Source organism: Streptomyces sp. NPDC127190 (assembly GCF_042672505.1).
In the GTDB taxonomy this organism is placed as follows: domain Bacteria; phylum Actinomycetota; class Actinomycetes; order Streptomycetales; family Streptomycetaceae; genus Streptomyces.
The window spans coordinates 1-101024 of record NZ_JBHXVE010000007.1 but is presented as its reverse complement, the minus strand read 5'-3'; the positions used below and the strand labels follow the sequence as shown (position 1 = coordinate 101024).

Below are 101024 nucleotides of genomic sequence, written 5' to 3'. Positions count from 1 at the left end.
GTGTCTCAGCGCCGCCGCGCGGGGGGGGGGGGGGGGTCGGGCGGGGGGGGGGGGTGTGGGGGGGGGGGGGGGGGGGGGGGGCCGCCCCCGCCCCCCCCCCCCCCCCGCCGTTCAGGGCCCACCAGCCTTCAGACCCCGGCCGTCCGGCCCCAGCCGTTCACGCCTCGGCGGCCCGGGCGAACAGTTCGTGCAGGGGGACCGGGGGCAGCAGGCGAAGGAAGGGGCCCCACAGCCGCTTGCCCACCGCCACCGCCAGATGGCTGGTCAGCTTCCCCCTCTCCACCGGGAGATGGGGGGCGTCCAGGACGTCCCAGGTGTCGTGGGTGAACGCCGTGCGGCCGGCCCGGGGCCGTCGGCCGGTCTGCACCGCCCCCACGGCGACCAGCTCGGCCTGTGCCGCCTTGTGCCGGGCGGCCGTCCAGCCGTTCCAGAGGCGGACGTTGCGGTCCGTGGGGCGGGCGAGCGCGTGCAGCTGGAGGTGGAGCGCGGCCGCGTCCGGGCTCACCCCGAGTCTGCCGCCCGTGCTCGCGACGAGGTCGGGGACGCTGAGCGCCGGGTTGGCCTCGTACCCGCCGACCGGGACGGGGGTCGCCATGGCGCGGGCCGCCATCCGGGCTGTCCCGTCGAGCACGGCACGGGTCTGCTCCAGGGAGTGCCGCAGCGAACCCAGGCCGGCCCGGTCGCACAGGTCCAGGGCCCGTGCCACGCGCTCCTGGTCGGTGAGGGCGGCCGGGCGGAGGAAGACGTCGCCGGTCGGTACGGCGACGACGAACAGCCCGTCGTCCACCGCCGTCGACACCTCGGTGACCCCGTCGTGCAACGGCCTCGGGCAGGGCAGCACCGTGCCCTCGTAGGGCCGGAACGCCGGGTCGTCGGCGGCCGCCCGGGCCGCTGCGCGGTCCCCGGTCAGCCCGATCAGCGTGCCCGGGTCGGCGAGCCGCGCCCGCAGTGCCTCGTGCAGCCGCAGCGCGCCCTGGGCGACGGGGTCGCCGACCGGTCGCTCGGTCAGCGCCCAGGCGATCACGGAGAGGGCCTGGACGTGGGTGGCGGACGTGCCCCAGGACCACTCCCCCACCGTCCCGTCCGCGAGCACCGGGTGCAGGGCGAGGGCGCCGGTGCGGGTGCCGACCAGCGCACAGCCCCGCTCGGCCACGGGCGGCCGTCCTTCCGGCAGGCTGCGCGCCCAGTCGGCGGACAGCCCGAGGTCGGTCTCCAGCGCGGCGGCCAGCGCCTCGTCCGCGTACGGCCGGGTGCCGACCAGCTCGGCCCAGACCGAGGCCATGCGCTCGGCGGCCCGGTTCATGCCCTGCGGTGTCCACAGCTCGGCCGGGTCGTCCGGTATGCCGGCGGCCAGCACCGCGCGCCGGCCGTCGACGCCCAGCTTGTACCGGAAGTCGCCGTACTCGGCGGCGATGGCCTTGTTCGCCTTGTAGGGGGCGGAGCGCAGCATCTTCAGGTGGTCGTCGTGCCGGTCGCGCTGCGGGAAGCCGCCGAGGGCGAGGGCGGCGATGGAGCGGCGTACCCCGGTGCGCCAGCAGAAGACCGCCAGGGCCTCCTCCGTCAGCGGGAGCGGTCCGTGGTGCTCGGCCAGTTCCACGAAGCGGGCGAGGCGCGCGGCGTCGTCCCGGCCGATCGTGACGGTGCGCTCCTCCTCGGTCCGTGCGGGGGCGGGTTCGTCGGCCGGCTGCACGAAGCGGGAGAGTCCGCCCCGGGCGGGACCGGCCGCCGCGCGCGGCACCGCGGCCACCTCCTCCTGGGGTGCCCGGCCGGTGCGCCAGACGCTTCCCGGCGCGGCGAACGGCTGCCCGCTCCAGGTGCGCAGCAGCGCGGTCAGGGCTGCCCGCTGCTCGTCGGGGGTGGTCTCGACGGCGGCCCGCCAGGCGACCGCGTCGATGCCGCCGAGCAGCGTCTGCCACTCCGCCGGCCGGGAGGGCGGGGCCAGGCTGCGGGTCTCGTCGTCGATGTCGCCGCGCAGGAAGCGGCCGTCGGCGGCGACGGCGGTGAGGGTGCCGGGGTGCCGCTCGGGCCGGTAGGCCTCGTAGGCGCGCAGCTCGGGCAGGAGCCCCGACAGGGCCGGGACGAGGACGGTGTCGGGGATGTCGGCGGGCAGGTGCACCACGGGGCCGGCCCGCATGATGCCGACGCGCCGGGACAGGTCCTGACGGCGCCGCAGGACGTCCGCCGCGAGCCGGGCGGCGCGCGCCACGCCGTCGCGGATCCGGGGGTCGCCGACCCCGGGCAGCAGCCGGGTGACGCGGGTGCGCAGCCGGTCCTCGTCCGGGGAGTCGAGGGCGGCGTCCAGCAGGGCGCGCACGGTGGTCTCGTCGACCGTACGCAGGGCCTTGGAGGAGGCCTCGTCCCGTGGGGTGAGGAAGTGCCAGTAGGCGGGCGGGGGCATCGGCCCGGCGTGCTCGCCGAGGGTGGGCGGGTGGTCGCGGTCCCGCTCGGCCGGCGGCGCGAAGCCCTGGACCTGCCAGAGCGGTGAGTTGTCCGAGGCCGCGTGGCAGCGGACGGTCGTGTCGCCGACGGTCACGGTCTGCTCGCCGCCCGCCGGGAGGGCGAGGATTCCCCAGGGGCGCCGGCCGAGGCGGCGGCTGCGGTAGCGGGCGGTGCGGCCGTCGACGGACTCCAGCAGGAAGTCGGTGGGGGACGGGCCTCGGTAGGGGGTGCGGTTGAGGATCCGGCAGCCGACCAGCCGTCCGGACTGACCCAGCGGGGAGTCGGGGGCGTCCTCGGGGAGCGCCGCGAGGTACTGGCCGTCCTCGAACTCCTCCATCCCGGGCGGGACTTCGCGGTCACGGTGGAACGCGGGCAGGTCGGGGCCGCCCAGCGGGGCGCCGGTCACGGGGTCGTACGGCGTCCAGCGGCCGCGGGAGTGGAAGACCTCGGCGCTGTAGAAGCGGTGGCCGTCGCTCATCTGGAGTTCGTGGTCGCCGATGCCCTCGCGTCCGCCGGGACGCAGCACCCGCTCCCCGTCGAACCGGCCGGTCCCGTCCAGGGTTTCGAACTGGTAGCCGAACGCGCCGTCGGTCAGTCCGCCGTACGGCTGGAGGCCGAGGACGTGCTGCGGGGTGAAGACCTCGTCCGGGCGGTCGGCCCAGAACGCCCTCTGGGAGCTGACCGAGTACCGGCCTCCGGTCCGCCAGCTGACGAGGAACGCCCCGCCGACGTAGTGGACGGCGTGGGAGGTCGCCTCGTCCGGCACCTGGTAGGTGCAGCTCGCGCGCGTGCCCGCGGGCCCGACCGCCACCGCGCGCCCGCCGTCGAAGACGGTGAGGACGGGCCAGGTGCAGGTGACGCGCAGGGTGTCGGCCCGGTCGAAGCCGGCGACGGCCGCCTCCAGGGCGGGCCAGACGAGTTCCTCGGGCAGTCCGGCGCGCAGGGCGCGGGCCAGCGGGCCGGTGAGGTCCAGAGCGGCCAGCGCCTCCTCGATGCCCTCCAGCGCGGTGGCCGTGGGCCGGTCGAGGAGCCCGGCCAGTTCCGTCACCGCCTCGTCGGCGGCGGCCAGGCCGCCGCCGCGGAGCGCGCCGAGCAGGCTTTCGACACGGGTGTGCACCTCGGCCGCGATGCCGGCGTTCCGCGGGAGGCGGGTGATCGCCGTACCGGTGCCGCGCAGCCCCTCGTGGACGGTGCCTTCCAGGCGGCGGCCGAAGACCGGGTGGGCGGCCAGTGCCCTGAGGTCGCGGCGGGAGCGGTCGCCCCAGAAGGTCAGCCGTACGGCGTCGCCCGGGTCGTGGACAACGATGCCTTCGGCGAGGCAGGCGTCCAGCAGGTCGGCGTCCAGGCCCGGGTAGCGGTACCGGTCCTCGTGGATCCGCACCGGGGTGCCGGCGGCTCGCAGCCGGGGCGCGAAGCGGGTGACGATCTCGAAGAGTTCGGCCGGCATGGGCTGGCGGGCCACGCCGCCGTAGGGCACCTTCCGGTGGGCGTAGCTGCGCGTGTACCGGGCGAGCCAGCCCGCGAGGCCGTCCTCGGGCACCAGGTGGCCGGCCGCGGCGGCGTCCACGACGCCCCCGCGCAGCAGCAGCCGTAGCCAGGCGGCCGCGTCGGTGCGGGAGTCCGGGAACAGGTCGAGCAACGCTGCCTGTACGTCCGGGCCTTGGGGGTGGTCGGCCAGCGGCGCGGTCGCGGCCTCCAGCAGCGCGTCCGGGACGGCCTTGCCCCGGGCGCCGGCGAGAACGCTCCCGAGGACGCGGGCGTCCTCGTCCATGCCGAGCCCGGCGGCCCGGGCGGACGCCCTGATGCGGCGGGCGAGGTCGGCGGGCAGCTCTCCCGAGGAGTCCGCCCAGGCGGTGAGCACGCGCACATACTCCGCGTGTGCCTCGGCGGGCGGCAGCTGCCCGGCCAGCCAGCGCTGATGCTCGCTCAGTTCCTTCACCGGCAGGCCGCCTCGGGAGGCGCACAGCAGTGCGTTGGCCCGCCGCCAGTCCGGGTCGACGGGCAGCGCGTGTTCCTGCTCCGCCTTGCGGGCCAGGCTGTAGGCCTTGGCGGCGGCGCGGCCGGGGTAGCCCAGCAGACGGTGTGCCACCGTGTCCCAGAACCAGGGCAGATGGGCGGCCGGCAGCCGGCCCGCCCGCCGCCGCAGCGTCTCCAGGCAGCGGCCCATCTTCGGATACGCCGAGGCCACGGCCGCGGTCACCTCGTCGAGCAGCGCTCCGGCGGCGGGCGCGGCGCCGGGGTCGTGGGAGGTGACCCACAGGACGTAGGTCGCCGACCGGTGGGACTCCGTGGGCAGCAGGGCGTGAGTGAGCATGCGACCGATCTTGGCACGTGGGTACGACAACCGGTCACGGGCCTGTGGACAACCGGGGAAGCCCCGGACGTGGGCCCCCGGCACACCCCGGGAAAGGTCGGGGTCGTCCCCACCGGGGCCCGCGCCATGCCCCGGCCGCCCAGCCGTCACATCCGGTCAGCGGCGGGCGAGTTCGCGGCTTCCCACCACGGCCAGGACCGCCGTCAGCAGCGTGAGCGCGGCCGTCTGCCCGAGGCCGCCGCCGACGTACACGGCGGGCAGGTCGAGCCCGAGCCACGGATACAGGGCGGTGACGCGCACGGCCAGGAGCAGCAGGCCGAGCGCCGCGAGCGCGAGGGCCACGCCCGGCCCGCCCGGTTCGGTCCGGCGGGCGCGCCACAGCAGCCAGCCGAGCGCCCCGACCACGAAGCAGTTGGCGGGCGCCCAGGCCAGGTCGGCCGCGGCGGCCGGCAGCACCACCTGGGAGGCGCCCATCATCACGCACGTCGCCATGAGCACGAGCCCGGGCGAGCCCACCGGCAGCCGGGCCGGGGGCGCGTCCCGGTGGTGGGCGGCGCACAGCGCCAGGACCGGCAGCCAGGTGAAGAGCAGATAGGTGAAGGTGAACGCCGGCATCGAGAGGAAGGCGACACCCAGCACCGAGCCGAGCAGCGGCCACAGCGTCGGCAGCGCGGCCACGGCGGCGCAGATCCGGGCGAGGCGGCGGCGGTCGTACAGCAGGGCGAAGTAGGCGGCCGCCCAGCCCAGCGGCAGGATCCACTGCGCGGCGGCGACGGCCGCGGCGAGCGGGCCGTGGTCCGTGAACTCCACCAGGAACATCTGCCGCTCCGCGCTGCCGCGGGTGAACGACCAGGTCAGCTGGAGGACCGGCGTGACGACCGCGGAGGCCGCCTGGAGCAGCACGGCCCACAGCACGAAGACGCGGACGGACGAGCCGAGGAGGGCGTAGCCGCGCGGCGCGCCGGGGGCGCCCAGCCGGCACCGTACGGCGAGGGCCGCGATGCTCGCCATCTCGCCGAGCGTGGGCCGGCTCTGGTCCTGGGTGTCCCGGTCGAGGTCGCCCAGGTAGGTCTCGACCATCTCCTCCTCGCGCTCCCTGCGGTAGTAGGCGGGGAGCAGGCGCAGGACGGTGCGGTAGCGGGATTCCAGCAGGGTGGTCATGCGTAGCCTCCCGCGAGTCCGGGTGCCGTGGGGGGTTCGTGGCCCGCCGGGGTGCCGGGAGCGGGGCGGGCCGCGGTGCCGGTGCGGCGGCCCTCGGCGATGCGCCGCTTGGCGGCCCCGGCACCGGCGGCCATCCGTTCGGCCTCGGCGTCGAGTGCGGTGACGCCGTCGTCGGTGAGCCGGTAGTAGCGGCGCAGCCGGCCCTGCTGGACCTCTTCCCGGTCCAGCACGATCAGGCCGTCGGCGGTGAGCCGGTCCAGCACGCCGTACAGGGTGCCGACCCGCAACTGCACTTCGCCGTCGGACAGTTCCTCGACCTCGCGCAGGATGCCGTAGCCGTGCCGCGGCTGGTCGGCGAGCGCCGTGAGGACGAAGAACGCCGCCCGGGTCATGCTCTTCGCTGTCATACGGCCAGGATATATCGGCCGCCGATATATATCGAGCGATTCACTCGTGCGGGTCGCCGAAGGGGGACACGCCCGTGAGCGGACGGGGCGCGGAACGGGATCCGCCCGTGAGCGGACGGGCCGCGGAACGGGATCCGCCCCTGAGCGGATGGACGGGCGGACCCCGTTCGCCGGACCATTGTGGGCGGCGTGCCGGGGCCGGACCACGGGTGTGCGGCGGTCGACCGGGGCGTTCACCGCGCACTCCGGACGCGCGCCGCACACCCCGTGCGCGGGTCCGCCCGCGCGTGTCGCGCGGCGCGCCGCCCCCCGCCTTCGGTCCGGGCGGCCGAGCGGTGATACTGGGAGGTACACCCGCCCCCATCAGCAGATTGGCTCATGTCGAACTCCGCCACCGACCACGCCACCCTTCCGCAGACCCTCTGGGCGGCCCGGGGCCGCCACACCGGTCCCGACCCGGACGACGTCGTACGCCGCACCCTGCGCCGGCACAAGGAGAGCGGGGACATCGACGACTTCGCCGAGCCGCCGGCGCCCGAGGGGGCGACCGGCCGGATCTTCGAGGCCCGATGGCGGGCCGGCGGCACGGTGACGGTCCGGGCCCGGCTCACCCTGGAACCCCGCCGGGCCAGGCCGCAGGGGCACGAGTGGCGGCTCGTCGCGGAGGCGGAGCGCCCCTGGGACGACGCATGGCCATCCCCCGCGACGCTGTTCTGGCCCGAGGGCGGCCCCGCCGAGGGGGCCGACGGCTCCTGGGACCACCACGCCACGGCCGTCGGCGTGCGCTTCCGCCAGGTCAACCCGCTGCCCGCGGACGACAAGGAGATGAAGCGGCGGCTGCGGGACGCGGCCCGCGAGGCCTGGTGCGTCAACCTCGTCGTGCACGAGGCGATGACCCCGGACGAGCAGGGCAGGCTGCCGCTGGCCCGGCTGCTGCCGCCCGGCCTGCGCCACCGGGTGATCGAGCACCGCGCGGCCCCGCACCAGTTCCGGGCCGTCAACTGGGCGCTGAAGGACCTCGGCGTCGAGGTGCCGCGCGGCGGGGCCGTACTGCTGCCACCGGACCCGGCACCGGACGGCTACGACGGCGGGGACCACCGCGTGCGCACCGTCTTCCTGGACGGCTCCGTGCCGGAGGAACTCCTCGCGGCGCTGCGGCACTTCGTGGCCGTGCCCCGCCCCCTGCCCCAGGACGCCGCGGCCGCGCTGACGGATCTGCGTGACCACTGGACCCTGATGACCCTCCAGGAGGAGCTGGAGCGCGAACGGCGGCGGGTCGCGATGTACGCCGAGGCGCTGGAGGCGATGACGAAGTCCCGGGACCTGTACAAGGAGGCCGCCGAGCAGGCCCTGGAGGCGCTGGCCGCCTACCGGGACGTCCCGCCCGCCGCGCTGCCGCAGCAGCGGCCCGCCGTCAAGGCACCCGCCGCGCTCCAGCAGCTGACGCGCACGTTCGAGCGGCTGCGGTTCGGCGGCCGGGGCAAGGCCGACGCCGAGGACACCGGCACCACCGGCGGAACCGGCACCGGTCACGACCTGCCGTCGTAGGACGTCCGCCCGCCGGGAAAACGCCTGCCGGACCGACGGTGCGGGCGGCACCATGGTGCGATGGAAACCGTGTTCACCGGCATCACCGGTGCTCCGAAGGCCCCGGCCGTGGCCGTCGTCGTCGATGTGATGCGCGCGTTCACCGTGGCGGCCTGGGCGTTCCGGCGCGGCGCCGAGCGGATCGTGTTCGCGGGCAGCCGACAGGAGGCGCTGGAGTTGAAGGCCCGTCACCCGGGGTGGCTCGCCTTCCAGGACGGGGAGCCGGTGCCGGGGTTCGACCTCGCCAACTCACCCGCCCGGCTGCGCTCGCTGGATGTGCGAGGCCGCACGGTGGTGCAGAAGACCACCGCCGGGACCGCCGGAGCGCTCGCGGTGGCGGACGCCGGGCTGCTGCTGTGCGCGAGTTTCGTGGTGGCCGGGGCGACCGCCGAACTGCTGCGGCGCGCCCGGCCGGAGTCGGTGACCTTCGTCGTCACCGGGGACGGCGGGCAGGCGGCGGAGGATCTGGCCTGCGCCCAGTACATCGCCGAGCGCGTCCGCACGGCCGGCGCCACCGACCCGGCCCCCTATCTCGACCGGGCCCGGCGCTCCGACGCCGCCGCCCGGCTGGCCGACTGGGTGCGGCGCGGCTCGGCAGGTGTCCATCCCGAGGACGTGGGGCTGTGTCTGGAGGCGGACACCTTTCCGTTCGCCATGGCGGCCTCCCGGACGGACGGCCACCTCGTGCTGCGGCCCGTGGCCGTCGGCGGGCCGGATCACCCTCGGGAGTGAGTCATTCGCCGTCGGCGGGCCGGGTCACCCTGGGGGTGAGTCAATCGCCGTCGGCGGGCCGGGCCACCCTCGGGAGTGAGTCAACCGCCGTCGGCGGGCCGGGCCACCCTCGGGAGTGAGTCAACCGCCGTCGGCGCGACGGGCGTTGCCTCTGGCCAGCGCGGCCAGCAGGACCGCCAGCGCGGCGAGCGCGGCCGTCGCCGCCGCGGTGATGGCGAGCCAGGGCGGGGCCAGGGCCGTGGCCCACAGCCGGCTCGGGTCGGGCAGTCCGAACCGCCCCGCGAGCGCCTGGCCCGCGGCGAGCGCCGCCGTGACCCCGAACGCGCCGGTCGCGGCGACGAGCCGGGTCTGCGCCCCGCGGGCGGCCAGGGCGAGGGCCAGCAGCACGCAGAGCGCCGAGCCGAGGACCCCGGCGCCGAGAACGCCGTACGACGGTCCGCCCCACTGGCGCGGGACGTGCGCCACCCCGCACAGCAGGACCAGCAGCGCGGCGCCGCGGGCCCACAGGACGGTCCGGGCCGGTCGCCGGTTGCGCGCCGTCCGGCGCGTGGCGGACCGCTCCTTCCTCGGCCGGGGCTTCCCCGGGTGTTCCGGCTCCGGTCGCTCCGCGCGGTCGGCGGCGGCCACCTCCGGGGTATCGGTCTCCGCCGCCGCGAGCACGGCTTCGGGAGCCGCCGGCTCGGGTCTGGGGTGGACGCGCCCCGGCCGCTCCGCGGCCAGCCGGCCGATCAGCTCGGCGAGTTCCTCGACGGGCCGGTGGGCGGCCGCCGCCTGCACGGCCGCCTGTCCGCAGTGCGGCTCCACGGGGGCGCGGTGCAGCAGCTGCATCAGCCGGGTGACGTCCTCCAGCGGACGGCGTTCGGCGGCGGCGCGGATCGCCTCGTCCGCGCTGTCGGTCCCCCGGGGCGGCTTGGTCAGCAGGGTCACCAGCCGGGTGACGTCCTCCACCGGACGGTCGACCCCGGCCGCGCGCAGCGCGTCGGCGGTGGCCCTGGTGTACTCGGGCGAGCTTTCCAGCAGCGTGATGAGCCGGACGACGTCCTCCAGCGGGCGGTCGGCGACGGCCGCGCGGACGAGAGCGTCCACGGGATCGCCGTAGGGGAGATCGTCCTCGTGGCTGGTCCCAGGAAGTATCTCCGGCAAGGGCACGGGTCGGGTCAGCAGGTGGGCGGAGGGGATGGGGACGCCTGGGGCGGACGGTGCGGGAGCTATCAGGGAGTCGTCGGGACGGGGGGACGATGAGCGGGTGGTCATCTCGGCTCCAGGAGAAGGGTGCGGCCGCCGCACCTGCGCCCTCGCGTGCGGTCGCGGCATGTCGCAGTCCATTACTAGGAGGGGTCCGAGGCCCCCGCCACTCGGGCGCGGCACTGGTGTGAGCCGTCCGGCGCCGGGCCGCGCGGCCCGGTCGTGGGTCCGTATCTTCGCCCAGGTGCGTTGCACGGGGGTTCGGGCGCATTCTTGCTGTGTCGTCCACCCGGCGGCGCATGGAGCGAGGTAGAGCCGATGGCCGTGGAGCAGACGGTCCGTACGCGGGCCCGGCTGGCCGCGTTGCTGGCCGACGCCTCCACCGGTGCGCTCCGCGCCGCCGGTGGCCGGGTGGCGGGTGTGTACCTGCGCTCGCGCACGCCCGGCCTGCTGCGGCTCGCGGTGCTCGTCGGACTGCCCGGCCCGCTGTTCAAGCCGTGGTGGCGGCTCCAGGTGGACCGGCCCTTCCCGGTCGCCGACGCCTACCGGCTCGGCGTGCAGGTGGTGCTGCCGAACGCCGCGGAGACGGTCCGCCGGTATCCGCAGTTCGCGGCGGGGCTGCCGTTCCCGGTCGGCTCGGTGCACATACCGGTGCCGGGCGGGCGCGAGCCGCTCGGTGTGCTCACGCTGCTGCACCCGGCGGTGGCCGAGTCCGTGGACGAGCTGCTGGACCGGGAACTGCTCGGACGGCTGGCCGAGGGGCTCGGCGCCGAACTGCTGGCGCTCGCCGACGGAGCGCCGGAGGCGGTCGTCTGGGACGGCGAGCCGCTGTGCGTACGGCCCCCGGCGAGCCACCCCCCGCAGGCCGCCGTGGCCCGGTTCACCTGGGACCCGGCGACCTCGGCGGTGCACGCGGACGACCGGCTGTGCGCCCTGCTCGGGCTGCCCCCCGGCACGCTCCCCGAGACGGCCACGGCACTCGCGGCGGCCGTGGCCCCGGACGACGCCCACCGCATCCTGGCGGCCCTGCGCGAGACCGCCGCCGGGCGGCCGCCGGGCACGCCGCTCAGCCTGCGCGCGCGGGACGGAGCGCCGCGGCTGCTGGACCTGTGGCGGACGGGGACGGACGGCGCCGGGCCGCAGGTCGGCGGGATCGTCCTCGACCCCGGCCGGGCCGCCGCCGCGGACGGCGCCGCCGATCCACTGCCGCAGGGCGTGTTCAGCCTGGACCGGCTGGGACTGATCGTGTACGCCAACGCGGCCGCCGCCCGGCTCACCGGCCGGCCGCGGGAGGAACTGCTCGGCCGTCCGCTGTGGGAGGCGCTGCCCTGGCTGACCCGGCCGCCGTACGACGACCATCTGCGCAGCGCCCTGCTGGCACCCGACCCGGTGCACTTCCATGCGCGGCGGCCGGAGGGGGACCGGGCGGAGTCCGGGGACGGCGACTGGCTCGCCGTGTCGGTGCACCCCGGTGAGTCCACGCTGACCTGCACGCTCGTCCCGGCCAGCCGGGTGGACGCGCCCGGCCCGCCGGCCCCCGATGCGGGGTTGCCGGAGGAGGGCCACTCGATGGCGCCGCTGTACCGGCCGGTCGCGCTGGCCATCGCGCTGACGGACGCGGTGACCGCGCGCCAGGTGTCGACGGTGGTCACACAGGAGCTGCTGCCCGCGTTCGGCGGCCGCCGGCTGGCCATCTACCTGCTCCAGGACCGGCATCTGTACCTGGCCTGGGAGACCGGCTTCCCCAAGGGTTTCCTCGTCCCGTTCGACGGGGTCGGCCTGGACGCGCATCTGCCCGGTGTGGAGACCCTGACCACCGGCCGGCCGCTGTTCTTCGAGTCGATGCAGCAGCTCGCGGCGGCCTATCCGGGCATCCCGCTGGACGCCGACGAGGGCGCCCGCGCCTTCCTGCCGCTGATCGCCTCGGGCCGCCCGGTCGGCTCGTGCATCCTCGGCTTCGATGGCTCTCGCCGCTTCAGCACGGAGGAGAAGACGGTCCTCACCGCGCTCGCCGGGCTGATCGCGCACGCCATGGAACGGGCCCGGCGCTACGACAGCGAGGCGGCCCTCGCCCGGGGGCTCCAGCAGGCGCTGCTGCCGCGCCGGCTGTCGGCGCACCCACTGGTGGAGACCGCGGGCCGCTACTTGCCGGGCACCCAGGGCATGGACGTGGGCGGCGACTGGTACGACGTGGTGGAGGCCGGGGACGGGCTCGCGCTGGTCATCGGCGACGTCCAGGGGCACGGGGTGCAGGCCGCGGCCACCATGGGGCAGCTGCGCAGCGCGGTGCGGGCGTTCGCGCTGGGCGACCGGCCGCCGGACGAGGTGCTCAGCGGGACCAACCACCTGCTGATCGACCTGGACCCGGGCCAGTTCGCCAGCTGCTGCTATCTGCGCCTGGACCCGGTCACCGGCCGCGCCCGGGTCGCCCGGGCGGGCCATCCGCCGCCGCTGCTGCGCTCTCCCGCCGGGCCGACCCGGCTGCTGGAGGTCCCGGGCGGGGTGGTCCTCGGCGTGGACCCGCGGGCCCGCTACCCGGTGACCGAGCTGCTGCTGGAGCCGGACGCCATCCTCGCCCTGTACACGGACGGGCTGGTGGAGCGGCCGGGCGCGGACATCGACGACGGCATCACGGCGCTGCGGCTGGCGCTGAGCCGGGCCGGGGCGGCCCCCGGACGGCGGGGCCGGCGGTCCCTGACCGGGGTCGCCGACCGGCTCACCACCACCGCCCGGCACGCCCCCGACCGGCCCGACGACGTGGCGCTGTTGCTGGCCGCCCGCCGTTCGGCACCGGTGTACCGGTGACCGGGCCGGGCCGCCCCGCGGGGCGGCCGTCGCTTCCGGGGACGGTCTCGCCTGACGAGGCCGGGCAGTGTAGACATGGGCACATGGTGCGACTGCCCGGCGGGTCCGCGACCCCGCCGCCCCGACCTTCCGGGCATCCGCGCGCACCGCAGGGTCCCCGCCCCGGCCGGCAGGGCGATGGCGACGGGCAGCTCGGGGTGCTGCGGGCAGCGGTGTCCGGGCGCAGCGTGGCCGGGCAGGTGTTCGTGCTCCAGGTGGTCATCGTGCTGCTGCTGGTCGTCGCGGCCGTGGTGGCGCAGGTGCTCCAGGTGCGGCGGGACACCGACATGGAAGCGGAGCACCGTTCCCTGGCCGTGGCCGAGACGTTCGCCAACGCGCCCGGCACGGTGGCCGCGCTGCGCTCGGCGCACCCGACGGCCCTGCTCCAGCCGCACGCGGAGGCGGCCCGCAAGGCGACCGGTGTGGACTTCATCGTGGTGATGAACACCGACGGCATCCGCTACACGCATCCCAAACCGGACCGCATCGGCAAGAAGTTCGTCGGCACGATCGGCCCGGCGCTGGCCGGCGGCACGGTCACCGAGCACGTCAACGGCACGATAGGGCCGCTGGTGCAGGTGGTGGTGCCGGTGAAGGACCCCGCGGGCAGGGTGGTGGGCCTGGTGTCGGCGGGCATCACCACCGCCCATGTGGGCGGGGCCGCCGCCCAGCAGCTGCCGCTGCTGCTCGCGGCGGCCGCGGCGGCGCTCGCGCTGGCGACCGCGGGCACGGCGCTGGTCAGCCGACGGCTGCTGCGGCAGACCCGCGGCCTCGGGCCGTACGAGATGACCCGGATGTACGAACACCATGACGCGGTGCTGCACGCCGTCCGGGAAGGGGTGCTGATCGTCGGCGGCGACGGCCGGCTGCTGCTCGCCAACGACGAGGCGCACCGGCTGCTGGACCTGCCCGCGGACGCCGAGCGGCGGCATGTGCTGGAGCTGGGCCTGGACGATGTGACGGCCGGGCTGCTGGCCTCGGGCCGGGTCGCCACGGACGAGGTGCACCTGGTGAAGGACCGGCTGCTGGCGATCAACCAGCGGCCCACGGACCTGCGCGGCGGCCCGGCCGGGAGCGTCACCACGCTGCGCGACTCCACCGAACTGCGGGCGCTGTCCGGCCGTGCGGAGGTGGCCCGGGAGCGGCTGAACATGCTGTACGACGCCGGGGTGGGCATCGGCACCAGCCTGGACGTGACGCGTACCGCCGAGGAGCTGGCCGAGCTGGCGGTGCCCCGGTTCGCGGACTTCGCGACGGTGGACCTGTTCGACGCCGTGCTGAACGGCGAGGAGCCCCGGCCCGGGACCGCGCTGCGCCGCGCCGCCTGCACCGGCATCCGCAAGGACGCCCCGCTGTACCCGGCCGGGGAGCGCATCCGGTTCGTCGCCACCTCGCCGCAGGCGCGCAGCCTGACCACCGGACAGTCGGTGGTGGAGCCCCGGCTGCGCGAGGCGCCCGGCTGGCGTGCGCAGGACCTGGAGCGCACCGACCTGGTCCTCGCCTATGGCATCCACTCGCTGCTGACCGTGCCGCTGCGGGCGGGCAGCCTGGTGCTGGGGGTGGCGAACTTCTGGCGCTCGGAGAAGCCGCAGCCGTTCGACGCCGAGGAGCTGGCGCTGGCCGAGGAGCTGGTGGCCCGGGCGGCGGTCTCCATCGACAACGCGCGCCGGTACACCCGCGAGCACAGCATGGCGGTGACCCTCCAGCGCAGTCTGCTGCCGCGGACGCTGCCCGACCAGGGCGCGCTGGAGATCGCCTACCGGTATCTTCCGGCGCAGTCCGGGGTGGGCGGCGACTGGTTCGACGTGTTGCCGCTGTCCGGTGCCCGGGTGGCGCTGGTGGTGGGGGACGTGGTGGGGCACGGGCTGCACGCGGCGGCCACCATGGGCCGGCTGCGCACCGCCGTGCACAACTTCTCCGCACTCGATCTGCCGCCGGACGAACTCCTCGTCCTGCTGGACGAGCTGGTCGGCCGGATCGACCAGGACGAGAACCCCGCGGACGAGGGCGCGCTGGTCACCGGCGCGACCTGCCTGTATGCGGTCTACGACCCGGTCTCCGGGCGGTGCAGCGTGGCCCGGGCCGGCCATCCGCCGCCGGCGCTGGTGCACCCCGACGGCCGGGTGGAGTACCCGGAGGTGCCGGCGGGGCCGCCGCTGGGGCTCGGCGGGCTGCCGTTCGAGACGGCGGACCTGGAGCTGGCGGAGGGCAGCCGGCTGGTGCTGTACACCGACGGGCTGGTGGAGGACCGGGACCGGGACATCGACATCGGTCTCGACCTGTTGCGCGACGCCCTGTTGCGCACACCGGGCGCCTCCGCGGAGGAGACCTGCCGGACGGTGCTGGACCGGCTCCCGGCCCGCCCGAGCGACGACGTCGCGCTGATCGTGGCCCGCACCCGCGTGCTGGGTGCCGACCGGGTCGCGGAGTGGCAGGTGCCGTCCGACCCGGCGGCGGTGTCCGAGGTACGGGGTTCGGTGACCCGGCAGCTGGCCGAGTGGGACCTGGACGAGCTGGCGTTCACCACGGAGCTGGTGCTGAGCGAGCTGGTCACCAACGCGATCCGCTACGGGCGCGGCCCGATCGGCGTACGGCTGCTGCGCGACCGGACGCTGATCTGCGAGGTGTCCGACGGCAGCACGACCTCGCCGCATCTGCGGTACGCGGCGAGCACGGACGAGGGCGGTCGGGGACTGTTCCTGGTCGCCCAGCTCGCCGACCGCTGGGGCACCCGGTACACCCCGCACGGCAAGATCATCTGGGCGGAGCAGCCGCTGCCGTGACGGCGCGCGGCAGGGAGAGGGCCCGGCGGACGTCCGCGCCCCGAGGGGGCGGGCCGCCGGGCCCGTTGCGTGGTGCTCTGCGTCCGAGGCCGGGCGGGGGTCAGCCGCCGTCGAGGCGCGAGCGCAGCAGTTGCTTGCCCATCTCGGCGCCCTTGCGGCTGTCCGCCTGGGCCTTGCGGAACAGCTCCCTCACCTCGTCGTCGTGGTCACGCTCGGCGTCCTGGATGTACGTCTCCAGGCGCAGGGCGTTGTCGAGGCACGCCTCGACGTACCAGATCAGGTCGTAGCTCTTGTCGCGGGTGCCGGTGACCCCGCCCGTCTCGCTGGTGCTGCTGGTCATGCGGGGGCTCCCTCCTTGTCGACTTTGTCAGCATGTGTCCTGTGCGCCCACCGGGTACCCGCCCGACCTGGGGACACACCGTCGAGCCGGGTCAGCCGAGGGCGCGGTCGAGGTTGAAGGCGGCGCTGATCAGGGACAGGTGGGTGAAGGCCTGCGGGAAGTTGCCCTGCTGCTCGCCGGTACGGCCGATCTCCTCGGCGTAGAGGCCCAGGTGGTTGGCGTAGGTGAGCATCTTCTCGAAGGCCAGCCGGGCCTCGTCCAGCCGGCCGGCCCGGACCAGGGCCTCGACGTACCAGAAGGAGCAGATGGAGAAGGTGCCCTCGTCGCCGCGGAGGCCGTCGGGGCTGGCCTGCGGGTCGTAGCGGTAGACCAGGGAGTCGGAGACCAGGTCCTCGGTGAGGGCGTCCAGGGTGGCGAGCCACTTGGGATCGGTGGGGGCGATGAACTTGGCCAGCGGCATCATCAGCAGGGAGGCGTCCAGGACGTCGCTGTCCTCGGCCTGCACGAAGGCACCCCGGCGCGCGGACCAGCCGCGGTCCATGATCCGCCGGTAGACGGTGTCGCGGGCCTGGCCCCAGCGGGGCAGGTCGGCGGGCAGTCCGCGCCGGTTGGCCAGGCGGATGGCCCGCTCGATGGCGACCCAGCACATCAGCCGCGAGTACAGGAAGTTCTTGCGTCCCCCGCGGGTCTCCCACACGCCCTCGTCGGGCTGGTCCCAGTGGTCGCAGACCCAGTCGACCAGGTGGCACACGTCGTCCCACTGGTCGCTGGAGATCGGCTCGGCCCACTTGTCGTAGAGGTACACGGAGTCGATCAGGGCGCCGTAGATGTCGAGCTGGAGCTGGTCGGCGGCCGCGTTGCCGACCCGGACCGGGGCGGAGCCGAGGTGGCCCTCCAGATGCGGCAGTTCGCGTTCGGGCAGGTCGGTACGGCCGTCGATGCCGTACATGATCTGCAACGGGCCGGAGCCCTCGCCGCAGCCGGGGCTGATGTGCGTGGTCACGAACCGCATGAACGCCGCGGCCTCCCCGCTGAAGCCCAGCCGCAGCAGCGCGTAGACGGCGAAGGCGGCGTCGCGTACCCACACATAGCGGTAGTCCCAGTTGCGCTCGCCGCCGAGCTGTTCGGGCAGGCTGGTGGTGGGGGCGGCGACGATGGCGCCGGTGGGGGCGTAGGTGAGCAGTTTCAGGGTGAGCGCGGAGCGGTGCACCATCTCGCGCCAGCGGCCCCGGTAGCGGGACTGGTGCAGCCAGCGCCGCCAGTAGGCGACGGTGGTGTTGAACTCGTGCTCGGCCTCGGCGCAGGCGCAGCCCCGGCTGGCGGTCTCGGCGCCGGCCTGGTCCAGGGTGAACACCGCGGTCTCGCCCTCGCCGAGCTTGAAGTCGGCTCTGGCGTCCCCGGCGTCGTGCTCCAGGGCCACGGTCGAGGTGAGCGCGAGGGACAGCGCGCGGGACTCGAAGAGGACGGTGCCTGCCGTGCCGTCCAGGGGGCGCAGGGTGTGCGGGGCGGCGCCGTACTCGAAGCGGGGTGCGACCAGGGCCCGGAAGGGGACGGTGCCGCGGACGCACACCACGCGCCGGATCAGCCGGTGCCGGCCCGTCCCACCGGGGGCCTCCCCGTTGACGGGCATGAAGTCCTGCACCTCGCCGACGCCGTCCTCGGTGAAGAACCGGGTGATCAGCACATTGGTGTCGGGGAAGTAGAACTGTTTGGTGCGTGCCGGTACGGCGGCGGCCAGCTCGAAGCGACCGCCGCGGTCGGCGTCGAGAATCGCCGCGAAGATGCTGGGGGCGTCGAAGGACGGGCAGCAGTACCAGTCGATCGTGCCGTCGGTGCCGACCAGTGCGACACTGCGCAGATCGCCGATGAGTCCGTGCTCGGCGATCGGCAGATAGCGGGGGCTGCGGGCGGTCTCTCCGGGGAACGGCATCTCGGCCATCGACGGCCTCCCGGTGCGGGTGCGGGGTGATTTCCAGCTTAGGAGCGAGTGCGCCGCCGTGCCGTGGGCAGGCGCTTCGGAGCGCGCCGCGACGCTCTCCGGATGCGGGGGGCGCCGAGGCGGGCAATGGTAGAGGGTGCCCCGTTCGGAGGCACCGGCACGGATGCGGTCATCCGATCCGCTGGAGGAGGCATCATGTCGACATCCACACCCGAAGAGTCCCGTTCCATCGACGACCACTGCACCCCGGACGCCCATCTCCACTCCGCTCCCAAGGGGGGAGTCACCCCGGAGGACCTGGTGATGGCGGCCGGCAGGGACGTCACCCCGCGGAACCTCGACTGGGCGCGCCGCAAGATGGAGGCCGAGGGCCCTGCGGCCATCGAGAGGCTGCTGCCCTGAGGGCGGTCCGCGTCCCGCGGTAGCGCGGGCCGCGACAGTGCAGGTCGGGGGCCGGGTGCGGGGTGGTGGGGGGCTGCTCGCGCAGTTCCCCGCGCCCCTGAGGTGGTCTGCGCCCGGCCCCGCCGGCACGGCCCCCGCGACCCGGCCGCGGAAACGCAGGCCCGGGGGCCGGGTGCGGGGTCGTGGGGGCTGGTCGCGGTCTGGGGCGGGTCAGTCGGGGAGGGAGTTGTCGTCCGGGATGATGTGGACCGCTGCTTCCTCCGCGCCTGCCGCGCCCGCGTCGATGCCGACGTCGTCGGCGATCTCTTCCTTGGTCGTGGCGGTGTGGGCGCCCTCGTCCGGGGCGACCAGGCGGCCGGCGCGGGTGTCGCCGGCTTCGGGGTCGATCGGCTCGCCCTCGCCGCCGGGCAGGTCGCCGATGTCGTCGCCGACCGGTGCGCCGGTGTCCGGGACCTCCTGGGCGAGCCGCTCGTCCAGGGTCTCCCCCGCGCGCTGCTCGGCGGCGGTGGTGCCCTGCTTGGTGACGCCGAGGGGGCGTTCGGGCGGGGAGTAGCCCTCGTCGAGGACGTCGTCGTAGGTGCGCTCGTCGAGCGCGTCCTGGAGGTCCAGGGGCCCGGCGTCCTCCTGTTCCTCGTTGGTTCCGGTGGGCTGGTAGGCGTCGTCCGCCATCGGGGTCCGCTCCTCGTACTGGTCGCTCATGGTCGCCTCCTGCCTGTTGTTCGGCTCGTGGGCGGTCCCGGTCCGCGTACCCGCAGAGGGCGGCTTGATCCCGCCGGTCAGTCGGCGGGCTGCTCGGCCAGCTCCGCCGTCCACCGCTCCTCGATGCGGGCGGCCTTCCACACCAGCAGGGCCACGGCCCAGGTGGCGAAGAACAGTCCGACGATGACGAAGCCGACCGTGTTGAGGTCGAGGCCCGAGACCCAGTCCCAGAAGGGACCGTGCAGATCGAGCCGGTCGGCGAGCAGGCCGAGGAGTTCGACGGTGCCGATGAGCAGGGCGACGGCCACCGACAGGCCGGTGATGGTGAGGTTGTAGTAGACCTTGCGGACCGGCTTGGAGAACGCCCAGCCGTAGGCGAAGTTCATGAACGTGCCGTCGATGGTGTCCAGCAGCGACATGCCCGCCGCGAACAGCACGGGCAGCGTGAGGATGGCGTACCAGGGCAGTCCGGAGGCCGCGCCGGAGCCCGCGAGGACCAGCAGCGCGATCTCCGTCGCGGTGTCGAAGCCGAGGCCGAACAGCAGGCCCAGCGGGTACATCTGCCAGGGCTTGGTGATGGCGCCGGTGACCCGTCCGAGCAGACGGTTCATGAAACCGCGGTTGTTCAGCTGGGTCTCCAGGGCGGCCTCGTCGTACGCGCCGGAGCGCATGCGCCGGAAGACCTTCCAGATGCCGGCGAGGACGACCAGGTTGATGCCGGCGATCAGGTAGAGGAAGGTGCCGGAGACGGTCGTACCGATCAGGCCGGTGACCTCGTGCAGCCGGGAGTTGTCGGCGCGGACCGGGCCGACGAGGGCTTTCATGCCGAGCGAGAGCAGCAGGGACAGGCCGAAGACGACGCTGGAGTGGCCGAGGGAGAACCAGAAGCCGACGGAGAGCGGCCGCTGTCCCCCGCCCATCAGCTTCCGGGTGGTGTTGTCGATCGCCGCGATGTGGTCGGCGTCGAAGGCGTGCCGCATGCCCAGCGTGTACGCGGTCACGCCGATGCCGACACCGAAGGTCTCGGTGCCGGCGCGCAGGTGCTGGGGCGCGACGATGCCGACCAGGGTGCCCCAGCCGATGATGTGCAGCGCCAGTACGAAGGCGGCCATGGAGCCGACCCTGATCCACTCCTGCCGGGTCATGGAGCATCTTTCGTGTCGTGCGGTACGGCCGCACCGCGCGGCCACATGCCATCCTCTCGTAACTGCAAACGATGTGCAGCAAAGGGCGCGACAGGCCTTTCCCATGAGAGGGAAAAGCCCGCGGCCGATCAGGCGGAGAACATGCCGCTGCCCAGCCAGTCCTTGGCGTCGCGCACGCCGGGCAGGGCGAAGAAGTAGCCGCCGCCCGTCGGCGAGATGTAGTCGACCAGCGGTTCGTCGATCAGCCGGGTCTGGGTGGCCTCGAACTGGCGCTTGACGTCCTGCTGGTAGCAGCAGAAGACCAGGCCCATGTCGAGGTTGCCGACGTTGTCCACGCCCCGGTCGTAGTTGTAGCCCCGGCGCAGGATGCGGCTGCTGTCGGTGTCGGCGGTGCGCGGGTTGGCGAGGCGGATGTGGGAGTCCAGCGGGATCGCGGTGCCGTGCGGGTCCTTGGCATAGTTCGGGATGTCGGTCTCGACGGCGCCGTCGAGCGGGGCGCCGGTGTCCTTGCGGCGGCCGAACATCTTCTCCTGCTCGCTGAGCGAGACCCGGTCCCAGAACTCGACCAGCATGCGGATGATCCGGATGACCTGGTAGCTGCCGCCCCTGGTCCAGGCGGGCTCGCCCTGGCCGTCGCCGACCCAGATCAGCCGGTCGGTCTCGCGGGCGGAGTGCACGTCCGGGTTGGCGATGCCGTCCTTGAAGCCCAGCAGGTTCCGGCCGGCGCCGGTGGGGCGCGGGCCGGTCTGGAAGCCGTCGATGCGCCACTTGATCTGCATCGCGCCGCGGGTGTGCCGGGCGATGTCGCGCAGCGCGTGCAGCACGGTGTCCTGGCTCTGCGCGCAGATCTGGAGCGACAGGTCGCCGTGGCACTCGGCCGGGTTCAGGTTGTCGTTGGGGAAGGTCCGCATCGGGGTGAGCCGGGCGGGCCTGGCCTTGGCGAGGCCGTAGCGGTCGTCGAAGAGGGAGGCGCCGGCGCCGAGGGTGACGGTGAGGCCGTCGGAGGGGACCTCCGGGCCGAGGATGCCGTTGTCCGAGGGCGGCGCGCCGACGCCCAGGTCGGTGGGGGTGCCGCCGGAGGTGAGGAACCGGGCCCGCTCGGTGATGGTCTTGAGCAGCTCGGTGAGGCCCTTGCGGTCGTCCGCGATGACGTCCAGGGAGACGAAGGTGGCTGCCGCCGGGGCGGGGGTGACGATGCCGGCCTGGTGGGCGCCGTGGAAGGGCACCCGCACGGAGCCGTCCGGGCCGGTGGTCTGCGCCTGGGCGGTGCCGCCGCTCTCGCCGAGCGCGAAGCCGCCGCCGGCCAGGACCGCTCCGGCGGCGCCGGCGCCCAGCGCGGTCCGCACGAAGGAGCGGCGGGCGGGGCCGGCCGGGCAGGCCGGCGTCTCGGCAGTGGACATCGCGGGGTTCCCTTCGGTGTGCGGGTGGTGCTCAGTGGTCGTCGGGCGGGCGTCGGCCATCAGGCGGACTTCCGGATCTCGAGCAGGGCCGGGACCGGGGCGAGGTCTTCCAGCAGCTGGCCGGTGGCGCCGTCGATCCGCTGCCGGTCGGCGGCGGTGAGCTTGTCGACGGGGGTCCAGGAGGCTCCGTCGTGGGCGGCGTCCAGGAACTTCTGGAGCCGGGCGATGTCCGCGTCGACCGCGGGCAGCAGCTTCGGCGCGCGGGTGGTGATCAGCGGCTTGAGCACGGTGAGCAGCTCACGGGTGCCGGCGAGGTTGGCGTCGGCGGTGGCGAGGTTGGTCCCGCTGCCCTCGTCGGTGTCGCCGGTCAGCTCGAACTGGAGGGTGTTCTCCAGGATCTCGTGGGCCCGCAGCGGCAGGTCGCCCGGGTCGAAGGCCTGGCGGGGGAAGGCCTTGCGCAGCCCGTCGGCGTCGGTGGCGAGCTGCCGGGCCGGACCGCTCAGGTCCTTGGCGGACTGGCCGTGCCACAGGCCGTACTCGATGCGCAGGAACCCGGTGAAGTCCTTGTCGTGCTCGCCGTCCGGGAGGCCGTCGGCGCGCCCGTCGATCTTCTGGTCGAAGTCCTCGAAGGTGCCGTAGGCGGCGCCGAGGGAGGCGTAGGTGCGGTGGGCGGTGAGCCAGTCGGTGCGGGCCTTGCCGAGGTGGTTGTGGTCGATGTCGTCGGCGAGGGTGCGGGTCTGGCCGACGAGGGTGTCCAGGCCCTGCTGGACGTACGCCTTGTACGCCTTCAGGGGAGCGGCGAGGTCCTGCTCGGAGACGGGGACGACGGGCTTGGCCGCGCCGCCGCCGGTGACGCTGACGGACCGGGAGGTGACGGCCTTGCCGCCGGTGGGGACGCAGCGCCAGGCGTAGGTGCCGCCGGAGACGGTGGCGACGAGGGCGCGGGTGGTGCCGGGGGCGAGGCCCTCGATCTCGCCGTAGACGGCGTTGGTCGACGGGTCGACCAGGTACACCTCGGAGGTCTTGCCTCCGGTGTTGTGCATCTGGAAGGTCTGCCGGCCGGGCTTGGGGGCGGTGAAGCCCTTGCCGCACTCGGTCTCGGAGACGGCGACGGTCTGGTCGCCGGCGGGCTTGGGCCGGGAGAGGGTGACGACGAGTCCGGCGATCACGGCGGGTACGGCGACCACGGCGACCGGGACCACCCAGACCGGCCGTCGGCGCTCTCGGGCCTGCGGCGCGGGCCGCTCGGCGGCGGGCTTCGGGGCCGTGGCCCGTACGCCGCGGACGAACAGCGTCATCACGACGGCCAGATAGCCGGCGTAGCCCGCCACCTGGAGCCAGGTCATGGTCGGGGTCAGGTTGAAGACGCCCTGGACGAGGGTGCTGTACCAGGAGCCGGCGTCGACGCTGCCGGCGAGGTCGACCGCGTAGGCGGTCTTGCCGGGCAGCACCCCGCCCTCCTGGAGGTCGCGCAGGCCGTAGCCGAGGACGCCGGCGGCGATGACGATCAGGACGGCGCCGGTGGCGGTGAAGAACCTCGTCAGGTTGATCTTGAGTACGCGCCGGTACAGGCCCCAGCACAGGCCGGCCGCGAGGACCAGGCCGATGGCGGCGCCGGTCAGCGGACCGCCCGACTCGCCGGCCGCCTGGGCGGTGGTCCACAGGAACAGGGCCGTCTCCAGGCCCTCACGCCCGACGGCGAGGAAGGAGGTGAGGATCAGCATCCCGGAGCCCATGGCGAGGGCGCCGGTGACCTTCTCCTTCAGCTCGCCGGAGAGGCTGCGGGCCGAGCGGCGCATCCAGAACACCATCGCGGTGACGAAGGCGACGGCGATGACGCTCAGGGTGCCACCGAAGGCCTCCTGCGCGGTCTGCGGCATGGACGCGGCGGTGAAGGTGAGGACGGCGCCGAAGCTCATCGCGACGGCGATCGCGGCCAGCACTCCGGTCCACACCTGGGGCAGCCGGGACCGCGCCTCGGCCCGCACCAGGGTTGCGACCAGGATGGAGACGATGAGTCCCGCTTCGAGTCCTTCCCTCAGTCCGATCAGGAAACTCGGAAACGCGTCGTCCCACATGCCCTGGAGCCCTCCCGCTTACTTAGTGAAGGCATGCCTTACCTTCGCCGACCATCATGACGATGACCATGTAGTCAACCGGTCATGAAGAAGCAATCGAAAGGCAAAGTCCGGGAACCATCGACCCTCCTCGTTCGTCTGGGGTTCGACAGACCGTCTACAAATGTGTAGTCACATTCGGTTGAAGCAAGTCGAAGGAAAGGGCGTGCGGCGATGGCCCCTCCCCCTCATTCGGTGTCGCAGCTCGCGGTCAACGTGCTCGACGCCCATTCGCTGCTGTCCGCCTTCGGCGTGCTCGGCGTCGGCGTGGTGCTGTTCGCCGAGACGGGACTGCTGATCGGGTTCTTCCTGCCCGGGGACTCGCTGCTGTTCACGGCGGGGCTGCTGTGCACGGGCTCCGCGGACCGCGGGGTGCATCTCTCGCTCGGGCCGCTGCTCGGCGCGGCGGCCGTCGGCGCCCTGGCCGGCTCGCAGTGCGGGTTCGTGCTCGGCCGGAAGGCGGGCGGCACCCTGCTGGCGCGCAGCCGTTCGGCCAAGCTCCAGGAAGGCGCCCGGCGCGCCGAGGAGCTGCTGGGGCGGTACGGCCACGCCAAGGCGATCGTGCTGGCCCGCTTCGTGCCGGTGGTGCGGACGGTGCTGAACCCGATGGCGGGCGCGCTGGGCGTGCCGGTGCGCACGTTCACCCTCTGGCAGATCGCCGGCGGTCTGCTGTGGAGCGTCGGCCTCACCCTCGCCGGGTACGCGCTGGGCTCCTCCGTGCCGAGCATCGACACGTATCTGCTGCCGGTGATCGCCCTGATCGTCGCGGTGTCGCTGATCCCGGTGGCCGCCGAGGTGCTGCGCTCCCGCCGGGCCGCCAAGGAGGCCCGGGGATGAATCTGGCTCTCTCGGGCGGCTCCGTCGACGGAGCCCTCTACCGGGACGTGGTGGATCTCGCCCACCGCTCCCCCGGCTGGCTGGACCACGCCATATCCGTGTGGTCGGCGTACGGTCTCGCGGCGTTCGCGGTGCTCATGGTGGTGGGCTGGTGGCGGGCCCGCCGCGAGGGCGCGGCCGCGAGCCTCACGGCCCTGACCGTGCCGGTGGCGGTCGTGGTGGCGTACGCCGTGAACAGCGGCCTGAAGCTGCTGGTGCGCGAGGACCGGCCCTGCCGCCACCTGGCCTTCCGCACCCTGGAGGCGTGCCCGGCGCGGGGTGACTGGTCCTTCCCGAGCAACCACGCGACGATCGCCGTCGCCGCCGCGGCCGCACTCTTCTTCGTCTCCCGCCGTCTGGGGATCCTGGCCTCGGTGTGCGCGCTCGCCATGGTCGCCTCCCGGGTGTGGGTGGGGGTGCACTACCCGCACGACGTCGCCGTCGGGGCGGTGGTCGGCGCGGTGCTCGGCACGCTGGTCATGCGGGTGCTGCGGCGATGGCCGGCGGACCTGGCAGGACGTCTGGCGGCGGGCCGGCTCCGGCCCCTGCTGGTGTCGTGAACCGCCGGGCTGCCCCGCGCCTCGCGCTCCTGGTGGGCCTGGGAGCCTGGGCGGCGTTCGCGCTGCTCGCGGGGCTGGTGGCCGCCGGGCACGGCGCCCCGTCGGCCCTGGACCGGGCGCTGCTGTCCTGGTCCGTCGGCCACCGCCCGCCGGTGGCGGTGGCCGTGGCCCGCGGTCTGACCGCGACCGGCACGGGCGCCGTCCCCTACGCCCTGGCGGCCCTGGCCGGGCTGATCGCCGCCCGCACCCCGCGGCAGCGGCTGCCGGCGGCCCTGCTCGGCATGGTCTGCCTCGCCGCGGGCCAGGCCGTGCGGTACGGCGTGATGGACCTCGTCGCCCGGGCCCGCCCGCCGCACGCCGGCTGGCGCACCTCTGCCTCGGGGTGGTCCTTCCCGTCGGGCCACACCACCACGGCCGCGCTGGCCGCGGGGCTGCTGGTGCTCGCCCTCTGCCTGCGCGCCCCGCGGGGCCGGACCGTGCTGTGCGGGGCGGCCGTCTGCTGGGCCGCGGCGGTCGGGCTCACCCGCGTCTTCCTCGGCGTGCACTGGTTCACCGACGTCCTCGGCGGCTGGCTGTTCGCCACCGGCTGGCTGGCGCTCCTGCTCGCCGCGGCGACGCGACGGCCCCCCGGCCGTCTCCTCCCCGCACCCGGTGGAACAGCGCCGCCGACCCCATCCGACGCCGACGGCGCCGCCGGTACAGGTGGGCCGGGTCGGGGTCGGTGACCCCGTCGGTCCTCGTGGTGCCGGTCATGGGGCGCCCGATCGGAGCGGACGCGCGCTACGGAACCGGCTCGGGCTCCGGCTGCTGCGCGATGCGGTCGCGCCGGGGCAGCAGCAGCGGGGTGGCCAGGATGAGCAGTCCCGCGACGGTGAGAGCGGTGCGCGGGCCGGTGGCGTCGGCGAGCAGCCCGCCGAGCGCGGTGCAGACGGCGATGGACGCCTGCTGGCCGATCGACCAGGCCGACAGGGTGCGGGCGACGAGCTGCTGGGGTGTGCGTTCGAGCCGGTAGGTGGCGAGCACCGGGGTGTACAGACTCATGTTGATGATGATCGCCAGCTCGACCGCGATCACCGTGACGAGCCCGACGACGCCGGGACGGACGAAGGCCAGGCCGATCAGCCAGACCGCGCGCAGCGTGCCGACGGTCCGGAAGACCCGTTCGCGGCCGTGGCGGGCCACGACACGGCGGGCCAGCCGGGAGCCGACGAGTCCGCCGAGACAGGGGGCGGCGAAGGCGAGGCCGTACTGCCAGGGCGGGAAGTGGAGCCGGCTCAGGAGGAGCACGGCGAGCAGCGGCTCGGTGGCCATGATCAGACCGGAGACGAGCATGTTGTTCAGGTACAGCGCCCGCAGAGCGGGGTCGCCCATGATGTGCCGCCAGCCGTGGAGCAACGCGCCCGCCCGGGCCGGGCTCCCGACCGTCCGTCGCGGCGCTTCCTCCCGGTCGCGGATCGCGGTGAGGGCCAACGCGGACAGCAGGTAGCTGAGCGCGTCGGCCACCACGGTGGTGACCGGCCCGAACCGGGCGATCGCCGCCCCGCCCAGCGGGGGTCCGACCGCGATGGAGCTCCAGTTCGTGGACTCGAACCGCGCATTCGCCACGAGCAGGTCCTCCTGCCGGACGAGGGCCTTGAGGCAGGCGCCGCTCGCCGCGTTGAACGCGATCTTGGCCGCGGCGACCACGGCCGAGATCACGAGCAGCTGGACGAAGCCGAGCCGGCCGAAGGCGTAGGCGACCGGGATGGTCGCCATGGCCGCGAACCGGGTCAGGTCCATCGCGATCATGACCGGGCGCTTGCGCCGGATCTCCACCCAGGGTGCGAGCGGCACCGCGATCAGCGCGCCCACCGCCGGTCCCACCGCGGACAGTGCGGACACCTCGGCGGGGTGGGCGTGCAACACCAGTACGGCGATCAGTGGCAGTGCCCCGAACCCCAGCCCGGACCCGTAGGCACTCACCGCGTACGCCGTCCACAGCCAGCCGAACTGCCGGCCCAGCGGTCGCCTGCCCACCATCCTCGACGCTCCCCTTCACATCCCACCGAACAAACCGGCGTTGACCATGAGAGCTAAGCGAGCGGCGCAACCGCAGGTCAAACAACCGTCCTGCGGAGTGTTCACAACCATCGGTTGTTGCCTAAGGTGGCCGGCGTGGACCTCGAAGCAGTGCGTACGTTCGTCGCCGTCGCGGAATCGGGCCAGTTCCAGCGAGCCGCCACCGATCTGTCGATCACCCAGCAGGCCGTCTCCAAGCGCATCGCCGCGCTGGAACGCAGCCTGGGTGTGCGGCTGTTCACCCGCACCGCGCGCGGCGCCGAGCTCACCATCGACGGGCAGGCCTTCCTCGCTCACGCGCACGAGCTGCTGCGGGTCGCCGAACGCGCGGTCGCGTCCGTGCGCACGGGCCACCGTCCCCTGCGCGTCGACATCATCGCCTCACGCGGTGCGGCCTCGGGCCTGATGCGGGCGTTCCACCGCGCCCACCCCGAGATCGACCTCGACGTGGTGATGCTGCTCGACATCGAGACGGCCGTCGCCGCCATCCGGACCGGCGCGATCGACGCCTCCTTCCGCGCCGTCGCCGCGCCCGGCCGCCCCTTCCCGGAGGACATCGACTCCGTGCGGGTGCTCGACGAGCCGCTCGAACTCCTCACCGGCCCCGCCCACGCACTGGCCGGCGCCCGGTCGGTGCCCCTCGCCCGGCTCGCCGGGCACCGGATCTGGATGCCGGGCATCGTTCCCGGCAGCGAGTGGGCCGCCTACTACGACGACCTCGTCGCCGAGTTCTCGCTCACCATCGAGGCGACCGGGCCCAACTTCGGCTCCGACGCGCTCCTCGACACCGTCGCCGACACTCCGGCCCTGGCCACCTTCATGGGCGGGCACACCCGCCTCGTCTGGCCCGCCGGCCATGGTCTGCGCCGCATCCCGGTGACCGACCCGATGCCCGTCTACCCGCACTCGCTCCTCTGGCACCGCGACAATCCCCACCCGGCACTGGCCACCCTCCGCGCCCACCTCGCCACCGCAGCGGGGAGCCACGACGCCGCCGGAACCTGGCGGCCGGACTGGGTGCTTCCGCACTGACCTGCGCCTCGCCCAGCAGACCCCGGCTGGAAAGCGCCGTCGCTCACAGCGCCCCCCGACGCACCAGCACACCCAGCACCAGCAGGCCGGGCAGCAGGGGCAGCCACACGGTCAGCAGCCGGTAGCCCAGCACCGCGGAGGCGGCGGCCGCGGCGGGGGTTCCCGAGGTGGTCAGGGCGAAGGCGAGGACGGCGTCCAGGGAGCCGAGGCCGCCCGGGGTGGGCAGCAGGGCGGCGGCACTGCTGGCGGCGAGGTACAGCAGGGCCACCGCGAGCGGCGGCAGGGGCAGGGCGACGGCCCGGGTGACGGCGATGAGGACCAGCGCGTGCAGCAAGGCGAAGGCGAGGGAACCGCCCCAGAGGGCCGCCGCACGGGCCGGGTGGAGATGCAGTGCGCGCAGGTCGCCGAGGACGGCGGCGAGCGCCCTCCGGCAGCGCGACCCCACCGGCGTCACCGCCAGCACCGCCAGGACCGGGACGGCACCCAGCGCGCCCGCGAGCACGGCCGGGGGTACGGGCGGCAGGCGCAGCAGGCCGGGGCAGGCCGGGGCGAGCAGTGCGATGAGCGCGAGGCGGACGACGGCGCCGGCGGTGGCCTTCACGGCGAGCGCACCGGCCGAGCGCCCCGCCGGCAGCCCGCAGCGCATCAGGAAGCGGAGGTTGACGGCCCCGGCGCCGAGCCCCGCGGGCAGCAGGTGGTTGGCGGCGGAGGCGGCGAACTGGGCGGCGAGCAGCCTGGGGCCGGGCAGGCGTCGGAGGACCGCTCCCTGCTGGGCGAGCGCCGCGGCCGCCCAGGTGCCCAGGGCCGCGCTCGCCCCCACCAGCAGCCAGCCGGTGTCGGCCCCGGCCAGCCGCCCGGCACCGCTCGCCAGCACGGACCAGTGCCGGCGGGCCAGATACAGGGCGCCGAGCAGCACGGCGAGGCAGACTCCGGCGTGCCAGCGGGCCCGGCGCCGGCCGGTACGGGCGCCGGGGGGCGTGCTGCCGTGCGGAAGCAGAGGCGTCTGCGCCTCTGGGGACGCCTGTGTCGCGCCCGCCGGTGACGTCATGAGCCATCCTCCGGCACGACGTGGGAGAGCCACCGGCCTGCGGACCGTACGGATGCCGGGGCACGGACCACGGCCGTGGTGGTGTCGGCGGCGTGGCCGTACGTCGCGGCGCGGAACGCGGTGGGAACGGCCCCGGCCCGGGTGAGCGTGACCGTCTCGTCCCGGCCGAGGCCCCGGCCGGGGCGTACGACGGCACCGTGCAACCACTCCCGCCCCCGTGAGGCCCCCGCCGGGTGCGCGCGGCGCGGACCGACGCGTGCGGCGTGCCCGCTGCCGGCCATCCTTCACCCCCCGCCCGCGTAGTCGGCGAAACACCGCCAAACTACCCCGGCTCCGGGCCGTTTGCCGGGAAGCGGTCGGCCGACCGGCCGAGGGATCCAGGCCTTTCTTCCGGATCTTGCCGGCGTCGCGGGCCCTGGCGGCCCCGGTCCGGTCGCCGCCCTGCGCGCACGGCCGCGCGCGACGCCGGCGGTGCTCAGCCGCCGTTCGGCGCCCGGTGCGGGGGCTGCTCCGGGGCCGGACGGCGGACCGCGGGGGGTACCGCCCGCACCGCCGGTCCCCCGCAGCTCACCGTCACCGGCTCGTCATGGTGGCGAAGGGTGAGCGGCGGGCCGTCCAGCAGGGTGTACACCGTCTTGTCGGCGCCGATGTCGACCCGCAGCCGGCGGCCCCGGAACTGCACGGTGAAGGCGAGCCGGTGCAGCCGTTCGGGCAGCCGGGGCGCGAACCGGAGCCGCTCGCCGGCCCTGCGCAGCCCGCCGAACCCGGCCACCAGCGCCATCCAGGTACCGGCCAGGGACGCGATGTGCAGCCCGTCCCGGGTGTTGTGCTCCAGGTCCTGGAGGTCCATCAGCGCGGCCTCGGCGGTGTAGTCGTAGGCGAGGTCGAGATGGCCCGTCCGCGCGGCGACGACAGCCTGGCAGCAGGCGGACAGCGAGGAGTCGCGGACGGTCAGCGGCTCGTAGTAGGCGAAGTTCCGGGCGATCTGCTCCTCGTCGTACCGCTCGGCGAACCAGGCGTCGCACGTGTACATGGCCAGCACCAGGTCGGCCTGTTTCACGACCTGCTTGCGGTACAGGTCGAAGTAGGGGAAGTGGAGCAGCAGCGGGTACTGCTCGGGGCGGGTGCCGGCGAAGTCCCAGCGCTGGTAGCGGGTGAACCCTGCGTGCTGCTCGTGGACGCCGAGTTCGGTGTTGTACGGCACGTGCATGGCGCCGGCCGCGTCCCGCCAGGCGGCGCTCTCCTCCTCGTCCACGCCGAGCCGCCGTGCCTCGCGCGGGTGGCGTTCGACGGCGTCGGCGGCGGCGAGCAGGTTCTGCCGGGCCATCAGGTTGGTGTAGGTGTTGTCGTCGGCGACCGCGCTGTACTCGTCGGGGCCGGTGACGCCGTCGATGTGGAAGACGCCGTGCGCGTCGTGGTGGCCCAGCGAGCGCCACAGCCGGGCGGTCTCCACCAGCAGTTCCACGCCCGCCTCCCGCTCGAAGTCGGTGTCGCCGGTGGCCTCGACGTACCGGACGACGGCGTCGGCGATGCCGGCGTTGACGTGGAAGCCGGCGGTGCCGGCCGGCCAATAGGCCGAGCCTTCCGCGCCGGCGATGGTCCGCCAGGGGAACGCGGCGCCGGCGAGCCCGAGTTGGGCCGCGCGCTCGCGGGCCTCGTCGAGGGTGGCGTGCCGCCAGCGCAGCGCCTCGGCGACGGCGGCCGGCGCGGTGTGGGTGAGCACCGGCAGGACGAACATCTCGGTGTCCCAGAAGGCGTGCCCGTCGTAGCCGGAGCCGGTCAGCCCCTTCGCGGGTATCGCGCGTTGTTCGGCGCGGGCCCCGGCCTGGAACACATGGAAGAGCGCGAACCGGACGGCCTGCTGGATCTCCTCGTCGCCTGCCACCTCGACGTCGGCGCGGTCCCAGAAGTCGTCCAGGCAGGCCCGCTGTTCGGCGAGCAGGCCCGGCCAGCCGTCGTGCGCGGCGGCGGCGAGCGCGGCGTCGACCTGGTCGGCCATCGCGGGCAGTGAGCGGGTGCCGGACCAGCCGTGGGCGACCAGCTTCTCCAGCCGGAGCGTCTGTCCGGGCTCCAGCACGGAGGTGACGGTCAGCCGGGCCACGTCGGTGCCGCTCTCGCTGCTGGTGGTGGTGCGCTCCGGGCCGCTGACGACGTGGTCGGCGGCGACGGCGACCCGGAGGCCGCTGCGCCGGGTGCGGTGCACGAGGCGCAGCCGGTGGCCGGCGGCGAAGTGGTCCTCCGGTTCCAGCGGTGACTGGAGGGCCATCGCGGCGCGCGGGTCGTCGGCGGTCTCGGGCAGGCTCTCGTTGGCGACCAGCTCCGACTGGATCACCACCCGGGTGCGGCGGTCGACGGCCCGCACCTCGTAGGCGATGGCGGCGACGGCCCGCTGGGTGAGCGACACCAGCCGGGTGGAGCGCACCTGGACCGTGGAGCCGGCCGGGGAGGTCCACTCGCAGGTGCGTTCCAGCACCCCGCGGCGCAGGTCCAGCACCCGCTCGTGGCCGACGAGCCGGCCGTAGCGCAGGTCGAACGGCTCGTCGTCCACCAGCAGCCGCAGGATCTTTCCGTTGGTGACGTTGATGACCGTCTGGCCGGACTCGGGGTAGCCGTAGCCGGCCTCCGCGTACGGCAGCGGGTGCAGCTCGTGCACGCCGTTGAGGTAGCTGCCGGGCAGGCCGTGCGGCTCGCCCTCGTCGAGGTTGCCGCGCCAGCCGACATGGCCGTTGGACAGCGCGAACACGGACTCGCTCTGGGCGAGGACGTCGAGGTTCAGGGCGGTCTCGCGGACGGCCCAGGGCTCGACGGCGTACGACCGGTCGGTGATCACCGTTCGCCTCCCAGCTCGGCGAGGTCCTTGACGACGACCGACGCGCCGTGCGCGGCCAGCGCGTCGCTCTGGCCGACCCGGTCGACGCCGACGACGTACCCGAAGCCGCCCGCGCGCCCGGCGTCCATCCCGGCCAGCGCGTCCTCGAAGACGGCCGCGTGTTCCGGGGCGACGCCCAGCTCCTGCGCGGCGGCGAGGAAGGTGTCGGGGTGCGGCTTGCCCGGCAGGTTCCGTTCCGCGGCGACCACCCCGTCGATCCGTACGTCGAAGTAGTGCTCGGCGTCGACCGCCCGCAGTACGTCCCGGCAGTTGGCGCTGGAGGAGACGATCGCGGTGCCCAGCCCGGCGGCGCGCACGGCCGTCAGATAGCGGATGGTGCCCGGATAGGCCTGGACGCCGCCGGTGCGGATCTTCTCCAGCAGCAGCTCGTTCTTGCGGTTGCCGAGCCCGTGCACGGTGAGGGCGTCCGGCGGGTCGGCGGGGGTGCCCTCGGGCAGGTGGATGCCGCGGGAGGCGAGGAAGGCGCGCACTCCGTCGGCGCGGGGGCGTCCGTCGACGTACTCGTCGTAGTCGGCGACCGGGTCGAACGGCCGGGCCCGCGGGCCCTCGTGGTCCCGCAGGAACGCGTCGAACGTCTCCTTCCAGGCGGCCGCGTGCACGACCGCCGTTTTGGTGACGACCCCGTCCAGGTCGAAGAGGCAGGCTTGAATGGTGTCGGGCAGACCGAGCTGACTCATACCGGGCACTGTTCCCCGCAGGGCGCCGTCCAGTGAGTGGCGCACGCCACATGTTCCGTGGGCGGCTGCTGGCACACTCTGCTGTGTGCCGCTGACCTTCGACGACCTCCTCGACCGCGCCCGCTCCCTCGCCGGGGGCGGTGGCCGTGCCCTGCTCGGGATCGCGGGCAGTCCGGGCGCGGGCAAGACGACGCTCGCGGAGCACCTGGTGCGCGCCCTGAACGCGGACGGGCGGTGCCCTGCGGCGCATGTCCCGATGGACGGCTTCCATCTGGCGGACGCCGAACTGGACCGGCTCGGCCGCCGGGACCGCAAGGGCGCCCCGGACACCTTCGACGCGGCCGGGTACGCGGCGCTGCTGCGGCGGCTGCGCGAGGAGACCGGCGAGGTGGTGTACGCGCCGGGCTTCGAGCGGGTGCTGGAGCAGCCGCTCGCGGGTGCGATCCCGGTGCCGGCCGCCGCCCGGCTGGTGGTGACCGAGGGGAACTACCTGCTGCTGGCGGAGGGTTCGTGGGCGCGGGTGCGGCCGTGTCTGGACGAGGTGTGGTTCTGCGAGATGCCCGAGGAGGAGCGGATCCGGCGGCTGATCGCCCGGCACGAGGAGTTCGGCAAGGACCGTGCGGCGGCGGTGGCCTGGGTGCTGGGCACCGACCAGCACAACGCCGAGCTGATCGCCACGACCCGGGAGCGGGCGGATCTGGTGGTGCCGACCGGGGACCTCGCGTACTGAGCGGCCCGGCGGTCAGCGGTCGAGGGTCAGTTCCGGTTCCCCCCGCTCGTCGCCGGCCGGGTGTCCGATCAGCGCCGTGAACGCCTCGGTGCGTACGGTCAGTCCCCGGGGTCCGGCCGTGAGGACGGGCGTGTACGGTCCGCGCTCGCCGTACCGGACGGCGAAGACGTGCAGCCCCTGTGGGGCGCCCGGTGCCGGGTCGGCCTCCAGGGCGGTGGAGGAGACCAGATGGCTCCAGCCCTGGTCCGGGTCGCCGTAGCCGCGCGGGTCGGCGGCGAGCGCGAACGCCGCCTGTTCCTGGGTGAGTCCGGCGCGGGCGTCGAAGTGGTCGGGGCCGGGGCGCTCCGGGTGGGTGAGGCGCAGCCCGGCCGCGGCGGCGACCTCGCCCTCGGAGGTACGGCACACACGGTCGCCGTCGTCGGCGGCGTACGGCATGCCGGACAGCAGGTACGGCGTCCCGTCGAGCCGTTCCACGGCGACCGTCAGCCACAGCCGGACGCCGTCGGTGACGTACAGCGAGCGGATGTGGCGCAGCACATGGTCCCGGCCGACGACGGGCTTGGTGACCAGTTTCGCGGCGAGTTCGGCGGTGCGGACGTCCCGGACCCGGACCTCGCCCATCGGGCGGCACAGCAGGAAGCCGTCCGTGACCGGGCCGAAGCCGTGCTGGCGGTGGACGGCGGCGGGCAGGTAGTAGGTGCCGCCCGCTTCGAGCAGCGCGGGGGTCATCCGGCTGTCGAAGGCGACCGAGACCCTGCCCGAGCGCAGCTGGTGGCGGACGGGTGCGGCGGAGGGGGTGCGGTGCCAGCGGGCGGTGTCCTGGATCTGCCAGACCAGCATGAAGGCGAAGTGGCCGTCGACGGCGCCGTCGGGCCCGACCGCGTGCCGGCCCCACCGGCTGTCGCCGCGGTAGCGGCCGAGGTCGGCGCCGATGCGGGCGCCGAAGTAGCGCAGTCCGAGGACGGCTTCGAAGCCGGAGTGCTGTTCGCTGTAGCGGGGGCCGCCGACGTCGTAGCCGCCGGAGGTCAGCCGGGCGTCCAGGTAGCGGGCGAGGGTGTCGCCGTCCTCGGCGAACATCTCCGCGCCGCTGACCCGGTGGGCCTGGGCGAGGAACGACAGGGAGATGGGGCCGTAGTTGTTGTCGTAGGCGCCGCCGTGCTCGGGCGGCAGCAGGGCCCCGCGGTCGCGGACCCGGTGGGCGCGGATCTCGTCGGTGTACAGGCCGAGGGCCCGGGCGCGGACCGGTTCGGCGTCGCCGGGCGGGAGATGGCGGGCCAGCATCAGGCCGCCGACCACACAGCCGATGGCCTGGTTGCCCGCCGCCTGCGGGTTGAAGAAGGTGGCCTCGGTGAGCCAGCGCCAGTACCCGTGCGCCAGCTCCAGCAGCTCGGTGCGCTGTCCGTCGTCGAGCAGGCCGTCCGCGGCGTCCAGGACGTTCACGGCCTGGAGGAGCGCCCACACCGTGCTGGGCCAGTCGCCGATGGGGTGCGCGCCCGCGTCGAGCACATAGCGCGCGTACGGCAGCCCTGTGCCGCGCCGGCGCAGATTGGGGTAGCCGGGGTTGTCCTCGGTGTAGACGCGGGCGCGCAGGTGGAAGGCGAGGCTGCGGCGGACCGCGGCGGGCAGCCGGGGGTCCCTGCCGCGCTGCCAGGCGAGGGCGAGCAGGGAGGTGATGCCGAGGGAGGTGTCGCCGATGTCGTCGGTGGCGTCGGGGTGTTCCAGGCTGCCTTCGGGGGTGATCCGGGCGAGGGCCTGCTCGGTGACGTCGGCGAGGACGGCGTCGTACACCTGCGGGGTGTCCGGCAGGTCGTGCAGCGGGCCGCGCTGGTGGGGCAGGTGCACGCGGGATCAGCCCTTCATTCCGGTGGTGGCCAGGCCTTCCACCAGCCTCTTCTGGAAGACGAGAAAGCAGATGAGCGTGGGGGCGAGGGCGAGTGCCGACATGGCGAACATCGCGCCGTAGGAGGAGCCGCTGGTCTTGTCCAGGAAGAGGGTGAGGCCGAGCGGGACGGTGAAGCGGGCGTTCTGCTGGAGGTAGACGAGCTGGCTGAGGAAGTCGTCGTAGGTCCAGATGAAGGTGAAGATGGTCGTGGTGACGAGCGCCGGCCTCATCAGCGGCAGGATGATCCTGACGTAGATCTGGAGCGGGTTGGCGCCGTCCATCATCGCCGCCTGGTCCAGCTCGCGCGGGATGGAGCGGATGAACTGCACCATCAGGAAGATGAAGAAGGCGTCCGTGGCGAGGAACTTGGGGACGATCAGCGGCAGGAAGGTGTTGATCCAGGTCAGGTTGTAGAAGATCGTGTACTGCGGGATCAGCGTGGCCTGCATGGGCAGCATGAGCGTGCCGAGCATCAGCCCGAACCAGATCCTCTTGCCCCGGAACTCGAAGCGGGCGAAGGCGTAGGCGGCCAGCGAGCAGGAGAGGACGTTGCCGATCACCGCGCCGATCGTGACGATCAGCGAGTTGGTGATGTAGAGGGAGAAGGAGTTGCCGGAGCCGCTCCAGCCCTCGGCGTAGTTCCCGGGGTGCAGGTGGTGCGGGACCAGCCCGGGGTGGGTGAAGATCTCGGTGTCGGGCTTGAGGGAGCTGCTCAGCATCCACAGCAGCGGGTAGAGCATGACCAGGGCCACGCCGATGAGCAGGGTGTGCAGCAGGATGCGGCGGGGGCCGGTGAACGGGCGGAGCTTGTGCGGCGGCGCGCTCGGGGTGAGGGCGGACATGATCGGACGGACTCCTCGCTCAGTCGTCGTAGTGGACCCAGTAACGGCCGGCGACGAAGTTGACCGCCGTGAAGCCCGCGATGACCAGGAACAGCACCCAGGCCAGCGCCGACGCGTAGCCCATCTGGAGGTCGGTGAAGCCCTTCTTGTACAGGTACAGGGAGTAGAGCATGGTCGAGTTGAGCGGTCCGCCGGTGCCGTTGCTCACCACGTAGGCGGGGGTGAAGGTCTTGAACCCGTCGATGATCTGGAGGACCACGTTGAAGAACACGATCGGGGTGAGCAGCGGCAGGGTGATCCGGAAGAAGCGGGTGAACGTTCCGGCGCCGTCGATCGCCGCGGCCTCGTAGACGTCCTTGGGCAGTTGCTTGAGTCCGGCGAGGAAGATGACCATCGGGGTGCCGAACTGCCAGACGGCGAGCAGGACGAGGGTGTAGACCGAGGTGTCGGGGCTGGAGATCCAGTCCTGGCCCTTGATGCCGAACCAGCCGAGGACGTCGTTGAACAGGCCGTCCCCGCCGAACACCTGCCGCCATACGATCGCCATGGCCACCGCGCCGCCGAGCAGCGAGGGCAGGTAGAAGGCGGCCCGGTAGACGCCGATGCCCTTCAGCGGGCGGTTGAGCAGGATCGCCACGCCGAGCGCGAGGGCGAGTTTCAGCGGCACGGAGACCAGGACGTACAGCAGGGTGGCGTGCACCGAGTCCCAGAAGACCGGGTCGTCGGTGAACATGTGGGTGTAGTTCCGGGCGCCGATCCAGCGCGCGGGTGTGAGCAGGTCGAAGTCGGTGAAGGACAGATAGAGGGAGTCCAGCATCGGGTAGACCGTCAGCCCGAACAGGCCGGCGAACCAGGGGGCCAGGAACAGGTACGGCCACCATCCTCCGCCGCGCCGGCCGGCGGCCCGGCGGCGCATCCGTTCGCGCTCGCGCCGGTCGGCGGCGGCCGTCGGCGCCTCCTTCGCGGCCTCGTCGGTGCGGGCGGTGGTCATGCTCATCTTCTCCCTGGCCTCTCCCGGTGCCTGATGTGTGCGGGGCGGGCGGTCAGCCCGCGAGGATCGACTGCGCCTGGTCGAAGAACTCGCTCAGCTGCGCCTTGATCGTCTTCTTGCCGAAGGCGACGGCCAGGTTGGACTGGAACAGCAGGTCCCAGATCTGGTCGGCGCCCTTGGGCGGCGGGACGGGCGCGGGCAGCGCGTCGGTGGCCTTGGCCACCCGCCGGGAGAGGTAGTCGGCCATCGCCATGTTCCGCTCGTCGGTCTCGTCCAGCCCGGCGGAGATCAGCGAACGGGCCTTCTCGGTCGGCGGGATGCCGCGGTACAGCTGCATGTCCTTGATGGCGGTGGGGTCCTGGGCGAAGAAGCTCATGATCTTCACCGAGTCGGCGACCTTCTTGCTCGCCTTGGTGGCGCTCAGCAGCACGCCGCCGTTGACGAAGTTGCCCTCGCGGGCGCCGCTCCAGTCGCCCTGCGGGGTGGGCAGGAAGTCCAGCTGGGCGTCGGTGATGGCGCCGCCGGCGCCGTAGACACCGGAGTCGAAGGTGAACAGGGCCTTGCCGATGACGACCGCGTTCTTGGTGAGGTCGTTGTGCGCGGCGGAGGTGACCGCGGGCGGCGGCGACGCGTGGTCCTTGCGCATCCCGGCCCAGAACTCCCACCACTCCTGGAGGGTGTCGGGGGTGAAGCCGAGCTTCTTGCCGTCGTCGGAGAAGAAGGGCTGGCCCTTCTCCCGGGCGAAGATCTCGAAGCACTGGAGGGTGGAGCCGCCGCCGTCGTCGACGCCGTAGGTCCGGCCGCCGCTCTTCTTGTAGACCTGGACGGCGATGTGCTTGAGGTCGTTCCAGGTCCACTCGGGCTCGGGCAGCTTCAGGCCGAGCTTCTCCAGGCCGCTGCGGTTGACGGTGAGCTGGTTGACGCCGATGCCGGACGGCACGCCGTACAGCTTGCCGTCGACGGTGCCGGCGGCGAGCAGCGTCTTGGAGAAGCCGGTCAGGTCCAGGGTCTTGCCGACGTAGGAGTCGAGCGGGGCGAGGATGCCCTTGCGGGCGTACTGGGCGACCAGCGCGGTGTCCATCTGGAGCAGGTCGGGGGCGCTGCCGCCGGCGACCTGGGTGTTGAACTTGTCGAAGTAGCCGTCGTAGCCCGAGTAGCGGGTCTCGATCGGGATCTTCGGGTGGCTCTTCTCGAAGGCGGCGAGGGCCTTCTTGTAGGCGGCGTGCCGCTCGTCGCTGCCCCACCAGGTCATGGTCAGCCTGCCGCTGTCGCTGCCCGCTCCGGTGCCGCCGGCGCAGGCGGTGAGCGCCGGGCCGAGGGCGCCTGCGGCGGCGAGGCCGCTCGCGGTGCGGAAGAGGGTTCTGCGCGAGATCTGGTGACCCACCGGGTCCTCCCTGATGGTGCGTGACGGATCCCCGGCCGATCGGCGCGGCCCGGGTGCAGGTACGGGGGAAGGAGCGCCTCGCGGGACACGGCCTCGCCCGGCCGCGCCGCCTGTGCGGGTGGCGTCCCCGGCCCTCGGCCGGTACCGCGCGAGCACGCCCTCGCGCGGTGGCCGTACGCTCGCGTGCGGCCGGGACGCGCACCCGGAGCCGGTATCCCGACCGGCCCTGGAAAGCGCTTGTCCGGACATTGGCAGAACGAGCCGGAGGCCGTCAATCCTTCCTTCGCGCCGCCTGGGTCACGGTTTGGACTCCACGGGCGACCGCGAGCCGGGCGGCGCCCACGACGGTGCCCAGTTCCCCGACCGTGCTGCTGACCACCTCGGTGGGCCAGCTCAGCCGCGCCAGTTCGGCCCGCACCCCGGGCAGCAGCAGGGGGTCCGCGCCGGTACTGCCGCCGAGCACGATCAGTCCCGGGTCGAGTACGGCGGCCACGGCGGCGGCGATCCGGCCCACGTCGGCGGCGTGCCGGGCGACGACGGCGCCGGCCGCTGCGCTCCCCCGGCCGGCCAGCGCGAAGAGGTGCTCGGTGGTGGCCGGACACGGGCCGTCCTCGTACGGCCATGCCTCGGCGGCCCGGCGCAGCAGCGCATCCGCCCCGATGTACTCCTCCAGCGCCTCCAGGCGCGGTGCGCGGTCCGTGTCCCAGGGGTAGGGCAGCCGGGCCAGCTCGCCGGCGGCGCCGTTGGCCCCGCGCAGCACCTGGCCGCCGATGACGATGCCGAGGCCGACGCCCACGCCGACCCGCAGATAGCCGAAGGTGTCCCGGTCCCGGGCGGCGCCCTCGTGCAGTTCGGCGAGGGCGGCGCAGTTGACGTTGTTCTCCAGGTGGACCGGCACGCCCGGGGGCAGGGCGACGGCCATGGCGTCGAAGACGGGGCCCGCCTTGGCCGTGGCCGGGCGCATCCCGGTGCCGTCCTTCCCCGGCGTGATGACATCGCCGACGGCGACGACGACGCTGCGCAGCGGGGTGCCCGCGGGCAGCGCGGCGAGACCCTCGCGCACGGCGTCGGCGGCGTCCTCTCGGGTGCCGGTGGCCTCGGCGAGCAGCGTGCCGTCCAAGGCGCAGCCGCGCACCCGGGTGCGGGCGGGACCGAGGTCGACGGCGAGGACGGCGCCGGCGTCCGGTCCGAGGCGGTAGACGGCCGCGGTGCGGCCGGTGCCGCTGGAGGCGGTGCCGGAGCGTCCGGCGAGCCGGGCGCTCTCCAGTTCCGCGACGGCCTGCGACACCGTCGGCTTGGACAGGCCGGCCAGCGCGGCGAGTTGCGGCCGGGTCGCGGTGCCCGCCCGGGCCAGTACGGCGAAGACCGCGCCCGCACTCTCGGTCAGGCGGGGGGCCGCCACCACGTCGTGTTCCAACGGTTCTCCCACAGATCACGGCCCGCCGCCGAGGAGTGGGGCGCCTCGGGGACGCGGCACGGGGATGCCCGGCGTGGCGCCCGCCGGCCCTGGGCGTGCGGACGCGAACGCCTCTTGACGCACTGTACTTCGTTAGTTAACTTCCTAACGAACTTCACGGTACTCGCCTGCCGTGCTCCGCCCGAGGCCCGTCCCGGGGCTTCCCGACCGCTCGTATCCCTGTTCCGCCAGACACGGTTCGCCCGCCGTCACACGCCTTCCCGCACCGACGAAAGAGGTCCCGTGCAGGATGTGACGCCGCTCCGGGTCGGTATCGACGTGGGCGGCACCAAGACACAGCTCCGCGCCGTCGCGGGGGACGCCCTGGTCGCCGACCACGTCCGCCCGAGCAGCGGCTGGCGGCCGCACGACCCCGTGACCGCCGCCGGCTGGCTGGCCCGGCTGGTCGCCGAGGCGCTGCCCCCGGGCACCCGGCCGGCGGCCCTGGCCGTGGGCGGCCACGCCTGTGAGACGGCGGGCCAGTGCGCGCGGATCCGCGACGCGCTGCACCTCCACTTCGACGCCCCCGCACGGGTCGTGGGCGACGCCGAACTCCTCGTCCCCGCCGCCGGGTTGGACAAGGGTGTCGGTCTGGTCGCCGGCACCGGCTCGGTGGCGGTGGGCCGGCGCCCCGACGGCACGACCGTCCAGGTCGGCGGCTGGGGCGCGGTCCTGGGCGACGAGGGCGGCGCGGCCGGGCTCGTCCGGGAGGCCGCCCGCGCCTGCTGGGCGGCCCATGACCGCGGTGAACCGCCCGACGCGCTGGCGGCGGCCCTGACCGACGCCTTCCACGTGCCCGAAGTGCCCGCACTGGGGGCCGCGTTGGAGCGCGCCACCGACCAGTCCGCCGAGTGGGGACGGCACGCCCCCGCCGTCTTCGCCGCCGCGGCGGCCGGCTCGCTCCTCGCCGCCGAGGTGATCGCCGCAGCGGCCCGCGCCCTCGCCGGACTCGTCGTCCGGCTCGCGGAGCGCGGCGCGGCGGCCGACGACGTGGTGGTCGCCGGCGGCACGATCCTGTCCCAGCCGCGACTGTACGACGCGCTCACCGCGGCGCTCGCCCAGGAGTTGCCGGGCACACGGCCGCAGCGGCTGCGGGTGCCGCCGGTCGACGGCGCGGTGGCGCTGGCGCGTTCGCTGCTGTGAACGGGCTGTGTTCGCGGAGGGTTTCGACGCGGTGGCGCCGGAGCGTTCAGCACACCTCCGAGCAGTGGCCGCTGCCATGTGTCGCACCGGCGCGTCCAGCACATCTTTTGCGCGAGGGCACCGGCACATGCGCCGCCGTACGGCGGGCCGCTGCCCGCGGAGGCGCCGCACAGCGAACCACCGCGCTTCCACGCACCGCACCGGCGCGTCCGGCGCATCTCCGCGCGAGGGCACCGGCACGGCCACCGCACGCAGGCGCCGCACACGGGCCAGCCCGCCGCCATGCCTCGCGGTCGAGTCCGACACACCTCCGCGCGAGGGCACCCGCACATACGCCGCCACGGGCGAGCCGCGCCCACGGAGGCGCGCCGCACAGCGAACCACCGCGCTTCCATGCGCCGCACCGGCACATATGCCGCAAGGAGGCGCCGCACACCGGGCAGCCCGCTGCCATGTGTCGCACCGGCACGCCCAGCACACCTCCGCGCGAGGACACCGGCACATACGCCCCCGTACAGCCGACCGCCGCCCTCGTCGGCGTTGCGGTGTGCGGGTCAGCGCGTTCGTGTGTGTTCCGCGCCGCGCGTTCACCTGCCGCACCGCCACCCGTCACCGCAGCCTCCCCGCGGTGACACACCCCGGTCCTACTCATGTATCCGTTCCCGCTCTTCCGCCCCCTTCTCCACGGGATCGCACAACCCGGCACATCCGGCCGGGCGTTGCCGTGGACCGCTTCCGAGAGGCACAGGCATGCCGTCTTCCGCCGGTCACCGATCCTCCGTACCGAACCGGCGCCGGTTCCTCGCGACCTCGCTGGCCGCGTCGGCGGGCGTGCTCGCCGCACCGGCCGTCGCCGCGTGGCTGCCGGCGGCCGACGCGAAGGCCGCGACCGCCCCGGCGGCCTTCGTGGACGACTACCGGACCAACGTCCCCGCGAACCGGACCGCCGAGACCAACGCGGTGGTCCGTGTCCTCGACGGCTTCGCCGAGGTGTGGAAGACCGGCTCCACCTGGGACTCCGGCGCCCCGCTGCGCCCGGAGACACTGCGCGCCAACATGCGCTACTGCGCCCGGATCACCCGCGAACGCACCCGCGAACAGGCCAAGGAGGCGTTCCTCTACGACCGCCAGCACCAGAGCTACGCGCTGATCGCGGGACTCGGCCCGCTCGCCGGCCTGTACCGGGCGGGCGCCCGGGCGGTCACGTCGATCACGAGCGCGCCCGACGGCACCCCGGCGAGCACCGTCAACGACGCCGTCCCCGCGGACGCCCCGGCGGGCTCGGCGCTCGGCGCGGGCGCGCACGACTCGGACCTCGGCAAGGTCGCCGAGCTGGTCGACACGGTCCGCGGCCCGTACGCCTCCGGCAACCCCTCCAAGTACGCCTACGCGTACCCGCGGCCGTGGCGGATGACGGAGGACAGCGAGGTCGTCGACACCGGTGCGACGGACGCGTTCGGCTTCCCGGTGTACGACTCCGAGGTGGTCGTGGCCCCGCAGCTGCTGCGTCAGCGCGGCACCTCCCCCGCCGACGACGGCGGCTTCCCGAGCGGGCACACCAACGCCTTCCACCTGGCCGCGCTGGCGTACGCCTACGCCGTACCGGAGCGGTTCCAGGAACTGGTGACCCGCGCGTCGGAGCTGAGCCACACCCGGATCGTGGCGGGCATGCACAGCCCCGTCGACGTGATCGGCGGCCGGATCATGGCGACCGCTCTCGCCGCGGCCACGCTCGCCGACCCGGCCAACGCGGAGCTGAAGACGGCGGCCCGCGCCCAGGCGCTCGGCTACTTCACCGCGCGGACCGGCACCACCGCCGACACCCTGTACGCCTACGCGCACCCCGCCGACGACCCGTACGCCGACCGGGACGCCAACCGGTGTGCGGTGCGGCCGAGGCTGACGTACGTCCTGGAGCGGGAGGGCCGCGATGTGCCGCTGACCGTGCCGAAGGGCGCGGAGGTGCTGCTGGAGACCCGGCTGCCGTATCTCACCGCGGACCAGCGTCGCGAGGTGCTGCGGACCACGGGGCTGCCGTCCGGGTATGTGCTGCTGGACGGGTTCGAACAGTGGGGCCGGCTGGACCTGTTCGCCGCGGCGGACGGCTACGGCGCCTTCGACACGGACGTCACCGTGACGCTGGACGCGGCGGCCGGCGGCTTCTCGGCGGCCGACAGCTGGCGCAACGACATCGGCGGCCGCGGCGGCCTGACCAAGCAGGGCACCGGCACGCTCACGCTGACCGGCCGCAACCGCTACACGGGCGGCACCGTGCTGGCGGCGGGCACCCTGGTCGCCGGCTCCGCAGACGCCCTCGGCCACGGGGACGTGCGGGTCGCGGACGGCACGCTGGAGGTGGCCGGACGGCTGCGGGTGCGCGGCGCCTACGCGCAGGCGGCGGGCACGCTCGCGGTCACCCTGAGCGCCGGCGGCAAGGCCCCGCTGACGGTCCGGCACCTGGCCGTGCTGGGCGGTGCGGCCGTACTGTCGCTGCGGCTGGACACCGCACGGCCGCCGGCCGAGGGCTGCACGCTGCCGGTGCTCGACGCGCCCCGGCTGCGCGGGCGGTTCGACCGCATCGAGGTGAACTCCGGCAGCCTGCGGGCCGTACCGGTGTACACGGCAGAGGGTCTGTCGGTACGACTCGTGAAGCGGTGACGCCCCGGACGGCGGGAGCGGTGCGACAGTAGGGCGATGGCCCGGTCCCCGCTCGCTCCCGCCGCCGTACGGCCGGTGCCACCGCGGGGCGGACGATGACGCACGCACAGCACACGCTCCTGGCCGACCGGGCTCCGGCGCAGGATCCGGTACGGCCGCTCCCCCGGGCACCCAGACGCTGGGCGGTGCCGGTGCTCGTGGCCCTGCTGCTGGCCCAGATGGCGGCCGTGATGGTGACGGCCGCGGTCCGGCAGACGCCCACCATCGACGAGCCGGTGTACGTCGCGACGGCCACCGACTACCTCCACGAACACCGGCTGCGCTACAACCCCGAGCATCCGCCGCTCGGCAAGCTGCTGATCGCGGCCGGTGTGGCGGTGGCCGACCCGCACTACGACCCGTCGTACCCCGGCACCCAGGGGGACGTGGGCCGGCACCTGCTGTACGAGTCCGGCAACGACCCCTGGCGGCTGATGCTGTGGGCGCGGCTGCCGGTGATCGTGCTGACGCTGCTGTTCGGGCTGGTCGCGTTCGCGTTCGCACGCGACCTGGCGGGCCCGGTGGGCGGGCTGACCGCGCTCGCGCTGTACACCTTCTCACCGGACCTGGTCGCCCACGGCTCCCTGGCCACCCTGGACGTCCCGGCGGCCGGCTTCGTGCTGACCTCCGCCTGGCTGGCCCTGCGGGCCCGGCACCGTCCGGGCCGCTGGCTGCCGCTCAGCGGGGCGGCTCTCGGGGCGGCGGTGGCCACCAAGATGAACGCCCTGCCGGCGGTGCCGGTCCTGATGCTGCTGGCGGCGGTGTCGGCCGTGGCGGCGGACCGGGAGCTGTCTCCGGCGGGCGGCCGGCGGCGCCGGCTGCGGGCCGCGGCCGCCGGTGCGGGGGTCGTACTGGTGGTCGCCCTGGCCGTCGTCTGGGTGTCGTATCTCGCGGTCGATCCCCGCTTGCGGTTCTCCCCCGCCGAACCGGTCCCCGTCCTGCACGGGCTGCACGCGCTGCTGGTGGACCTGATGCCGGTGCCGCCCGCCTACCGGGCCGGGATGCGGGTGCAGTTCGGGCTGGAGAACCAGCCGTGGCAGGGCTATCTGTTCGGGCACCTGTACACCGGCCCGCTCTGGTACTACCTGCCGGCCGCGCTGCTGGTGAAGACCCCGCTCGGGCTGCTGGCGGTGGGCCTGGCCGGCGCGGTGGCGCTCGTCGCGGTACGGCGGCTGCGGCCCTCGGCGCCCTATCTGCTGCTGCCGCCGCTGGTGCTGCTCGCGGCGGCGATGACGAGCACCCGGGACTTCGGGACCCGGTACGCGCTGTTCGTGCCGATGTCCCTCGCGGTGGCGGCGGCCTGTCTGCGGGTGCCGCGCCGGCGCTGGGCCACCGGGGCGACGGCCGTCCTGGTGCTGTGCACGGCGGTGAGTTCGCTGGGGACGTTCCCGTACTACCTGCCGTACTCCAACGAGGCGTTCGGCGGCCCGGCGGGCACCCACCGGGTGCTGCACGACTCCAACGTGGACTGGGGCCAGGACCTGGGCCGGCTCGCCGACCGGCTGCGCACCCGGTACCCGGGTGAGCGGGTGTGGCTGGTCTACAAGGGCAGCGGGGTGCCGGCGTACTACGGCATCCGCGCCGAGGACCCGCGCGGGGTGCCGCCGGAGCGGGTGCACGGGCTGCTGGTGGTGTCGGACTCGGCGGTCGCCAAGGCGCGCGGCACCTTCGCCCGGCTGCTCGCGAGCTGCCGGGCGGTGGGTGACGTGGGTCATTCGATCAGCCTCTACCGCAGGTGAGCCGGGTCGCTCACCCCCCTGGTCACGGCGCTCGGTGAGCTATGTTGAGTGTTCGTGGCAGACAAAGGAGACGGACCGGTGCCCTCGCCGCAGCAGGCCCGCGCACAGGCATCAGCGATCACTTCGGGCAAGACGGCGCCCGAGGCCGAGCCCGCCCCGACCTCCCGGCTGCGGGAACTCTTCGACGGCCCGCGTCTGTCGCCGGGGCAGCGGCGCATCGCCCAGTACCTGATCGAGCACATCACCGAGGCCGCGTTCCTGTCCATCACCGAGCTGGCGGACCGGGTCGGGGTCAGCCAGCCGTCCGTCACCCGGTTCGCCGCCGCCGTCGGCTTCAGCGGCTATCCGGCGCTGCGCGAGAAGCTCCAGTCGATCGCGCTGAGCAGTCTGGCCGGCGGGCCCGGCGAGGTGGACCGCGCCAACGAGCTCCAGGCGGCCGTCGACCACGAGATCCAGAACCTGGAGAACCTGCGCCGCGACTTCGCCGACCCCGACCGGGTCATCCGGGTCGGCCGGGAGCTGTCCCGGTCGACCCCGCTGACCGTCCTGGGACTGCGGATCTCGGAGTCGCTGGCCGAGTACTTCGGGTACGCGGCCCGCCGTATCCACCCCGACGTACGGCTGGTGACCCGTGGCGGGAGCGTCGCCTACGACGCCCTGCTCCAGGCCCGTGAGGCCGGCGGCAGCTGGGTGCTGGCCTTCGCCATGCCCCGGCACTCGCAGGAGACCCTGCAAGCGGTCCGGGTGGCGCGCGACGCCGGCCTGAAGGTGGCCCTGGTGACCGACCTGGCGCTCGGCCCGCTGGCCGACGAGGCCGACATCACCTTCGCCACCGGCACCGGGGCGCGTCTGGTCTTCGACTCCTACGCCGCGCCCAACGTGCTGGCCGCCGCGCTGCTCCAGGCGATGACCGACGCCGACCCGGAGCGCACCCAGGCCCGCCTGGAGAAGTACGAACAGCTCAACGAGCAGCACCAGTTCTTCCTGCGCGACTGATCCGCCCCGATGCTTCCGCCGGCCGCCCGGCAGACGTGAAGATCTTGCGGTCCTCCCCCTCCTGGACCGGGATCTTTCACCACAGATCGAGCATGAATGTTTTCATACGTCTTGCAAACCAGACGGTATATATAAATACTGCTCAGCGGATCGGGCCCGGCTCACCCCCGGCCGTTCCGCACCCCGCGGACCCACCGCTCGCACACCGCCCCGAGAAAGCCGACGGACCGCTCATGCGCATGCAAGCCCTCCCGCAGCGCCGGTCCGCCGCGTCCGGGGTCCCCGCACGGACACCCCCAGCCGCCGTCCCCTACCCACGTCGGCGCCCGGGGTGTGCCGGGGCGCATCGCGATGCGCCCGTGGCGGCCCCGGCCCTCCCCTAGGCCGGGGCCGCCCCACCCGTCGGACCACCCTCACGACGCCGCACACCGGAAGCGATTCACCATGACCCTGACCAGCACGCGCACGCGCATCAGCCCCGACTGGCCCTGCCAGGTCAAGACACCGGGCAGCTACGACTGGGAGCGCTCGGCGGCCAAGTGGCTGCGGGAGCTGATCCCCGCGCGCTACGCCAGCTACCCGGCCCTGATCCGGCACCCGGTCCTGCTCGCCCGGCACGCCCAGCTCCAGGTCCAGCAGGAGATCCGGGTGGCACGGACCGCGCTCCAGACGGCACGCGCCGAACTGCCCATGCTCGGGCTGCCCGAGTCGGTCATCGAGCACACGATCAAGCTGTACGCCGCCGAGGTTCTTCAGCTCCAGCACATCGCGCGCAGTGTGCGCGCGGTCACCGACGCCCTGGTCGGCCGGGGACATAGCCGCTGACCTGGTCTTTTACGAGAAGGACCGGGAATCCGTCGGGCGCTGTGCGGCCGGTTTCGACGCCCTGTGATTCGATCTTCGGCGGGTGGGCACCGTACGGAACCAGCGGACCGGTGATCGGAGGGCCCGAGGTGTGCAATGCTCGTCGCGTGACGAGCGAGTCCGTCCCCCCGATCGACCCGGGCACCGGCGCCGATCCGGTGGCGTTGGCCCAGGTCGTGGCCCGGCAGCGCGCGGAGCTGGAACGGCTGCGGGACCGCGCTGCCGCCTCCGCGATCCTGGAGCGGGCCAAGGGTGTCCTGATGGCCCTCAACGGGTGCACACCGGACGCGGCGCACGAGGAACTCCTCCGGCGCGCCAGGAGCGGCCACCGCACACTCCTCGAGCAGTGCTGGCTCACCCTCGGCGCCCTGCTGCCGCCCACGGCACCCGCATCGCCACCCGCGCCCACGTCCGCGGTCGGCGCACAGCCGGTGCCGCCCTCCGGCCCCTGGGATCCGTCGCCCGCAGCCAGCGCCGATCTGGCCGACGTCCTGGGCCGCCTCGGCCGGGACCTGGTCAAGGTCGGCTCGCCGGGCGAACTCGCCGCGTGCCTGCTGGACCACCTGGCACCGCGGGCGGGCGCCGACGCCGTACTCCTCTACGAACAGGTGGCCGGAGGCGGGCTCGAGCTGATCGGCCATGCCGGCATCGAAACGACCCTGGCCATCCAGTGGCAGCACGCGCCCGCGGGGAGCGAGATGGCCCCCTTCGACGCCCTGCGGGCCCGTGAGCCGCGCTGGCTGGAGGACCTCGCCGAGGACCGCCGGCGGTACCGGCTCATCGGGGACCCGCCCGAGCGCTGGCCCAGCCGGGCCTGGCTGCCGGTGCCCGCCGGGAACACCGCGCAGGTCGCCCTCGGGGTGCTGCGCCGGCACGGCGGGCCGTTCCAGCCGCGCGAGCGGGAGCTGCTGCGGGCCGTGGCCCGGCTGTGCGCGGGCCGGCTCCAGGCCTTCGACCCGCCGCGGGAGCGGGCCGTCACGGACGCCTTCCCGGCCGTGCAGGCGGTGCTCGACGCGACTCCCGGCGCGGCCGTGCTGCTCACCCCGGTGCGCAGCGCCTCCGGCGAGGTGGAGGACTACCGCATCGAGGCCGCCACCCCGGAGGCGGTCGACGTGTTCGGCCGGACCGGGCGGGACCTGGTCGGCAAGCACATCCTGGAGAGCTACCCGTCGGTGGCGGGCGAGCCGCTGTGGCGCGGGTATCTCGGGGTGCTCGACACCGGAGTGCCGTTCGAGAGCGAGCCGTTCGCCTACCACGATGTGTTCGAGGGCGTGCCGGTGACCGCCACCTACTCGGTGCGCGCCGCCCGGCTCGGCGACGGTCTGCTGGTGTCCTGGGTACGGCACGACCCGGCGGTCCGGCAGGCGCAGCGCCTCGCCGACGTGCAGCGGCTCGGCAATCTGGGCTGGGCGAACTGGAACCTGGTCACCCAGGAGATCTCCTGGTCCGCGCAGGCGTACACGGTGCTCGGCCGGAGCACCGCCGAGGGGCCCCTCCCCCTCGAACGGCTGCCGGATCTCGCGCTGCCGGAGGACTCCGGTCCGCTGGCCCACGCGATCGCCGAACTGGCCGGCCACGGCCACGCGTTCGATGTGCCGTTCCGCATCCAGGGCGCGGCGGGCGTCCGGCATCTGCGGCTGGTCGCCGAGGCCGTCACCGAGCCGGACGGCACCCCGGTCGAGGTGCATGGCTTCGTCCAGGACCTCACCGCGCAGCGCAGCGCCGAACTCGCGCTGGTGGAGAGCGAACGGGCGATGCTGCTCCAGCGCGGTGTGCTCCAGGCCGAGCGCGCCCTGGCGGCCCGGTTGCAGCACGCGCTGCTGCCGCTGCCCAGCAAGCCGGTGCGGCGGGCCGGGCTCCGGGTCGAGGTGTCCTACCTGCCCGCGCAGTCCGGGATCCATGTCGGCGGCGACTGGTTCAGCGCCGTCGAACTGCCCGACGACTGCGCGCTGTTCGTGGTCGGCGACGTGGCGGGGCACGGCATCGACGCCGTGGCCACCATGGCCCAGCTCAGGTTCACCGCCAAGGGAATGATCAGCACCGGCTCCTCGCTGACCGGCGCGCTGGCCCGGCTCAACCAGCTGCTGCTGCACTCCCGGGACAGCCAGACCACCGCCACCCTGGTGCTGGCCCGCTACGACCCCGAGCGGCAGGTCCTGGCCTGGGCGCAGGCCGGGCATCCGCCGCCGCTGCTCGTGCGCGGCGGCGAGGTGCGCTATCTCGCCCGCCCCGCCGGCGTGCTGCTCGGCGCGACCGGGGCGCCCGTCTACGAGTCGGCGGAGCTGCGCCTGGAGCCCGGGGACCGGCTGCTGCTCTACACCGACGGTCTGGTGGAGCGCCCCGGCGAGGATCTGGACGCGGGCTTCGCCCGGCTGGCCGAGGCGGTCCGCACCCATGACCACGGCGCCGGCGGCTCCCTCGACGCCGTGCTCACCTCGATGCTCGCGGACGAGCGCCGGGACGATGTGTGCGTGGTGGACATCAGGGTGCCGCTGCCCGGCGCGACGGACATGGAGGCGGACGCCTAGCGTCTGCCTGCCGGGGTGTCGTGGGTATGTGCCGTGGGCCGGTCCTCGGGTATGTGCCGTGGGCCGGTCGGAGGTGTCGGTGTCCGGTCAGTCCGCCGGGTGGCCCGCGTCGATGGTGATCGCGTCGGAGAGCCGCAGCAGCGGCCCGCTCCGTCCGCCGCCCCACTCCACGGGGTCGAGGACATGGCCCACATGGTCGCCGCCGTCGGTGCGGTGCAGGACGGTGCCGACGAACCAGGCCGCCACATCGGCGAGGACGAGCGCCCCGCCGGGTCCTTCCCGCAGGTCCAGCCCGGCGAACTTGTCGACCTCGTCCCCCGTCTCGCCGCCGAACAGCTCCGCGAGGTCGCGCTGGTCACGGGTGAGCAGATGCACAGTGAGGAAGTGGGCGGCGCGCGCGACCCGGTAGGTGCGGTTGGCCTTGGACAGCCACACGGTGAACCGGGGCGGTTGGATGGAGCACTGGGAGGCGAAGCCGACCAGACAGCCCGCGCGCTCGCCGCCGGCCACGGCCGTCACCACGCACATGTCCGGGTCCAGCCGGCCGAAGAAGCCGTCCATGCCCGCCTCCGCTCCGCGTCCCTTGGTGTCCGTCCCAGCTCATCACATCGGACGCCGGTGCGCCCGGCACTCGCCGCAATGCGGGCCGGCCGAGGTCACCGCACGAACCGGCTCACGGACGCCGTGAACGCCGCGACGAACGCCTCGCGGTCCTCCTCCGGCAGGGCGTCCAGGGACAGATAGGGGTTGAGGTCCTCCAGCTCGACCAGGAGCAGGCCGCCGTCGGCGGTGCGGCAGGCGTCGACACGCTGGATGCCGTGGCCGAGGTCGTTCCAGTCGATGAAGCGCCGGGCGAACTCCAGGTCGGCGGCGGTCGCCGGGTACGGCCTCAGCTCCCAGCGGCGCTGCGGGTCGGGGGCGTACAGGGCGTACTGGAAGTCGTCGTCCACGAAGTAGAACGACACCTCGTACGTGAAGTCGATCCAGGGCTGGATCAGCACCTCACCGGTGACGGCCGCGGCGATCCCGTCGGCGGGGACGATGCGCAGGCCGAGGGAGTCCGCGCCGAGCCGGGGCTTGACCACATAGCGCTCGACGGACGGCAGCCGGTGCAGGTCCTCGGTCCGGTCGACGGTCGGGATGACGGGGAAGCCTGCGGCGCAGAGGTCGAGCAGGTACTGCTTTCCGGCCATGTCCGCCTTGCCGGTGAGCGGGTTGTAGACGCGGGTGCCGCTGTCCAGCGCCCGGGCGCGGAAAGCGTCGTACTCCTTCTGGTAGCCGAGCACGGGACCGCTGTTGCGGACCACGACGGCGTCGTAGCCGTCCATCAGCGCGGCGGCGTCCAGCGGGTGACACAGGGCCAGGTCGGCGTGGGCGCGGAGCCGGGAGGTGAGGAGGATGTCCTCGTCGCAGTAGCGGCGCCCGCGGGCCTGGTACGCCAGGTCGGTGACGTAGAGCAGTCGGGGGCGGGCGGCGGGCATGCGGGATCTCCTCGGGCACGGCCGGAGTCGGCGGGGTCGGATGCCGCGGGGCCGGTGCCGGCGCGGTGCGGAAAGGTTACGTCGCAGCACGGCGAGGGGATCGGGCGGGGCCCGGACCGGCACGCAGAGTGCACTCAGTTCCCTGACACCACGGTCTGAGCTGCACTGAGTGTCACATTTCCGGCCCGGGTGCTACGTTCCCGCCATGAGCACCAGCAGCGCGGCGCCGGCCGCGAAGCCGCCGATGCGGGACGCCCTGGTCTCGGCGGCGTTCCAGCTCTTCATGGAACGCGGATACGAGCAGACCACGGTGGACGACATCGTGGCGCTGGCCGGGGTCGGCCGGCGGTCGTTCTTCCGCTACTTCCCCTCCAAGGAGGACGTGGTCTTCCCCGACCACGAGCGCTGTCTGGCCGACATGACCGCGTTTCTCGCCGGGAGCACGGCGGACCAGGAGCCGGTGCGGCGGGTGTGCGACGCGGCCCGGGTGGTGCTGCGGATGTACGCCGAGAACCCCACGTTCTCGGTGCAGCGCTACCGCCTCACCAAGAAGGTGCCGGGCCTGCGCGCGTACGAGCTGTCGGTGGTGTGGCGGTACGAGCGCGCCCTGGCCGAGTATCTGCGCGGGCGGTTCGCCGGCGCGCCCGACGGGACGCTGCGCGCGGACGTCGTCGCGGCCGCCGTCGTCGCCGCGCACAACAACGCGCTGCGGTCCTGGCTGCGCTCGGACGGCAAGGGCGACGCGGCCGCGGCGGTGGACCATGCGCTCGGCTATGTGCAGCGGACGTTCGGCCGCGCCCCGCGGGCAGCGGAGTCGCCGGAGGCGCCGAGCGGTCCGGCGCCGCTGCGGATCCTCCCGGTGCCGGAGGAGGGACCGGCGGGGCGCTCCGACGACGTCGTGGTGCTGGTCGCCCGCCGGGACGCGCCGCTGTGGCGGGCGGTGCAGGAGCTGGAGGCGGTGCTCGGCCGCGGCTGAGCGGACCCCGCCCGGCCGTCGGGCGGCGGGGTGCGATGCTTTCCCGCCAATTCGGGGTACGCAGTGCCTTTACGAGTGACACTGAGTGCCATACGCTGTCGGCGTGCACGGTGGCACAGCAACCGCGCACACGCGTGCGCGGGGCGCGCCGGGCACGCGGGATTCCGGCCGAGCGCAGGGAGTTGACCAGCGTGTACCACCACTCAGCAGACATCTCACAGTCGGCGGCCGGCTCCGCGGCGGGGGTGCTCGAACCCGCTTCCGTGGACTCCAGGGACGCCATCCTCTTCCAGCGCTGCACCTGGTGCGGCACCGCGATGTACCACCGACTGCTGTGTCCGGTGTGCCAGGGCAGCGACCTGCGCACCGAACGCAGCGAGGGCATCGGCACGGTGCGGCACTCGACCGTGGTGCACCGCAACACTCCGGCGGCACGCAATGTGTCGCTGATCGAGATGGCCGAGGGGTTCGTCGTCCGGGGCCGGGTGATGGGCCCGCCGGTCGGGATCCACAGCGGCGACCGGGTGCGGCTGTCCACCGCGAAGGACCCGGTCCGCGGGGAGCCGGTCTTCCAGCTGCTGGACGAGCCGTACCGGGCCTGGACCTGACAGCCCCCCACCACACACACATCCTCGCCGTCAGTGGCCGCCCCTGTCCGGGGCGGCCCTTCTGCGCTTCGGAGCCATGGCCTTGCGGATCTCCTCGGTGGCCGCCCGGAAGGCGGGAGCGGCGCGCTCGAAGTAGTCGAAGAGCAGCCTGCGCTGTTCCGGGGTGTAGCGGGCCAGGACCTCGGCGATATGGCGGCGGGCGGGGCCGACGACCTCCTCGATACGGCTGAGCGCGTCCGGGACCGGCTCCACGATGACGCGCCTGCGGTCCTCGGGGTCCGCGGCGCGGCGCGCGTACCCGGCCCGTTCAAGGCGGTCGATCAGGCGGGTGGTGGCACCGGTGGTGAGCCCGGTCCGCGTGGCGAGTTCACCTGAGGTGAGACCGCCTTCCAGAGCGATCAGACTGAGCGCGTACCACTCCGAGGTGTGCATTCCAGCGGCTTCCGCGCTGGCCAGGCCCTGGAGGCCTACTGCGTCCAGGTACTGACGAAAGATCAGTTGCTCGTCCCCGCCGCCCAAGGGGGTTGCCGTCACGGGAGTCCTCTCGTAAATTTATCTGCACGCATGCAGATACTGCACAGATTCAGAATCTGCTCTCAGTGTAGCCAAAGGGGGATCTTCCACCATGCCCGCCCTCACCCATGACACCGCCGCGGTCACCTCCGTGCTGGACGAACTCGTCGCCGCATGGGCGCGGCACGACGCCGACGCATACGGCGAGCTGTTCACCGAAGACGCCACCTACGTCACCTACGTCGGCGCCTTCTACCAGGGCCGCCAGGACATCGTGGAGAGTCACCGCACCCTGTTCACGACCTTCCTCAAGGGCACCGAGCTCGCGGACGAGGTCCTCTCCGTCCGGTTCCCCGGGCCGGACGTGGCCGTGGTGAACGGGCGCGGCGACACCTACAAGGGCGACCGGCCACGGAAGCTCAGCAAGATCCAGACCTACACCTTGGTCCGGCAGCAGGACGGCAGGTGGCGCATCGCGGCCTTCCACAACACCAAGCGCAAGCCGCTGATGGAGGCGGTCTCCTACCGGTTCGCCCCCGGCCTGGTCCCGGCCGCCGGACGATGAAACCGGGCGTTGCGGCATCGCGTACTGCGGGCCTCCCGGAAGTTCGCCTACTCGTCACCTCCGGGACGCCCTTGATGCCATGCCGCGCTTCCTGAGGATCCAGTTCACTGGGGCGCCGCCCCCCCCTCAACCGGATCTGAAAGAGGGACGCATGTTGAGACGCACGCTGAAGCGCGGGCTCGTCACGCTCGTCGCCGTCGGCTTTGCCTCCTCCGTGGGGTCGGTGGCCCCGGCGTCGGCGGCCTCCACCCCCCTGACGCTCGCCGTCTTCGGCGACTCGCCGTACGGCAGGTCGGCGTACGCCCCTGCGGGCCAGACGGCCGACACCTCGCAGTTCCAGAAGACCCCGGCGTTCATCGGCACCGTCAACAGTGACCCGAGCGTCAGCGATGTCCTCCACGTCGGCGACATCCACTCGGGCAAGGAGTTCTGCACCGAGGACTACGACGCCTCGATCGCGTCCGCATGGCAGACCTTCACCAAGCCGCTCGTCTACACGCCGGGCGACAACGAGTGGGCCGACTGCCACAAGGCGTCGAGCCTCACCTCGCCCGGCCAGGGCGGCGGCTTCTACGACTCGGCGTCCGGTGGCATCACGTACATCGGCGCGAGCGGCCTGTCGACCGACCCGGCGGACTGCGTCAGCTACCACTGCGGCAGCCCGCTCGACAACCTCGCCAGAGTCCGGCAGGACTTCTTCGCGCAGCCCGGCCGCACCCTGGGCAGCGGGACACTGAACGTGGTGTCCCAGGCCACCGCCTACGACCCGGGCCACCCGGGCGACGCGCAGTACGTCGAGAACGTGAGGTGGGCGCAGAACGACATCGTCTTCGTGACCATCAACGTGCCGGGCGGCTCGAACAACGACACCGACCCCTGGTACAAGGTCCCGACCGCACCGCAGGCGCAGACCGACGAGCGGACCGACCGGACCGCGGCCGACGTCCGCTGGCTCGACGCCGCCTTCGCCGACGCGCAGGCCGAGCACGCCAAGGCGGTGGTGATCTCGGCACAGGCCGACATGTGGGACCTCGACGGCAAGACCAAGGACCACCTGACGAACTACGAGCCGATCATCAGCGAGGTCGCGGCGAAGACGACCGCGTTCGGCCGGCCGGTGCTGATGCTCAACGGTGACTCGCACCTCTACCGCTCGGACAACCCGCTGTCGCCGACGGCGACGTGCACCGGCGAGACGGACCCGGCCACCGGCGCCGGCGTGTGCGCCCACGACCCGGGGAACAACGCGTGGAACGAGCACCCGTACTACAACGTCCCGAACTTCCACCGGATCGTCGTGCACGGCAGCACCACCCCCCTGGAATGGCTGAAACTGACCGCGGACCCCAACGCCAACCACCCCGTCACCGACACCACCTACGGCCCCTTCAGCTGGCAACGGATGCCGCAGCCACAGCTCTGACCGGCTGAGCGCACACGACCGGCCACGGTGTCCCCCTGCGGACTCTCGTTCCAGGCACACCGGTGGCTGGACGAGAGCGGTGTGACCCGCACCAACTCCTGGGCGGTGATGTGGGGTTGGCCCTGGCGCTGGAGTCCGCACATCCGGTGCGACATGACACGGCCCCACCCACCGCTCTGCCGTAGAGGCCGTGTCACTCGCTCTGCCTGGGGCCACCCCATTCCTCTTCCGCCTCCATGAACCTGATGCCGTCATGGGACAGTGAGGCGGTGGCGGGCGTCTTGTGTGACGTCCAGTCGACGGTGATCAGGCCCTCGTCGGCCAGGTAGGCGCAGGCTGCGGACAGGTCGTCGTCGGGTAGCTGGAGCTCCTCGCGGAGTGCCGCCCCGCCGACCTCAGGCCGGTTGTGCTCCATGGCTCCGTAGAGTTGCCGAAGGATGGCCTTGCGGTAGGTCTTGCGTTCACGCAGTGTCGTCATGGCTGGCGCTCTCACGGTGGTCTCCGAGGCTGCTGATGCCAGTGGGCAGCCGACTCTGCGGCCTCGCTCACAGCCTCTTCCGTCCGGGTGCCCGCTGCGCAGCCCCTCATGCGGCTTCCACCCTTTGTATAGGGCGCCCGGCGACGCGGGTGCTCGGGAGATGGGGAGTAGCGTGGTCAGAGGCAGCAGAGGCGAGGCGCGTCCCGTGTTCGCTGCCGGATCCCGAACGGGTGATCCTCATGACCGACTCCGACACATCCCATGGTCCCCGGCATCTGCCGAGCGGCATCCGCCAGACGGTACGGCCGGGGTGTGCGCTGCTCCGGCTGGAGACGACGGCATCGCGCGAAGGTGGTCTCGACGGGGCGGGGTGGCCGAGGTCCCATGACATCGGTGCGGAGTTGCCGGCACTGCTGGACGCGCTCACGGAGCACCTCGGCCCCCTGAGCCGGGTCGGGCTGGACGCCACGGCCTGGGAAGGGCTACCGACGCGGATCGCCATCGATGACCGCGTGGTGCACGTGGACTCCTTCCCGGTGGGTGATGAGACCATCTTGATCACCCGGGGCGCCAGGGACCACTTCTCACTGCTGGTCATCCCACCGGAGGCGACCCCCGAGGCCGCTCACGCGGCGATGGCCCAGGCCGTCCTGGCCGGCAACATCAGCTCTGCGGAGCAGATCCTCATCGGCACAGGAGGCAAGCAGGCGGCGTCGGGTTGATGAGACGCCTCGCACCGGGACAGACTCGGCCGCCCGGTCAACCGCGCCACTCCACCAGGAGCAGCGTCGCGTCGTCCGTGGTCCGGCCGCCCCGCGCCCGCTTGAGTGTGTGCGACAGGGCGCGCGCCACCGCCCGGACCCCGCGGCCGGTTCTCTCCAGCCCGTTGACCCAATCGATCAACTGCTCCTCCCCGAACTGCTCCTCGCCCGCCGCGTGCTCCTCGATCAGCCCGTCGGTGAAGCACAGGACACGGTCTCCCCGTTCCAACCCCAGCGCACTCACCTCCGGCTGCGCGCCGCCCAGGCCCACGGGGAGAGTCGTCGGGCCGACCAGTCGGTGCGTGACACGGTGGTCGCGGACGAGTATCGGCGCGGGGTGGCCGGCGTTGACCCACTCGAGCTGGCCCGTTGTCGTGTCCAGCCGCATCATCTGCGCGGTGACGAAGTGCTCGGCGCCGAACTGCTTCGCCACGGCGTCGTCCATGAAGGCGTAGATCTCCGTCAGGCCGGTACTCAGGCGGCGGGCGTAGCGGTACGCGCCGATGGCCACGGTGGCCATCGTGGCCGCGCCGAGGCCGTGCCCCATCGCGTCGATCATGGCCAGGTGGAGGACGTCGCCGTTGAGCGCGTAGTCGAAGCTGTCCCCCGCCACGTCGTAGGCGGGCTCCAGGACTCCGGCCAGGGCGACGTGCGGCATGATCATGGCCAGGGGCGGCAGCAGCGCCCACTGGATCTCGGCGGCCACGCTCATCCGTTCACGGCGTCGGGTACGGAAGAACAGGTCCGAATATCCGTGCTTGGTCACCAGCAGGTCGGCCACCAGAGCGGAGAGCCGGCGCAGCATGCGGCGGTCGTCGTCGTCGACCCGGTCCAGCGTCACGGCCATGACGCCCACCTGGTCGCCGCCGTCGAGCAGCGGCAGGTGTATGCGTACGCCGTCGCCCTCGGGCAGCTCGACGGGCAGCGCACCGAGAAAGCAGCGGCCCGCGGCGGAATCGTCGATCACCTGGGGGTCCCCGCCCGCGAGCCCCTCGCCGGGCAGGGGTACGAGCAGCAGCTGGCCGTAGTCCTGCAGCAGGACCTGCGGACGGCGGCCCCCCAGCCGCTCCATCATGTCGGCGACCAATGGGCCGATGAGGTGGGGCGGGAGCTCATGCGCGCGATCGAGAACCATCCCGAGAAGCGCTTCCCCGAAGCTCTCGGAGCGGTCCACGCGCGATTCAGCCGTCATACGCTCACCCGACGTGATCCACGCGGACACGGGCGGCGGTGGCCGACGATCGAGCTGCCGGTCCCGTCAGTCCATCATGGGCCGTTCCGCTGCCTGCCGCACTCCTGGCCGTCCTCGACACGGGCGAGAATGCGCTGAGCCGACTGCGTGTTCCAGGGATCGGCGGCGGCCGTCAGCAGCCGGCCGGCCGTTCCCGCCGGCTCGTCGGGCGGGATGACCAGCAGCTCCCAGCGCCCCACGGTGCCGCACTCCAGGGTGATGGCCTGCGCTTCGTCGGCGGCGTCGCTCAGGACGACCTCGATCAGGTGGTCGGGCGCCGACACCGTTCCCGGGGCGTCAGGCCACGCGGCAGCACCCACCGTGACGCGGGTCACCGTACCGTGGCCGGGGTCCAGCGAGCCCACGAGCGCGGGCAGCTCCAGGGCCAGGGCGTCACAACGCGGCCACCACGCTCCGTCCAGTGGACCATGGCTGGCCTCCGGGGTGAGGCTCAGCCGCGACAGCGGCATCGTATATGTGTGCCCGTTGTCCCGTGGTGGTGTACCTGCGGCGGATGGTGTGACGGAGTCCATCGTGAGATCCCGTTCCAGGCAGCCTGGGGCCGTCCCTTTTTCGTCACTCGCCGGGAGCGGCGCCGCCCTGGTCGTGCGCCCGACATGCTCTCGGTGTCTCCCAGGCTACGCCCGGCCCGGGCCCAGGGCCGGAGGCGCCGCTACCGGCGCGTTCTCGGGGAAGAGGACCAGCACGCAGGGTGCGCCCGTACCGGGCAGCCCCACCATCTCTCCGTAGTTTCGCCAGCCCCAGGACTCGAAGGCAGCCTGGCCGGCCTGGTCTGCCGGATGGATCAGGGCGACGCCGAGCATGCTGTGCCGGTCGGCCAGCAGACGCTGTTGCAGACGGCGACCGATGTCTCGGCGCTGGGCGTGATGATGCGCCACGACCTGGGTGAGGAGCAGGAACCGGGCACAGCCGGTGAGCCGCTGGACGCCCTCCTGCAACCCCCGCTCCCAGCGGGCATGGGGGATCACCGGGAATCCGAAGGCGCACCCCACCAGCACCGTCGTTTCGGCAACCAGCAATGCAAAGCCGGGCTGTCGGGCGCTGACGGCAAGCCGCCCCAAGAAGTCGCCCCGCTCCCGGCTCGCGTTCGCTGACAAGCCCACGACGGGTTCCCCGGCCAGGTCGGCGATGTCCTCGCTCATGTCCTCCGCCTGCCAGCGGGTCAGGCGGCGGAGTCGGATCCCGTCCTTGGCGACTGGTGCACTGACGAGGCCGCCGCCCTGCGCCTCGTCGGCCGACGGAGACGCGTCCGGCACCTCACTGAGCAGGGAGGCGGAGCCGCTCACGGCGAGAAGTCGGGTGATCTGCGCGCACGGATGGTGCAGCCGCACGAAAGCATGGACCCGGTCCGCGCGTTGCGACGCCGTCAGGAAGACGTCCAGGCCCTTGGAGTCACAGGAGCCGACGGTGGTGAGATCGATGTCGATGCCGGTCACGCCGTCGCGCAGGCACTGTTCCAGCGCAGCCCGCAGCAGCGGAGCCGTGGCCGGTCCGATCGCGCCGACGAGCGTGACGAGGGCCTGCTCTCCCCGGTCACGCCGGTGGATGTCCAGACGCTGCACGACCGTCACGCCGCCCCTCGGCAGAGAAGGGCGATGACCGGGGAAGGTCGCGGAGTCGCTGTGCTCGCGGTGGCCATGATGCCGACCCGTCTCCGCACCGCCCGCTCGGGCGGCCCGGGTTTCGTCTCTCGCCGAGGACGACCCGACAGGAGAGTCGGAATGCGTGATGCCCTCGGTACCCTCACCCTACGTCGTCGGCAACCGGGAATGTGGCGTCGGCCAGACTCATCCGAGCCGAGCGCATCCGCCTGCCGTGCTCTCTGCCTGACCCCTACCTACGGGATGTCCACCGCCTCCGGTCCCAACCCGTGCAACCTAGGCCACGACGGACGTCGTCGGCACCCGACCGGCGTCACCGCGCTCGCCTCCCCCCGATGTGATCGATCACCTCCTGTTCACAGGCAACCCACAGTCTCCGCACTCCGTCCTCCGGGGGCGAGGGGCTCCCGGGTCGGCCGGGACGCCCGAGACCGGGGTCATCCAGGAGGAACTGTGATCCGTGCCCGGCGTATATGGGTGACCGCCGCCGCGTTGCTCGCGGTGGCGGGCGCATCCCCAGGGCTGGCGGCAGCAGACAGTCAGGCACCAAGAGGCGGCGGGGAGTTGACGTCGTCGGACGGCGGGGCGCTGCCGCCGGGCTGGGGGATCACCGGCGGGCGTACCGCGCCGCAGCTGGTGTGGCGGTCGGACCGGCCGGTGCCCATGGGGGACGCCCGGGTCGAATTCCGCGCGGGCGACCGCCTGTTGGGCGTGCCGCAGCCGGGCGAGGACGGGCGCACCTTCCGGCTGCCGCTCGGCGCGCGGGTGCCGGGCGGGCTGCGGGACCTGCATGTGTGGGCCGGGGGGCGGCGGCTGGACGCGCCCGTGGCGGCTGCCGGGGCCGGGCCGGCGGTGCGGCCGCCCGCGCCGCTGCCCGCGGGCGGCGTGGACCCGGGCAAGCCCGGCGCCTACCGCACCACGACCGGTGAGTACAGCCTGAAGTCGGTGCACATACCCGGCTTCGCCGCTCCGGTGGAGATGCGCGCGGTGGTAGTGGCACCGGTCGGCGCGTCCGGCAAGCGACCGCTGGCGCTGTTCCTGCACGGCCGGCACTACACCTGCTACAAGGGCGGCCACATCACCGGCGACTGGCCCTGCGCGGCCGGCACCAAGCCGGTGCCGAGCCACCGCGGCTATCTGCGTGACCAGCGGCTCCTCGCCTCGCAGGGCTATGTGACCGTGTCGATCTCCGCCAACGGCATCAACGGCCAGGACGACACTGCCGAGGACGGCGGCGCGGAAGCGCGGTCCGCGCTGGTGCGGATGCACCTGGCCCGCTGGGCCGACTGGTCCGACCACCCGGCGTCGGCTCCGGCGGTCGTCCAGAAGGCGCCGCGCGCCGACCTGTCCCGGGTGCTGCTCGTCGGGCACTCGCGGGGCGGCGAGGGTGTCAACCGCGCCGCGCTGGACAGCCTCTACCCGCCGCCCGCCGACCAGGACGGCTACCGCGGCCCGGTCCGCTGGACCATCCGCGGCACCGTCCTCATCGGCCCGACCGCCTTCGGCCAGAACCCGGTGGCCGACGTGCCGTCGATGACGATCCTGCCGGGCTGCGACGGTGACGTCTCCGACCTCCAGGGCGAGGTGTACGTCGACGGGACGCGCGGGGTCAGCACCGGCGGCGCGCTGCACAGCGCCGTGTACGTCATCGGCGCCGACCACAACTTCTTCAACTCGGAGTGGACGCCGGGCCGGGCCGCGGCGCCCGCCGAGGACGACTTCTACGACGACCCGCAGCACCCCGACCCGGTGTGCGGGAAGAAGGCGGCGACCCGGCTGACCGCCGACCAGCAGCACCGGGCCGGTTCCACCTACATCGCGGCCGCCGCGCGGCTGTTCGTCGCCGGGGACGACCGGGTGCGGCCGCTGCTGGACGGCTCCGGGAAGCGGGCGCCGTCGGCGGATCCGGCGCGGGTCCTCAGCCATGCCGTGGGCGCGGGCCGGGGTGCCGGGTTCCTGCCGGACGGCGGGGTCTCGGTGCGCGGTGCCAGGCTGTGCGACGCGGTCGATCCGAGCCCGTCCAAGGCCTGTCTGGGCCAGGGCACGAAGGGTGCCTCGCCGCACTTCGCGATGTGGGAGACCGGCCGGGAGACGGGGCGGCACGCGATCGCGCTGCACTGGACGCGCGCCGGCGCCGCCGCCCGGGTGACCGCGCCGCGGCCGCTGTCGCTGTCCGGTTCCACGGCGCTGGCGCTGCGGCTGTTCGTGCCGCCGAACTCGCACGGCACCCGGCTGGACGTGTCCGTCACCGACGCCCGGGGCCGCAAGGCGGCACTCGGCGAGGTCCGGGCCGACGGGCTGCCCGGCAGTGAGCGGACGGCCTCCTACTGGGCGCGCGAGATCCGGCTGCCGCTGACCGCGGCCCGGCGCGCCGGGCTCGATCTGCGCTCCGTCACCTCCCTGGAGCTGACGCCGCGTTCGGCGTCCGGGCGGGCCTGGCTCATGGACGCGTGGGGCTGGCGGGCCGGGACCCCGGCGGTGCGCGCCGCCGAACTGCCGCGCGTGGACATCGGCCGCACGACCGTGGCCGAGGGCGACTCCGGGACCCGCACCTATCACGTGCCGGTCGAGGTGACGGGCCGGGGCAGCGGCCAGGTACGGGTGTACGTCCTGGACCCGGTCACCGGACAGGCCAAGGACCGGCTGGTGACGGTGCGTCCGGGCGGCCATGACATCGATGTGCCGATCACGGTGCAGGGCAACACGCGCTACGGCACCGATGTGTCGTACGACGTCCTGGTGAAGGCGGTGCACCACGCGGTGGTCGGTTCCCACCGGGGCGGCATCACGGTGCACGACGACGATCCCGCGCCGCGGATGACCGTGACCCCGGTGGCCGGCCGGGTGGCCGAGGGCAAGCCGCTGACGTGGCGGCTCTCCCTGTCCGAGGCGGTCGACGTGGACATGAGCGCGTTCTTCGTCGTGGCCCCCGCATCCGCTCCGGAGCTGTCCACCAAGGACGTTCCGGCGCGCTGGCTGCGGGACAACTCCGGGGAGTCGCCCGATCCCGAGCGCCCGCTGTCCAAGGTGACCGGCCTCTATCTGTGGGTGGACATCCCGGCGGGGAAGCGCAGCGCCGACATCACCGTGCCCACCGTCACCGACCGGGTGAAGGAGCCGGCCGAGTCGGTGCGGTTCCGGCAGGTCGATCCGCGGACCGGCAAGCCGCAGACGGGCGACCTGGAGCTGACCGGTTCGGTGCTGGACGCGTCGTAGGACGCGCGGTCCGGGTGGCCCTCAGCCGGTGAGGGTCACCCGGATCCCGACGGTGCCGTCCAGGCCCCGCCGCAGCCGGCTGCCCAGCAGGGTGAGGCGCCCGAGGACGCCGTACTTGCGGGCGATCAGGGTCCGGTAGCGGGCGGTGGTGGCCCGGTCGGCGAGCACGGCGGTGGCCGGCGTCTGGTCACCGGTGGGGTTGCCGCGTACGTCGCAGGGGCCGACCAGGACGTCGGGGCGGCGCCGGATCCGCTTGACCTTCCAGCTGTCGGCGGCCGTCCACACTCCGAGGGTGTCCCCGTCGCGCACCACCCACACCGGGGTGGCGACCGGGGTGCCGTTCTTGCGATAGCTGGTGACCAGCAGGTACTTGCCGGAACCGAGCCGGTCGAGCCGCGTGTCGTCCATCCCGGCAGTCTACGGAAAGCCCCCGCTGCCGCCCGTCCCGCACCCGCCGCGCGCTGCGCCCGGTCAGGACAGGGCCGCCGCCATCCGCCGTATCCCTTCGGTGAGGATCTCCGGCGAGGTCGCCAGGTTCAGCCGGGCGTGGCCCGCGCCGCCGGTGCCGAAGGGCACACCCGAGGTGAGCGCGACCCGGCCGCGGTCGAGGAAGACCTGCGCGGGGTCGTCGCCCAGGCCGAGGGCACGGCAGTCGAGCCAGGCGAGATAGGTGGCCTCGGCCGGGTGGGTGCGGAGGGCGGGCAGCCGGTCGGCGAGCAGCTCGGCCAGCAGGCGGCGGTTGGCCTGGACCCCGGTGAGCAGGTCGTCGAGCCACCCGGTGGCCTCGCGCAGGGCCGCGGTGTGCGCGATGACACCGAGATGGCTGGGGGCGTGGCCGACCTCCTTGGGCAGCCGGGCGAGGTCGGCGGCGGCCCCGGGTCCGGCGAGGGCGACGGCGGCCTTGAGCCCGGCCAGGTTCCAGCCCTTGGAGGCCGACATCACGGACAGGCCGCGGTCGGCGCCGGGCACGCTCAGATACGGCACGAAGGTGACGCCGGGGGCGACGAGCGGGGCGTGGATCTCGTCGGCGACGACCCGGACGCCGTACCGCTCGGCCAGCGCGGCGACCGCCGCCAGTTCCTCCCCGGTGTGCACGGTTCCGGTGGGGTTGTGCGGACTGCACAGCAGGAACGCGGCGCGGCCACCGCCGGCCGTGGTCTTTCGGAACGCTGCTTCCAGGCGTTCGAGGTCGAGCCGCAGCCCGGTGCCGAGCGGCGCCTCGACCACCGTGCGGTCCAGGTGGGCGACGAACTCGAAGAAGGGCGGATACACGGGCGGGTTGACGATCACCCGATCGCCGGGCCGGGTGACCAGTTTGAGCATCTCGATCACGCCGAGCATCACGTCCGGCACGACCGCGGTGCGCTCGACGGCGATCCCGTGCCAGCCCCACCGTGCGGCGGCGAAGGCGGCCAGCGCCTCGGCGTAGCCGGTCCCGGCCGCGTACCCGGTGTCGCCCAGCGCGAGGGCGTCGGTGACGGCGCGGACGACGGGTTCGGCGAGCGGGACGTCCATCTCGGCGACCCACAGCGGCAGTACGTCCTCGGGGTAGGTGCGCCATTTCACGCTGGTACGACGCCGTAGCCGCTCCAGGCCGAGGACACGCAGCGGATCGGACGCGCCGGTGGTGTGCCGCGGGATGCCGGTCATGCGGCTCACGATAGGGCGCCGCGCGGGGTGCGGGAACACGGCGTCGCGGGATGTGCGGGCCGGCCGCTGAACGCCCGGGCGTGCGGCCGCGTATGGAGGGGCGGGCCCGCGGGGAGCCGGGGGCCTGGCGCCCCGGGATTCGGCGGAGCGCGTTCGGGTTCGGTTTGGGGAGCCTTGCATGCGGCACGCACGACGACGCCTCGTCCGGCGAGTGACACGGCTGGCGGCGGTCGGCGGACTTCTCCTGGGCAGCGCGATGGTCGCCCAGTCGGCCTTGGCCGGTGAGACCCCGCCCGCCGCCAGACCCCTCAGTTCCGCCACGGGTGGCGCGGGTGCCGGGACCACCGGTACGGCGCTGGTGGCGCGGCTCGGTACGGCCCGTACGGCGGGCAACTGGATCGGCGCCGACGGGCGGCCGGTGGTGGCGGTCACCGACGCGGCGGCCGCGCGGACGGTACGGCAGGCCGGGGCCGAGGCGAAGCTGGTGCCGCACAGCATGGACGAGCTGAAGTCGGCCACGGCGGCGCTGCGTTCGGCGCCCCGGGTGGCGGGGACGGCATGGGCGGTGGACTACCGCACCAACCGGGTGGTGGTGCAGGCGGACAGCACGGTGTCCGCGGCGAACTGGGCCCGGATGTCCCATGTCGCCGCGGGGATCGGTGGTTTCGTGCACATGGAGCGGACGCAGGGCAGGTTCACCACGCGGCTGAACGGCGCCCAGCCGATCCTGTCGACCGGCGGGCGCTGCTCGGCCGGGTTCAATGTCACCGACGGGCAGAGCGACTTCATCCTGACCGCCGGGCACTGCGGCCCCGCGGGCACCACCTGGTTCGCGGGCGGCCAGGGGGACCAGCAGCTGGGCAGGACGGTGAACAGCACCTTCCCCGGCAACGACTTCTCCCTGGTGCGGTACGCCTCGGGGACGGCCGGCGCGGGCGCGGACGTGGTCGCGATCGGCGGGGGCAACGGGGTGCGGATCACCGGGGCGGCCGATGCGACGGTCGGGCAGCGGGTGTTCCGCAGCGGCAGCACCAGCGGCCTGCACGACGGCCAGGTGACCGCGCTGAACGCGACCGTCAACTACCCGGAGGGGACGGTCACCGGGCTCGTCCAGACGACGGTGTGCGCCGAACCGGGTGACAGCGGCGGCCCGCTGTTCTCGGACGGCGTCGCGCTCGGGGTCACCTCGGGCGGCAGCGGCGACTGCACGACGGGCGGGACGACCTTCTTCCAGCCGGTGGTTCCGGCGCTGACGGCACTCAAGGTCGAGCTGTTCGTGTCGCCACCGGGGGCGACGCCCTCCCCCTCGCCGTCGGCCTCGAAGGGGCAGGGTGCGGTGGCGCCGAGCGCGGCCGCACCGGGCTCCCCGGCGCCGGTCACCGGTGCGGCGGAGGGGCGGACGCTGCTGGCCCGGCTGGCCGACACCCGCACCATCGGCCCCGGTCTGCTGGTGATCGCGGGCAGTCTGGTCGCGCTGGTCGCGACCCGGTACATCCGGGCCGAGCAGGACCGCAGGGCCTATCAGCAGCAGTATTCGGCGATGTGGGGCTGAGTACGGCCTACAGAGGATGCACGAGAAGGGCACCCGTGTGGTCACGGGTGCCCGGGAGGGTGAGCGCGGATGCTCGCCGAATCGATCAGGCGGCACGCTGCGGTCGGGGGGCCGCGGCGGCCCACTCCATCACGAGGCGCTGGTACTCCGCGCGCTGCTCGCTCGTCAGTGTCCCGCCCGCCCGGCACCACAGGGCCCGGATCTCCTCGTTGACCTCCGCGGCCGATCGCTCGGAGACGGCTTCAACAGTGGTGGACATGCTGTGAAGCATATGCCGATCAACGTGAAGGCGCTGTGAGTAACTGCACTCGATACGGACATTTCAGACCGTGTTGCTCATCACGTCGATGTGTCAAGCCACGAAGGGGAGTTCACACCGGACCCTCACCCGCCGTCCTCAGGTGCCCGGCTTGCGGCCGTACACGAAGACGTCGTCCCCCTTCCTCAGCAGCGACCAGTACTTCTTGGCGTCCGTCCTGGTCATGTTGACGCAGCCGTGCGAGCCGGGCGGGTTCCACATGCTGAGACCGACCGAGTGGAAGGCCTGGCCGCCGTCGAAGAACTGGCTGTAGGGCATGGGCACGTTGTAGACGGTCGAGACGTGGTCGATGTCACGCCAGTAGATCTTCTTCAGCCCGGTGCGGGTGGTGAAGCCCTTGCGGCCGGTGCGCACGGGCACCGGGCCGTAGACGAGCTTCTTCCCGTCCTGGATCCAGCTCAGCTGGAGGGTGAGGTTCACACAGGCGATCCGGCCCTTGTTCACCGGGCACGCGCCGTCCTTGTTCGGGTTCTTCCCCACGGCCTTCTGCTTGGTCATGAGGTCCATCACGCCCCAGGTCACCGGCCCGGCGTAGCCGATGGCGGGGCTGATGCCGTGCCGGTTCTGGAAGGCCCGGATCGCCGTGCAGTCGGCGGCGGACTGCTTGCCGTCGACCGGCCTCCCGAGGAACTTCTCCACCTGCTTCTGGTACGGCCCGCTCCGCGTCGTACAGCTCGCCGCCTGGGCCGGCGCGGCCGTCAGCGCGAGAGTGAGCGGCGCCACCAGCCCGGTGACGCCCAGCGCGACGACGCCTCGTCTGCGTATGTCCCCCATCACGGTCCCCTCGTCTCCCCTTTGCCCGGAGTCTCCCCCGGGTGCTCCTTTGCGCACTTCCCACGGTCTCGCCCTACTAGACCTGCTTCGCCCCGCCAGGGTTGTGGTTCCGGCCGGCCTGTGACGAAACGGTGAACTTCGTCACTGCCCGGCCGGTCCCTCCCAGCACTCCCGCAACACCCGCACCGCCCGTTCCATGGCCTCCGCTGTCGCCGTGAACGGAAGGCGGACATGGCGGGCCAGGGTGGTGCGGTCGGCGGCGAAGTGCGGGCCCGGGGGCAGTGCGACGCCCCGGGCGGCGGCCCGGGCCACCAGCTCGGTGGCGCGCGGCCCCTCGCCCAGGTGCAGCCAGAGGGTGAGACCGCCGTCCGGCACGGTGTAGGTCCATCCGGTGCCGGCGAGCAGCCCGGCGAGATGGTCGCGCTGGGCGCGCAGCCGGGCCCGCCGGTCGGCGAGCAGGCCGGCGAGGGGGTCGCCGAGGAGTTCCGCGGCGATGAGCTGTTCCAGGGGCGGTGGCGCGAGCTGGGCCTGGAGCGGGTGCTGCCGCAGGTGCCGTACGAGGTCGGCGGTGGCCCGGATCCAGCCGACGCGCAGGCCGCTCCACAGGGTCTTGCTGGCCGAGCCGAGCTGGATCACCCGCGCCCCGGCGAGATGCGGTTCGGTGCCGGGCGGTGTCCTCAGGTCCAGGTCGCGCAGGGTCTCGTCGGCGAGGACGGTCAGCCCCTCCCGCTCGGCGAGCGCGGCGATCGCCCGGCGGTCCGGCCCGGACATGTGGGCGCCGGTCGGATTGTGGAAGTCGGGGACCAGATAGGCGAGCCGGGGGCGGTGCCGGCGTACGGCGGCGGTGAGGTGTCCGGTGTCCCAGCCGGCCGCGGAGACCGGCACGGGCAGCAGGCGGGCGCGGCGGGCGCGCAGCAGGGCGAGGGCGCCGGGGTAGGCGGGGTTCTCCACCACGACGGGCGCCCTGCGGTCGGTGTGCAGCTGGTCCAGGAGGAGGGTGAGGGCCGCCTGGGCGCCGGAGGTGACGAGGATCTGCTCGGGGCGGGTGGCGAGGCCGGCGCGGGTGTAGCGGTCGGCGAGCAGTTCGCGCAGCCGGGGCAGGCCCGCGGTGGCGACGCCGGAGTCGACCAGCAGGGGCGCGCTGCGGGCCGCGGCGCGGGCGAGCGCGGCGAGGTAGGCCTCGTGGGGTGCGGCGGTGACGGCGAGGGTGAGGTCGAGTCCGGCGTCCGGGGCGCCGCCCCGGTCCAGGGACCAGGGCGTGGTGCGTTCGGTGAGGCGGGCGGGCAGCCGTACGGCGCTGCCGCTGCCGTGCCGGGTGTGCAGCCAGCCGTCGTCGCGCAGCAGGGTGAGCGCGGTGACCACGGTGCCGCGGCTGACGCCCAGGGTGCGGGCCAGCTCCCGCTCGGAGGGCAGCCGGGTGCCGGCCGGGAGCCGGCCGTCGATCACGGCCTCGTGTACGGCTGCGGCCAGGGCGCGGGCGAGCGGGGCGGGGCGGGCGCGCCAGTCGCCGAGCGCGGCGACGAATCCAGTGTCCACCGCGTCATTGTGTCCCAGCGCACTGGTCCAGTTTCCGCGAAGTGGACCGGTCTTCGGGCCTGTTCCGCGGTCTACGCTGCGCCGCATGCACCGCAACCTCGCCGGCGATCTCTCCCGGCTTCCCGAACTCCTCCAGTCCGCCCGTGACTTCGCCGCCCAGGAGGCGGTGGGGCTCGCTGCCCGGCCGGTCGTGGCGGCCGGCCCGCCGCCCGCGCGCGCATCCCTCCCGGACGAGGGGGCGGGAGGCCAGGCCGCACTGGCCCGGTTCGCCGAGCGGTGGGCGCCCGGCTTCTCCGGTTCGGCGGGGCCCCGCTATCTGGGCTTCGTCACCGGGGGCGCGACCCCCGCCTCGGTCGCGGGCGACTGGCTGACCTCCGCGTTCGACCAGAACCTGTCGGGGGCCGGGGGTTCCTGGGCGGGTGAGCTGGAGCGGGAGACCGTGGCGTGGCTGCGGGAGCTGTTCGGGCTGAGCGAGGCGCACAGCGGGGCGTTCGTCACGGGCGCGACCGCGTCCAACACGGTCGGGCTGGCGATCGGCCGGGAGTGGCTCGGCGAGCAGCTGGGCGTGGACGTCTCCCGGGCCGGTGCGGCCGCGCTGGGCCCGGTCGACGTCCTCTCCGGCAGCCCGCACTCCAGCGTCACCAAGGCGATGTCGGTGCTGGGCATCGGCCGGGACCGGCTGCGCCCGGTGCCGCTGCTGCCGGGCAACCGGGAGGCGGTCGACGTGGCCGCACTGGAGGCGGCGCTCGCCGAGCTGGACGGCCGGCCGGCGATCGTGGTCGCGAACGCGGGCACGGTGAACAGCGTCGACTTCGACGATCTGCGGGCGATCGCGGCGCTGAAGGAACGGCACCGCTTCTGGCTGCACGTGGACGCGGCGTTCGGTGCCTTCGCCGCCCTGTCCCCCGCGTACGCCGCGCTGGTCGACGGGCTCGACGCGGCCGACTCGGTCTGTGTGGACCTGCACAAGTGGCTCAACGTCCCCTATGACGCGGCCGTGCAGTTCACCCGGCGCCGGGATCTCCAGGTGGCGGTGTTCCACAACGCCTCGCCGTACCTCGGGCTGCCCGTCGGCGAGCCGGACTTCCTGCATCTCACCCCGGAGAACTCCCGCCGGCTGCGGGCCCTGCCCGCCTGGTTCTCGCTGGTGGCCTACGGGCGCGCCGGCCACCGGGAGATCGTGGAGCGGAACGTGTCCCTGGCCCGCCGGCTGGGCGCGGGCGTCGACGCGCTGCCGGGGCTGCGGCTGCTGGCGCCGGTGCGGCTCAACGTCGTCTGCTTCACCCTGGCCGAGGACCCCACCGAGAAGCGGGTGGCGGAGCTGGCGCGGGCGGTCGCCGCGACCGGGGAGGCGTTTCTGACGCCGACGGTGTACAGCGGGGTGCCGGGGCTGCGGGCCGCGTTCAGCAACTGGCGGACCACCGAGGCCGACACCCAGCGGGTACTGGACGCGCTGGGGGCGGCCTCGGGGTGAGGGTTCAGGGGTGGTGGCCGACCCGATGAGCCGACGGTACGGCCCGGAACCGCTGTCCGGCGGTGTCCGGGCGCGCGCCTGGCAGGCCGGACGGCGTGGTGTCAGTGGCCGCGTGCGATCCATTCCTCCAGGTGGGGGGCTTCGGCGCCGATGGTGGTGGAGTCGCCGTGGCCGGTGAGGACCTTGGTCTCGGGCGGCAGGGTGAGGAGCCGGTCGCGGATCGAGTCGATGATGGTCGGGAAGTGGGAGTAGGAGCGTCCGGTGGCGCCGGGGCCGCCCTGGAAGAGGGTGTCGCCGGTGAAGACGACGCCGAGGCCGGGGTCGTGCAGGCAGACCGCGCCGGGGGCGTGTCCGGGGGTGTGCAGGACCGTCAGGTCGGCGCCGGCGGCCTCGAAGACCTGGCCGTCGAGGAGATGCCGGTCGGGCTCGCGGTCGGGGTGGGTCATCCGCCACAGCGGCAGATCGTCGGGGTGCAGCCAGATGAGCGCGCCGGTGCGGTCGGCGAGTTCCGGGGCGGCGTCGACGTGGTCGTTGTGGGCGTGGGTGCACAGGATCGCGGTGAGCCGGCGGGCGCCGACCGCGCGGGCGATGGCCTCCGCGTCATGGGCGGCGTCGATGACGACGACCTCGTGGTCGTCGCCGACGAGCCAGACGTTGTTCTCGACGTCCCAGGTGCCGCCATCGAGGATGAACTGGCCCTTGGTGACGAGGCGTTCGACGCGGGCGGCCATCACAGCACCACCACCGAGCGCAGCACGTCGCCGTGGTGCATCCGCTCGAAGGCCTGCTCCACCTCGTCCAGCCGGATGGTCTCGGTGACGAACGCGTCGAGCGGCAGCCGGCCCTGGAGGTGCAGGTCGATCAGCATGGGGAAGTCGCGGGAGGGCAGGCAGTCGCCGTACCAGGAGGACTTCAGCGCGCCGCCGCGGCCGAAGACGTCGAGGAGGGGCAGTTCGAGCTTCATCTCGGGGGTGGGGACGCCGACCAGGACGACGGTGCCGGCCAGGTCGCGGGCGTAGAAGGCCTGCTGGTAGGTCTCGGGCCGGCCGACGGCCTCGATGACGACGTCGGCTCCGAAGCCGCCGGTCAGCTCGCGGATCGCGGCGACCGCGTCGGTCTCCTTGGAGTTGACGGTGTGGGTGGCGCCGAGGCTGCGGGCCTTGTCCAGCTTGCGGTCGTCGATGTCCACGGCGATGATCTTCGCCGCTCCGGCGAGGTGCGACCCGGCGACGGCCGCGGAGCCGACGCCCCCACAGCCGATGACGGCGACCGAGTCGCCGCGGCCGACGTTGCCGGTGTTGATCGCGGCGCCGATGCCGGCCATCACCCCGCAGCCGAGGAGTCCGGCGACGGCCGGGGAGACCGCCGGGTCGACCTTGGTGCACTGTCCGGCGGCCACCAGGGTCTTCTCGGCGAACGCGCCGATGCCGAGGGCCGGGGAGAGTTCCCGGCCGGTGTCGGCGAGGGTCATCTTCTGCCGGGCGTTGTGGGTGTTGAAGCAGTACCAGGGGCGGCCGCGCAGACAGGCCCGGCACTGACCGCACACGGCACGCCAGTTGAGGATGACGAAGTCGCCCGGGGCCACGTCGGTGACGCCCTCGCCGACCGACTCCACGACGCCGGCGGCCTCATGGCCGAGGAGGAAGGGGAAGTCGTCCGAGATGCCGCCCTGCTTGTAGTGCAGGTCGGTGTGGCAGACACCGCAGGCCTGCACGCGTACGACGGCCTCGCCGGGCCCGGGGTCCGGCACCACGATCGTCTCGATGCGCACCGGCTCGCCCTTCCCCGGTGCGATCACGCCGCGTACTTGCTGCGCCATGGGCCTGGTCCCTTCCTTCGGTGTGGCTTCGCGCTGCCGACCCTACGCGGGACCGGTGGGCGGTGGCACGGGCCACGGCGGTGATCGTGGATCTTTCCGGCCGCAGGAACACCGGGCAACGACCCCACGATGAAAGAATTTGACCGAATAAGGCCATTCTATGATGACAATCTTTTTGCAGGGTGCGGGAATCTGCCTGGTGTGTCCCCGCGGCCCGGCCGTGCCTCAATGGGGGCATGCTCCCTGACGGCCGCCCTGGACGTACCGCCTTCCTGTTCTCGGCCGGCGCCTCCCCGCGGCCCGGGGCGGGACGTGAACTGCACGCCGCCTTCCCGGAGTTCGCCACGGCCCTGGACGACATCTGCGCGCGCCTGGATCCGTATCTCGAACTCCCCCTGAAATCCGTGATGTTCGCGGCCGACGGCACCCGGACGGCGGCGCTGCTGGACCGGGTCTCGTACAGCGGTCCGGCGGTCTTCGCGCTCCAGACGGCGCAGTACCGGCTGCTGCGCGGCTGGGGGGTCCGGCCGGACGTGGTGTTCGGCCACGCGGCCGGGCGGATGGCCGCCGCGTACGCCGCCGGGGTGTTCACGCTGGCGGACGCCTGTCACGCGGTCGGCACCCTGGCCCGGCTGCTGGACGGCCGCCCCGGCCCGGCGCCGCACTCCGGCCGTACCGCCGGGATCCTCGGCGCCTACGGCCGTACGCTCGCCACCCTCCGGCCCCGCCCGCCACGGGTCCCGCTGATCTCCGACCGCACCGGCCGCCCGGTGGGCGTCGAGACGGCGGATCCGGAGTTCTGGCTGGCGGGCGCCCCGGCCCGGTGCGCGGAGGCGGCCGGCCTGCTGTACCGGGACGGGGTGCGGGTGTGGCTGGAACTGGGCGCGGAGGACGTCCTCGGCCGCGGGTTGCGCGGCTGCCTCCCCGAGGGTGGTGCCACGTCGTCCGTCCTCGCCCTGTGCCGGGACTGGCCGGCGCTGAGCGGCGGCTACGGAAGGGGACGACAGCACTGAGGGCCGCCCCGCTCGGGGACGGCCCTCGGCTGCGCTCCGGCGGTTCAGGCCTGCACGGCCGGCAGCAGGCCGGTCACCGGGGCGACGAGGTCGGTGACCTGGTGCAGCTCGCTCAGCCGGTTCAGCTCGCTGAGCTGGTTCAGCGGCCGCACCTGCTCGGAGACCCGGGGTACCTCGGCCTTGTGCTGCGCGGGGATGTCGCTGACGGTCAGCGAGTCGAGCACGGCCATGGGGTTGATCTGCCCGGAGTCCGGAGCCGCCTGGGCGAGCGGTGCGGCGAGGCCGGTGACCCCGGCGGCGAGACCGAGGGCGGCGACGATACGTCGTGTTGACATCATGCCCTCAGCAACGGCGGCGGGCCGCGCCCGGACACGGTCCGCCGGCCGCGCTCACCCGTGAGGCGGAGCACCGCGGCTGCGCTTGCCGGGGCCGCCGGGCCGGAGGAGTCTCATAGGTGGGGCCAGCGCGACCGGCTCCTCGCCGGGCCGCGGACGCCTGACGGAGGTCACCATGGGCACCACAACAGGATCCGCCTTCAACGCCGACACACTGCGCAAGGGCATCGAGGGCAACACCGGGAACACGCTGCTGGCGCTCTATGCGGACGATGCGAAGATCCGCATCGTCGACCGCGACCACCAGCCCAGCAACCCCACCGTCCTGCAAGGCCGGAACCAGATCGCCGAGCTGCTGAACGACGTCTACAGCCGCGACATGACGCACAAGCTGGAGCAGTGTGTCGTCCAGGGCGACCACGCCGCCTTCAGCGAGTCCTGCGAGTACGCCGACGGCACCCGTGTCATCGCCGAGTCGATGATCACGCTGCGCGACGGCAAGATCGCCGATCAGCTGCTGATCCAGGCCTGGGATGCGGAGGGCTAGGCACGCCCCCGGCCGGACGGGCTGCGGAAGGAGGACCGCGAGGGTCCAGGTCACCTCCCGGCTGACCTGGACCTTCTCGGCACGGGCGGCGGTGGGCCAGACCCGCTGGACCGCTCTGCTCCGGTCGGTGCTGCGGGCGGCGGACCGTTGCGCACGGAACCGCGAGGCCGGGGGCCGTACGCGCCGTCGGTTACGCTGTCCCCCGGGCCGTGACTGGCGCTGAGGTGGAGCACCACCGGGGAGCGGCCCGTGACCGTGGATGCCGTGCGCCTGGGCGAGCAGATGCCGAACAGCTCAGGAGTGCCGCATGACCCAGGCCCGTCTCATGGACGGAACCGCCCTCGCCCGCCGCATCGTGGAGGACACCGCGAAGCGGGCCGCCGACCTCACCGCACGCACCGGTACCGCGCCCTGTCTGGCGACCGTGCTGGTCGGCGCGGACCCGGCGTCCGTGACCTACGTGCGGATGAAGCAGAACCGCTGCCGCAAGGCCGGCATACAGTCCCGGCACGTGGAGCTGCCCGCCGCCACGACGACCGCCGAACTCGTCGCGACCCTGCGGGAGTTGTCCGCCGACCCGCTCGTGCACGGCATCCTGCTCCAGCACCCGGTCGGCGCACACATCGACGAGCGGGCCGCCTTCGAGGCGATCGCGCCGGAGAAGGACGTCGACGGAGTCACCTTCGCCTCCTTCGCCACGATGAGCTTCGGTCTGCCGGGCTTCGTCTCCTGCACGCCGGGCGGCATCCTGCGGCTGCTGGACGAGTACGGCGTCGACCCGGCCGGCAAGCGGGCCGTGGTGGTGGGCCGCAGCGCGATCCTCGGCAAGCCGGTGGGCATGCTGCTGCTGGCCCGGGACGCGACCGTGACGTACTGCCACTCGCGGACGGCGGATCTGTCGGCGGCGGTCCGGGAGGCGGACATCGTCGTCGCCGCGGTGGGACGGCCGCGGCTGATCCGCGGCCAGGACATCAAGCCCGGGGCGGTGGTGATCGACGCCGGATACAACCCCGGGAACGTCGGTGACGTCGACTTCGACTCGGCCGTGGAGCGGGCCTCGCTGATCACTCCGGTGCCGGGCGGCGTGGGTCCGATGACGATCGCCACGCTGCTGGAGCAGACCGTGACGGCCGCCGCCCGGCAGCTCGGAGTCTGAGGGAGCGGTCCCCCGGGTCAGGTCAGTTCAGGTCAGGGACCACTTCTGGTTGTCCCCGCCGTTGCAGCTCCACAGCACGAGCGAGGTGCCGTCGGCGGTGCCCGCGCCATAGGCGTCCAGGCACAGTCCCGCGTGGACGTTGGTGAAGGTGCCGTCGGAGCCCCGGGTCCACTGCTGGTTGTCCTGGCCGTTGCAGTCCCAGATCACCACCTTGGTGCCGTTGGCGGTGCCGCGGTTGTAGGCGTCGAGGCACTTGTCGCCGTAGACGACGAGTTCCTTGCGGGCGGTGTACGTCCAGGCCTGGTTGGCGCCGCCGTTGCAGCCCCACAGTTCGGCCTGGGTGCCGTTGGTGAGGGTGTTGTCGTAGACGTCGGCGCAGCGGCCGGACTGCTTTCCGGTCAGCAGGGTGCCGTAGGTGCCGGGCAGCGGGCGGACGGTGAGGGTGCCGAGGGCGGGACCGCCGGTGAACACGAGGGAGTTGGCGCCGCCCTTGGTCAGGTGCACCTGCACCGAGACCGTGCCCGGCGTGGCGCCGGTGGGCGGGAAGGACACCGTCGTCGGGGTCTGGCCGTTCACCTGGAGGGTGCCGGTCACGGCCGTGGCGGCGGTGTTGGTGTAGGCGATGTCGACCAGGTGCACGCCGGTGCTCGCGGCGCCCACGCCGGTGTACCGGCCTGCGGAAGCGGCGCTGTAGTCGGCGCTCGCCGCCTCCGTGCCGGTCACCTTGAGCAGCACCGAGCCGCCCGCCGGGACGCTGGTGGTGTAACTCGTGGCGTAGGAGCCGGTGTTCTGCCGGGCCCACAGGTCGCGCACGGCCGCCGTGGCGCCGGTCAGGCCGAGGTCGGACCAGCGCACGGTGATGTCGTGCGCGGCGGAGGTGCGGTTGAGCAGGACGACGGCGCGGTTGCCGGTGCCGGCGAGGACCTTGCCGTAGACCTGGAGGCCGGTGGTGTCCTCGGCGACCTTGACACCCTGGAGGCCGCGCGGGTCCTGGTCGACGGCGACGACCTCCGGGTTCTTCAGGATGTCCGCCGTCTCGCCGGACATGGTGGCGAGGTCGTTGCCGGCCAGCAGCGGGGCGCCGGAGATCGCCCACAGGGCCATGTGGGTGCGGTTCTGGGCGGCGGTGAGGCCGGGCATGCCGACCATCAGCATGTCCGGGTCGTTGTAGTACCCGGTGTGCTGGGCGGCCGGGTGCAGGGCCTGGTCGAAGTTGGACAGCATGTTCGTCTGCGACGGCGTGTTGCCGTAGTAGACGATGTCGGTGCTGGTGCGCCACATGGGGGCGAGGCCGGGGGCCCAGTTCCACGGGTTCTTCTTGCCCCAGTTGCAGACCGAGAGGGTGAGCGGGCGGCCGGTGGCGGCGGCCGCCTTGGCGACGGCGGAGCTGATCGCCTTGTACGTCGTCGCCGGGTCCAGCCCCTCGACGTCGCCGCCGCACCAGTCGACCTTGACGAAGTCGAAGCCCCACTTCGAGAACTGGAGCATGTCCTGGTCGTAGTGGCCCTCGCTGCCGGTGTTCGGGGCGGCGGGGCGGCCGGTCGGGTAGTAGTAGCCGCAGCCGTTCTTGCCGGCGTCGGTGTAGATGCCGGCCTTCAGGCCCTTGCTGTGGATGTAGTCGGCGATGGCGCTCATGCCGCCCGGCCACTCGGCGGTGTCGACCGTGATGGAGCCGTCGGCGGCCCGGGCGCCCTGCCACCAGCCCTCGTCGATGTTGACGTAGCGGTAGCCGGCGGCGGGGAGGCCGGCCGCGACGAAGGCGTCGGTCTGCTGCTTGATGACGTTGTAGTCGATCTTGGAGGCGAAGCTGTTCCAGGAGGCCCAGCCCATGGGGGCGGTGGGCACCGGGATCTGACGGTCCGTCGCCGCCTGCGCCGGGCCGGGCTGGGCGAAGAGCAGGGCGGCCACCGCCGTCAGCGCGAGGACGAGTGCGCGCACGGCGACGGGTCGGGGCGGGCGGTACATCGGTGCCTCCGTGTGCGGGACGGACTCAACACTGACCGGGATTTCGAACGGATATCGACTCATCGAACAAACTCCGCGCCGACGGTAGAGCCGGCCGAGGGGGAAGTCAACGGCTGCGACAGGGGTGAAGTCGGCCTGATTCGCGGGTTGTTCGGGGCGCTGCGGGAGCACCGGCGCCATACTGGTGGCCGTGCGTGTTGCGATCATGACGGCGGGTTCCCGGGGTGACGTCGCCCCCTACACCGGGCTGGGGCACCGGCTCGCCCTGGCCGGCCACGAGGTCACCCTGGTCACCCACGGCCGTTTCGCGCCGCTCGTCGCGGGGTCCGGCGTACGGTTCCACCCGCTGCCGGTGGATCCGCGGGCGGAGCTGGAGTCGCCTCAGGGGCGGGGCCTGCACCGCAGCGCGAGCGGGGCCGGCAAGCTGGTCCGGATCGTGGAGATGGCGCGGCGGCTGGTCGGTCGGATGACGGACGATCTGCTGGCCGCGGCCCGGGAGAGCGACGCCCTGCTGCTGTCGGCGTCGCTCGCCCCGCTGGGGCACACCATCGCCGAGGGGCTCCGACTGCCCAGCATGGGCGTCTATCTCCAACCCCTCGCCGCCACCCGGGAGTTCGCTCCCCCGGTGCTCGGTCACGGCAACTGGGGGGCGGCGGTCAACCGGGTCGCCGGGCACGGGGTGGGCCTCGCCGTGGAGCGCATCTTCGCGGCCGCCGTGCCCGAGGTGCGGGCCCGGCTGGGCCTGCCCGCGCTGCGCCCCGGTGCCGCGCGCCGCGCCCGGGAGCGGCGGCACTGGCCGGTGCAGCACGGTTTCAGTCCGTCGGTGGTCCCGCGGCCCCGCGACTGGCGGCCCGGACTCGAGGTCAGCGGCTACTGGTGGCCGTACGACACCCCGGACAGCCGACTCCCGCAGCAGCTCGAGGAGTTCCTCGACGCCGGGCCGCCACCGGTGTTCGTCGGGCTGGGCAGTGCCACCGTGCCCAACGCCGGCCGGCTCAGCGCCCGGGTGGTCGCGGCGCTGCGGCGGGCCGGGCTGCGCGGGGTGATCCAGCGCGGCTGGGCCGGGCTCGCCGCCGACGGCGACGACATGCTCTGCATCGGCGACGTACCGCACTCCCTGCTGTTCCCCCGGATGGCCGCCGTGGTGCATCACGCGGGGGCGGGCACGACGGCCGCGGGCCTGCGCGCCGGGGTGCCGGCCGTGCCGGTGCCGGTGCAGTTCGACGCCGGTTTCTGGTCCGCGCGGCTGGTCGCCCTCGGCGTCGCACCGGACGCCGTACCGCTGCGCTGCCTCACGGCGGACACCCTCGCCACAGCCCTGGCCCGGGCCACCCGCGAACCGCGACACCGCGACCGCGCCCGAACCCTGGCCACCCGCATCCGCGCCGAGGACGGCGCCACGGCGGTCCTGGCGGCGGTGAACCGCCTGGCCGCCTGAAACCGCCCACGGCCGCCGACGCCCGCGCCTCCGGCGTGGCCGACCAGATCAGCCAGGGGCGACCGCCATGCCGCCGGATACTGGCCCGCGCGGCAGCGGAAGGACGGCGGCACGGGCGGCAGCGGACCCACTGGGCAACTAGGCCGCACGCCATCGGCCAGTAAGGCCGCCGACGTCCCCGCCTGCCGGCCCCGCCGACCAGGTCAGCCGCACCCGCTCGCCGATGGCCCCCATCCCTGGCGTCGCCGACCAGGTCAGCCAGAGGGGACCGCGCTCTACGGCCCGGTCAGGCCGGGGTGAGGACCATGCGGAAGCGGGCGGCGCCGGCGAGCATCTTCTGGTAGGCCTCGGCCACCGCGTCCAGCGGCAGGGGCTCGGTCATCGGGCGGATGCCGTGCAGGGCGCTGAAGGCCATGGTGTCCTCGACGTCCTGCGCGGTGCCGGACGCGTGACCGCGCAGCGTCCGGCCCGCCATGATCAGCTGGACCGGGCTCACGCCCAGCGGTTCCGTGTCCGCGCCGATGACCACCAGCTGCCCGCGCGGGGCGAGCCCGTCCACGGTGGCGGAGATGGCCTCGGAGCTGCCGGCGGTGGCGAGCACGACCTCGGCGCCGCCGAGCGACTGAAGCGCCTCGGCGACCGGGGTCCCGGAGGTGCTGTCGACATAGTGGTGGGCGCCGAGCTGCTTGGCGAAGTCGCCCTTCTCGGGGCCCCGGGCGATGGCGACGGTCTCGAAGCCCATCGCGGCCGCGTACTGCACCGCGAGATGGCCGAGGCCGCCCAGACCCAGTACGGCGACCAGGTCGCCGGGCCGGGCGGGGCTGAGCCGCAGCCCGTTGTACACGGTGACACCGGCGCAGGCCATGGGGCCCGCGTCGACCGCGGACAGCGCGTCGGGGATCCGGGTCAGCGCGTCGAGGGGCGCGACCACCTGCTCGGCGAAGCCACCGTCGTAGGCCCAGCCGGGCACTTTCAGGTTCGCGCACATCACGAAGTCGCCGCGCCGGCAGGACCGGCAGTGGCCGCACGCGCCGCCGAACCAGCCGACCGCCACCCGGTCGCCGGCCTGCCACCCTCGGCCCTCGGCGCCCTCGCCCAGCTCCTCGATCCGCCCGGCGATCTCGTGCCCGGGCACCGCCGGAAAGGTGACGCCAGGTAGCCCGGCGTTCACGAAGAACGCGTCGCTGTGGCAGATCCCGCACGCCTCCACGCGGATCCGCACCTCTCCCGGCCCCGGCCGGGGTATGTCCCGTTCCACCAGCTCGAACGGACCGCCCGCCGTCGCCACCTGCGCGACTCGATAGACGCTCATCTCGTGTCTCCCGGAGAAGCGGAAAAGTGGGCCCCAGAACCAGCAGACCAGCTCCGGGCCGCTCCCGCGCGCCGAACGACCGCCGCACCCCGGGAGCAGCGGTCGTGCACACGTCTTGTCGAGAGGCCCCCTCCTTCCTTACTTTTCAGTAAGTTCGCTGTGAAAGCACGTGCGTTCAGCTCCCCTCCCCGAGGAAAGAGAGAGCAGTCATGCCTGCCCCCAGAACCAGGCACCTGTGCTCCATGGCCGCCGCCCTCGTCCTGACGGTCGCCGCTCCGGCGACCGCCGCCTCCGCCGCCGCGTCGGACCCGTCCGGCGGCCTGCGCGAGGTGCTGTTCGTCGGCAACAACTGGGACGGCACCGCCGATGTCGTCGCCTCCTCCGGCGGCTTCGCGAAGATCGGCCGGATCGATGTCGTACCGGACAAGGACCAGCGGCTGGCGGAGATCAAGGCCGACCCGATCAAGTGGATCTACTACACCTCCATCCGCGACCAGGTCGGCGAGGGCCACGACCAGTACGTGGACGACATGTACTCCACGCCGGACGGCAGGTCGGTGGTCGTCTCCCGGCCCAGCTTCGCCGACGTGGTCTCCATCGACCTGGCCACCGACACCGTCAACTGGCGTTTCCCGGTGGCCGGTTACCGCGCCGACCACATGGCCGTCTCCCCCGACGGCACCCGGGTCGCGGTCTCCGCCTCCACCGCGAACAAGGTGCAGGTGCTGGACATCCGTACGGGGAAGGAACTCGGGGAGTTCGGCACCGGCGACAAGCCGCACGAGAACTTCTTCACCGACGGCGGCAGGTACATCTGGAACATGTCCATCGGCGAGGTCACCACCTCGCTGGACGCCCCCGGCTGGGACTGGACCAAGGGCGACCGCCATATCACCGTGGTGGACGCGACGACGTACAAGCAGGTCAGAACCATCGACATGCGGCAGCGCCTGGACGCGGCCGGGCTGAAGGACTTCTCCGACGCGGTACGGCCGGCCGCCTTCAGTCCCGACTGGTCGAAGCTCTACTTCCAGGTGTCGTTCTTCAACGGCTTCCTCGAGTACGACGTCGCCACCGACAAGATCACCCGGGTGAAGACGCTGCCGGAGAACCCGGCGACCAGCACGGACCGCACCACCTGGCTGCTGGACTCGCGCCACCACGGCATCTCCATGAACCCGGAGGGCACCAAGCTGTGTGTCGCCGGGACGATGGACAACTACGCCACCGTGGTGGACCGGGCCTCCTTCGACGTCGGCCCGCTGATCACCGCGTCCACACCGTACTGGGCGACCGTGAGCGGCGACGGCCGGGACTGCGTCATCTCCGAGGCCGGTGCCGACCGGATCACGGCCATCGACTTCGCCACCGGCCAGAAGGTCCTCTCCGTGCCGGTCGGCGACCACCCGCAGCGCGTCCGGCTCGGCCATGTGCCGGCCGACTGGACCGGTCCGCAGGGGAGTTGAGGACCCCCTAGGACCCGCTGAGCACCGTACGGCCTCCGGGACGCCCCACTCGCCCGGAGGCCGTACGGTCCGTCCACCGGCCACGGCGACCGCGCCCCGGGTCAGAAGTGCGCCGCCGCCCACGCGTCCAGTTCGGTGCGGGCCGCGGTCAGCAGCTCCGCCGAGGGCGCGGTCGCCCCGTCGGTCACCAGCGCGTAGTGCAGCGTGCCGGAGTCCCGGTCGGTGAGCAGCAGCCGGCGGCTGCCGGTGCCGCCCGGTTCCGGGGCCACGCCGACCGGGGTGCCGGCGGTGTACGCGGGGGGTGCGTACACCGTGCCCAGGTCGGAGACGACGGTGGTGGAGGCGGTCGGGAAGGACGCCGGGAGGTGCAGTTCGGTGGGGGCGGTGCCGCTGCCGGACCGCCACACCAGCAGCCCGTACCGGCCGGAGCCCACGAGCCTCGCCACGTTCGGCAGGGTGGACGGCACCGGGTTCCAGGTGAGGGTGGCGGAGCCGTCGCGGGAGCGGTCCTCGTAGGTGAAGGCCAGGGCGGTGCCGGCGGTGGCGCTCGGGTAGAGGCGGTCGAGGAGCCGGGCGTCCTGGCGCAGGGTGGCGTTCCCGGAGTCGTCCAGTCGTACGGCGGAGAGGTCCTCGTCGTTCCAGGCGTCGCCGGAGGTGAGCACCTTGTCGGGGTTGCCGTTCATCGGCTCGTGGTGCCGGCCGCTGTAGAGGTCCCACTGCCACTGGGTGCCGGAGAGCACCGGCCCGGAGTGCGCCGGGTCCGACCACCAGTTCGCTCCGGGAAGGCGGGAGTCGAGCGCCTGGTACATGGCCTTGAGGACGGTGGGCGCCTTGTCGGAGACCGTGCCGGACAGCGGGTGCCCGAACTCGCTGACCAGGGCGGCGGTGCCGGCGGCCGTGGCGCGGTCGCGGATCGCGGTGAAGTCGGCGGCGTACTGGCCGTCGGCGGCCTTGCCCCACATCAGGACGCCGGAGATGGCCTTCTGGTCGTAGAAGTGGGTGTTGAGGACATAGCGCGGGCCGAGCGTGCCCGCGTCCAGCAGGCCGCCCTCCTGCTTCTGGGTGGAGATGTTGGCGTTCCAGAACAGGTTCGGCTCCACGAACGCGGGCTTGTCCTGCCAGCCGGCGGCGTCCATCCGGGCGCGGAACCGCACGTAGAACGGCCACAGCAGATCGCGTTCCCAGGTGCGCGAGGCCTGCCCCGAGTCGTAGGTGCCCGCGTAGGGCTCGTTGTACGGGTCGAACCCGACGACGCCCGCGAACTCGTCGTCGGTCAGATGCCCGCGCAGATACGCCATGGTGGTCTGGGCGGTGGCGAGGAAGGCGTCCTGGAGGCCGTACGCGTTGTGCCAGAAGTCGTGCTGCGCCTGCTGCACGGCGGCGTTCTGCGTGATGTTCTGGCCCCAGAAGAGACAGATCCCGCAGGATTCCTTCGGGTAGTTCCCCGCGTCGACCGCCCACCCGGGGGCACCGTCGCCGGTGTACCAGCTGCCCGGGCCGAACAGGTGGCGGGCGTACAGGTCCTGGTGGAAGTCGGGGTAGACGCGGATACCCGCGTCCAGGAAGGCGCGGATCTGCTCGGTGACGGCGGCCAGATAGGCGGTGTCGACCTGGCCGCGGGCGGGCTCGGCGTGCGCCCAGGAGAGCAGGAAGCGGACCGCGTTGCCGCCGCCGAGGGCACGCAGCGCGGTCGCGGACTTCCTGGCGTCGGCGGCCGAGGCGAAGGGCAGACCGCCGTTCTCCTCCAGTTTGGTCTCGCCGGAGACGTTGTAGCCGCGCAGGACGACCTCGCGGCCCTGGCCGTCGGTGAAACGGCCGTCGCTCACGGTCAGTCGAGTGCCGTCGAACCAGAGGGAGTCGGCGGGGGCGGCGGTGGCGGACCCGCTGCCCGTCACCGTCAGGAATCCACAGAGGATGACCAGTACAGCCAGTACACGCACCCGAATATTCGGCATGTCCACTACAGTCCGGTGCCCGCCCGGAGGCAGTCAATACTTTCTGACTCTCCAGTAAGTTGACCGGTCCCCCGCCCGCACCCGCCCGTCCGAGCGGCCGGCGGTGGTGCGCGGGACGATGGAGACCTGGCCCCGCGGGAAGGAGCCGAGCGTGCGTGAGATCCTGCCGACGCTGGAACGCTGGTACGCGGCCCGGCTCCCGTTCGGGCTCGCCACCGTCGTCGCGGTGAGCCGCAGCGCGCCACGCGGGCCCGGCGCCGCCATGGCGGTGGGCCCCGGCGACGAGGTCGTGGGCAGCGTGTCCGGCGGCTGTGTGGAGGGGGCGGTGTTCGAGCTGGCCCAGGAGGTCGTGGCGAGCGGCGCGGCCCGTCTGGCGACCTTCGGCTACAGCGACGAGGACGCCTTCGCGGTCGGGCTGACCTGCGGCGGCGAGATCACCGTGCTGGTACGGCCGGTGACCCCGGCCACGGACCGCGCGTTCGGCGCGGTCGCCGCGTCGGTGCGCACCGGCGAGCCGGTCACCCTGGCCACCGTGGTCGACGGTCCCGCCCCGCGCGGATCCACCCTCGCGGTGTGGCCGGACAGCGTGTACGGCACGCTCGGCACGCGCGGCCTCGATGTCGCCGTCACCGCCGACGCGCGCGGCGAGCTGGCCCTCGGCGCCTCGGTGCTGCGGCACTACGGGCCGCGCGGGGAGCGCCGCGAGGACGAGGTCACGCTCTTCCTCCAGTCCTTCGCGCCGCCGCCGCGCATGCTGGTGTTCGGCGCCATCGACTACGCGGCCGCGGTGGCGCGCCTCGGCGACTTCCTCGGCTACCGGGTCACCGTGTGCGACGCCCGTGCGGTCTTCGCCACGCCGAAGCGCTTCCCGCCGGGCACGGAGGTCGTCGTGGACTGGCCGCACCGCTATCTGCGGGCCACGGTCACCGACGAGCACACGGTGATCTGTGTGCTCACCCACGACCCCAAGTTCGATGTGCCGCTGCTCCTGGAGGCGCTGCGCCGGCCGGCCGCCTATGTCGGGGCGATGGGCAGCCGCCGTACCCACGCGGAGCGCTGGGAGCGGCTGGTCGCGGCGGGACTCGGCGAGGACGAGCTGTCCCGGCTGCGCTCGCCGCTCGGGCTGGACCTCGGCGCCCGGACGCCGGAGGAGGTGGCCGTGTCGGTCGCGGCGGAGATCGTCGCCCTGCGCTGGGGCGGCAGCGGGGCGCCGCTGACCGGGACCGCGGGGGCCATCCACCACCCCGCCCCGCCCTGAGCGCGAGGCGCGTGGCACGGCCGGCCCTTGGCTCAGTGCCGGACCGACCCGGGCAGCAGCCGAGCGGCCGGCACCGCGGCGACCGCGTACAGGCACGCGGACCCCAGCGCCACCGCGTGGAACCCCCACAGGAACCGCCCCTCGGCCGTCGGCGCGCCCGCCATCGCCCCGGCCACCGCGATCCCGATCGCACCCCCGGTCTGCCGGGCGGTGTTGTTGACGGCCGACGCCAGCCCCGACCGTTCGCCGGGTACGGCGGCGATCGCGGCGGCGACCACCGCGGGCGTCAGCAGCCCGCAGCCGATCCCCCACAGCAGGAACGCGGCCAGCAGCAGCGGATAGCCGGTGCCGGCCGTGGCCCGGGTCAGCAGGGCGAGCCCGGCCGCGGCCACGAGCAGCCCGGCCACGGCCGGCAGCCGCGCCCCGATCCTGCTGGTGATCCGCCCGCCGAGCAGCGCGAACACGGCGAGCGGCAGGAACAGGGGGAGCACCGCGAGACCGGCCTGGAACGCCGACCGGTGCTGCACCGACTGAAGGAACAGGGTCAGCACGAACAGCGTGCCCAGCGTGCACAGGTTCATGATCCCCGCGGTGATGTTGGCCGCGCCGAACGCCGGGCGGCGCACCAGGGCCGGGGGGATCATCGCGGTGTCGCCGCGGCGCCGCTCGGCCACGACGAGGGCCGTCAGCGCGGCCAGGGCGACCACCACGGCCGCGAGCACCCGCGGTGCCGTGGCCCCCGGTCGGCCGCCCTCGATGAAGGCGTAGGTGGTGGACAGCAGGCCCAGGCCGCCGAGCACCAGGGCGGGCAGGTCGAGCGGCGGGGCCGCTTCGTCCCGGCTCTCCCGGACGACGGCGAGGGACCAGACCAGGGCGAGCAGCACGATCGGCACGTTGACCAGGAAGATCGCCCGCCAGCCCAGGCCGTCGGTGAGGGCGCCGCCGAGCAGCGGGCCGGCGGGCAGGGCGAGGCTGCCGATGCCCGCCCAGACACCGATCGCGCGGGCCCGTTCGGCGGAGTCGGGGAAGGCGCGGCCGATGATCGCCAGGGAGCCGGGCAGCAGCAGGGCGGCGCCGAGGCCCTGCACCACCCGGGCGGCGACCAGGACGGGCACCCCCGGGGCGAGGCCGCAGCCCAGCGATCCGGCACCGAACACGGCGAAGCCGGCCAGCACGACCCGCCGGTGGCCGTACCGGTCCCCGGCCGTGCCGCTGGTCAGCATCAGCGAGGCCAGGGTCAGCGCGTAGCCGTCGACCACCCACTGGAGTCCGCCGACGCCGGTGCCGAGCCCGGAGCCGATGGCGGGCAGGGCGACGTTGACGATCGTCACGTCGAGCAGCACCAGGAAGTAACCGGCGCACATGACGAGAAGGACCGTGGAGGGGGAACCGGCGCGGGTCGGGGGACGCACCGCGCGCCTCAGCAGGGTTGCCGCTGTGTGAGCCATGCCCCACGGGTACCACCCGGGACCGGCCATGCCCCTGTGCGTTACCAGGGATCTCCGGCCACGCGCCCGTGCAGGTGCTGGTCGTGCCAGCCGTCGGCGTGCAGCAGGGCGCTGCGCTGGGTGCCCTCGTAGCCGAACCCGGCCTTCTCGGCCACCCGGCAGGAGGCGGTGTTGGCCGTGGAGTGGCACAGGGTGAGCCGGTGCAGGCCCAGGTCGGTGAGGGCCCAGTGGCTGAGCCGCCGGGCGGCCGCGACGGCGAGGCCGCCGCCGCGTGCCTCGGGCAGCACCCAGTAGAAGACCTCGGCGGTGCCGCCGGCCAGGTCGACGTCGTTCAGCCCGGCGAGTCCGACGGCCGCGCCGCCGGACGGGGCGATGGCCCAGACCGCCCCGGTCTCGGCCTGCCGGCGCGCGTGGATCCGCTCGATGCGCGCCCGGGCCTCGGCTCGGCTGCTCACGGTGAAGAGGTTCCACCGGCTGATGTCCGGGTCCTGCCCGGCGGTGAGCAGGGCGTCCGCGTCGGCGTCGTCGAGGCTCCAGGGGCGCAGGCAGCGGCCGTCGGGCAACGCCAGCACGGGCTGGGCGCCGGCGGCGAGCCGGCCGGCGGGTACGACATCGGGTATGCCGGAGCTGATCGTCACCCGGTGATCATCGCATGGGGGCCGGTCGGCGCGGGGGCAGCCGGTGCAGGGTGACGTCCGCGAGGGTGCCGTCGGCGACGGTGGCCGTCAGATAGGTGCAGTGCGGCTGGCGGCGGCGGTCGGTCGGGGAGCCGGGGTTGAGCAGCCGCAGCCCGCCGGGGGCGGTGGTGTCCCAGGGGATGTGGCTGTGGCCGAAGACGAGGACGTCCAGGTCGGGGAAGCGGTCGGCGCAGCGGGCCTCCCGGCCCTGGGCGGGGCCGGTCTCGTGCACCACGCCGAAGCGCAGCCCGCCCAGTTCGGCGCGGGCCACCTCGGGCAGCCGGGCGCGCAGCTCGGGGCCGTCGTTGTTGCCGTACACGCCGACCAGTCGGCGGCTGCGGCTCTCCAGCAGGTCGAGCGTGGCGGTGTCGACCCAGTCCCCGGCGTGGAACACGACGTCCGCCCGCTCGAGCTCGGCGAGCAGCTGCTCGGGGAGCCGCTTGGCGCGTTTCGGCAGGTGGGTGTCGGACATCAGGAGCAGACGCACGGCGTCAGCCTAGGCGGACCGGGAGGTCAGGCGGCGGACCGTGGCGAGGGTGCCGAGGGCGGCGGCGCCCGCGCCGAGGGCCGTGGCGGCGGGGTGCCGGCTCAGGGTCTGCTGCCAGGACCGGGCGTGGGCGCTGTCGTCGAAGGCGCCGTGGGCGCCCTGGTCGTCGGCGGGGTCGCGGTCGACCGGGGCGAAGAGATTGTCCAGGCCGGAGGGCGGGATGCGGCCGGTCTGCTGGGAGTCGAAGCCGGTGCGGGCCAGATAGCGGTCGAGCAGGGCCGGGGCGAACCGGTTGGCCCAGATGGTGGCGACCGTGCTCGCGCCGACGTAGTACTGCTTGCGGCGCGGATGGTCGGCGGCGTACAGCACACCGCGCGCGGCGACCTCCGGCTGGTAGATCGGCGGCACCGGCATGGGGTGCCGGGACAGCCGGGAGCGCACCCAGTCGAACTGGGGGGTGTTGACGGCGGGCAGCTGGACGACGGTGACGTGCACCTTGCTGCCGCGGTGCAGGAGTTCGGTGCGCAGGGCGGAGGTGAAGCCGTTGATGGCGTGCTTGGCGCCGCAGTAGGCCGACTGGAGCGGGATGGACCGCTCGCCGAGCGCGGAGCCGACCTGCACGATCGTGCCCCGGTCGCGGGGCAGCATACGGGCGAGGGCGGAGCGGGTGCCGTTGACGAAGCCGAGGTAGGTGACCTCGGTGACCCGCCGGAACTCCTCGGCGCTGATCTCCTCGAACGGCGCGAACACGGTGCAGAACGCGCAGTTGACCCAGACGTCGATGGGCCCGAACTCCTGCTCGGCGGCCCGGGCGACGGCCTCGGTCTGCTCGGGGTCGGCCACGTCGGCGGGGTGCACCAGGGGCCGGCCGCCGAGGGCCGCGACCTCGTCGGCCGCCGCCCGCAGCCCGCCCTCGCCGCGCGCGACCAGCACGACGTTCGCCCCGCGGCGGGCGTACAGCCGGGCGGTGGCCCGGCCGACCCCGGCGCTGGCGCCGGTGATGACGACGGTGGTGGGCATGATCGGCTGCTCCTTCCGGTTGCTGCTGCTCACTGCTTCCTGCCTCCCGCTTCCGCCTCCCGCCGGCCGGTGTCAGCCGCGCCTGCCCCGCCGCCGGAGCGCGCGGACGGTGCCCGCTGTCAGGGCGGCGGCGGAGGCGGTCGTCGCGGCGGTGGTCGCCCAGCGGGCCGTACGGGACGGCTCGGGCGGGCGGTCGGCGAGGCGCTCGGGGTGGTCGCTGGGCAGGTTGCCGTCGAGTCCGAGCGCCAGCACCTCGGCGAGGTGCAGGGCGCGCCGGCCGGTGCCGCCCTGCTCGATCTGGGTGCGGCAGCTGAAGCCGTCGGCGAGGACCAGGCTGTCCGGGGCGGCCGCCCGCACGGACGGCAGGACGCCCAGTTCCGCGACGGCCATGGACACCTCGTGGTGGCCGCGTTCGAAGCCGAAGTTGCCGGCCAGGCCGCAGCAGCCCTCGTCGAGGACGTCGGCGTCGAGGTGGGCGCGGCGCATGAGTTCGCGGTCGGCGTCGAACTTGGTGACGGCGTGCTGGTGGCAGTGGGTCTGCACGGTGGCCTGCCGGGCGAGCTGCGGCGGCCGCCAGCCTTCGGGGGCGTGGTGGACGAGCTGTTCGGCGAAGGTGCGGACCTGTCCGGCCAGCCGCTGGACGTCCTGGTCGGCCGGGAGGAGTTCGGGGGCGTCGGCGCGGAACACCGCCGTACAGGACGGTTCCAGGCCGATGACCGGGGTGCCGGCCTCCAGGTAGGGGGCCAGGACGCCGAGGGTGCGGCGCAGCACCCGCTTGGCGGCGGGCAGTTGCCCGGTGGAGATCCAGGTCAGCCCGCAGCACACGGGCTCGGTGGGCACGGCGACCCGGAACCCGGCGTCCTCCAGCACGCGGACGGCGGACCGGGCGACGGCCGGGTGGAAGTAGGTGCTGAAGGTGTCGGGCCACAGCAGGACCGTGCGCGGGTCGGCCGGGTCGGGATCCTCGCCGCCGCGCTCCCGCCACCACTGCACGAAGGACCGCTCGGCGAAGACGGGTGCCGAGCGGGCGCCGTCCACGCCGGCCAGCCGTTTGCCCACGGCGGCGAGGCCGGGCGCGTGCAGCGCGGAGTTGACCAGGGCCGGGGCGGCCCGGGACAGCCGGGCCCACACCGGGAGCCAGCCCATCGCGTAGTGCGCCATGGGCCGGACCCGGCCGGCGTAGTGCTGGGAGAGGAACTCGGCCTTCAGGGTCGCCATGTCGACCCCGGTCGGGCAGTCCGACTTGCAGCCCTTGCAGGCCAGGCAGAGGTCGAGCGCGTCGCGTACGGCGGTGGAGCGCCAGCCGTCCTCGATCACGGAGTCGGCGTGGCCGCCGAGCATCTCGAACAGCAGCCGGGCCCGCCCGCGCGTGGAGTGCTCCTCCTCCCTGGTGGCCCGGTAGGAGGGGCACATCACGCCGCCGGAGTGGCCGCGGCAGTTGCCGATGCCGACGCAGCGCAGCACGGCCCGGCCGAAGGAGTGGTCGTCCTCGGGGAAGCCGAAGTGGGTCTCGGGGGTGGCGGGCCGCCAGGTGGGGCCGAGGCGCAGCTGTCCGTCGACGGGATTGGGGTGCACGATCTTGCCGGGGTTCATCCGGTTCCCGGGGTCGAAGAGCGCCTTCAGCTCGCCGAACGCGGTGACGAGCCGTTCGCCGAACATGCGGGTCAGCAGCTCGCCGCGGGACTGGCCGTCGCCGTGCTCGCCGGAGAGCGAGCCGTCGTAGGAGACGACCAGGTCGGCGGCGCGTTCCAGGAAGCGGCGGAACCGGGCGACGCCGTCGGCGGTGCGCAGCCCGAAGGGGATGCGGGTGTGCACACAGCCTTGCCCGAAGTGGCCGTACAGGGACGGGTGGTCGTAGTCGAACTCGGCGAACAGGCCCTTGAGGTCGCGCAGGTAGTCGCCGAGCCGCTCGGGCGGTACGGCGGAGTCCTCCCAGCCCTCCCAGGTCTCCCGGTCGTCGGGCGGGCGGGCGGTGACGCCGAGCCCGGCCTCGCGGGCCCTCAGCATCCGCTGCTCGCGCTCGGGGTCGTCGGAGAAGGCGACGGTGCTGTCCTTCTCGTCCCGGCCGACGGCCCGCAGCAGGGCGTGCGCCTGCTCGTCCACGTCCTCCTGGCTGTCGCCGCTGTACTGCACCATCAGCCAGCTGTCGCCCTCGGGCAGCACGGCGAGGGAGTCGAGATGGGCGCCCTCCTCCCGCATCAGCTGGGCCATCCGCCCGTCCAGCGCCTCCAGCTGGCTGGGCGAGCAGTGTTCCAGCAGCTGGGGTACGTCGTCGGCGGCGGCGCAGATGTCGTCGTAGCCGAGCACCAGCAGCGACTGGTACGGCGGCACGGGCACCAGGTCGAGTTCCGCGCGCAACACGGTGACCAGGGTGCCCTCGCTGCCGACGAGCGCCTTGGCCACGTCGAAGCCGTTCTCGGGCAGCAGCGAGTCGAGGTTGTAGCCGGAGACCCGGCGCGGGATCTTGGGGTAGCCGCGGCGGATGTCGGCGAGGTAGGCGCCGGCGATGCGGTCGAGCCCGGCGTAGATCTCGCCGAGCCGGCCGCCGCCGGCGATGATCCGGGCCCGTTCGTCGGGCGGGGTGGGGCCGACCCAGGCGCGCTGCCCGTCGTAGGTGAGGATCTCCAGCCGCCGGACGTTGTCGACGGTCTTGCCGTACGCCTGGGCGGAGGCGCCGCAGGAGTTGTTGCCGATCATGCCGCCCAGCGCGCAGTGGCTGTGGGTGGACGGTTTGGGCCCGAACTGGAGCTTGTGCCGGGCGAGTCGCCGGTTGAGTTCGTCCAGGACGATCCCGGGCTCCACGACACAGGTGCGCCGGTCGGGGTCGACGGAGATCAGTCCGGTGCAGTACTTGCTCCAGTCGATCACCACGGCGGTGTTGGTCGTCTGTCCGGCCAGGCTGGTGCCGCCGCCCCGGGACAGCACGGGGGCGTCGAAGCGTGCGCACACCGCCAGCGCCCGGGCGCCCGCCTCCACCGTGCGGGGGACGACGACGCCCAGCGGGGGCTGCCGGTAGTTGGAACCGTCCGTGGCGTAGGCGCCGCGGCTGCCCGCGTCGAACCGGATCTCGCCGTCCACCTCGGCCCGGAGGGCGGCCTCCAGGCCGGATGTGTCCGCAGCGGTCATCTGCGCTCCCTGTTCTCACCGTTCTCACCGATGTGCTGCCGGGCTGTGGGGTCCGGGGACCGGCGAGTACCCGGCAATTCCGCGGGCAAAGCCGAACCGACCGCCGCCGGCTGGTCACCGTGGGCGAGGACGGGCGGGCGCAGGGGTTCAGTCCTCGCCGCGCACGATGTTGTCCTCGGCTGCCGGGCCCTGCCGTCCGGTGCCGGCGCCGGTCACGACGGCGGGCAGGCAGGTGCGCACCGCCCCGTCCCGTCGGCGTCCGGTCTTCGTCCGGCCGGTCTCGGCGCGGGGGGCGGCTTTCTCACTGGTGTGCGCGGTCACGTCGGTCATCTTCCTTCTGCGTCCCCGCGCCCGGCGGAAGGCTCTCGTGTTGCCGCCGGGCCCTGGGGGGCGCGTGTGCGATGTGTTCGGCCGGGTCCCCGCGCCGGGGGTTTTCGAAACCTTGCCGGTCAGCAGTCAGCGGGCAGGTGCGGTGCCGGTCAGCGTCAGGTGCGGTGCCGGTCAGCGTCAGGTGCGGTGCCGGTCAGCGTCAGGTGCGGCCGCCGCCCCCGCCACCGAAGGACCCGCTGGACCCGGGCGACCAGCGCGCCCTGCGCTGGTCGTCGGCGCGGCGGCTGCGGATGTTGCCGAGCTGGTGGGGCGTCAGACGCTCACTCTCGTCCGCCGCCCGCGGCACCTCGTGCGGCTCGCGCATCTCGCTGACCTCGTGGACCGGCCCGGTCGGCGGCAGCACGGGCTGCTCCTCGGGCCGTGGCGGCGCCGGTTCGCGCTCGCGCACCTTGAAGCCGAGACGGAAGGCCCAGAGGAGTCCGGCGGCACAGGCGACCCCGGCGACCAGGATGAGGACGTATCCGAAGACCTGCGCACCGGCGGCTGCTTCGGACCTGACGTGGCTGGCGTACATGGCGATGTCCATGCGCCCCGGGTACCCACCCGGGCCGCGCGTACGACCGGGGGTGTGCAGGGCGTGGCGCTGCCGGGGCCAGGGCCGGCCGCGAGTAGCGTCACCAGAGATGACCGAAACGCCCGATGTGCCGGAAACCCATGAGATCGTCGTCCGCTACCTGGCCCCCGCCCCGCGGCCCGGCCGGACCCTGCTGCGCTGGCTCGCCACCACGGACCACAAGGTGATCGGCCGGCTGTACATGGTGACGTCGTTCTGCTTCTTCCTGTTCGCCGGGCTGCTGGCACTCGGGATGCGCGCCGAACTGGCACGGCCGGGGCTCCAGTTCCTGAGCCTGCACGGCTACGACCAGTTCTTCACGATCCACGGCACGATCATGATGCTGCTGTTCGCGACCCCGATGTTCGCCGGGTTCGCCAACGCCGTCATGCCGCTCCAGATCGGTGCGCCGGACCTGGCGCTGCCCCGGCTGAACGCGCTGTCGTACTGGATGTACCTGTTCGGGGCGCTGATGGTGGTGTCCGGTTTTCTGGTGCCGGGCGGGGCCGCCGCGTTCGGCTGGTTCGCCTACGCGCCGCTGAACAGCGCCTACTTCTCGCCCGGCGCGGGCGGCGACCTGTGGGCGATGGGCCTGGTGGTCACCGGTGTGTCGACGACCCTGACCGCGGTCAACTTCATCACCACGATCGTGGCCCTGCGCGCCCCGGGGCTGACCATGTTCCGGATGCCGATCTTCACCTGGAACGTGCTGTTCACCTCGATCCTGATCCTGCCCGCGTTCCCGGTGCTGACGGCCGCGCTGCTGGCGCTGGAGGCGGACCGGAAGTTCGGGGCGCATGTGTTCGACGCGGCGAACGGGGGCGCGCTGCTGTGGCAGCACCTGTTCTGGTTCTTCGGGCATCCGGAGGTCTACATCGTGGCGCTGCCGTTCTTCGGGATCATCTCGGAGATCGTCCCGGTGTTCTCCCGCAAGCCGCTGTTCGGCTATCTGCCGATGATCGGCGCGACCATCGCGATCACGATGCTGTCGGCGGTGGTGTGGGCGCACCACATGTTCGCCACGGGCGCGGTGCTGCTGCCGTTCTTCTCCGTGATGTCGTTCCTGATCGCGGTGCCCACCGGCATCAAGTTCTTCGCCTGGATCGGGACGATGGTGAACGGGTCGGTGTCGTTCGAGACACCGATGCTGTGGGCGATGGGCTTCCTGATGTCCTTCCTGCTCGGCGGGTTGAGCGGGGTGCTGATCGCCTCCCCGCCGCTGGACTTCCATCTCACCGACACCTACTTCATCGTGGCGCACCTGCACTATGTGCTGTTCGGCACCGTGGTGTTCGCGATGTTCGCGGGGTTCTACTTCTGGTGGCCGAAGTTCACCGGGAAGATGCTGGACGAGCGGCTCGGCAAGGTGCACTTCTGGCTGCTGTTCCCGGCGTTCCAGCTCACCTTCCTGGTGCAGCACTGGCTGGGCGAGGCGGGGATGCCGCGCCGGTACGCCGACTATCTCCCGTCGGACGGGTTCACGCTGCTCAACACCCTGTCGTCGGCGGGCGCGTTCCTGCTGGGCGTGTCCACCCTGCCGTTCCTGTACAACGTCTGGCGCACCGCGGCCAGGGGCGAGCGGGTCGGCGCCGACGACCCCTGGGGCTGGGGCCGGGGCCTGGAGTGGGCCACCTCCTGTCCGCCGCCCCGGCACAACTTCACGGCGCTGCCCCGGATCCGCTCCGAGTCGCCCGCGTTCGACCTGCACCATCCGGAGGTCGACAGTCCGGCCGGGGAGGAGCTGGCACGATGAAGGCCGAGTCGATGCTGTTCGGCGGGGTCGCGCTGTTCTTCGGCGGGTCGGCCGCGCTGTACGGGGTGTGGTCGGGCGACGAGACCGGCACCGTGGCGCTGGTCGTCGCGTGTGGGATGGCGGGGCTGGTGTCGTTCTTCTGCCTGATCCAGTTCCGGCGGCGGGGCTCCCGCGCGCAGGACCGGACGGAGGCGGAGGTCGCGGACGCCGCTGGGCCGGTGGCGTTCTTCCCGGACGAGAGTGTGTGGCCGGTGGTCACCGCGCTGGGATTCGCGGTGACGGCGACCGGTGTGGTCTACGGGCTGTGGCTGTTCCTCATCGGGCTGGGCGTTCTGGCTCGCGGGGTGTACGGGATGGTGTTCCAGTACGCGCACCGGTGAGCGGCCTGCGCGGGGCGCCGGGCCGGAACGACCCGACGGGCTCGTGGTCGCTGTCGTAGCCGCCGGAGACGCTCTGTGTGACCTCCCCGGTGGGCACGCCCTCCTCGAGCCGCTCGCGCTCGGCCTCGGTGAGGGCCCGGCACAGCCAGCGGGTCACCGTGAAGGCCAGCAGGGGCGCCACGACCAGGGCGATGCGCAGCACCCAGGTGAGGGCGTTCACGGAGATGTGGAAGGTCTGGGCGATCACGTCGTTTCCGCCGGCCAGCAGCAGGACGACGTAGAACACCGTGCCGGCCACGCCGAGCCCGGTGCGTACGGGGCGTTCGCGGGGCCGGTCGCACAGGTGCTGTTCGCGCTGCCGCTCCCCCGTCAGGCGCTGCTCCACGAAGGGATAGGCGTACAGGACCGCGAAGAGCAGGCCGGGCAGCACGACTGCCGGGAGCAGCACGTTCCACATGAAGGTGTGCCCGGCGACCGTGGTCTCCCACGGCGGTACGAGGCGCAGCGCGCCCTCCAGGAAGCCGACGTACCAGTCGGGCTGGGAGTCGGTGGAGGCCTGGTCGGGGCGGTAGGGGCCGTAGACCCAGACGGGGTTGATCTGCGCCAGGCCGGCGAGCAGCACCAGGACGCCGGAGACGGTGAGGGCCAGGCCGGTGGAGGACGCCGCGAACTGCGGGACCAGGGGCTTGCCGACGGAGTTGCGGTTGGTGTGCCCGGGGCCGCGCCAGTGGGTGTGTTTCAGGTAGAACACCAGGATCAGGTGCACGGTGACCAGGCCGATCAGTACGCCGGGCAGCAGCAGGATGTGCACGGGGTAGAGCCGGGTGATGATGTCGTGGCCCGGGTACTGGCCGCCGAAGACGAAGAACGCGACGTAGGTGCCGACCACCGGGAGCGAGGCCATGATCCCCTGGGCGATGCGCAGGCCGGTCCCGGAGAGCAGGTCGTCGGGGAGCGAGTAGCCGGCGAACCCCTCGGCGAGCGAGACGACGAACAGGGTGAGCCCGATGACCCAGTTCGCCTCGCGGGGCCTGCGGAAGGCGCCGGTGAAGAAGATCCGCAGCATATGGGTGCCGATGGCGGCGACGAAGACCAGCGCGGCCCAGTGGTGGGTCTGCCGCATCAGCAGTCCGCCGCGGACGTCGAAGCTGATCCGGAGGGTGGAGTCGAAGGCCTCCGACATCCGGACCCCGCGCAGGGGCGTGTACGGGCCCGCGTAGACGACCTCGCGCATCTCCGGCTTGAAGAACAGCGTCAGCCAGACCCCGGTGACGATGAGCACCAGCAGGCTGTACAGGGCGATCTCGCCGAGCAGGAAGGACCAGTGCTCGGGAAACGCCTTGCGCAGCAGCGAGCCGCCCTCGGTGAGCGGCAGTCTGGCGTCGACGGCGTCGGCGAACCGTTCGGCGCGGCGGGTGGTGCGGCGGGCGGCGCGGCGGGCGGCGCCCCTCACCGCTCCTCCGGGGCCGCCGCCGCCCGCTCCACCTCCGCCTCGATCTCGGCGCGCGGCCGGCCCGTCTGCTTGGCGTACTCACTCACCGCGCTCTGCACGTCCCGGGCCAGGTCCCGCCAGGCCCGCAGGGCGGTCTCGTAGGTGCCCGACTGGGCACCGGTCATCCCCCGCTCGGCGGGTGGGCCATAGGTGCTGCGCAGCTCCTCGACGGTGGCGTGTGCCGCCTCGGCCGCGCGCTGCTTCTGCACCAGTTCCTCGAAGGTGTGTGCCACACCACTCGACCCTAGGCACGCGGACCGGATTGCGCCTGTCCAACGGCCCGGGAAGCACCCGTGTGGCGGCCGCGGGCCCGTGCTGACCGTCCAGGACGAGCCCGTCCGGGACGAACGCCAAGCACCTGTGTGGCCGGGGGCAGAAGCACACGCCGGCCATCCCGGACGAGCCGCCGGCCGGGGGGTGTCTCACGGGTCGGGGGTGAGTTCTGCCCAGACCTGTTTGCCGCCGCTGACCGGGACCGTTCCCCAGGCCGCCGAAACCGCTTCGACCAGCAGGATGCCCCGGCCGCCGGTGGCTTCCCAGCCGATGTCGGTGGGCTTGACCGGGCTGCGCGGTGAGGTGTCGGCGACGGCGAGCCGCAGCCGGTGGTTGACCAGGCTGAGGTCGAGCCGGACCGGGCCGTCGGTGTGCACCAGCGCGTTGGTGACGAGTTCGGAGACGATCAGCAGGGCCGCGTCCATCGTGTCCGGCGAGACGTTCCAGGTGCGCAGGGTGCGCCGGGTGAAGCGGCGGGCGTGCCGGGCGGCCTCCGGCACCCGCCACACCGTCCAGCTCTCCCGCAGCGGGCAGACGGCCAGGCCGTCGTACCGCATCAGCAGCAGGGCGACGTCGTCGCCGCGGTGCGCGCCCGCGAGCAGGGTGTCGGCGACCTGGCCGAGGTGGGCGGGGTCGGCGGCGGCGAGGTCGTGGGCGAGCCGGTCCATGCCGGTGTCGAGGTCGGTCTCGGGGGACTCCACCAGCCCGTCGGTGGTCAGCGCGAGCAGCGTGCCGGGGGTGAGCCGCAGCGGGGTCATCGGGAACTCGGCCCGGTCCAGCACCCCGAGTGGCGGCCCGCCCTCGGACCCCACGGTCTCGGTGCCGCCGTCCGGATGGCGCAGCAGCGGCGGCAGGTGGCCGGCCCGCACGATCCACGCGGTGCCCTGCTCCATGTCGACGTCGACGTAGGCGCAGGTGGCGAAGAGGTCGGTCTCCATCTCCAGCAGCAGCCGGTTGGCGTGGGCGACGACCACGTCGGGGGCGTGGCCCTCGGTGGCGTAGGCGCGCAGCGCGGTGCGCATCTGGCCCATCAGGGTGGCGGCGCCCGCGTTGTGGCCCTGGACGTCGCCGATGACCAGGGCCACGTGGTTGTCGGCGAGCGGGATCACGTCGTACCAGTCGCCGCCGACCTCCAGCCCCGCGGTGGTGGGCAGGTAGCGGGCCACGGCGACCGCGCCGGGCAGCCGGGGCAGCCGGCGCGGCAGCAGGGTGCGCTGGAGCATGCCGACGAGCTCGTGCTCGGCGTCGAAGGCGTGGGCGCGCAGCAGGGCCTGTCCGGTCAGACTGGCGCAGGCGGTGAGCAGGGCCCGTTCGTCGGCGCCGAACTCGTGCGGGTCGTCCCAGCCGATCAGGCAGGCGCCGGCCATCCGGCCGCCGGCGGGCAGCGGCAGCACGGCGAGGCCGCCGGGGCCCACCTCGGCGAGCGCGGGTTCGAGCGGGCTGCCGGCGGGCCAGATGCGGGCGCGGCCCTGGCGCAGGGCGGCGGCGAGGGTGGGCATGGCGCGCACGGGCGCGTCGGGCCACTCGGTGCGCCACTCGCTGCGCCACACCTCGGGCCAGGACTCGGGTTCGGGCGGGTCGAGGACGGTGACGACGAGCCGGTCGTTCTCCAGTTCGGCGAGCGCGATCCGGTCGGCCTGGAGCGGTCGGCGCAGGGCGGCGACGACGGCCTTGCCGACGTCCTTGACGGTGCCGGCGGTGGCCAGGGCGGCGGCCAGCCGCTGCACCCGGGCCACGTCGGTGACGTCGGACCGCAGGGTGGAGGCGTCGGCGACGGTGCCGACGAGCCGGGCGGGGCGGCCCTCCCCGGCGGGCAGCAGCCGGCCGCGCAGCCTCAGCCACCTGGGGGACCCGGAGGCCTGGCGGACGCGGAACTCCAGTTCCCGGTCGCCGATGGTCATGTGGTCGGCCTCGACGACGGACATCAGGGCGGGCAGGTCCTCCGGCACGGTGAGGGCGAGCAGTGTCTCCACCCGGCCGTCGAAGGCGTCCCGGCCGATGCCGAACAGCCGCAGCAGGGCGTCGCCGACGTCGATCCGCCCGGTGTCCATGGACAGGCTGAAGGCGTCGGCGGTCAGCTCGCCGTTGTCGGTGACGGCCGCCGCGGCGGGTACGGCGACCGCGTGGGCGATCCGGCGCAGACAGGCCCGGTCGTCGGTGCCGAAGCCGCCGGGCTGCTCGCTCACCGCCAGCAGGCAGCCGCCGTCGCGGCCGCCGAGCGGCAGGGCGGCCACCGAGAAGTCCCGGGCGGGGGTGCGGCGCGCCTCGGGGCAGTCGGCCAGCTCCGCCGGGCCGAGCCACAGCGGGCGCCCGGTGCGGTGCGCCTGGGCGGCCGGGGAGCCGCCGGTGACCGGATAGCCGTCCTTGAGCCCGTACAGGGTGCGGGGCAGCCCCGCCGACTCGGCCAGCCACAGCACCGCGGGATCGCCGCCCGGCGCGTACACCCCGGCGAACGCCGCCCCGGCGAACACCAGCGCCTGTTCCAGGACACGGCGCAGGCGGTCGGGTGCCCCGGGGTCCGCGGCGAGTGTCTCCAGGGCGATTTCGGCGCGCTCGGCTCTGGTTCCGTGTACCGCGGCGCCCTCACTGACCACGCCGCCATTACAGCGCTTATACGACCGCCGCGCAGCCCCTGTGCCGTTCCCCCATGGGACCCGGTCGGCGCTTTCGCGGCGGCGGCCCGTGGACCTCGATCGAAACCAAGGTGCGCGAGGGCGCACATGCGGTGTCCGTACGCCGCCCCGCGCTTCGCCTGCCCACGCATGGGCCGGGGTGGACGGGGTATATGGATCGCCCCCCGAGGCCTTGTGAGCGCAGGTCGGGTGGCGTGGCGGGGCACGGACGGAGCGCTCGCCGTGCGCCGGGCGCGCCCGCGAGGGAGCCTGGAGCGCGGGGCGCCGCGCGCCGTACGAGGAGGTGGTCGGCGTGTCCGACGGGCCGGGGCCGAGACAGGCGCCCGCGGCCGGCCAGCTGCCGACCGGCCGGCCGGTGCTGTCGCTCGCGCTGGTCTCCCTGCTGGAGGAGGTGCACGCGCACTCCGGCGCCGTCTATCTGCTCCGGCCGGACGAGCCGGTGCTGGAGATGGCGGTGAAGGCGGGCATGCCCAGGGCCTTCACGGCGCCCTGGGAGCGGGTGGGGCTGAGCGCGCCGATCCCGGTCGCGGAGGCGGTACGCGAGCGGCGGCTGGTCTGGGTGAGCGGCGAGGAGGAGATGGCCCGCCGCTTTCCGCGGATCGCGGTGGTGCTGCCGTACCCGTTCGCGCTGGCCGCCGCGCCCGTGGCGACCGCGCGGAAGGTGTACGGCGCGCTGTTCGTGACCTGGCCCGGCGCGCATCCGCCGGAGCTGTCCGAGGGCGAGCGCAGGCATCTGACGGCGGCCTGCGAGCGGCTGGCGCTGCGGCTGGAGCGGGCCGCCGCGGAGAACCGGCCGATCACCCACGAGGCCGATGTGCTCGCGGCGCCCGTGCCGGGCATGGGGAACACGCTGGGCTCGGTGGAGGCGGCGCGGATGGTGGCCCGGCTGCCGTACGGGCTGGTGTCGCTGGATCTGCACGGCCGGATCGGCTTCGTCAACCAGGCCGCCGCCGAGCTGCTGGGGAAACCGCCGGACCACCTGCTCGGCACGCTGCCGTGGGTGTCGGTGCCCTGGCTGAACGACCCGATGTACGAGGACCGCTACCGGGCGGCGCTGATCAGTCAGCAGGTCACCTCGTTCGTGGCGCTGCGTCCGCCGGGCGAGTGGCTGTCGTTCCGGCTGTATCCGAACACGACCGGGCTGAGCGTGCGGATCAGCCGGGCCCGGGCGGTGGCCGAGATGGCGCGCGCCGCCCCGCCGACGGGGTCGGGGCCGTCCCGTCTGGTGACGATCTCGCAGGTGCTGAGTCTGGCGGGCGCGCTGACCGAGGCGGTGGGGGTGCAGGACGTGATCCAGCTGGTCTGGGACGAGGTGGCTCCGGCGGTCGGCAGTCAGGCGCTGGTGGTGCTCGGCACCGAGGGCGGCCGGCTGCACGTGCTGGGACACCGGGGGTACGGCGACCCGCACATCGTGGAGCGGTTCGACGGGCTGCCGCTGTCCGAGCGGACCCCGGGCACCCAGGCGCTGAACAGCGGCGTACCCGGGTTCTTCGACTCGCGGGAGCAGCTGGAGCGGCTGTACCCGAACCGGGGCGAGACCCCGGACGGCTTCGCGGCCTGGGCCTATCTGCCGCTGATCGCGTCCGGGCGGCCGGTGGGCACCTGTGTGCTGGCCTACGCCGAACCGCATGTCTTCCCCGCCGACGAGCGGGCGGTGCTGACCTCGCTCGGCGGGCTGATCGCCCAGGCCCTGGAGCGGGCCCAGCTGTACGACGCCAAGCACCGGCTCGCCCACGGGCTGCAACAGGCGCTGCTGCCGCACACGCTGGTGCCGCCGCCGGGCATCGAGGCCGCCGCCCGCTATCTGCCGGCCATGCACGGGATGGACATCGGCGGGGACTTCTACGACCTGGTGCCGACCGGGCCGTTCTCGGCGGCGGCGATCGGGGACGTGCAGGGCCACAATGTGCGGGCGGCGGCGCTGATGGGGCAGATCCGTACCGGGGTCCGCGCGTACACCACGGTCGGGCAGGCGCCGCACGAGGTGATGAGCAGCACCAACCGGCTGCTGATCGACCTCGGCGCGGAGCTGTTCGCCAGCTGTCTGTATCTGCGGCTGGACCCGGCGCGGGGGCGGGCCGTGATGGCGCGGGCGGGGCATCCGCCGCCGCTGCTGCGACGGCCCGACGGGCGGGTGCGGGTGCTGGACCTGGCCGGCGGTCCCCTGCTGGGCATCGACGCGGAAGCCGTCTATCCGACGACCGAGGTGTCCCTCGCGCCCGGTTCGGTGCTCGTCCTCTACACGGACGGGCTGGTGGAGTCCCCGGGGGCCGACATCGAGGACGCCCTGGTGGAGCTGGGCGGGCTGCTCGCGGAGGCCGGCGACCAGCCGTTGGAGAGCCTCGCGGACGCGGTGATCCGGCACAGCGCGGGCCCGTGCTGACCGTCCAGGACGAGCCCGTCCGGGACGAACGCCAAGCACCTGTGTGGCCGGGGGCAGAAGCACACGCCGGCCATCCCGG

General features: G+C 73.7%; 80 protein-coding genes and 1 riboswitch. Of the genes, 33 read left to right on the top strand and 47 right to left on the bottom strand.

Features of this window, described 5'->3' with window-relative positions; all coding sequences use genetic code 11:
- Positions 1–157: 157 nt before the first annotated feature.
- The 3 genes from ACFVIU_RS13735 to ACFVIU_RS13725 all read right to left on the bottom strand — a co-directional run bounded on the left by ACFVIU_RS13735 (position 158) and on the right by ACFVIU_RS13725 (position 6306).
- Positions 158–4753, bottom strand: a complete 4596-nt coding sequence (locus tag ACFVIU_RS13735) for a hypothetical protein (RefSeq protein ID WP_385842573.1) — start codon at positions 4751–4753, stop codon at positions 158–160.
- A gap of 156 nt (positions 4754–4909) precedes the next feature.
- The gene (locus ACFVIU_RS13730) at positions 4910–5914 is read right to left on the bottom strand and encodes a hypothetical protein (protein ID WP_385842572.1); all 1005 of its coding nucleotides are present in this window, start codon (positions 5912–5914) and stop codon (positions 4910–4912) included.
- Positions 5911–6306 carry a PadR family transcriptional regulator gene (locus ACFVIU_RS13725; RefSeq protein WP_385842793.1) on the bottom strand — a complete coding sequence of 132 codons (396 nt, stop codon included), beginning with the start codon at positions 6304–6306 and terminating at the stop codon, positions 5911–5913. Before ACFVIU_RS13725 ends, ACFVIU_RS13730 begins: the two co-directional genes overlap by 4 nt.
- A gap of 393 nt (positions 6307–6699) precedes the next feature.
- Here ACFVIU_RS13725 and ACFVIU_RS13720 point away from each other — a divergent pair, with 393 nt between their 5' ends.
- On the top strand, positions 6700–7869 hold the full coding sequence (locus ACFVIU_RS13720) for a hypothetical protein (protein WP_385842571.1): 1170 nt from the start codon (positions 6700–6702) through the stop codon (positions 7867–7869).
- Positions 7870–7929: 60 nt separating this feature from the next.
- Positions 7930–8640, top strand: a complete 711-nt coding sequence (locus tag ACFVIU_RS13715; protein WP_385842570.1) for a 2-phosphosulfolactate phosphatase — start codon at positions 7930–7932, stop codon at positions 8638–8640.
- A 120-nt stretch (positions 8641–8760) separates the two neighbouring features.
- On the opposite strand, the gene ACFVIU_RS13710 is transcribed toward ACFVIU_RS13715, so the two are convergent.
- Positions 8761–9726 (bottom strand): hypothetical protein, encoded by a 966-nt coding sequence (locus ACFVIU_RS13710; RefSeq protein WP_385842569.1) that lies wholly within the window; start codon positions 9724–9726, stop codon positions 8761–8763.
- 417 nt (positions 9727–10143) lie between these two features.
- Here ACFVIU_RS13710 and ACFVIU_RS13705 point away from each other — a divergent pair, with 417 nt between their 5' ends.
- On the top strand, positions 10144–12630 hold the full coding sequence (locus ACFVIU_RS13705; protein ID WP_385842568.1) for a SpoIIE family protein phosphatase: 2487 nt from the start codon (positions 10144–10146) through the stop codon (positions 12628–12630).
- A gap of 83 nt (positions 12631–12713) precedes the next feature.
- On the top strand, positions 12714–15452 hold the full coding sequence (locus ACFVIU_RS13700; protein WP_385842566.1) for a SpoIIE family protein phosphatase: 2739 nt from the start codon (positions 12714–12716) through the stop codon (positions 15450–15452).
- Positions 15453–15552: 100 nt separating this feature from the next.
- On the opposite strand, the gene ACFVIU_RS13695 is transcribed toward ACFVIU_RS13700, so the two are convergent.
- The gene (locus ACFVIU_RS13695) at positions 15553–15792 is read right to left on the bottom strand and encodes a hypothetical protein (RefSeq protein ID WP_385842565.1); all 240 of its coding nucleotides are present in this window, start codon (positions 15790–15792) and stop codon (positions 15553–15555) included.
- A gap of 91 nt (positions 15793–15883) precedes the next feature.
- Complete coding sequence (locus ACFVIU_RS13690; RefSeq protein ID WP_385842564.1) at positions 15884–17731, bottom strand: glycoside hydrolase family 15 protein; 1848 nt, start codon at positions 17729–17731, stop codon at positions 15884–15886.
- A gap of 195 nt (positions 17732–17926) precedes the next feature.
- Between ACFVIU_RS13690 and ACFVIU_RS13685 the strand changes: the two genes are divergently transcribed.
- Entirely contained in the window at positions 17927–18133 is a 207-nt protein-coding gene (locus tag ACFVIU_RS13685) for a hypothetical protein (protein WP_385842563.1), read from the top strand.
- 210 nt (positions 18134–18343) lie between these two features.
- Here the strand turns inward: ACFVIU_RS13685 and ACFVIU_RS13680 are convergent, their stop codons facing one another.
- The 4 genes from ACFVIU_RS13680 to efeU form a co-directional block, all read right to left on the bottom strand.
- Positions 18344–18832 carry a DUF5709 domain-containing protein gene (locus tag ACFVIU_RS13680; protein WP_385842562.1) on the bottom strand — a complete coding sequence of 163 codons (489 nt, stop codon included), beginning with the start codon at positions 18830–18832 and terminating at the stop codon, positions 18344–18346.
- Between the two features lie 77 nt (positions 18833–18909).
- Positions 18910–20022, bottom strand: a complete 1113-nt coding sequence (locus ACFVIU_RS13675) for a HoxN/HupN/NixA family nickel/cobalt transporter (RefSeq protein WP_385842561.1) — start codon at positions 20020–20022, stop codon at positions 18910–18912.
- 83 nt (positions 20023–20105) lie between these two features.
- A complete protein-coding gene (gene efeB, locus ACFVIU_RS13670) occupies positions 20106–21377 on the bottom strand; it encodes an iron uptake transporter deferrochelatase/peroxidase subunit (protein ID WP_385842560.1) in 1272 nt (423 codons plus the stop codon).
- Between the two features lie 59 nt (positions 21378–21436).
- Positions 21437–23455 (bottom strand): iron uptake transporter permease EfeU, encoded by a 2019-nt coding sequence (gene efeU, locus ACFVIU_RS13665; protein WP_385842558.1) that lies wholly within the window; start codon positions 23453–23455, stop codon positions 21437–21439.
- Between the two features lie 213 nt (positions 23456–23668).
- Here efeU and ACFVIU_RS13660 point away from each other — a divergent pair, with 213 nt between their 5' ends.
- From ACFVIU_RS13660 to ACFVIU_RS13650, 3 genes are read left to right on the top strand one after another with little or no spacing between them, the layout of a single operon-like run.
- Positions 23669–24331, top strand: a complete 663-nt coding sequence (locus tag ACFVIU_RS13660) for a DedA family protein (protein WP_385842557.1) — start codon at positions 23669–23671, stop codon at positions 24329–24331.
- Complete coding sequence (locus tag ACFVIU_RS13655; RefSeq protein WP_385842555.1) at positions 24328–24930, top strand: phosphatase PAP2 family protein; 603 nt, start codon at positions 24328–24330, stop codon at positions 24928–24930. The genes ACFVIU_RS13660 and ACFVIU_RS13655 overlap by 4 nt, the downstream gene beginning before the upstream one ends.
- Complete coding sequence (locus tag ACFVIU_RS13650) at positions 24927–25655, top strand: phosphatase PAP2 family protein (protein WP_385842554.1); 729 nt, start codon at positions 24927–24929, stop codon at positions 25653–25655. The genes ACFVIU_RS13655 and ACFVIU_RS13650 overlap by 4 nt, the downstream gene beginning before the upstream one ends.
- Positions 25656–25710: 55 nt before the next feature.
- Here ACFVIU_RS13650 and ACFVIU_RS13645 read toward each other — a convergent pair whose 3' ends face one another.
- Positions 25711–26949: an MFS transporter gene (locus ACFVIU_RS13645; protein WP_385842553.1), complete on the bottom strand. Its 1239-nt coding sequence runs from the start codon at positions 26947–26949 to the stop codon at positions 25711–25713.
- A gap of 135 nt (positions 26950–27084) precedes the next feature.
- Here ACFVIU_RS13645 and ACFVIU_RS13640 point away from each other — a divergent pair, with 135 nt between their 5' ends.
- The gene (locus ACFVIU_RS13640) at positions 27085–28020 is read left to right on the top strand and encodes a LysR family transcriptional regulator (protein ID WP_385842552.1); all 936 of its coding nucleotides are present in this window, start codon (positions 27085–27087) and stop codon (positions 28018–28020) included.
- A gap of 43 nt (positions 28021–28063) precedes the next feature.
- Here ACFVIU_RS13640 and ACFVIU_RS13635 read toward each other — a convergent pair whose 3' ends face one another.
- The 3 genes from ACFVIU_RS13635 to ACFVIU_RS13625 form a co-directional block, all read right to left on the bottom strand.
- Entirely contained in the window at positions 28064–29068 is a 1005-nt protein-coding gene (locus ACFVIU_RS13635; protein WP_385842550.1) for a lysylphosphatidylglycerol synthase domain-containing protein, read from the bottom strand.
- A gap of 475 nt (positions 29069–29543) precedes the next feature.
- Positions 29544–31898 (bottom strand): glycoside hydrolase family 65 protein, encoded by a 2355-nt coding sequence (locus ACFVIU_RS13630; protein WP_385842549.1) that lies wholly within the window; start codon positions 31896–31898, stop codon positions 29544–29546.
- Positions 31895–32635, bottom strand: a complete 741-nt coding sequence (locus ACFVIU_RS13625) for an HAD family hydrolase (protein WP_385842547.1) — start codon at positions 32633–32635, stop codon at positions 31895–31897. The genes ACFVIU_RS13630 and ACFVIU_RS13625 overlap by 4 nt, the downstream gene beginning before the upstream one ends.
- A gap of 85 nt (positions 32636–32720) precedes the next feature.
- Between ACFVIU_RS13625 and ACFVIU_RS13620 the strand changes: the two genes are divergently transcribed.
- Entirely contained in the window at positions 32721–33365 is a 645-nt protein-coding gene (locus tag ACFVIU_RS13620) for a nucleoside/nucleotide kinase family protein (protein ID WP_385842546.1), read from the top strand.
- A 12-nt stretch (positions 33366–33377) separates the two neighbouring features.
- On the opposite strand, the gene ACFVIU_RS13615 is transcribed toward ACFVIU_RS13620, so the two are convergent.
- The 5 genes from ACFVIU_RS13615 to ACFVIU_RS13595 form a co-directional block, all read right to left on the bottom strand.
- Positions 33378–35207 (bottom strand): hypothetical protein, encoded by a 1830-nt coding sequence (locus ACFVIU_RS13615; RefSeq protein ID WP_385842545.1) that lies wholly within the window; start codon positions 35205–35207, stop codon positions 33378–33380.
- 6 nt (positions 35208–35213) lie between these two features.
- Positions 35214–36089, bottom strand: coding sequence for a carbohydrate ABC transporter permease (locus tag ACFVIU_RS13610; protein WP_385842543.1), 876 nt, complete (start codon positions 36087–36089; stop codon positions 35214–35216).
- 19 nt (positions 36090–36108) lie between these two features.
- Positions 36109–37080: a carbohydrate ABC transporter permease gene (locus ACFVIU_RS13605; RefSeq protein WP_385842791.1), complete on the bottom strand. Its 972-nt coding sequence runs from the start codon at positions 37078–37080 to the stop codon at positions 36109–36111.
- Positions 37081–37132: 52 nt separating this feature from the next.
- On the bottom strand, positions 37133–38464 hold the full coding sequence (locus ACFVIU_RS13600; RefSeq protein ID WP_385842542.1) for an ABC transporter substrate-binding protein: 1332 nt from the start codon (positions 38462–38464) through the stop codon (positions 37133–37135).
- Positions 38465–38735: 271 nt separating this feature from the next.
- On the bottom strand, positions 38736–39881 hold the full coding sequence (locus ACFVIU_RS13595; RefSeq protein WP_385842540.1) for an ROK family transcriptional regulator: 1146 nt from the start codon (positions 39879–39881) through the stop codon (positions 38736–38738).
- Between the two features lie 282 nt (positions 39882–40163).
- Between ACFVIU_RS13595 and ACFVIU_RS13590 the strand changes: the two genes are divergently transcribed.
- From ACFVIU_RS13590 to ACFVIU_RS13565, 6 genes are all read left to right on the top strand, one after another.
- The gene (locus tag ACFVIU_RS13590) at positions 40164–41063 is read left to right on the top strand and encodes a BadF/BadG/BcrA/BcrD ATPase family protein (protein ID WP_385842539.1); all 900 of its coding nucleotides are present in this window, start codon (positions 40164–40166) and stop codon (positions 41061–41063) included.
- A 750-nt stretch (positions 41064–41813) separates the two neighbouring features.
- Positions 41814–43721: a phosphatase PAP2 family protein gene (locus ACFVIU_RS13585; protein WP_385842538.1), complete on the top strand. Its 1908-nt coding sequence runs from the start codon at positions 41814–41816 to the stop codon at positions 43719–43721.
- A gap of 95 nt (positions 43722–43816) precedes the next feature.
- Positions 43817–45499 (top strand): phospholipid carrier-dependent glycosyltransferase, encoded by a 1683-nt coding sequence (locus ACFVIU_RS13580; RefSeq protein ID WP_385842536.1) that lies wholly within the window; start codon positions 43817–43819, stop codon positions 45497–45499.
- 78 nt (positions 45500–45577) lie between these two features.
- Complete coding sequence (locus ACFVIU_RS13575; RefSeq protein WP_385842790.1) at positions 45578–46495, top strand: MurR/RpiR family transcriptional regulator; 918 nt, start codon at positions 45578–45580, stop codon at positions 46493–46495.
- A 444-nt stretch (positions 46496–46939) separates the two neighbouring features.
- Positions 46940–47320 (top strand): hypothetical protein, encoded by a 381-nt coding sequence (locus ACFVIU_RS13570; RefSeq protein ID WP_385842535.1) that lies wholly within the window; start codon positions 46940–46942, stop codon positions 47318–47320.
- Between the two features lie 146 nt (positions 47321–47466).
- Positions 47467–49887, top strand: coding sequence for a SpoIIE family protein phosphatase (locus ACFVIU_RS13565; RefSeq protein WP_385842534.1), 2421 nt, complete (start codon positions 47467–47469; stop codon positions 49885–49887).
- 87 nt (positions 49888–49974) lie between these two features.
- Here ACFVIU_RS13565 and ACFVIU_RS13560 read toward each other — a convergent pair whose 3' ends face one another.
- Both ACFVIU_RS13560 and ACFVIU_RS13555 read right to left on the bottom strand, forming a co-directional pair.
- The gene (locus tag ACFVIU_RS13560; protein ID WP_385842532.1) at positions 49975–50448 is read right to left on the bottom strand and encodes a flavin reductase family protein; all 474 of its coding nucleotides are present in this window, start codon (positions 50446–50448) and stop codon (positions 49975–49977) included.
- Between the two features lie 95 nt (positions 50449–50543).
- Positions 50544–51368 (bottom strand): hypothetical protein, encoded by an 825-nt coding sequence (locus tag ACFVIU_RS13555; RefSeq protein WP_385842531.1) that lies wholly within the window; start codon positions 51366–51368, stop codon positions 50544–50546.
- A 205-nt stretch (positions 51369–51573) separates the two neighbouring features.
- Between ACFVIU_RS13555 and ACFVIU_RS13550 the strand changes: the two genes are divergently transcribed.
- Both ACFVIU_RS13550 and ACFVIU_RS13545 read left to right on the top strand, forming a co-directional pair.
- A complete protein-coding gene (locus ACFVIU_RS13550) occupies positions 51574–52344 on the top strand; it encodes a TetR family transcriptional regulator (protein WP_385842530.1) in 771 nt (256 codons plus the stop codon).
- A 191-nt stretch (positions 52345–52535) separates the two neighbouring features.
- Positions 52536–52952, top strand: coding sequence for a Zn-ribbon domain-containing OB-fold protein (locus ACFVIU_RS13545; protein ID WP_385842529.1), 417 nt, complete (start codon positions 52536–52538; stop codon positions 52950–52952).
- A 30-nt stretch (positions 52953–52982) separates the two neighbouring features.
- Here ACFVIU_RS13545 and ACFVIU_RS13540 read toward each other — a convergent pair whose 3' ends face one another.
- Entirely contained in the window at positions 52983–53486 is a 504-nt protein-coding gene (locus ACFVIU_RS13540; RefSeq protein ID WP_385842528.1) for a MarR family winged helix-turn-helix transcriptional regulator, read from the bottom strand.
- A 91-nt stretch (positions 53487–53577) separates the two neighbouring features.
- Here ACFVIU_RS13540 and ACFVIU_RS13535 point away from each other — a divergent pair, with 91 nt between their 5' ends.
- Both ACFVIU_RS13535 and ACFVIU_RS13530 read left to right on the top strand, forming a co-directional pair.
- Complete coding sequence (locus tag ACFVIU_RS13535; protein WP_385842526.1) at positions 53578–54030, top strand: SgcJ/EcaC family oxidoreductase; 453 nt, start codon at positions 53578–53580, stop codon at positions 54028–54030.
- 151 nt (positions 54031–54181) lie between these two features.
- Entirely contained in the window at positions 54182–55453 is a 1272-nt protein-coding gene (locus tag ACFVIU_RS13530; protein WP_385842525.1) for a hypothetical protein, read from the top strand.
- 193 nt (positions 55454–55646) lie between these two features.
- Here ACFVIU_RS13530 and ACFVIU_RS13525 read toward each other — a convergent pair whose 3' ends face one another.
- The gene (locus tag ACFVIU_RS13525; protein ID WP_385842524.1) at positions 55647–55931 is read right to left on the bottom strand and encodes a hypothetical protein; all 285 of its coding nucleotides are present in this window, start codon (positions 55929–55931) and stop codon (positions 55647–55649) included.
- Between the two features lie 239 nt (positions 55932–56170).
- On the opposite strand from ACFVIU_RS13525, the gene ACFVIU_RS13520 reads away from it, so the two are divergent.
- Positions 56171–56653, top strand: coding sequence for a DUF5994 family protein (locus ACFVIU_RS13520; RefSeq protein ID WP_385842523.1), 483 nt, complete (start codon positions 56171–56173; stop codon positions 56651–56653).
- Between the two features lie 37 nt (positions 56654–56690).
- Here the strand turns inward: ACFVIU_RS13520 and ACFVIU_RS13515 are convergent, their stop codons facing one another.
- The 3 genes from ACFVIU_RS13515 to ACFVIU_RS13505 all read right to left on the bottom strand — a co-directional run bounded on the left by ACFVIU_RS13515 (position 56691) and on the right by ACFVIU_RS13505 (position 59515).
- The gene (locus ACFVIU_RS13515; protein WP_385842521.1) at positions 56691–57884 is read right to left on the bottom strand and encodes a PP2C family protein-serine/threonine phosphatase; all 1194 of its coding nucleotides are present in this window, start codon (positions 57882–57884) and stop codon (positions 56691–56693) included.
- Between the two features lie 74 nt (positions 57885–57958).
- Complete coding sequence (locus ACFVIU_RS13510; RefSeq protein ID WP_385842520.1) at positions 57959–58393, bottom strand: DUF5994 family protein; 435 nt, start codon at positions 58391–58393, stop codon at positions 57959–57961.
- Positions 58394–58561: 168 nt separating this feature from the next.
- The gene (locus ACFVIU_RS13505; RefSeq protein WP_385842519.1) at positions 58562–59515 is read right to left on the bottom strand and encodes an STAS domain-containing protein; all 954 of its coding nucleotides are present in this window, start codon (positions 59513–59515) and stop codon (positions 58562–58564) included.
- A 483-nt stretch (positions 59516–59998) separates the two neighbouring features.
- On the opposite strand from ACFVIU_RS13505, the gene ACFVIU_RS13500 reads away from it, so the two are divergent.
- On the top strand, positions 59999–62761 hold the full coding sequence (locus tag ACFVIU_RS13500; RefSeq protein ID WP_385842518.1) for a hypothetical protein: 2763 nt from the start codon (positions 59999–60001) through the stop codon (positions 62759–62761).
- Positions 62762–62782: 21 nt separating this feature from the next.
- On the opposite strand, the gene ACFVIU_RS13495 is transcribed toward ACFVIU_RS13500, so the two are convergent.
- Positions 62783–63169, bottom strand: a complete 387-nt coding sequence (locus tag ACFVIU_RS13495) for a PPOX class F420-dependent oxidoreductase (RefSeq protein ID WP_385842517.1) — start codon at positions 63167–63169, stop codon at positions 62783–62785.
- Between the two features lie 63 nt (positions 63170–63232).
- Positions 63233–64411, bottom strand: coding sequence for a MalY/PatB family protein (locus ACFVIU_RS13490; protein ID WP_385842516.1), 1179 nt, complete (start codon positions 64409–64411; stop codon positions 63233–63235).
- A gap of 178 nt (positions 64412–64589) precedes the next feature.
- Here ACFVIU_RS13490 and ACFVIU_RS13485 point away from each other — a divergent pair, with 178 nt between their 5' ends.
- Entirely contained in the window at positions 64590–65963 is a 1374-nt protein-coding gene (locus tag ACFVIU_RS13485) for an alpha-lytic protease prodomain-containing protein (protein ID WP_385842514.1), read from the top strand.
- An 85-nt stretch (positions 65964–66048) separates the two neighbouring features.
- Here the strand turns inward: ACFVIU_RS13485 and ACFVIU_RS13480 are convergent, their stop codons facing one another.
- The 3 genes from ACFVIU_RS13480 to ACFVIU_RS13470 all read right to left on the bottom strand — a co-directional run bounded on the left by ACFVIU_RS13480 (position 66049) and on the right by ACFVIU_RS13470 (position 68592).
- Positions 66049–66234 (bottom strand): hypothetical protein, encoded by a 186-nt coding sequence (locus tag ACFVIU_RS13480; protein WP_385842513.1) that lies wholly within the window; start codon positions 66232–66234, stop codon positions 66049–66051.
- 126 nt (positions 66235–66360) lie between these two features.
- Positions 66361–67056, bottom strand: coding sequence for a L,D-transpeptidase family protein (locus ACFVIU_RS13475; RefSeq protein WP_385842511.1), 696 nt, complete (start codon positions 67054–67056; stop codon positions 66361–66363).
- A 141-nt stretch (positions 67057–67197) separates the two neighbouring features.
- A complete protein-coding gene (locus ACFVIU_RS13470; protein WP_385842510.1) occupies positions 67198–68592 on the bottom strand; it encodes a PLP-dependent aminotransferase family protein in 1395 nt (464 codons plus the stop codon).
- An 85-nt stretch (positions 68593–68677) separates the two neighbouring features.
- Between ACFVIU_RS13470 and ACFVIU_RS13465 the strand changes: the two genes are divergently transcribed.
- A complete protein-coding gene (locus ACFVIU_RS13465) occupies positions 68678–70066 on the top strand; it encodes a pyridoxal phosphate-dependent decarboxylase family protein (protein WP_385842509.1) in 1389 nt (462 codons plus the stop codon).
- A 101-nt stretch (positions 70067–70167) separates the two neighbouring features.
- Here the strand turns inward: ACFVIU_RS13465 and ACFVIU_RS13460 are convergent, their stop codons facing one another.
- The gene (locus tag ACFVIU_RS13460; protein WP_385842508.1) at positions 70168–70797 is read right to left on the bottom strand and encodes an MBL fold metallo-hydrolase; all 630 of its coding nucleotides are present in this window, start codon (positions 70795–70797) and stop codon (positions 70168–70170) included.
- Entirely contained in the window at positions 70797–71885 is a 1089-nt protein-coding gene (locus ACFVIU_RS13455) for an S-(hydroxymethyl)mycothiol dehydrogenase (RefSeq protein ID WP_385842506.1), read from the bottom strand. Before ACFVIU_RS13455 ends, ACFVIU_RS13460 begins: the two co-directional genes overlap by 1 nt.
- 236 nt (positions 71886–72121) lie before the next feature.
- Between ACFVIU_RS13455 and ACFVIU_RS13450 the strand changes: the two genes are divergently transcribed.
- On the top strand, positions 72122–72898 hold the full coding sequence (locus ACFVIU_RS13450) for an acyltransferase domain-containing protein (protein ID WP_385842505.1): 777 nt from the start codon (positions 72122–72124) through the stop codon (positions 72896–72898).
- A gap of 44 nt (positions 72899–72942) precedes the next feature.
- Here ACFVIU_RS13450 and ACFVIU_RS13445 read toward each other — a convergent pair whose 3' ends face one another.
- Entirely contained in the window at positions 72943–73236 is a 294-nt protein-coding gene (locus ACFVIU_RS13445) for a hypothetical protein (protein WP_385842503.1), read from the bottom strand.
- A gap of 172 nt (positions 73237–73408) precedes the next feature.
- Here ACFVIU_RS13445 and ACFVIU_RS13440 point away from each other — a divergent pair, with 172 nt between their 5' ends.
- Both ACFVIU_RS13440 and ACFVIU_RS13435 read left to right on the top strand, forming a co-directional pair.
- Positions 73409–73780, top strand: a complete 372-nt coding sequence (locus ACFVIU_RS13440; RefSeq protein WP_385842502.1) for a nuclear transport factor 2 family protein — start codon at positions 73409–73411, stop codon at positions 73778–73780.
- Positions 73781–73979: 199 nt separating this feature from the next.
- Positions 73980–74063: riboswitch (ZMP/ZTP riboswitch) on the top strand.
- 24 nt (positions 74064–74087) lie between these two features.
- A complete protein-coding gene (locus ACFVIU_RS13435; RefSeq protein ID WP_385842501.1) occupies positions 74088–74936 on the top strand; it encodes a bifunctional 5,10-methylenetetrahydrofolate dehydrogenase/5,10-methenyltetrahydrofolate cyclohydrolase in 849 nt (282 codons plus the stop codon).
- Positions 74937–74963: 27 nt separating this feature from the next.
- On the opposite strand, the gene ACFVIU_RS13430 is transcribed toward ACFVIU_RS13435, so the two are convergent.
- Positions 74964–76901: a ricin-type beta-trefoil lectin domain protein gene (locus ACFVIU_RS13430; protein ID WP_385842500.1), complete on the bottom strand. Its 1938-nt coding sequence runs from the start codon at positions 76899–76901 to the stop codon at positions 74964–74966.
- A gap of 205 nt (positions 76902–77106) precedes the next feature.
- On the opposite strand from ACFVIU_RS13430, the gene ACFVIU_RS13425 reads away from it, so the two are divergent.
- Complete coding sequence (locus ACFVIU_RS13425; protein ID WP_385842788.1) at positions 77107–78339, top strand: glycosyltransferase; 1233 nt, start codon at positions 77107–77109, stop codon at positions 78337–78339.
- A 286-nt stretch (positions 78340–78625) separates the two neighbouring features.
- On the opposite strand, the gene ACFVIU_RS13420 is transcribed toward ACFVIU_RS13425, so the two are convergent.
- Positions 78626–79651, bottom strand: a complete 1026-nt coding sequence (locus ACFVIU_RS13420) for an alcohol dehydrogenase (RefSeq protein ID WP_385842499.1) — start codon at positions 79649–79651, stop codon at positions 78626–78628.
- 209 nt (positions 79652–79860) lie between these two features.
- Between ACFVIU_RS13420 and ACFVIU_RS13415 the strand changes: the two genes are divergently transcribed.
- On the top strand, positions 79861–81117 hold the full coding sequence (locus ACFVIU_RS13415) for a YncE family protein (protein ID WP_385842498.1): 1257 nt from the start codon (positions 79861–79863) through the stop codon (positions 81115–81117).
- Positions 81118–81218: 101 nt separating this feature from the next.
- Here ACFVIU_RS13415 and ACFVIU_RS13410 read toward each other — a convergent pair whose 3' ends face one another.
- Positions 81219–83072 carry a cellulase family glycosylhydrolase gene (locus ACFVIU_RS13410; RefSeq protein ID WP_385842497.1) on the bottom strand — a complete coding sequence of 618 codons (1854 nt, stop codon included), beginning with the start codon at positions 83070–83072 and terminating at the stop codon, positions 81219–81221.
- A gap of 151 nt (positions 83073–83223) precedes the next feature.
- Between ACFVIU_RS13410 and ACFVIU_RS13405 the strand changes: the two genes are divergently transcribed.
- Entirely contained in the window at positions 83224–84330 is a 1107-nt protein-coding gene (locus ACFVIU_RS13405; protein ID WP_385842495.1) for an XdhC family protein, read from the top strand.
- Between the two features lie 32 nt (positions 84331–84362).
- Here ACFVIU_RS13405 and ACFVIU_RS13400 read toward each other — a convergent pair whose 3' ends face one another.
- The 7 genes from ACFVIU_RS13400 to ACFVIU_RS13370 form a co-directional block, all read right to left on the bottom strand.
- Positions 84363–85778, bottom strand: a complete 1416-nt coding sequence (locus tag ACFVIU_RS13400) for an MFS transporter (RefSeq protein ID WP_385842494.1) — start codon at positions 85776–85778, stop codon at positions 84363–84365.
- 41 nt (positions 85779–85819) lie between these two features.
- Positions 85820–86410: a GNAT family N-acetyltransferase gene (locus ACFVIU_RS13395; protein WP_385842787.1), complete on the bottom strand. Its 591-nt coding sequence runs from the start codon at positions 86408–86410 to the stop codon at positions 85820–85822.
- A 13-nt stretch (positions 86411–86423) separates the two neighbouring features.
- On the bottom strand, positions 86424–86942 hold the full coding sequence (locus tag ACFVIU_RS13390) for a metallophosphoesterase family protein (protein WP_385842493.1): 519 nt from the start codon (positions 86940–86942) through the stop codon (positions 86424–86426).
- Between the two features lie 9 nt (positions 86943–86951).
- Positions 86952–87962 (bottom strand): SDR family oxidoreductase, encoded by a 1011-nt coding sequence (locus ACFVIU_RS13385; RefSeq protein ID WP_385842492.1) that lies wholly within the window; start codon positions 87960–87962, stop codon positions 86952–86954.
- Positions 87963–88034: 72 nt separating this feature from the next.
- A complete protein-coding gene (locus ACFVIU_RS13380) occupies positions 88035–91088 on the bottom strand; it encodes an FAD-binding and (Fe-S)-binding domain-containing protein (protein WP_385842491.1) in 3054 nt (1017 codons plus the stop codon).
- Positions 91089–91235: 147 nt separating this feature from the next.
- Entirely contained in the window at positions 91236–91418 is a 183-nt protein-coding gene (locus ACFVIU_RS13375; protein ID WP_385842489.1) for a hypothetical protein, read from the bottom strand.
- Positions 91419–91617: 199 nt separating this feature from the next.
- Entirely contained in the window at positions 91618–92004 is a 387-nt protein-coding gene (locus ACFVIU_RS13370) for a DUF6479 family protein (protein ID WP_385842488.1), read from the bottom strand.
- A 97-nt stretch (positions 92005–92101) separates the two neighbouring features.
- On the opposite strand from ACFVIU_RS13370, the gene ctaD reads away from it, so the two are divergent.
- A complete protein-coding gene (gene ctaD / locus ACFVIU_RS13365) occupies positions 92102–93784 on the top strand; it encodes a cytochrome c oxidase subunit I (protein WP_385842487.1) in 1683 nt (560 codons plus the stop codon).
- A complete protein-coding gene (locus ACFVIU_RS13360; RefSeq protein ID WP_385842486.1) occupies positions 93781–94164 on the top strand; it encodes a cytochrome c oxidase subunit 4 in 384 nt (127 codons plus the stop codon). Before ctaD ends, ACFVIU_RS13360 begins: the two co-directional genes overlap by 4 nt.
- Here ACFVIU_RS13360 and ACFVIU_RS13355 read toward each other — a convergent pair.
- The 3 genes from ACFVIU_RS13355 to ACFVIU_RS13345 all read right to left on the bottom strand — a co-directional run bounded on the left by ACFVIU_RS13355 (position 94100) and on the right by ACFVIU_RS13345 (position 98523).
- Positions 94100–95617 carry a cytochrome bc complex cytochrome b subunit gene (locus ACFVIU_RS13355; protein ID WP_385842485.1) on the bottom strand — a complete coding sequence of 506 codons (1518 nt, stop codon included), beginning with the start codon at positions 95615–95617 and terminating at the stop codon, positions 94100–94102. The two genes, ACFVIU_RS13360 and ACFVIU_RS13355, sit on opposite strands and share 65 nt — an antisense overlap.
- On the bottom strand, positions 95614–95889 hold the full coding sequence (locus ACFVIU_RS13350; protein WP_385842484.1) for a hypothetical protein: 276 nt from the start codon (positions 95887–95889) through the stop codon (positions 95614–95616). Before ACFVIU_RS13350 ends, ACFVIU_RS13355 begins: the two co-directional genes overlap by 4 nt.
- Positions 95890–96078: 189 nt before the next feature.
- Positions 96079–98523 (bottom strand): SpoIIE family protein phosphatase, encoded by a 2445-nt coding sequence (locus ACFVIU_RS13345; RefSeq protein WP_385842483.1) that lies wholly within the window; start codon positions 98521–98523, stop codon positions 96079–96081.
- A 331-nt stretch (positions 98524–98854) separates the two neighbouring features.
- Here ACFVIU_RS13345 and ACFVIU_RS13340 point away from each other — a divergent pair, with 331 nt between their 5' ends.
- Positions 98855–100945, top strand: coding sequence for a SpoIIE family protein phosphatase (locus ACFVIU_RS13340; RefSeq protein WP_385842482.1), 2091 nt, complete (start codon positions 98855–98857; stop codon positions 100943–100945).
- The last annotated feature ends 79 nt before the right edge of the window (positions 100946–101024 follow it).

What these genes read in the sequence shown, in the direction of transcription:
- ACFVIU_RS13360 (WP_385842486.1), top strand. Translation starts at nt 93,781, where the DNA reads ATGAAGGCCGAGTCGATGCTGTTCGGCGGGGTCGCGCTGTTCTTCGGC.
- ACFVIU_RS13370 (WP_385842488.1), bottom strand. Translation starts at nt 92,004, where the DNA reads ATGGACATCGCCATGTACGCCAGCCACGTCAGGTCCGAAGCAGCCGCC.
- ACFVIU_RS13380 (WP_385842491.1), bottom strand. Translation starts at nt 91,088, where the DNA reads ATGACCGCTGCGGACACATCCGGCCTGGAGGCCGCCCTCCGGGCCGAG.
- ACFVIU_RS13580 (WP_385842536.1), top strand. Translation starts at nt 43,817, where the DNA reads ATGACGCACGCACAGCACACGCTCCTGGCCGACCGGGCTCCGGCGCAG.
- ACFVIU_RS13440 (WP_385842502.1), top strand. Translation starts at nt 73,409, where the DNA reads ATGGGCACCACAACAGGATCCGCCTTCAACGCCGACACACTGCGCAAG.
- ACFVIU_RS13685 (WP_385842563.1), top strand. Translation starts at nt 17,927, where the DNA reads ATGTCGACATCCACACCCGAAGAGTCCCGTTCCATCGACGACCACTGC.
- ACFVIU_RS13425 (WP_385842788.1), top strand. Translation starts at nt 77,107, where the DNA reads ATGACGGCGGGTTCCCGGGGTGACGTCGCCCCCTACACCGGGCTGGGG.
- ACFVIU_RS13695 (WP_385842565.1), bottom strand. Translation starts at nt 15,792, where the DNA reads ATGACCAGCAGCACCAGCGAGACGGGCGGGGTCACCGGCACCCGCGAC.
- ACFVIU_RS13645 (WP_385842553.1), bottom strand. Translation starts at nt 26,949, where the DNA reads ATGGTGGGCAGGCGACCGCTGGGCCGGCAGTTCGGCTGGCTGTGGACG.
- ACFVIU_RS13560 (WP_385842532.1), bottom strand. Translation starts at nt 50,448, where the DNA reads ATGGACGGCTTCTTCGGCCGGCTGGACCCGGACATGTGCGTGGTGACG.
- ACFVIU_RS13520 (WP_385842523.1), top strand. Translation starts at nt 56,171, where the DNA reads ATGACCGACTCCGACACATCCCATGGTCCCCGGCATCTGCCGAGCGGC.
- ACFVIU_RS13415 (WP_385842498.1), top strand. Translation starts at nt 79,861, where the DNA reads ATGCCTGCCCCCAGAACCAGGCACCTGTGCTCCATGGCCGCCGCCCTC.
- ACFVIU_RS13555 (WP_385842531.1), bottom strand. Translation starts at nt 51,368, where the DNA reads ATGCCCGCCGCCCGCCCCCGACTGCTCTACGTCACCGACCTGGCGTAC.
- ACFVIU_RS13655 (WP_385842555.1), top strand. Translation starts at nt 24,328, where the DNA reads ATGAATCTGGCTCTCTCGGGCGGCTCCGTCGACGGAGCCCTCTACCGG.
- ACFVIU_RS13610 (WP_385842543.1), bottom strand. Translation starts at nt 36,089, where the DNA reads ATGTCCGCCCTCACCCCGAGCGCGCCGCCGCACAAGCTCCGCCCGTTC.
- ACFVIU_RS13680 (WP_385842562.1), bottom strand. Translation starts at nt 18,832, where the DNA reads ATGAGCGACCAGTACGAGGAGCGGACCCCGATGGCGGACGACGCCTAC.
- efeU (WP_385842558.1), bottom strand. Translation starts at nt 23,455, where the DNA reads ATGTGGGACGACGCGTTTCCGAGTTTCCTGATCGGACTGAGGGAAGGA.
- ACFVIU_RS13430 (WP_385842500.1), bottom strand. Translation starts at nt 76,901, where the DNA reads ATGTACCGCCCGCCCCGACCCGTCGCCGTGCGCGCACTCGTCCTCGCG.
- ACFVIU_RS13570 (WP_385842535.1), top strand. Translation starts at nt 46,940, where the DNA reads ATGACCCTGACCAGCACGCGCACGCGCATCAGCCCCGACTGGCCCTGC.
- ACFVIU_RS13735 (WP_385842573.1), bottom strand. Translation starts at nt 4,753, where the DNA reads ATGCTCACTCACGCCCTGCTGCCCACGGAGTCCCACCGGTCGGCGACC.
- ACFVIU_RS13660 (WP_385842557.1), top strand. Translation starts at nt 23,669, where the DNA reads ATGGCCCCTCCCCCTCATTCGGTGTCGCAGCTCGCGGTCAACGTGCTC.
- ACFVIU_RS13525 (WP_385842524.1), bottom strand. Translation starts at nt 55,931, where the DNA reads ATGACGACACTGCGTGAACGCAAGACCTACCGCAAGGCCATCCTTCGG.
- ACFVIU_RS13510 (WP_385842520.1), bottom strand. Translation starts at nt 58,393, where the DNA reads ATGCCGCTGTCGCGGCTGAGCCTCACCCCGGAGGCCAGCCATGGTCCA.
- ACFVIU_RS13445 (WP_385842503.1), bottom strand. Translation starts at nt 73,236, where the DNA reads ATGATGTCAACACGACGTATCGTCGCCGCCCTCGGTCTCGCCGCCGGG.
- ACFVIU_RS13455 (WP_385842506.1), bottom strand. Translation starts at nt 71,885, where the DNA reads ATGGCGCAGCAAGTACGCGGCGTGATCGCACCGGGGAAGGGCGAGCCG.
- ACFVIU_RS13495 (WP_385842517.1), bottom strand. Translation starts at nt 63,169, where the DNA reads ATGGACGACACGCGGCTCGACCGGCTCGGTTCCGGCAAGTACCTGCTG.
- ACFVIU_RS13420 (WP_385842499.1), bottom strand. Translation starts at nt 79,651, where the DNA reads ATGAGCGTCTATCGAGTCGCGCAGGTGGCGACGGCGGGCGGTCCGTTC.
- ACFVIU_RS13690 (WP_385842564.1), bottom strand. Translation starts at nt 17,731, where the DNA reads ATGGCCGAGATGCCGTTCCCCGGAGAGACCGCCCGCAGCCCCCGCTAT.
- ACFVIU_RS13490 (WP_385842516.1), bottom strand. Translation starts at nt 64,411, where the DNA reads ATGACCGGCATCCCGCGGCACACCACCGGCGCGTCCGATCCGCTGCGT.
- ACFVIU_RS13720 (WP_385842571.1), top strand. Translation starts at nt 6,700, where the DNA reads ATGTCGAACTCCGCCACCGACCACGCCACCCTTCCGCAGACCCTCTGG.
- ACFVIU_RS13535 (WP_385842526.1), top strand. Translation starts at nt 53,578, where the DNA reads ATGCCCGCCCTCACCCATGACACCGCCGCGGTCACCTCCGTGCTGGAC.
- ACFVIU_RS13725 (WP_385842793.1), bottom strand. Translation starts at nt 6,306, where the DNA reads ATGACCCGGGCGGCGTTCTTCGTCCTCACGGCGCTCGCCGACCAGCCG.
- ACFVIU_RS13375 (WP_385842489.1), bottom strand. Translation starts at nt 91,418, where the DNA reads ATGACCGACGTGACCGCGCACACCAGTGAGAAAGCCGCCCCCCGCGCC.
- ACFVIU_RS13480 (WP_385842513.1), bottom strand. Translation starts at nt 66,234, where the DNA reads ATGCTTCACAGCATGTCCACCACTGTTGAAGCCGTCTCCGAGCGATCG.
- ACFVIU_RS13385 (WP_385842492.1), bottom strand. Translation starts at nt 87,962, where the DNA reads ATGCCCACCACCGTCGTCATCACCGGCGCCAGCGCCGGGGTCGGCCGG.
- ACFVIU_RS13550 (WP_385842530.1), top strand. Translation starts at nt 51,574, where the DNA reads ATGAGCACCAGCAGCGCGGCGCCGGCCGCGAAGCCGCCGATGCGGGAC.
- ACFVIU_RS13400 (WP_385842494.1), bottom strand. Translation starts at nt 85,778, where the DNA reads ATGGCTCACACAGCGGCAACCCTGCTGAGGCGCGCGGTGCGTCCCCCG.
- ctaD (WP_385842487.1), top strand. Translation starts at nt 92,102, where the DNA reads ATGACCGAAACGCCCGATGTGCCGGAAACCCATGAGATCGTCGTCCGC.
- ACFVIU_RS13705 (WP_385842568.1), top strand. Translation starts at nt 10,144, where the DNA reads ATGGCCGTGGAGCAGACGGTCCGTACGCGGGCCCGGCTGGCCGCGTTG.
- ACFVIU_RS13700 (WP_385842566.1), top strand. Translation starts at nt 12,714, where the DNA reads ATGGTGCGACTGCCCGGCGGGTCCGCGACCCCGCCGCCCCGACCTTCC.
- ACFVIU_RS13460 (WP_385842508.1), bottom strand. Translation starts at nt 70,797, where the DNA reads ATGGCCGCCCGCGTCGAACGCCTCGTCACCAAGGGCCAGTTCATCCTC.
- ACFVIU_RS13485 (WP_385842514.1), top strand. Translation starts at nt 64,590, where the DNA reads ATGCGGCACGCACGACGACGCCTCGTCCGGCGAGTGACACGGCTGGCG.
- ACFVIU_RS13515 (WP_385842521.1), bottom strand. Translation starts at nt 57,884, where the DNA reads ATGACGGCTGAATCGCGCGTGGACCGCTCCGAGAGCTTCGGGGAAGCG.
- ACFVIU_RS13530 (WP_385842525.1), top strand. Translation starts at nt 54,182, where the DNA reads ATGTTGAGACGCACGCTGAAGCGCGGGCTCGTCACGCTCGTCGCCGTC.
- ACFVIU_RS13450 (WP_385842505.1), top strand. Translation starts at nt 72,122, where the DNA reads ATGCTCCCTGACGGCCGCCCTGGACGTACCGCCTTCCTGTTCTCGGCC.
- ACFVIU_RS13635 (WP_385842550.1), bottom strand. Translation starts at nt 29,068, where the DNA reads ATGACGTCACCGGCGGGCGCGACACAGGCGTCCCCAGAGGCGCAGACG.
- ACFVIU_RS13730 (WP_385842572.1), bottom strand. Translation starts at nt 5,914, where the DNA reads ATGACCACCCTGCTGGAATCCCGCTACCGCACCGTCCTGCGCCTGCTC.
- ACFVIU_RS13605 (WP_385842791.1), bottom strand. Translation starts at nt 37,080, where the DNA reads ATGACCACCGCCCGCACCGACGAGGCCGCGAAGGAGGCGCCGACGGCC.
- ACFVIU_RS13715 (WP_385842570.1), top strand. Translation starts at nt 7,930, where the DNA reads ATGGAAACCGTGTTCACCGGCATCACCGGTGCTCCGAAGGCCCCGGCC.
- efeB (WP_385842560.1), bottom strand. Translation starts at nt 21,377, where the DNA reads ATGTCCACTGCCGAGACGCCGGCCTGCCCGGCCGGCCCCGCCCGCCGC.
- ACFVIU_RS13435 (WP_385842501.1), top strand. Translation starts at nt 74,088, where the DNA reads ATGACCCAGGCCCGTCTCATGGACGGAACCGCCCTCGCCCGCCGCATC.
- ACFVIU_RS13475 (WP_385842511.1), bottom strand. Translation starts at nt 67,056, where the DNA reads ATGGGGGACATACGCAGACGAGGCGTCGTCGCGCTGGGCGTCACCGGG.
- ACFVIU_RS13585 (WP_385842538.1), top strand. Translation starts at nt 41,814, where the DNA reads ATGCCGTCTTCCGCCGGTCACCGATCCTCCGTACCGAACCGGCGCCGG.
- ACFVIU_RS13625 (WP_385842547.1), bottom strand. Translation starts at nt 32,635, where the DNA reads ATGAGTCAGCTCGGTCTGCCCGACACCATTCAAGCCTGCCTCTTCGAC.
- ACFVIU_RS13465 (WP_385842509.1), top strand. Translation starts at nt 68,678, where the DNA reads ATGCACCGCAACCTCGCCGGCGATCTCTCCCGGCTTCCCGAACTCCTC.
- ACFVIU_RS13410 (WP_385842497.1), bottom strand. Translation starts at nt 83,072, where the DNA reads ATGCCGAATATTCGGGTGCGTGTACTGGCTGTACTGGTCATCCTCTGT.